This is a genomic window from Pseudanabaena sp. FACHB-1998 (assembly GCF_014696355.1).
Taxonomy (GTDB): domain Bacteria; phylum Cyanobacteriota; class Cyanobacteriia; order Pseudanabaenales; family Pseudanabaenaceae; genus Pseudanabaena.
On sequence record NZ_JACJQA010000008.1, the window covers coordinates 57672 to 153104 of the forward strand.

The window sequence follows — 95433 nt, forward strand, 5'->3', positions numbered from 1 at the left end:
GGTCAATGGGTGTCCTGCTAAAAATATGAAGATCGAACTGTGGGCGATCGCCATTGAAGGTATTTATGAAGCGAAAAGTTTGATTAAAACTGTTTATACCAATCAAGATGGTCGAACCGATGAGTTATTGCTCAATGATCAAGAAATGCAAGTTGGTATCTATGAGCTTTGGTTTGATGTGAGTGATTATTTTGCGAATTTAGGAATCTCCCTGACTAATCCTGCTTTTTTAAGTCGCGTCCCCATCCGCTTTGGGATTGCCAGTAAAAGCGATCGCTACCATGTGCCTCTATTGGTATCGCCTTGGGCTTACAGCACCTATCGCGGTAGTTAAACACCTTTGTAATCTCTAATACAGAAAGCGATCGTAACAAACAGTTTAATCGGAATAATTTGGATACTGTATACAGTATCCAAATTATTCCGAAATTTTACTTTCTTTTTCTGCTACCCCTTTCCTAGCAAAAGAATAAATTTTATAAACTGAATAATTAGAGGTGTAGGGCAAAGCCCTACACCTCTAATTATTCGATAGGAAGGGAGTAAGGGAATTTGTCGCTCATGTAATTGGTTTGAGGAGTTATGTCAAAGGCTTTCAATAGTTCGCTCTCATGTCTGGCGATATTTTTCGCATTGTCTGGTTTATATGATGCGTCAGCAAACGCTGCACCTCAAACATCAGTAAATTTAAATCAAGATTTACCCACTAATCCATCTTCCCCAGAAACAACTTCCATAAGTAATCTGATCGATCGCCAAGAGTCCACAGTTAATCTTCAACAAAGTTTATCGTCGGGATCGTCAGCGATCACTACTATCGAAGTTGATAAATTAGCTGAGCCTACCGAAGTTTCGGCGGTTACTTCCGTCTCGCAATTGTCCGATGTTCGCCCGACTGACTGGGCTTTTACCGCATTGCAATCCCTAGTCGAGCGCTATGGCTGTATTGCAGGATATCCAGATAGTACTTTCCGTGGTGGCAAAGCCTTATCGCGCTATGAGTTTGCGGCCGGTTTAAATGCTTGCCTAGATAAAGTTAATGAGATTATTTCCGCAGGCTTAGCCGACAAAGTTTCCAAAGAGGATTTGGCAACTTTACAAAAATTGCAAGAAGAGTATGCAGCAGAGTTATCTACTTTGCGTGGTCGCATTGACTCCCTTGACAAAAAGGTTGCAACTCTTGAAGCGCAACAGTTTTCACCAACCACAAAACTCAGTGGTTTAGCTTTCTTCAACCTCACAGGTGCAACGGCTTCGGGTGATGTGACTGCCGAGCGCCTTAATGCAGGTAATATTTTGGCAACGCCCCCTCGTGGTGCAGGTGGTGTACCCAATCGAGTTGTTACTCAAAAGCCTAACGTTACGGCAAGTTACTATCTATTTCTAACTCTCACCACATCCTTCACGGGTAAAGATGCCTTAGTAACCCAATTAGTTACGGGTAATGGGAATTCTCCAGCTAACAACTTTGTTTCAGCAGGTTTTACGAATTCAACGGGAACTCCATTTCTTGAACAAACAGGTGTACCTGTTGCCAATCAGTTTAATATTCGTGAGTTATTTTATAGTTTCCCTGCTGCTAGCAATGTTAATGTGGCGATCGGTCCTCGGATTAACTTCTATCGTTACTTCGATCAAAATAGGTTCACTAACTTCTTAACTGGTGCAACTAGCTTTAACTCGAATGGCAGTACTCTATCCAATTCAGTTGATCGCGGGTCGGGTGCAGTTGTTGCTTGGACGATTAACCCTCAATTTAGGTTAACTGCGGCGTATTTAGGTGAGAACACAGAATTTTTAAGTGCTGCTAACCCCAACTTCAACACCTCCAGCAATCCCCAACAGGGCTTATTTGGCGGTACTAATACCTTGACGGCGGAATTAGTGTATTCACCAAGCCGTGATGCAAATATTCGCTTCTTGTATACTCGCTCTAACATTAAATCTAATGGCGATCGCATTGGTGGTGCAACTGCTGAGCCTTTACCCTATGGTATTGCTGATGATGGTCAAGGGGGTGGTATTAGCAACGCCACCGCAGATACCCTTATCTTGAACTTCGATTGGTTGATTTCTAAGAACTTCGGTGTTTTTGGTCGTTATTCCTATGGTAGTACCAAAATTTCTCCGCTAAATCCCGCAGTAGCTGGCGGTAGCATCAATGTAAATGCATTTCAGTTTGGTTTAGGCTTCCCAGATTTGTTTAAGGAAGGTGCTTTAGGTGTTCTTTCCTTTGTGGTTCCCTATAGCTATAGCAGTGGACGTAATTTCCTTGTTTCGGGCGGTGGTGATGGCGCAACTCAGTACGATCTGGAATTGTCTTATTACTATCCGATCACGAAAAATATTGCGATCGTCCCTGCATTCTATGCAATCTTCAATGCCAATAACTTTTCTACTAACCCAACTGTATTTGTGGGAAATCTCCGCACACAGTTTAGTTTCTAGTAAGTAGCTACGCAAAACTCAAATAAATAAAGGCGACGCTTTGCGTCGCCTTTATTTATTTGGATGGAGTGAGAGGGAAGGGCAAAGATGAACTAGTGCTAACATTTGAATGTAGCCCTTAAGCTTAGCTTCGGGGCTATTTAGCGATCCCCTACCGATGACTATGCAGGAACTCAACAGCACATCCCACAACCAATGGCAATTCTGGATCGATCGCGGAGGTACTTTTACGGATATTGTCGCTCAGCGTCCCGATGGGGAGATCGTGCTGCATAAATTGCTTTCTGAAAATCCCGATCGCTATACCGATGCGCCTATCCAAGGAATTCGCGATATTTTAGGACTTTCGCCCAATGCATCAATTCCCATTGAGCAGATAGCCGCAATTAAAATGGGAACTACCGTGGCGACTAATGCCTTGTTGGAACGAAAAGGCGATCGCACGGTTTTATTAATTACTCAAGGCTTTCGAGATGCCTTGAGGATTGGCTATCAGCATCGTCCGAATATTTTTGCCAGACATATTGTGTTACCTGAAATGCTCTATGAGCAAGTAATTGAAATAGAAGAACGTTATAGCGCTTATGGGGAAGTTCTAATTGCTTTAAATGAAGATGCAGCTATTAGAGAATTACAAAAAGTCTACGATTTAGGAATTAGAGCTTGCGCGATCGCCTTAATGCATAGTTATCGCTATCCGCACCATGAGAAAAGATTAGCCGAATTAGCGAAGCAAATTGGCTTTACGCAAATTTCTGTATCCCATGAAATTAGTTCGCTGATTAAATTTGTCAGCCGTGGCGATACAACGGTTGTTGATGCCTATCTATCACCAATTCTCAAACGCTATGTGGATCGCGTTAGTTCTGAACTTAATCAGACCTGCCCGCTTTACCCCTTTCCCGCAGGAGAAGGTAATCAGACTACGAAATTAATGTTCATGCAGTCTAATGGGGGCTTAACGGAAGCGAAAACTTTTCAAGGAAAAAACAGTATTCTTTCGGGACCAGCAGGGGGGATTGTGGGGGCTGTGCAGACCTGTCTACAAGCAGGTTTTGAGAAAATTATTAGCTTTGATATGGGCGGAACTTCCACGGATGTGGCGCATTATGCTGGGAGTTATGAGCGATCGCTATCTACGGAAGTTGCTGGTGTGAGGCTGAGTACACCAATGATGGCAATCCATACGGTGGCGGCAGGCGGCGGCTCATTACTATTTTTTGATGGAGCAAGGTATCGGGTAGGACCCGAATCAGCAGGCGCATTTCCCGGCCCAGCCTGTTATCGCAATGGCGGTAATCTCGCCGTAACGGATTGCAATGTGATGCTAGGGAAATTACAACCTGATTTCTTTCCAAAAGTATTTGGTAAAGATGGGAACTTACCCCTTGATCGCGTAGTTGTGGTTGAGAAGTTCACGGAATTAGCCCAAACCATTAGTCAAATCACAGGACAGCCTGTTTTGCCTGAAGTAGTCGCCAAAGGTTTCTTAGAAATTGCGGTCGAAAAAATGGCGATGGCAATCAAGAAAATATCCGTACAGCGTGGCTATGATGTCTCGGAATATGTACTCTGTTGTTTTGGCGGTGCGGGGGGGCAGCACGCCTGCGCGATCGCGGATGTGTTAGGGATGACGCAGGTATTTATCCATCCTTACGCAGGGGTGTTATCTGCCTATGGCATTGGTTTAGCTGATATTCGCACGATTCGCGATCGCTCGGTAGAATCAGAACTAAATTTAGAATTGCTTGCGGAACTCGAAACGATTGCGAAGAACCTCAGTGAAGAGGGCAAGACCGAGATTTTACAAGGTAATGAAGATGGTGATTTGCAGATTGAAACCAGTTTGCGATTGCGTTACACAGGCACAGATTCATCGCTAACGGTGATAATTTCCAATCCTCTCCAATTCTCTTCACAAGAAACGTTAGATTATTTGCGAACCAGTTTTACAACTTTGCATAAAGATCGCTATGGCTTTATCTTTGCAGATAAGTCTCTAATAGTGGAAGCGATCGCTGTGGAAATCATCATTTCCAGAAAAAAGGAGAAACTAAAAAGTAAAAAAGCTAACCACCAATCGTTAACAGCTGACATCCAAAAAGCCCAAGTTTACATGGCAGGTGCATGGCGCGAAACTCCTGTATTGCGGCGTGAGGATTTGCGCGTAGGCGATCGCATTGTGGGGGCAGCATTGATTATTGATGCGACGGGTACTAATGCGATCGAGCCGAATTGGGAAGCAGAACTGAATGAGGATGATTGTTTGATATTAAGGCGATCGCCTCAATATCAAACAGATGGGAGAGAAGATTCTCTTCAAGTCTCACTTATAAAGGGGGATTTAGACGGATCGCTTCCTGATCCTATTAAATTAGAAATCTTTAATAATCTTTTTCAATCCATTGCTGAGCAGATGGGATTTACGCTGCAAAATACAAGTGCGAGTGTGAATATCCGTGAGCGCTTGGACTTTTCCTGTGCAATTTTTAATCGCGAAGGTGAATTAGTTGCAAATGCGCCACATATTCCTGTTCATCTTGGCTCGATGGGTGAAAGTGTGAAGGCTTTAATTCGCGAAAAGGGAACTACGAATATCCATTTTGGTGATGTGTTTGCGACCAATAATCCCTATAACGGGGGAACACATTTACCTGATATTACGGTGATTACGCCTGTATTTATTGATTCAGCACAACCCATTTTTTATGTCGCTTCCCGAGGACATCATGCGGATATTGGCGGTATCACCCCCGGTTCAATGCCTTCTAATAGTACGAGCATCGAAGAAGAGGGAATTCTCTTTGATAATTTCCAGCTTGTAAAAAATGGAAAATTTTGTGAAGTGGAAGCCCTCGCTTTATTAACTTCTAGTTCATATCCAGCCCGTAATTCTACTCAAAATATTGCAGATTTACAAGCCCAGATCGCCGCCAATGAATGTGGTGCAAAGGAACTTCAGCGTATGGTAAATCATTATGGCGCGATAACAGTTCAAGCCTATATGGGCTTTGTGCGCGACAATGCTGAATCTGCAATTCGGAAAGCGATCGCAAATTTAGCAAAGGAAAAAGATGAACGTAAATTTGTTTATCCTATTGATAATGGCAGTCAAATAGTTGTTTCCGTCAGCTTAGATCCCATTGAGAGAACTGCAAAGATTGACTTTACGGGAACTTCGGCACAATTAGGGAATAACTTTAATGCGCCACTTGCCGTTTGTAAGGCGGTTGTGTTGTACGTGTTTCGTACTCTCGTTGATGATGATATCCCTCTCAACGGGGGATGTTTGGAACCTTTGGAAATTGTTGTTCCTGAAGGTTCGATGCTCAATCCTGTTTATCCTGCGGCAGTAGTGGCGGGAAACGTGGAGACCTCTCAGGCGATCGCTAATGCTTTGTATGGTGCGTTGGGTGTGATGGCAGCCTCACAGGGAACGATGAATAACTTTACCTTTGGTAGCGATCGCTATCAATACTACGAAACTATTTGCGGTGGATCGGGTGCGGGGATTGATTTTGATGGGACGGATGCAATTCAAACTCATATGACCAATTCGCGACTCACTGATCCCGAAATTCTGGAATGGCGCTTTCCTGTGCTTTTGGAAGAGTTCTCAATTAGGGCAAACAGTGGCGGCAAAGGCAAACACAGAGGCGGTAATGGTGTGACTAGACGAATCAAGTTTCTGGAACCAATGACTGCGGCAATTTTGTCAAGTAGTCGCGTTATTTCTCCTTTTGGATTAAATGGTGGTGAGGCAGGCGCAACGGGTCGAAATTATGTAGTAAGGAATGATGGCACAATTACCAATTTAATCAGTACTGCTACAGTCCAAATGGAATCTGGAGATACTTTTGTGATTGAAACTCCTGCTGGCGGAGGCTATGGATAGGGCATTGCACTGATTGGCAATTCGGTAAGACAGTGTTAATGTGTTGACCTTGAGGGTAGTGCATCACGGTGTCGCCTTCCCCTTGGTATGGATAATGCTGGATAAAAAAGGTAATTCAAACACTCGCGAACGCTGTGAATTGTGGAATCGCTTTCTGGAAATATTTGCAGACCGCAAAATCGACTTTTTGACCGCAGACCGAGAGTTTGTGGGTGAAGAATGGTTTGATTATTTGCTGTGTGACCCATATACCCCCTTTAGAATTCGTATTCGCAAAAATACCTTGCTTGACGATGGGGAAAAAGAACTACGGGCTGATGTTTGTTTTCAAGATCTCCAAGTTGGGGTATGTGGATTTCTCGCTGTCGAAGGGAGCAAAATTCTGGTTGGCGGTACTCACCGAAATTCACAACCGTGGGGTCAAAGATATTTTGATTGCTTGTGTCGATGGCTTGACTGGATTTCCTAATGCTATTGAAACTGTGTTTCCTAAAACTCAGGTGCAATTATGCATTGTCCACATGGTCAGAAATTCAGTCGCTTTTGTCCCTTGGCAACAACGCAAGCAAGTTTGTGCTGACCTCAAAGCAATTTATGCTGCTGCGACGGAATCAGAGGCGGAGTTTAACCTTGAGTTGTTTGCTGAAAAATGGGACAAGCAATATCCGTCGATTTCCAAGTCTTGGCGCAGTCATTGGGCGAATATTATCCCCTTCTTTGTTTTTCCTCCTGAGATTCGTAGAGCGATTTATACTACCAAGGCACTTGAGTCAATGAATAGCAGTTTGCGTAAGATTAAATCTCAACAGATTTTTCCCTCTGATGAGGCTGCTTTCAAGTTGGTTTATTTGGCGATGCGGAATATTTCTAAGAAATGGACAAGGCTCCATTCGTGATTGGAAGCCTGCTCTCAATCGCTTTGCTATCCTCTTTGAAGATCGTCTCCACATCTAGTTTCTAGACTTTACACATTTTCCTTGACAGTCTCAAAATAAGCGCTTTAATGAGCAACTTGCACGGCAGCGTATTGCTATGGAGCATGTTAATCGTCGTCTGAAAATTTTTAAGATTCTCTCTTTGCTTTATCGTAATTGCCGTCGTCGTTTTGGCTTACGTTGTAATTTGATTGCTGCTATTTATAACTTTGAAGTTGCTTGCTGCTAAGTCCTCTGTTTCTCCACCCTAATCTCAGTTCTGCAAGAGGTCTATTGAATATGCTCTTATGCTAATTTATATCTGAAAAACTTTCTTTCTTTTCTTTTATACTGTACCTCACTAGGCTGGAATTTGCTATATATCTAAAAATAAAGTTTTTTAGTAAAAAATTAGCCCTCCTAAAAAGTGTTGTATTGTCTACTTTTAGATTTGTTTTTTGGAATTAATTTTTACTAGTTAGGCAAAAACTCTGAACTTATATGGATATATTCAACTGGAAGCTCATTAAAAAGATAGTATCTCTAATTATTATTACTGGAGCATTATGGATAGGTGCAACATCCATCGTCCTAGCTGAAGATTCTACTCATTGGGGATATGGTGGCTCAGAAAACCCAACTCAATGGAGTAGCTTAAGTAAAAACTTTGCATTATGTGAGCTAGGTAAATCTCAATCTCCAATTAATATTACAAATTCCTATGTAATATCAGGCAATCAAGACCAAATCGAATTTAATTACCTTCCTTCTTCTTTAGAAATTATTAATAATGGTCATACCATTCAGGTTAATTACGACAAGGGTAGTAGTGTGACTATCAATGGTGAGAAATACGAATTAGTTCAATTCCATTTTCATACTCCCAGTGAACACAATATTAATAGTAAAGCCTATGCAATGGAATTACATTTAGTCCATCGGAACGCTTCGGGTACATTGGCAGTTGTGGGAGTAATGATCCAAAATGGTAGGGCTAATCCGCTTATTGCAGAGATTTGGGGAAATATCCCTGCTATAAAAACGACAAAGTTGGTTAGCGATCGCCAAATTAACGTTTCCGAACTTTTGCCTATGAGTAGAGCCTATTACAGTTATGATGGCTCACTCACTACGCCACCCTGTAGTGAGGGCGTAAAATGGAATGTCTTTGCAGAACCGATTACTATTTCAGAAGAACAAATTCAAGAATTTCAAAAGCTATATCAGGTAGATGCCAGACCAATTCAATCATCTAACTCAAGATTAATAAAATTACACTTGTAGTTTATAGTTGTTGCCATTCTTGACCAGAAACGAGTGGCGGCGCGAAGCGCCGCCACTCGTTTCTGGTTTTGTGTAAATAATTAGCTGGGTGCTGCTTTGCGCCGCACAGCTAATTATTTACTGGGAAGGGGGTAGGATTGCTACATAATCTTGCAAGTGTAAAGTAAAACAATGACCTCAAATCAGTGGGAATGGCAAAATGGTGTATTAACGTGCGAGTTATTAGCTGACTGGAAGCATGGTTTTTTTACACGATCGCACGCTCCTAAATTACCTAAAGATTTACATTTTAATCTTGCGGAATCAGGAAAAGCCTATCGAGCGAAGCAGGTACATGGTAATCGGTTAATTCATAGGAACGAAATTAACGATGCTCTAGATACATTACCTGAAGCTGATGGGGTATGGGCAACCCGTGACGATCAACACAATCATTCGGTGTGGGTCTGTACGGCTGATTGTGTACCAGTCTTAATCGGCGATCTCAAATCAGGCTCGGTCGCTGCAATCCATGCAGGTTGGCGGGGAACTGCGGCAGGCATCGTTACTAAAGCGATCACTACTTTATGCGAACAAGGGAGTGAGTTAATCGATTTACGAGTTGCGCTTGGACCCGCAATTTCTGGCAAGGTTTATCAAGTAACTCAAGATGTAGCTAATCAAGTAACCGCTACGGTCAAGCAACCAGTGGGGTTACATCCTGATGATCATCCTGAGAGGGTAAAGCTTGATTTACGCCAAGTACAATTGCAACAACTTCAGGAATTAGGAATACCTTTAGAAAATGTGGCGATCGCGCCTTACTGCACTCTGCAAAATGAGGAAATTTTCTTTTCCTATCGTCGATATTTTCTCAACAATCCTAATCCCCTCCCTAGAGCGCCTCAAGTGCAGTGGTCGGGCATTGCGATCGCTTAAAGTCTAAGCCCACCCAATAATTAGTAATGCGGCGCGAAGCGCCGCATTACTAATTATTGGGTTTTAATGTCTATTTTTATAATAGGAAAGGAGTAATACAAAAGCCCAAAATGGCATAGCCATTTTGGGCTTTTGTATTAGATCATTCTTTTGATCCTTCCGTTGAAGGGTTGTTATTCAGCAAGGCTTCCAGATCGGCAAATTCATCGATTTCATCTGACACTCTAGATTTTGCATCTTTTTCCCCCGTAGCTTTATTAGCCTTGTCAGCAATGTTTAATTCTTCAATTTTGGCAAGAAACTGATCGACCAGAGACTCCTGCACCAAATATTTCGCCCCCTCTTCGGAAGCGATCGCCTCTATATTTGGCTCAGTATTTGGCTCAGTGTTTAAGACATTAACCTGAGTCTCCATCGGTACTTCCATTGACTGAGGGATGCTATTTTCCAAATTATCTTCAGAGATCAAGACCTCTTCAGCGATTTCAGTGGCTTGTTCGGATATTGCTGCAATTTCAACAATTTCTTCCACTTCTTGATTACTACTTTCTTCCTCTTGGATTAATTCAGCAATTAGGATCTCTTCCGCAATTTCAGTGGCTTGCTCGGATATTGCTGATATCTCCATGATATCTTCAACCTCTTGATCTTCAAGCTTTTGGTCTTCAACCTGTTCATTTTGTGCCATTTCCGTTATCTCTTCACTAGGTTCTTCTAAATACTGTCTCAAGATATTTTCAACATAAAAATTAAAGGTAACTAATTCATCTAGCTCCTCATCAAAATCTGGAGAATATTCTTCTTCAGTTGGCTCATCTATAGATTCTTGAGTAAGCGCCACATCCTCATCTGCATCTGATTTAGACTCTTCGCCTGCATCAAAAACGTCAGAGATTATATCTGCGGTCTCTATAGAGGTTTCAGATATAATCTCCTCAACCTGTGATTCTTCGGCAAAACTATCAACTTCCGCTTTTTCTGGTTCTGTCGCCTCAGGATTAGTGGTATTCGCGCTAGCAGGTTTTACTGGCTTACCAAATCCATAATTTTTTTGAGCAAAACCTTTTTTGCGAGCTTTTTTAAGAAAATGTATAGCCTTACTATCAACTTTTGAGGTAGCGTCAACAACTGCTTCAGATAATTCTTGCTCATAAGAATCCGAAGATTCTACAACTTGATCAACTAAATCATTATCCACAACTAAAACATTTTCAGGTGCTACTGCATCTGGTTGTTCGGGTAAATCATTACTTAATTCTTCTGTAACTGAAAAGCTTTCAGAAACTTCTGGCGATTCGGTGAGTTCCGAACTTAGCAAGACTCCATCTTCTAACTGCTCGGCTGTGTCGGAGATGAATCCAGAAATATCTTCTTCAGCAATAATTTTTTCATTTACTAATCCTAACTCAGGATTTTCATTGATATCTGCCAAATCTATCTCTAGAGAATCGCTAGGGCTTTCAGTCTGAGGTACATCTAGACTGTTTTCTAGATCTGTTTCTAGAAATGCTTCATCATCGTGGCTATCACTAATGACTTCTTGAATATCTAGCTCAACTTGAAGTTCCGCTTCTAATTCTAAAGTTATATCAACCTCTACCTCTAAGTTAATATCTTCTGGAGGTTGAGCGATCGCTTCAGGCTCCTCTACAAATTCTTCGACCTCTACCTGAACATCTTGTAGTTCTGAACTTGTGATTTGTTCTTCAGACTCAGGCTCAAAGACATCTGCAATCGATTCACTGATAAATTCTTCAGGTTGATTATTACTGGTTTCTACAGCTTCATCACTAGAATCAATAATAATTGAATTTTCATTTAAATTTTCTTCGATAATCCCAGTAGATGCTTGCGATTCACTGATTAAATCTACAACTTCAACTTCAGGTTCGTGCCCAGATACTTGCGATTCACTGGTTAAATCTACATCTTTAACTTCAAGATCTGGTGAGGGTAGTTCTAATTCGCTGATTTCATCGTTATTTTCAGCTTCTATCTCTTGTGGATTTTCCAATACTTGAGAATCTTGAGAATCGGGAATTTCGATTAAACTTTCGATGGGTTGCTCAAGTGAATCTATTGATTCGTCTACAATTTCAAGATTACTTTGAATTTCCTCTACTACATTTTCGGATTCTTCAGGGTCTGAAATTTCAAGATCATTTTGGATTTCCTCTACTATATTTTCGGATTCGGATTCGTCAGGTGTTTCAGCTAAGAGGGTATCGTTTATTTCTTTTTGTCTATCAATTACTACAATTGCAGCCTCTGGCTCATCTTCAAAAAACTTTAATAGCTGGGGCGATCGCCAACCAATAGTTGTAAAACTATTTTTAATTTTTTCCACAGGAAATGGTTGCAGATTAGACAACTCAGACGCAGCCGTAAGCTTAATCCTTAAAGCCGAAACTCCCGATTGCAGCAAAATATTGCTCAATAAAAAACAAACCTCAGCCCATAGGATGCCAAATAATCTCAGCCCCGCGGGAAATGGCGCGATCGCTTGAGCGAGTGGTGCAGCAATATAGATTTTGCAAAAAATGGCACTCATTACCAAGGCGATCGCGATCGCCAACCATCCCGTAACATGCCATCCGTTGCGTTGCTGTTTAATCAGTGTTAATACCCGACGCTCATTTTCGCTTAAGTCTGCGGACGACTTAGCGATAAACCAAAGACTAAAGGGCGAAAATGGCTGTTGCCACTGGAGCCATGCACCTAAAGCGATCGCTGGAAATCCTAGCAACAAAATCTCTAACCAAGTAGGAAATACTGGATCACCAACTGCTAATCCCGCCATACTCCAAGCTAATAACCAAGGCACACCCGCAGTTAGCGCAATATTCCCCCAAATAAATGGATGATTGCTCACAAAGTTACTATCACTTAAAGCAAAGCCACTTAAGGACTGGGAATTAGGGGATTTCATATATAACACTCAGAAATAATTTATACATTTTTTAAATTTGAGAAGCACCACATAAATACCAGCAGATACTAGATACGTTTACGTTAAGGAGATACCTAATAAATCGACTTATCCCAAACCAGTAGTTAAGCGCGTCCAGAAACCTTCATAAATTTGAAGAACTTCAGGTTCTAGTTTGGTAATGCGCCCACTTTTGGAAATCATAGCTTCAGTTGGTTCTAAAGCGGAAATAGCTTTTAGATCTTCGGGGATCATTGATTTCGCTAGTTTATTAGTCGTGCCAAAGCTATTAGCATCACTAATTTTTGATGCAACTTCAGGCTTCATTACATAATTGATCCAAGCATGAGCGCCTTCAATATTTGAGGCTCCTCTGGGGATCGCCATTGTATCTGTCCAAATCGATGTCCCGCTATTTGGCAAAATATACTTGATATTAGGATCTTGTCTCGCTAAGCTAATCGCATCTCCCGAAAAAGCCATACACATCATCAGATCGCCAGAAGCCAAGGGATCGCGCCACGCATCCGTGGTGAAATTAGCGATCGCAGGCATAAGTTCTCTGAGTTTCTGAAAAGCCTGCTCAATTTTTTCTGGTTCTTTAGTATTATACGAACCACCTAACATATGGAGAGCCATCCCCATAACTTCACGGGGATCATTAACAAGGGTAATTCTGAGCTTGCTTTTATGCTCCCAGAGATAATTCCAATCCATCGGCTCGTCGCCGACGATCGATCTAACCGCCTTAACATTGTAGGCAAGCCCTGTTGTTCCCAAACTCACAGGAATACTAAATACAGCGCCACGATCATGGGGCAACTCTAAATAATTTTCAGATATATTTTTTAGATTTGGTAATAATTTTTTATTCAATGGGGCAAGTAATTTCAGGTCGCGCATCTGCGTCACCATGTAATCACTGGGATAAATAATGCTGTAGCCCGATCGCCCCCCCGAAGCCTCTAGCTTGGCTAGCATTACTTCATTAGAGTCGTAGGCATCACCCACTACTTTAATTCCCGTCTCTTTGGTAAAACCTTCTAAGACCTCTTGGTTATTAACGTAGGTCGCCCACCCATAAATATACAAAGTTTGTTTATCTTGAGTAACAGGACGAGTGACCTCTTCCTTCCCAGAATCTGCGCCTTGGGGATCTTTCTCAAAAATGCCACAGGCGGCGAGGGTGGATGCTCCCGCCAGAGCAGAGGTGGCATAGGCAGTCTGTCTAAGAAATTTACGCCGAGAGATACTCATAGATTATGTCGGTATTAGCTAGCAACCGCAGTTTTGGGTAGGGCAACGCAATCTTCAGGCATCCATGACACATATACCTGACTATCAAAGGGAGGAGTTTTTTCGCCTTGATGGTTAGAGCGCACAAGCATGACTCTGACGGGAGGGACATTCTCGCTAGCGTGCAGATCCACTACAAACTGAGAATGATCCCCTAAGTACAGCACGTTATTGAGAATGCCGCGATAGGTATTGTAAGGTTGGTTGGGATATTCAGTCGAAAGTTTAATCTTTTCAGGACGAACACTGACGACGGCTTCAGGGATCGGTAGCCAGTTTCGCGGTTTCGCCGCCACGATCGCTAAACCCGTGGATGAACGCAATTCGACAAAGGCTCCATCCTGTTCAATGACTCGACATTCAAATAAATTTGTCTCGCCAACAAAGTCTGCCACAAATGCCGAAGATGGGCGATCGTAAACTTCCGCAGGTGTGCCGATCTGCTCAATCTTGCCCTGATTCATGACTGCAATTCGAGAGGAAATCGCGAGCGCCTCTCCTTGGTCATGGGTAACCATGATGAAGGAAATCCCTAATTCATATTGCAAGTTAGATAGCTCTACCTGCATTTCTTTGCGGAGCTTAAAGTCAAGGGCAGCTAGAGGCTCATCTAGTAAAATTACCTTCGGACGATTTACAAGGGCGCGAGCAAGGGCTACCCGTTGTTGCTGACCACCTGAAATTTGATTAGGATAGCGATCGCTTAAGTGGTCGAGGCGGACTTGCTTAAGTGCATCCTTAACTCGTTGCTGAATTTCGGGCTTAGCGACTCCTTTGACTGACAATCCAAAGGCGACGTTATCAAAAATGGTCATGTGACCAAATAAGGCGTAGCTCTGGAAAACTGTATTGACAGGGCGTTGATAAGCGGGAATATAGGTCATCGGATTCCCTTGGATCAGCACTTCCCCTGCCGATGGCTCTTCAAACCCTGCAACTAGCCTGAGTAGAGTTGTTTTGCCACAACCTGAGGGTCCTAAAATACTGAAAAGTTCGCCTCGCTGGACTTGCAAATCGACACCTTGGACAACGGTATTCGCTCCAAACATTTTAAAGACTCGTTGGAGTTCAACATCGGGAACTACACCTGTTGAAGTGGCGAACTGCTTAGCAGTGATTGATTGTGCCATGTTGTAATGCTCAAACGTCTACTAATGATGATTTAGTAACAAGCTGCTATAGTCTCATAACTTTTACAACAGTTTACGCCCAAATCAAACAAAAATTGTTGCAAAAAGCTTTGTTAAATCTTTTTAAAATCAATGCTCTTCATAAAGATTTCGATTTTATACCAAATCACAAAAGTGTAGCAATACTTTTGTGATTTGGTATAAGCAGATAAGGGCGGCGCAAAGCGCCGCCCTTATCTGCTTAAGACTCTCGCGTTTTAGCACGTTGCAATTGATACACAAGCTGCAAACTTAAAGCTATGACAATGGCTATCTGTCCTACAAAAGCCAAGATAACATCGGCAGATTTAATGTTGGCAACCACGACCCAAGGCATTCCAAAAAATAGCCATAATCCTGCATAGCGATCGGGACTAATGGATAGGGTGAGCATGATTAAAACTGGTAGGAAGATTAAGGCAGAAATTGTACCCGTAGCCCAAGTAGAGGGATTGCGGGTTTTGAGAAAGACAATTAATTGAGTAATCAGGGAAATCAACAGCATTGAGAGCGTAAAGGAAGCTAAAACGATTAAAGCCTTGCCGCGAATTTCTGCGTTAGTCCATGAATTTAACCAAATCAAGATGGGTATATGGGTGAATAAAAGATTTAAGGCGATCGCGATCGGGGCGGGGCTTTTGTCTGACCAAATTAGATCTTGCAATACATAACCGAAACCTATGGGGCGCTCCTCTGTGGATAAAGCCCCAAACCTTACCCAGTCGAGCAAAGACTGTCTACTAGGGGTTAAAGAGGTAATCGTCATTAAAAACAAAAAGCCATTAGCGATGTAAAGCAACAGCACGATAATAAGTTGATAATCGGACGAACCAAACTCTTCGGCATTGATCCCTGTCTGCAAAGCAAACCCTAGCATGAGTAATTCTAGGTAAGTAGTTAAGACATAACTTTGTCTTTTGCTAACGATGGTCGCGGTGGGGTTATGAAATCGCCTAATTAATATGCGCCAAATACCAAAGCTCAAAATAGCAAGGTTACCGATAGTAAATAAATGTGAAGTCCAAATATTAGAGGTAATCGGTAAATACCACCACTCAAGCTTAATAGGGCTAATGCGCCCACCTACTAAAAATGAGCTAAAGCCACTCCAAGCTGTAAAAATATTCCACCACATGAAAGCTGGTGAAATCCAAACAAAGGTGAGAAACGCAAAGATTAAAGCGCCTGCTGATACCTGAGAGCCAAGTTTGGCTTGCCAACCACTTAGCAGAGCCAATAGCAAAGCAGTACTGTATATCAGAAAAGCAGTACCTATTAAGAGAATGTAAAAGCTCAGTAAAAAAGAGATCGGCACAGTAGCCCCGATCGCCGCCGTAAAGTGATAAGGAATTACTAGAGCAATACCGATATAGGCAAGAAGTGGCACTCCCATAATCTTGCCCATCAACACATTGATACTCGATCGCGGACTAATTCTAATGAAATTTAAAGTGCCTTTGTAGTCTTCGATAGAAAGATCAGCGATCAAGCTATAAACACCTGCCAAAAAAACAATAAATGGTTCAGCCCATGTCAAAATCCGAAACTGTTCGAGCCACCAATCATTCCACGAAGACGCACAGCCAAAGCCTCTAGTCTGAACATAGCATTCGGTGCTAGGGATACGTTGGCTATAGAACAATAGCAATAAGATTTGAAACAACAGAGACAAGCCAATGGCGACCATGAGATTTCGCAATTTTAATTTGCCACGAATCTCGCGTAGCAACTGAGGATTCCAGTTACCAATCTGATCAAGCCAAGATGTCATTGTTGAAGGTTTAGGTGATGATCTATGCATAATGTATCCTATGCGAACTAGGCATAATCAATAGCAAAAATTTCTAAATACATATTCACTATGGAACAAGAGTCAAGTGACAAGAGCCCTGATAGTCTTAATAGTCCCGACCAAGTAAAATCATCTAATACAAATGATCCAGCAAATGATCAAGAGGCTTTAGATGAAACCTTAGAGGTTAAGCATCACAAAATTCGGTATGGGTTACTAGCGATATTAGTTGGTAGTGGTTTATTAGTTTTTGGGCGATCGCTTATAGATGGCAATATAGGCAAGCCAACACCATTTAATTTCCCTGCCCAAATTGATTTTGCCCCACAATCCATGAAGATTTCTGAAGCAAAACCACCTCAACCAATTATTGATGAAAAAGAATTTTTTGGTCGATCAAAGTATCTATTTGGCGAAAGATATAGCTATTTGATAGATAACACCCCAATAGATATTGAATTACGTTATTTAGTCGGTACTGAAGGCGATTTAGTACCATTTGTAAAAGAGCTGGGAAACATTGATATTAATGATGAGCAATTGCGTACTCAAAGCGTACGCAAAGACCCTATTGGCTTTCATGTGATCCTCTCAAGTCAAAATCGAGCCTATTTGACTTCCTGCATTAATCCACGCGGTATTTCAACGGTTACTAGGGAGCAATTTGATGACAATGGTAGTGAGCAAGCCATTGATAAAGATGTAGTTATTGGTTGGCTACTGGGACAAAAGGAGCTACGCGATCGCCGTTGTTTATGGACTTTGATTTCTACACCAATTTCATCGGAAAGCGATCGCGAAGCCGCTAATCAAAAGTTAGAGAAAATTTGGATTTCATGGTATGAATGGTGGAAACCTCGTTTCCCAGCACTATAAAAAATTTAGCAAGTGCATATTTTTAATTATGCTTACTTGATACCCAATAATTAGCTGTGCGGCGCTTCGCGCCGCACAGCTAATTATTGGGTTTTGTCTATTTTTAGAGTGGAAAGGGAGTAACTTGCTTATAGTCAGTATGATTTTTAGACTTATAACTTTTGTATAACCTTATAAGTAATTTTTTATAACTTTGTAAACGCGAAAATCAAATTATATGACGCTATGCTTTAAGGGGATAAAAGTTAAAGGCTGTTCACTAAGTTTCTGGTTTTAGCTCACATCTATTCTCAAATTAGCCTCCTACATAAGGAAAGGAATTACAAGTCATGAATAATGTCCAAAAGTTATTTGTATCAGCAGTTGGTTTAGCTGCTCTGTCCGTGGGTACTGCTAAACCTGCTGATGCAGCATATCTTACTTATTTTGGTCAAGATCAAGGACAAGGCGAATCTGTTCGCTTAGCTGCTACTCCCCAATCTAATCAAGCACGTAACAATTTCTTCTCAAATTTAGTAGGTGTCGGTACAGAAACATTTGAATCTAAAGCTATTGGGGCAACAGCACCTATCGTTGCTGCTTTTGGTGCTGATTTTGCAACTATTACTGGTAGTGGTTCTATTGAAGCAGTTACTCCTGGCACAACCAATGGTGTTGGTCGCTATGCAATTTCTGGCAGCAAGTTTTACGAAGTTAGTGGAAATTTTACACTCACCTTTAATACTGCTCAAGCCGCTTTTGGATTCTATGGAGTTGATATTGGAGACTTCAATGGTCAAGTTACCTTAACTTTTAATAAAGTTACTGGTGGAACCCAAACATTTACAGTTCCTACTACACAAACATTGGGGGGTGGGTCACTTTATTTTGGTGTCATTGGTACTGATACTAATGATCTGTTCTCATCAGTTACATTTGGAAATACATCATCAGGAGTTGATTTCTTCGCATTTGATGATTTCAGCATTGGTAGAAAGGAGCAAGTTCGTGCTGTGCCTGTGCCTGGTGTTGCTGCGGGTATTGTCCTGGCTGCGGGTATTTTCAGTGGTAAGCAACTAAGAAAGCGTAAGAATCAAGCAAGTAAAGCTTAGAGCCTGTTTGAAAAGTTTTGAATATATTTAGACATAAATAAAAATCATATTTTATTTATGTCTTTATTTTTTTAGCTGTATCACAAGAGGGCTGAAAGTAGTATATTTAGCCCTCTTGTGGTGATTGAATTTATCCACCCAAACTTAAATATGAGTAAAGCTAATTTATTATGACTTTTAGAGGTGATTCAATAGAGTAAAAACTTTTCAAACAGTCGCTCAGTGCGGCATAACACATCAATTACTGAAAGGTTATGGGTTATGGGTTACGCGATCGCTAGCTTATCCTACACTTAATTCCCACAACCTACTCATGCAAGAAGATTCAACGGAAAAGATACCTGATAGTCAGGATGGGTTACTAGCGATATTAGTTGGTAGTGGTTTATTGGTTTTTGGGCGATCGCTTATAGATGGCAATATAGGAAAGCCAACACCATTTTAGTACCATTTGTAAAAGAGCTGGGAAACATTGATATTAATGATGAGCAATTGCGTACTCAAAGCGTACGCAAAGACCCTATTGGCTTTCATGTGATCCTCTCAAGTCAAAATCGATCCTATTTGACTTCCTGCATTAATCCACGCGGTATTTCAACGGTTACTAGGGAGCAATTTGATGACAATGGTAGTGAGCAAGCCATTGATAAAGATGTAGTTATTGGATGGCTATTGGGACAAAAGGAGCTACGCGATCGCCGTTGTTTGTGGACTTTGATTTCTACACCAATTTCATCGGAAAGCGATCGCGAAGCCGCTAATCAAAAGTTAGAGAAAATTTGGATTTCATGGTATGAATGGTGGAAACCTCGTTTCCCAGCACTATAAAAAATTTAGCAAGTGCATATTTTTAATTATGCTTACTTGATACCCAATAATTAGCTGTGCGGCGCTTCGCGCCGCACAGCTAATTATTGGGTATCAAGGGAGTAGCTACTAATACAAAGCAAATATTATCTACAGTGTCTATTTTTAATTATGAGTAATAGCAATTCAAACTCTAGTGAAGTAGTTACAGCAAACCTGCTGCGCATGGCTGGTTATGGGCTACTTTTACTAGCTCTGTCTAACTTTGCCGAAGCCTTAATTCCTCCCAGATTTGGTCAAGATGCTACTTGGGAATTCACTACATTGGCTAAATTGGTAGGGACTTCTCCTGTGCCGATCATTGGCTTAGTATTAGTTTTTTATGGTGAATCTACGGCGCGTTCTGCTTTTGGCAAGACGATTCTGAAGGTACTGTCTTGGTTATCTTTAGTATTGGGTATTTTCTATATATTAATGTTCCTAATCGGGGTTAGTTCCGCCATTCGCATTAATAATGACAATAACACTCAAGCTAACTTTATCCTTTCTCAGCAGATCTCCCAAATTAGTGCGGCTAAGGAGAATTTGAAAAATACGAATGATAATAATTTGCAAAGGGCTGCGGATTTTATTGAGAAGCGATCGCCTAATCTAAAGTTAAATAAAAGTGATCCTAATGAACTGAGAAAGCAACTAACCGACGAAATTACTAAGAGTGAAAATGAAGTTAAATTAAAAGTTGAAGAGAACAAAAGTAGAACTTTTCGTCAGCTTATCAAGCAAGCAATTAAATCCTATTTTGAAGCAATAATTTCCGCCCTAGTTCTATTTGGAATTTGGAGTCAGACAAAATGGGCAAGAACCAACGTCAAGCGTAAGAAAAAGGGTTCTAAAACTCCAGCAAGTTTGGCAGATATTGCCAGCGCCCCAACTTTGGAGAATGAGTCATCGACCAATGAATCTGAAGATCCCTAAAACCACAAGAAGAAGGTGACACTTTGTGTCACCTTCTTCTTGATAGTTTCGAGAAACCATAGACTTGAAAAGCTTGATATGATGAAGTGTTGCATCATTTTCACTGTAGTATATTTTCAAGTTCTATGATGAGCTAACTAACATGAGCCAAGCGCCAAATAATTCAGGGGAATCCGTATGGAAACGTTTACGCCATGGCAATATCTCTTCCTGTGAAGAAGCTTTACAGTTTTTGGTTGATCCTCATGGCGACTTGCACCTAAATTGGCTAGATCAAGATTTAAGCTATAGATTTTTTCGAGAATTTGAAGATCGGAATATGTTGCCGCCAGTAATTCCATTGCTACTATGGCGCAATTGTTTTTATATCGGTAGTCCCCAGACTTTAAGTGACGAGCATATTAAGCTAATCAGCGATCGCACTTTGACTGATATTAAAGTCATTAAAATTTCTACTGACAGCTATCGCAAATGGTTCCGCCGTCAAAATATCCCTAATCCCAACGAAATCCATTCTGCACAGCCTATCAATCCGCTTACGGGGGAAACCGAGCAAGTTGATATTGGTGAAGTTACAGATTTATACCTATCCCAAGCAGTTGATCAGACTCGCCGCATTAATGCGCTGATCTCGATCGCCTTACAACATCGAGCCAGTGATATTCACTTAGAGCCAACACCTAAAGGTTTACGGGTACGCTATCGCATTGATGGCATTTTACGAGATATTAAAACTCTGCCCCTTGAGATTAGTCGCAAAATTATTGTGGCGTTGAAGGTGATGTCTGACATGGATATTGCCGATAGTCGCCGCCCTCAAGATGGACGCATTGGTCGAGCCTACACAAGCGACGAAAACCTAAGTCTCAATCTGGATATGCGGGTAAGCACTTTACCCTGTGTGTGTGGAGAGAAGGCGGTGATCAGATTATTACCTCGCGATAATCCTTTTTCTAATCGTTTAGAAAGCTTAGGCTTTAGCGATCGCGCCCTTAAAATTTATGACAGTTGGCTAAGGCAACCCCAAGGCTTAATCATCATGACGGGCCCCACAGGTTCGGGTAAAACCAGCACTCTTTATACTAGTTTGCAGGCGATCGCTCAGGAGCATGTCAACGTGATCACCGTGGAAGATCCCGTTGAATATATTTTGCCAAACATTACGCAAACTCAAGTTTGCGAACCCGCAGGCATGACATTTGCCGCAGGACTACGCGCTATTCTCAGGCAAGATCCCGACATTGTGATGGTGGGTGAAGTCCGCGATCCTGAAACTGCGGAAACAGTGGTTCGAGCCGCCCTAACTGGACACCTAGTATTATCGACTATGCATACCAACGATGCTGCAAGCGCGATCCCCAGACTCAAGGATCTAGGTCCCGACCCCGGACTGATTAGTGATGCACTTCTCGGCGTAGTCGCCCAGCGTCTCCTTCGCAAAAACTGCCCCCATTGTTCGATTTCTTATCATCCCACTCCCTTAGAACTTCAATCCCTAAGACTGGAGCGAGAAGATATTGATCCCAGTCGTTGGCGCAAAGGTAAAGGCTGTGAAAAATGTTTCTTTACGGGCTACATTGGGCGGGAAGCAGTAGTCGAACTAATTGATATTGATGATGCCTTTCGCCATATGATTTACGAAGGCACAATCTCCCAAATGAATCGTTATCTCAATGAAATTGAGTTTAATTCTTTCCGAGTTGCGGCGATCGACAAACTTAATTTAGGAATAACTACGGCAGAAGAGGTTTTACGAGTTTTACCCCGTAGCTCTTTACATCGAGTTAATTCTCCCGTTTCGCGCCAAGCCCATATCAAAGCCATCAATGCATAAAAACAAACCGCGCCAAGCGCGGTTTGTTTTTATGATTGGACTTTTACGCCTCGCCAAAAGGCGATATAGCCTTTAATTTGCTTAGCTGCATCCTTTGGCTCAGGATAGTACCAAGCAGCATCTTTATTAGTCTCTCCATTAACCTCAATACTGTAGTAACTAGCTACCCCTTTCCAGCCACAGGTTGTATGGGTACTGCTAGGTTTAAAGTATTCCATATTTAGAGATTCAGCAGGAAAATACTTGTTTCCTTCTACAACTTCACAGCGATCGCTTTCAGCAAGAATAGCTCCATTCCAAATAGCTTGGGTCATAGATTGTGATTTAAGTAACATACTGAATATTGTAATACTATAGCAGTAAAGGTGAGGTTAAAGGATTTGAGAGAGTATGTCCCCTTGGGACGCACTCTCTCAAATCCTTTAGGATTCAATAAAAAAGCAAGGTTCTTATTGATACAGAAATCAAATTGTAGAAGTATTAGTGTCACTTGATGGAATAACCTTTAGCTACAGAAGCCCTTAGGATCTAGTCGGTGGATTTGTAGCTCTTTTTGATCAAATAAATCACAAGAAAAATTTTGAAATCTTTGCTTTGCAAAGATTTCAAAATTTTTCTTGGTTTGGGTTTAAGCGCAAAGCGTTGTGGGCAAGAGATTATTGATAGCCCAATTAATAACTTCTCAAAATAAATTCCTAGCAAAACATTGAGGAAAACTCATTTTGGATTAAAATGATACATACTTTTAATTAAACACCCCTAAATCTTCGATAAGCTCAAAACATTATGGATTCCGATAAATATGCCAACTAGTTTAGATTTCTACCCCAGTCAGAAAATAATAGTAAGTTAATTGATTACGACTTAGTCAGGCTTGAAACATGCTTTTAATCATAGTTGGCACTGAAGAATATCAATTCAATGCTTTGATGCATTGGATTGAACTCCTTTTAAAGTATCAACTCATTAAAGAAGAAGTCCTAGTTCAATATGGATCTTCCACCTATTTACCCGACGGAGCTAGAGCTTACCGGAAGCTATCAGATCAAGAGCTTCTAGCTTTTATTGATAGTGCTAGTTTGATCATTAGTCATTGTGACGAAGGGGTTGCTCAGTTTTTAGAAGATAAAGATACTCCCTATGTTCTCGTACCAAGGTTACAGAGATTTCGAGAGCATATTGACAATCATCAAATGGAAGTTGCTGATGATTTTGAGAGACGGGGTATCGCGATCGCCCGCTCACCCGGAGATTTAGTCAAATTCATCAAATTGCAGCAGACATCAGAAGTCGTGCCTCAAGTTGACGAAACTCAACTATGCGAATATCTTAAAGACAAATATCAAGCCAACAAATTAATGTTAATTTGTTCCTCTGGTGGATATTTTCGCTATATGCAGAGCATTCAAGAATTTTGGAAAAATTACCCAAATCGGGTGTGGGTTTCAGTCAAAAATATTACCACCGAGCGGGAAATCACGGATATTCATCGATATTGGGCTTATATTCCCGTCAAAGATAACCTTATAAATATTATTCGTAATTTTATCTTAGCGTTTAAAGTAGTACCACGACATTCTCCCGATTTAGTGGTTTCTACTGGTTCAGGATTTGCTATTCCCTATTTATTGATCGCTAAATGGATTTGCCATAGTAAAGTTGTTTTCATAGAGTCAAAAGCTCGCTTCCAAGATATTGGCTTACCTGCATGGGTATTAATGAAAATGCGTGTTTTGGATTTGATTGTGGTAAGGAGCGCCGCCATTGCAGATCGCTATCCGCAGTCGGTTTATATTCCTGTGACCGATGGATTTACTAACGATCAGCGAGATTACAAACAAGCCACCATTGCAACCTTTGATGAAGTTGCCTTTATTTATAGTCCCGAAAGATTAGAATTTTCGACAGCCAGAGAATTCTTAAGTGATTTTCAGTCAATTTGCAATCCTGACGAATTTTATAGAAAGATTGTGATTGATATGAGTCACACGACCTATATGGATGGTGCTGGGCTTGGAGTTTTAACTAATTGCCTCAAGCTTGCGCGAACAAATGGAACTGTACTATTACTTTGGAGTGTCAGTGAAGCTGTCAGTTCCCTTATAACGCTCTCCTCCTTAAGTAAGCTATTTGTGATTGAACAAACCTCTAACAGTTTCCGCTTTTCCGAGAAAATTCAACGCAATAGAGTGAGCAATATTACTAAGTTCGGCTTATTGCTATACCGTACCCAAAAACTTCTTAAGAGAATTCCTGTATTTAGAATCTTTTATCCCATATTAAAATTTTTCTTCCCTTGGGTTGATATCGATCCCGGCGTACCCGTCCATCCCTCAGTTCGCAATCCCACTAAGAGACTAATTGATATTGTTGGCGCTCTAATAGGTTTAAGTTTTACCTTCATCTTTTTTATTCCTATTGCCCTAGCCATTACTACCGAAAGTAAAGGAAATGTCTTATTTGGACAAATTCGATGTGGACTGTTAAGTAAACCTTTTCGTATTTGGAAATTTCGCTCAATGGTACGAAATGCGGAAGAGTTAAAAATCAAAGTAGAAAATGAAGTTACGGCGGGTAGACGAGCAGATGGTGATACCGAAGGTAATAGTGCTAATGATAAATTCTTTAAAAATGCTGATGATCCTCGCGTGACGAGAGTTGGCAAATTTTTACGAAAGACAAGTTTGGATGAATTTCCTCAATTTTGGAATGTATTAATTGGTGATATGAGCTTAGTTGGAACTCGCCCACCCACTTTTAATGAGATTAACTCCTATGAACTAGAAGTGGAATATCAAGATGAACGCTATACAGAATGGAATCGTCTGGATGTAAGACCGGGAATTACAGGAGTTTGGCAGGTAAATGGACGTTCGAGCGTAAGAAATTTTGCTGAGGTAGTCAACTTTGACCTTGAGTATCGCAACAATTGGAGTATTGGGTATGACCTTAAATTAATTGTGCAAACTATTTTGGTTCTATTTGATAAAAACAATAAAGCAATATAGCCTCTTGTAATTCTTTCCTACAGGTTGACCATAAAAAGCAGAGATTAAGTCCCTTTGGGGCTTAATCTCTGCTTTTTATATTGCTTGGATGCGGTCAAAGCATTGTATTCTTAAAACAATAGCGAGAAACAAATAGAAGGAATTATGGAACAAAACTGGTCTCAATTGCTCAAGCAACTTATGAATAGACAAAGTTTAGCCAATGAGCAGGCGACAGCATTAATGCAAGGATGGCTAGAAGGCGCGATCGCTCCTGAGCTATCAGGAGCAATTTTGACGGCTTTGCAGTTTAAAGGGGTTGAGGCTTCGGAACTAGCGGCTATGGCTAATGTATTACAATCTCAAAGTGAAGGACAAAAATTTAAAGAAAAGTTAGGGCATATCGTCGATCGCTCTAAACCTCTAATTGATACCTGTGGAACTGGAGGGGATGGAGCTTCGACTTTTAATATCTCGACTTCTGTTGCTTTTGTCGCCGCAGCAGCAGGTGTTGCCGTGGCAAAGCATGGCAATCGAGCCGTATCAAGCCGCTCTGGTTCAGCAGATGTATTAGAAGCGATTGGAATTAACCTTACAACTTCAACAGAAAAAATTTATGAAGCACTTCCTGCGGTGGGAATTACCTTCTTATTTGCCCCTAACTGGCATCCTGCCATGAAGGCAGTGGGTGCAATTCGTAAAAGTTTAGGGGTTCGCACAGTTTTTAATCTCATTGGTCCTTTAGTAAATCCCTTACATCCTACTGGTCAAGTTCTAGGTGTTTATAACAAGAACCTTACTCATACCGTAGCGGAAGCTTTACGGCTACTTGATCGCCAACAGGCTGTAGTTTTGCATAGTCGCGAAGGCATGGATGAGGCGGGATTAGGGGATCTAACTGATATCTCGTATCTTGCTAATGGAATTGTTACAGAAGATGCTCTCAACCCTGAAGAATTAGGTCTATCTGCTGCTCCCCTCGAGAGTCTCAGTGGTGGCAATGTGGCTGAGAATGCAGAAATTCTACGCAATGTGTTACAGGGCAAAGGAAGTAAGGCGCAATCTGATTGTGTGGCGCTTAATGCTGGCTTAGCTCTTCGCATTGGCGGTGCGGCTAATAGCTGGGCTGAAGGCGTTAAATTAGCTTCCACGATTATTCAAAGTGGCGCAGCATGGAACAAAGCTGAAGCTTTGGTTAATTTCCTTAAATAAACTAAAAGTGTTGCATAGCAACACTTTTAGTTTATTGGAATTAGGTTCCAAAAGCGCGATCGCCAGCATCTCCTAGTCCGGGAACGATCCACCCTAATTCATTAACTACTTCATCAATACAGCCCGAATAGATTTGCACCGCAGGAAATTGTTGATTAATTAACTGCAACGCAGGTGGCGCACACAAAGCGTTAATAATCCGAATGAACGCAGGATCGGCTCCCCTCTCTATTAACAATTTAAGAGTCGTAATAATCGATCCACCCGTTGCCATCATTGGTTCCACAATGAAGATACGTGTTTGAGGCTCAAATCTATCTGGCAAACGATTTAAATAACAACTAGCTTGGAGGGTTTCTTCATTACGCACTAAGCCTAAATGATAGACACTGGCTGTTGGCAATAGAGTCTGGCAACCCTCTAGCATTGACAATCCTGCTCGTAAAATTGGCACTAGTGCAAAGGGAACAGAGTTATCAATCAACTGCCCCGAAGCACTTCCCAATGGAGTCTCAATATTGACTTCTTGTACTGGTATAAATTCACGAATAGCTTCGTAGGTAAGCCATTTACCCATTTCAATCATGGCTGTGCGAAACAATGGCACTGGTGTATGCTTCTCGCGGGCGATCGTGAGCCAGTGACGAATGATTGGATGGGGTGGAACATATACGCGCAATTGGGAAGCCATAAATTTATTTTAGTATTTGAATAGATTTAAGTAGCTAGGCATAATTAAAAAACCAGAACCAAAACCTGTGGCGTACGCGCAGCGTACGCCACAGGTTTTGAGTTTTTATATTTAATTTTGCCTAGCTATTTAAATAGATTTAACATAGATTAGGGTCAGTTCAACTATTGAGTGGGATCGCAAATTTGATTTTCTTGATTTTCTTCGGTATCAGGTGGTAAATCGAGTTCTATATCGGCAACCTTCGCATGGGGTAAAGATGCACCTTCTAAGCCCTTGGCAATCCGATTGGGTGAATAGTCGAGAGTTACAAATAGAGGATAATGATATTCACCGCGATCGCTAATAATACTCCGATGCTTCCAAGGCATTAACCAGTAATATTCCTCACCAAGCAGAACTTCTACTTGTCGCCAACGTTGCAAGAGTGCGGAATAATCTTCATTGGGACGATGAATAAATACAAAGATTTCCCGACCTGTCTTTACTTTCCAGTCAGGGTCACACATGATTAAGGCAAGATCGCATTCCAACTGCACATGCCGTTGCGTCAAGTTGGGACTCGTAAGTTGGACGACGGGAAATGGAATCGAAATTAAACTATCACTGGGACGACGTAGGCTAGGAATTAGCTCAAAATATGGGCGATATTCACGCAATAGGGAAATTGCTTCGAGGGAATTGCTGTAATGACTCAGGAGTGTGTCGTATTGAAGTTGGTGATTACTCATGATGGGTCGGTAAGTATAAAATCAAAAGATTTAGCAAGGCTAAATCTTTTGATTTTTAGATGATGGGTAAATGTACAAAAAAAGTAGAACCTTGCGGAGTATCAGGATTGGGAGATTTGACCAGAATTTTGCCATCATGGGCGCTAATAATATAGTGCGATAGATATAGCCCTAAGCCGCTACCTTGTTTTTGGTGGTTGCCTTGGCGAAATCTTTGAAACAAGAATGGTTGTTCTTCAGTTGGAATACCCGCACCAGTATCAGTGATCGCAATAATTGCCTCAGATTTATTTGCCTCGGACTGAGCTAAGTTTAAGCTAACATGGACGCTGCCTGCTTCGGTAAATTTCAGGGCATTACCAATCAAATTATTAAAAACTCGCAATAGTTCAAGGCGATCGCCTTTCACCGTAGCTGCTTGATCTAGCTCGGCGGTAAGTTCTAGATTTTTAGAAATTGCGATCGGCTTTAGTTCTTCCACCACCTGCTCCAGCAGTTCTCGCAAATTTAATGGTTGTAAGTTAATAGTTTTACTGCCTGACTCATAGCGATAGACATCAAGGAGCTTATTCACCATTTCTAGCAAGTTACGATTACTACGCCCCATAATCGTCAGTGCTTCGCCAATTTGCGGCGAAATTTCTCCCAACACGCCATCTTGTAATAGCCCCAACATCCGATCCGCCGCCACAAGCGGAGTTCGCAAATCATGGGTTAAGCGTGATACAAAATCCTGTCGTTGGCGATCAATGCGATCGCGCTCCGCAATACTATGTTTTAGCCGCAGCAGCGATCGCACCCTTGCCAAGAGTTCATCCGCTTCAATGGGTTTCCGAATAAATTCATCTGCGCCGAGGTCTAAGCCTTTGACAGCATTAGCGCGATCGTAGGCAGTAATCAACAAAATCGGAATAAATGGCAACTCCTTCATCGCCCTGATGCGGCGCGTCACCTCATAGCCATCCATCAGAGGCATCATCACATCCAGTAATACTAAGTCAATCGGCTCCGATTCAATAACTTTTAGCGCCTCATAACCATTAGATGCTGTGATGATCTCGTATCCCTCTTCTTCGAGAATTGTGCGAACAAGAAATAGATTGTCTGGCACATCATCAACAATTAGTAAACGGTCAGGAGATTTCATTCAAACGCTCAGGCAAAACAGGATGGCTATGTAGATCTTGTCACGAAATTGCGATCTATGTAGTCATCCTGATGATAGAAATTACAGTAAAAGCAGCGCGAAGCGCCGCCTTTATTTATGGGGAAACGCTATATAATGACTTACGGATTAAGCAATCTCTTACTTAAATATGCGCCATCGTTTATTTCTCTCCTTAAGTACATTTTTACTAGTTAGTAGTAGTATTTCTGCGGCGGTAAATTCCCAAGAGACTCAAACTCCTAAACAAGAAAAGTATGAATATCCGCAGGAAGTAGTTAAAACCTTTATGAAGGGTTGTGGATTTACTAATAGCAAAGATTTCTGTACTTGTAGTTTAGATAAATTGCGATCGCAATATACCTTTGCCGAATTTCTCAAAATCGATACGGCGGCGAGAGAAACTAAGCAAGTTCCCAAAGAAGTAATCAATATTTTTCAGTCCTGTCGCCCCAAAAAAGCTTAGAGAGAGTGGTGCGAAGCACCACTCTCTCTAAGGTAAGTGATGTTACGTAGAAAGCCCCAAGACCCTCACCCATCTCCCAAAAGGGGAGAGGGGAATAAGAAATTAGTCTTACTCCCCCTCTCCCATCAAGGGAGAGGGGGCTGGGGGGGGGAGGGTTCCAGCAAGGTAATTGTAAAGAGAATAATATGGCAAGTACAGAAGTTGTAGTAATTGGTGGTGGAGCAGCAGGATTTTTTGGCGCAATCCATGCGGCGCAAGCTCCTCATACTCGCGTTACCCTCTTGGAGGCAGGACGGCAACCTCTGGCAAAAGTAAGGGTTTCAGGAGGAGGTCGTTGTAATGTGACCCATCATTGTTTTGAGCCTTCGCAATTAGTCCAGAACTATCCTAGAGGTGGCAAAGCCTTGCGGGGAGCCTTCTCAAAGTTTCAACCCTTAGATGTCGTGCGCTGGTTTAATCAGGAAGGAGTGAAGCTAAAAACTGAAGCCGATGGTCGAATGTTTCCGATTACCGATGATTCGGAAACGATTGTGGAAGCTTTGATGTTTGCCGCAAAAAAGGCTGGTGTTAATCTTCGTACTAATGTTTTAGTCCAAAAAATTGAAGCCAAAATTGAACATTTAGGCGATCGCAAATTTGAGGTGATTCTCAAGAATGGCGAGAAAAATGGCGAGAATATAATCTGCGATCGCCTCTTACTTGCCACAGGTAGCAGTCCTTCGGGCTATGCGATCGCGCGATCACTAGGGCATGAACTTGAGCCGCCCGTTCCTTCTCTATTTACTTTTAATATCAAAGATTCTAAACTGCATGAACTCGCAGGAGTCAGCGTCAACCCTGCCATCGTTAAATTAATTAGTTCGGCTAATTCTGAGAAGAAAAAATCCAGCCTCAATCCCCTAGAACAATCAGGGGCTTTATTAATTACCCATTGGGGTTTAAGTGGTCCAGCCGTATTAAAGTTATCCGCATGGGCGGCGCGAGAACTCCATGAATGCAACTATCAAGCAAAATTAGCGGTTAATTGGATTCCATCTTTAAAAATAGAAGCGATTAAACAAATTCTGCTAACTGCAAAAGCCGATCAACCTAAAAAATTTGTTTCTAACTATTGTCCCTTGGAGATTTCCCTGCGCCTCTGGGAATATTTACTGGATAAAGCGGAGGTAGAATTAGAAAAACGTTGGGCGGATATTTCTAATAAAGCGATTCAGCAAATTGTGAATGTGTTGAGCGCGAGTGAATATGCGATCGCGGGTAAAGGTGTATTTAAGGAAGAGTTTGTCACTTGTGGCGGGATTCGCTTGCAGGATGTGAATTTTCAGACGATGGAAAGCAAAATTTGCTCTGGTTTATTTTTTGCAGGAGAGATCTTAGATATTGATGGTGTGACGGGTGGTTTTAATTTTCAAAATGCTTGGACTACTGCATGGATTGCTGCACAGGGGATTTTGCAAGCTTAGATTTTTTTGAAGATTCTATTTTTCCTGTTATCTCCCTAATTTGTAGCAAAGCAAAACCCCAAAAGCGAGTTGCGGGGCGAAGCGCCGCAACTCGCTTTTGGGGTTTTATGTCCTAAGTAACACTTACATTGCTATGCATTGATTATGACGGTTTGGGAAAACGTCTTAATAGGATTACAGTCCACCAGATTGTGAATAGGACATAGGCTATTAACAAAGCCCAAGGAGCAGGAGCGCTGAGTTCTTTAATCGGACTTAGGTTAGCTAAAAATGTGAGATGAAATATGATCACCATCAATAGCATAGTCGCTACACCAAACCAAGAGAAATGCCCATTGAGAAATTGCAAAGACTCTTCGCGGCGATCGCTTGACAGCCAATATTCACGATGGGGTAAATTGATAATAGATGTTGGTACATACTTAAAAATTAAAGGCAGTATGACCGTAAAGGAACTAGTAACAGCAAGGGCTACAAAATAGGCTATAAAGTAGCCCATCTTAGAAGAAGTTCCATTAACTTTCCCTGCAACATCAAAATGAGAGCCAACGACATCTGGTAGTAATGGATAGAAGTGGATACTTTGGGCGATCGCTAATCCAAATAAAAATAGAACGATATACAACGGTAATTTCATCGCTGTATGCTCCTTAAGTATATTTTTTAGTAATTGTGTTGTGGACGCGAAGCGTCCACAACACAATTACGTTGCATGACTACCAAATTATCTAAGTAAACTAGAAACAAATATATTGTTTGCAGATTGTTGTAACAAAAATCCACCTGTGGGATACGTTAACCCCATCGGGAGGCTAAAGTATAAGTAGATATTTATATGGAGTTAAACGGCGTGTCCTCAAGTGAAATCGCAAATATTTCTGGTCAAGGCATATCAGTATTAGATCAAAATTTAGACCAAATTAAGACTAGCGACCTGCATGTGGTCGAAACCTGCCCATTGCTAGCCCCCGTAGAAGTCAAAACCGAGCTACCCATTACTACGGCGATCGCTAAGGTTGTTTCTGAATCTAGAGCTAGAATTCGCAATATTTTAAACGGTAGCGATCGTCGCTTGTTAGTGGTAGTTGGACCCTGCTCGATCCATGATGTCAAGGCAGCCCGTGAATATGCCGAAAAATTAGCCAAATTTCGCGATGAGGTCAGCGATGCTCTGGAAATCGTGATGCGAGTTTACTTCGAGAAACCGCGCACCACAATTGGCTGGAAAGGCTTAATCAATGACCCACACCTGAATGGGACATTTGATATTAATTACGGTATCCGCATGGCGAGGGGGTTACTACTCGATGTCGCCAAATTAGGCTTGCCCAGTGCTACGGAACTGCTCGATCCCATCGTGCCGCAGTACCTTGCCGATCTGATCTCTTGGACAGCGATCGGCGCAAGAACCACCGAAAGCCAAACCCATCGCGAAATGTCTTCGGGACTATCGATGCCCGTTGGTTTCAAAAATGGCACGGACGGCGGCATTGATGTGGCGATTAACGCGATGCTATCGGCAAGGCAGCCCCACCGTTTTCTTGGGGTTAGCAATGATGGCTTAGCGAGTATTATCACTACTTCAGGCAATCCCGATGGGCATATTGTGTTGCGTGGCGGTAAGCAGGGTCCTAATTACGACAAGGCGCATGTCGAGGCGATCGCCCATCGACTAAGCGATCGCCAGTTACAGCCTTATATGATGGTGGATTGCAGTCACGACAACAGTGGACAAGATTATAAAAATCAGCCGATTGTGTTGCAGGATATTGCCGAGCAGGTGCGTAATGGTTCGGAATATATTGTGGGAGTCATGATCGAAAGCCATCTCAATCGGGGCAAGCAGCCTTTAAAAGATTTGGCAAAGCTGGAATACGGTAAGAGCATTACCGATGGCTGTATTAATTTCGAGACTACGGTTGAGATTTTAAATGATCTCGTTAGCGCCGTTAGATCTGGTCGTTTCTAAATAAAAAAGCACCCTTAGGGTGCTTTTTTATTAGCGCTGTCTAGTTAAACCAAGGGGACAGCGATCGGGCTTACGAAATTCCCATTTTATTGATCCATCCTCTTCTAGTTCTGGTGGTGATAAATCTTCAATAACAGGCGTAAGCCGAATTACAAAATCACTGTAATCAAGCGAATAAGCTTCTTCATAATATTTTTTACGACGCTCAGGATCTTCCTCTATTTCACAACCAATCCAAGCAGGAACAGGCGTATGAGGGCGGGTTCTCTCGAAATATGCCTTTAATGATTCTGGCTCAATTCCCTCACTGATGGGAAATAGATCGGAGCCTATAATCTGATCCCAAGCCGTCGTAATATCGCTAGGCGGATAGGAATAGATTTCCACTTGATACTCATTAGGAGGAACTGTGATATAGCATTGTAAGCAATCGCTATCATTGCTAACTTCCTTCACATTGGGAATATCATCCAAATCATCTCCCAACACTCCTGAAACGATCATTTCTCCACAGGACAAATCCAGTCGCCAACGCACTCGCGCCACCCATTCTTCCTGTTCCTGCTCATTCAAATCGCCCATAACGACGCGAACATTGTAGCCATCATCTTGATAGAGATTCATCGCTAGAAAAGCTTTCTGTTCAAAGATGGCTTTTCTTAATTCAGGTTGGTCATTATTCCAGATTAAATTACAAAATCCATCGTAATCTCGGCTCACAAAATCTTTTGCCCCAACCCAAATCATGCATCCAGCTTCCCAAAAGCCAAATTCAATGCGATCGCCTAAAGCCATAGGTTCAGTCATAAGTCACCTTAATTGTGGTAGCCCCATAGAAGAACGGTAGCGCTTCGTCCCACCCTTCTTCTAGGGAAAGATGTAGTTATAAAACGCCTTTAGAGCTAGGGATTACGCTCGCTCGGCGGGGATCGACTTCGATCGCCACTTTCATGGCACGGGCAAAGGCTTTAAAAGCGGCTTCGATGATGTGGTGGGAGTTTCCGCTTTCTAAAAGACGGATATGTAAGGTCATTTGAGCGTGATTGACTACGGCTTGAAAAAACTCTTTGACTAGCTCGGTGTCGTAAGTTCCCACACGCTGATTGGGAATCACTAAGCTATAGACGAGATAGGGACGACCCGAAAAATCGAGGGCAACCTGCACCAAAGACTCATCAAGGGGAGCCACAAAATGTCCAAAGCGATTAATGCCCTTGCGATCGCCTAGTGCTTGTCCGAGCGCTTGTCCTAATACAATTCCCACATCCTCATTGGTGTGATGGTCATCAATATGCAAGTCGCCTGTAGCTTGGACATCGAGATCGATTAAGCCGTGAGAGCAAATTTGATGCAGCATATGATCGAGAAAGGGAATACCAGTATTGATATTGCCTTTACCTGTGCCATCAAGATTGAGTGCTACGGTGACATCGGTTTCACCAGTTTTGCGGTGGACTTTAGCAATGCGAGGAGTATCGTAGGACATAGCAGAGCAGAAATTGATAAAAGTTGTAAAATGTCAGGCTTACTACACTTTAACCTTAAATTGCGATCGCATTATTTTTTGACGTAGCATGAAGAATTGATTTCGAGGTAATCATGCAAAAGATTTTCAAGTCTCTTCCACTCGCTTTGGGACTGTCTTGTATAGCGATCGCTCCTGCTGTATCTGAAACCATTGCTCAATCTCAAAACTTTGGAGTTGCACCACCCGCTTGCCAAGAGCAAAGCCAAATTGCGCTTAATTTCTGTGCCGTCCGCTGGGCAAAAACTGCTGATTTTTTGCGATCGCTAATTTACGAAGATATCAATGTACGGCTAACTTCGGCAGAGCAGATCCAACTTAAAGCGATCGAAGCAAATTGGAACTCCTATCGAGAGAAACACTGCCAAGATTTGAGCAAACCATTCCGTACTGGTTCCATTTATCCATTGCTTTACCACAGTTGTCGAGCTAGGGTAACAAATGATCGCATTGCCGATTTACTAGGAAAAAGTACTTCTCAACTTTCTCCCGATGAAACATCTCAGCGTCTTGTCAAAGTTCTCAATCAAGATAATCTCAAAAATTCGGCTGGGCAGGTTCAATGGCTACGTTATCAAGCTCTGCAATGTCGATTTGAGGCTTTACAGTTTACTGGGACACCTCAAAGGGCAAAGCAATGTCGCGATCGCTTAGCAGCAAATCGGCTAAGGGAACTAGAATCTCTGATGAAAAGCAGATAGTGAATCGAGTGCTGCCCATAGGGTAGGCGGCACTCGATTCAATTATATTCAATTATGATTAAGTCTATTTTCCGTAATGAGAATGATCGCTGTACCCAGAGCATAGGCAATAATATCCGCCCAATCAAATGTAGAGCCTAAAACAATTACTAAAAGCTTGTACTGACGCAATCCTAGCTTGTCAATAAGATTTAGAGACTGTAAGCCTTCGATCGCACAAGCAAAGATAAAAACTGATAGCGCCACTGCTTTTACGGGGGCTTTCCAAAAAGATCTAATAAAGCAATAGATGAGAATGACAACTAGGACATCGCCAACAAAAGCACGAATCAAGCGATCGTCAAACCAAATTGCGATCCAGACTTCTATTAAAAAGAGAAGAATTGTTAAAAGGAAGTATTTTCGATTGAAGGTAAGTCTATTCGCTAACATCTTTAAAATAAAAGAATGTACTGAATGAATAATAACGAAATAATGGCTAATCGCTTCTTATTTATATTGTTATTGCTTTTGCAACTACTTTGTCTGGGCGTACTGTGGATTAGTTGCTTCCCGGGAGAGCTTGCCGATCTAGGCTTTTTTCTTCTGGTGATTGTATATATTTATGGAATCCCACTTTTAATTGCATTTGTAGTGATAACTGTAGTGGGGATGCAAATCTTGAAGAAAATAAATTTTTTCCCTGCAACTCAAACCTTAATAATCGCCGCCGCCATAACTTTAGGGCTAACAGTAATTTTATTAAAAACCAATCTGCCCCAAACAATTGCCTTTTCGATATCACGTCCTGCATTTGAGGCAGTTATAGCTGATGCGGATAAGCTCAATTCAATCTGTAATAGCAAACCAGTTAAACAACAGGTAGGTTTGTATCGCGTCATAGAATGCGATCGCGATCGTCGTGGTGGTATCTATTTTAGTACTGGGAACCTTCGCTTTATTGATATCTCCGACTTTTATGGATTTGCCTATCAGCCCAACCCCTATGGGAACTACCACTTTGGCTCTGATGTTTATACATATTATCCGATTGTAGGGGAATGGTATGGATTTACAGCAGGTAAGCGTTCTTGAGATTCTGACAAAATCAACTTAAGCCTATCCTGCATAGCGATCGCGCCCATCATTCGCAATACATCTTAGCTTAGAGATAGCATAGACTCTGATAGGCTTAAACAGAGACTTCAGAACTAAGAGCGTTGACAACCCAAATGGCAACAAATATACCAACCAACCAAGTTTGGCACGCCCTAACGGCTGAAGAAGCGATCGCCGCTTTGGATGCTAATCCAGAGTTAGGGCTAGAGTCATGGCAAATTAGCGATCGCCGTACCGCCTATGGACGCAATGAGCTAAGCAGTAAAGCGGGACGTACCAAGCTCAGTATTTTTGTCGATCAGTTTACAAATATCATGCTGCTGATGCTGATGGGCGTGGCAGTCGTGTCGGCGGTGTTGGATTTGCGGGTGGGTAATTTTCCGAAAGATGCGGTGGCGATCGCGGCGATCGTCATTCTCAACGGGATTCTGGGCTATGTGCAGGAGAGTCGGGCGGAAGACTCTCTTGCCGCCCTCAAATGCATGGCGGCTCCCAATGTGCGCGTATTGAGGGAAGGCAAGGTTGCGGAAATTCTGTCGGCGGAATTAGTCTTAGGGGATATTGTATTTGTCGATGCGGGGATGCAGATTGCGGCGGATGGGCGCTTGTTAGAAGCAGCGAATCTGAAGGTTAGGGAAGGAGCGCTCACTGGGGAATCACAGGGAGTTACGAAGATTGCGGATCAAGTATTTGGAGAAGATGAGTCCTTAGGCGATCGCCGCAATATGGTATTTCAGGGAACTGAGGTACTGCAGGGGCGTGGCATGATGGTGGTGACTGCTACGGGAATGCAGACGGAATTAGGAAAGATTGCCAATCTGCTGCAAGATGTGGAATTGGAAGAAACGCCATTACAGAAGCGGATGACGGAACTTTCTGAGGCTTTGGTGATTGCCTCTTTGTTGTTAGTGGCTCTAGTAATTGGGGTGGGATTATGGCGGCAGGGTGATTTTGTGAAGTTACTCAATACTTCCCTGAGTATGGCAGTAGCAGCAGTTCCTGAAGGCTTGCCTGCGGTAATTACGGTGACGCTTGCCCTAGGAACGCAAAGAATGGTCAAACGCAAGGTGCTTATTCGCAAATTACCTGCGGTAGAAACCCTCGGTTCGGTTACTACTATTTGCTCTGACAAAACGGGAACTCTGACCCAAAACAAAATGGTTGCCGAAAGTGTGTTTACAGCGAATTATGCGGCTCAAATTAGTGGGACGGGTTATGAACCGATTGGTGATTTTGCGATCGCCAGAGTAGCAGGAGACATGATTGCTAGTAATCTCAGTGTTTATCAATGTTCGGAACTGCAACTTCTGCTAGCAGCAAGTGCGATTTGTAATGATGCCTATTTACAAAAAAATGCTTCTAGCTATCAAGGAACAAGGGGCTTAAGCCCCTCGCCTGTTAACGTAGACAGTTCCCAATGGAAAATTATTGGTGATCCAACGGAAGGAGCTTTACTTACATTGGCGGGGAAGGCAAACCTTTGGCAATCGCAATTCAATAAATATTTTACTAGGGTTGCCGAAATTCCTTTTACCTCTGAGCGTAAGTTGATGAGTGCGATCGCTGCCATTCAAAGTATGGATGCTGAAGATACGCCCGAATCAGTGCGAATGATCGCCAGTTTATTACCCGATGCGCCCTATTTCTTGTTTTGCAAGGGTTCACCCGAATTAGTTCTTGAGCGATGCGATCGCGTGCAGATGGATAAGCAAATTAGCTCCATTACAATTTCCCAAAGATCCGCAATTAATCTCCAAAACACCCTGCTGGCGACTAAGGGAATGCGTGTATTAGGACTTGCCTATTTACCATTAAATAAAATCCCCACGGAAGCAGAACTTTTGAACATGGAAAACAAGCTGGTGTGGCTAGGTTTAGTGGGTATTCGTGATGCGCTGAGGTCAGAGGCGGCGGTTGCGGTACAGATTAGCCGCCATGCAGGGATTCACACGATCATGATTACAGGCGATCATCAACTGACGGCTCAGGCGATCGCCCGTGATTTGAATATCTTCTCTCCTGAAAACGATAAAGTTCTCACAGGACAAGAAATTGAATTAATGGATGATGATGAGTTAACTGAAATTGCTCGCCAAACTGCGGTCTATGCCAGAGTTTCACCTGAGCATAAATTACGGATTGTCCAAGCCCTGCAAAGACGGGGTGAGGTGGTGGCGATGACAGGGGATGGCGTTAATGACGCTCCCGCCTTGAAACAGGCGAATATTGGCATCGCAATGGGGATTACAGGTACGGATGTTTCTAAAGAAGCTAGCGACATGATCTTGCTCGATGATAACTATGCAACGATTGTGGCAGCAACGGAGGAGGGGCGCACAGTCTACGCGAATATCCGTCGCTTTATCAAATATATTCTCGGTAGTAATGTCGGTGAAGTTATTGCGATCGCTTCTACGCCATTTCTAGGATTTGGCGCAGTTCCTTTGACTCCATTGCAAATTTTATGGATGAATCTCGTCACCGATGGCGTGCCAGCCCTCGCCCTTGCCGTGGAGCCTGCCGAAGCCGATGTCATGGAGCGTCCTCCCTTTAATCCTCAAGAGAATATTTTTTCGCGGGGCTTAGGTTGGTATATTCTGCGAATTGGTGTGGTTTTTGGATTGCAGACGATCGCCTTAATGCAGATCGCCTATAACTCTGGCAATCCCTCATGGCAGGAGCATTGGAAGACAATCACCTTTACGACGCTCTGTATCGCGCAGATGGGTCATGCACTCTCCTGTCGTTCTGAATCTAAATTGCTAATTGAATTAAATCCTATTTCTAATCCCTATTTATTAGTTTCCGTGATCTTCACCACGATTTTGCAACTCTCATTACTCTATGTACCATCGTTAAGGCAATTCTTTGGCACTGATGCTCTGACAGCCTCAGAATTAGGCTTATGCTTTGGATTTAGTATGCTCCTAGTCCTCTGGACAGAATCTGAGAAAATTTTCTCTAGACTGTGGGCGCAGCGTCGGGTGACAAAATCTTCTATCAAGAGTCAGATCTAAGCCGATGAAAAAAAAATTTCCTTGGTTGCGATCGCTAATTGTTTTAGGCTGCTTTGGTCTAGTAATTTCCTTTGTAATTCCTTTACTTGATCGCATTATCCAAATCTATCAACTGGTTGCCAAATCTTCGCCAATCTTGGGCGGGTTTGTGGTGCTGTTGGTGATGGGAGTATTAGCAGGATTATTTTTTGTAACTTGGCGATATATCAATCTTTTCCAAGCCGAGCCAACGCCACCCCGCCCAATTCCTGACGCACCCACCGATAAAATCGAAGCGGCTCAAGATAGCCTCGAAGTCCTAGAACGTCAAGTCGAGCAGATTCAAGATGAGGTGATGCGGCGATCGCTAGCTGAGCAAACCGAACAATTAAAACAGAACTTCATTCGTCAAGAATTGCGCGTTGTCGTTTTTGGTGTTGGTTCCGCAGGCAAAACTTCTCTTGTTAATGGATTGCTGGATTTATCACTGCAAGAGATTGAAAATAAAGGGGAAGTTGGGGCAACGATGGGAACCACGCAGCTAGGAAAAGTCTATACCCCCGTCCAGTTTCAAAATCTGGAAGTACCAATTCAATTTACCGATTGCCCCGGAATTTTAGAGGCGAGTGCCTTGGGTAGCGATCGCGAACAGGAAGCACGAAAAATTGCGACTGAGGCAGACTTGATCGTATTTGTGGTTGATGATGATTTGCGGCGCTCAGAATTTGAAGTCCTGAAAGCGCTTACAGAAATTGGCAAGCGGACAATTCTCGCCTTTAATAAAATTGATCGCCTCACCAAAAGCGATCGCGAAATAATTCAAACTAGTTTGCGATCGCGAGTTCTGAGTTTTATTACACCTGAAGATGTGGTGGCGATCGCGGCTAGCCCTGCGGCGATTACTCTCGACAATGGTGAAGTCATCACCCCTAAGCCGAAAATCCAGCCATTGCTAGCCCGTATTTTGGATATTCTCAGCTATGAAGGCGATGAATTGGTGGCGGACAATGTGTTGTTGCGATCGCAAAGGCTAACGGAAGAAACTCGCGAAGTTCTTTCGCAACAGCAACAAGCGGAAGCCGAAAAAGTGGTGGAGAAGTTCCAATGGTTAGTGGTTGGCGTAGTATTCGCCACGCCTTTACCCGTGGTTGATTTATTAGCTACTGCTGCGATTAATGCTCAAATGGTTGTGGAAATTGGTCGAGTTTACGGCTGTGAAATCAATATTGATCGCGGTAAAGAGTTAGCGAATTCTCTAACCCGTACTTTAGTGAGTCTCGGCATTGTCAAAGGGGTAGTTCAGATCGTGACTACCGCAATTTCCGTAACCTTAGTGGGCTTAGTTCTCAAGGCAACAATTCAATCAGTAACGGCAGCTTACTTAACACGCATTGCTGGCAAGAGTTTTATCGAATATTTTAGCCGCGATCGCGATTGGGGGGATGGTGGTATTGCGGAAGTTGTGCAGCGTCAGTTCCAATTAAATCGCCGTGATGAGTTTCTCAAGACTTTTGTGCAAGATGCCGTCAATCGGGTAATGGTTTTGGTGAAGCAGTAAATGTAAGAACCAATTTTTGAGGGGTGCGGCTTCGCCGCACGCCCCCAAAAAATTAAATCGCAGACTCCTAGGCTGCATTTGTTACAGAAAAATGATAATCTTAATAAAAAGTTAAGTTTTGTTGCTCCCTTAAACCTATGCTTCGTCTCGAACATATTCAGAAAATTTATCCCACTGGCGAAGTCCTCAAAGACGTTAACTGGGAAGTCAAAACAGGCGATCGCATCGGCTTGGTTGGCGTAAATGGCGCAGGGAAATCAACACAGCTAAAAATCATTGCGGGGGAAATCGAGCCGACCGCAGGGCAAATCGTGCGACCCTCCAGCCTCAAAATCGCCTATCTCAGCCAAGAATTTGATATCGAAGAAACCCGCACCGTCAAACAAGAGATGTGGCAAGCATTTCAAGAAGTGCGCGAAATCCAAAAAGAACTAGCGATCATTCATCACCACCTTGAAAACCTCAAGGATGGCGAAGACTACGAACCAATCTTGAAGAAGATGGATCGCTACCAACGGCAATTTGAAGATCACAATGGCTACGAACTCGAAAGCCGTATCGACAAAATCCTGCCAGAGCTAGGCTTTAAATCCGATGATGGCGATCGCTTCGTTAGCGAATATAGCGGCGGCTGGCAAATGCGGATGGGCTTAGGCAAGATTTTGCTGCAATCCCCTGATCTGCTGCTACTGGACGAACCGACAAACCATTTGGACTTAGAAACCATTGAATGGCTAGAGAAATATTTGCGATCGCTCAGCACCCCCATGGTGATCGTCTCCCATGACCGTGAATTTCTTGATCGCCTCTGTACCTCAATTGTCGAAACCGAGCGCGGCGTATCCACTACCTACTTGGGTAACTACACCTCCTACCTCACCCAAAAAGCCGAAGCTAGAGCCGCTCAGGGAGCAGCCTTTGAGCGTCAACAGAAATACATTGAAAAGCAACAGGTATTCGTCGATCGCTTCCGTGCTAGCGCCACTCGTAGCACCCAAGCCAAGAGTCGCGAAAAGCAACTCGACAAAATCGATCGCATCGAAGCCCCCGACTCCGATGTGCGTACCCTCAAATTCCACTTCCCTCCTGCATCTCGCAGTGGGCGAGTCACCGTCGAAGTTAAAGACCTTACCCATGCCTACGGTGAGCAAATTCTCTTCTTAGGCGCAAATCTGGAAATCGAAAGAGGCGATCGGGTCGCTTTCCTCGGGCCCAATGGCGCAGGCAAATCCACCCTGCTCAAAATGGTCGTTGGCAAAGAACCCTACAACGAAGGCGAAATTAACCTCGGTCACAATGTTCTTGTGGGCTATTTCGAGCAGAATCAAGCCGAAGCCCTCGACCTCCACAAAGATGTATTTCACACCATCCACGATGATTTCCCCAAAATGACCCACGAGGAAGTGCGTGGCGTACTGGGCAAATTCCTTTTTAGCGGCGATACCGTCTTTAAAAATGTGCGTGACCTCAGTGGCGGCGAAAAGGCAAGACTTGCCCTTGCGAAAATGTTGCTCACCCCCGTAAATTTCCTCATTCTCGACGAGCCGACTAACCACCTTGATATTCCCGCCAAGGAAATGCTCGAAGCCGCCTTACGCGAATACGAAGGTACTGTAGCGGTCATCTCCCACGATCGCTACTTTATTTCACAGGTTGCTAACAAAATCATCGAGATCCGTGATGGCGATCTGGTGGTTTATGCAGGTGACTACGCCTACTATCAAGAGAAACGGGAAGAAGAAACCCGCGAGGCGAAGTATAAGGCGGAAATGGCGGCAAAAGCGGCTAAGGATGCCGTAAAGAAAGAAAAAGAAAAGGCAAAACAAGCGGAGAAACGTCAAGAAAAGCAACAACAAAAGGCGAAAGCAAAGTAATATGCAATTATCTAACTAGAGAAATCTGAGTCTCATCCTTTAGTTCTCTAGTTATAGCTATTTCTTATGTTGAATCACATTGCTAAAAGACGCAATTTGATAGAACGATATTCCCAAGGAGAACGAAACTTTGAGGGATTAGATTTAAAGGGAGTAGATTTAAGTAAAGTCGATCTTAGTCATGCGATTTTACGCAATACAAATCTAATTTTTGCGAATCTATGGGAGGCAACTCTCTGCGATACCGATCTATCAGGAGCAAATTTATCCGACGCAGATCTTTGCGGCGCATCATTACTTGACGCAAATCTTAGCAATGCGAATATTTCCCGTACAAATTTTAGCTATGCAGGACTAAGTGGCGCTAAATTTGACAATGTGATCTTGAGCAATGCTAATTTTAGAATTGCTATTTTAAACTGTACAAACCTTCATGGTTTAGATTTTAGAAATGCTAATCTAAACAAAGCATACTTGTTAGAAACCAATCTTTCTAACTCTGATTTGAGTAATGCTAACTTACATCATGCTTTTCTGTTTCGTGCAAATTTGAGTCGTGCGAATTTGCAAAATGCCGATCTTAGTGAGGCAGATCTAAGCGAGGCAAGCTTGCATGGCGCTAACTTGACGGGGGCAAATCTTAGCGAAGTAGATTTACGTGAAGCCGATCTGGATGGGATCGACTTTACCGATATAAATCTTCGACTTGCCAATTTAAGTGGTTTAAATTTGAGCAATGTCAATTTTGTTGGTTGTAATCTCAGTAAAGCAATTCTGCAAAATACGATTTTACGAGGAGCTTGTTTTAATGGAGCAAATCTATGGAATGCTGATTTGACAGGAGCCGATTTGACAGGAGCAAATTTAGTTGGCGCTGATTTAAGGGGAGCAAATCTAGAGAGTGCAAATTTAAAAAATGCATCACTAGATGTGGGGTGGATGGATTTGGTCAGGATCTGTCAAACAACATTACCAGATGGCAATGTTTCAACTCGAATCTGTCGAGTTTAATAGGATTCTATGGGGATAAGTAATGTAAGGCTGAGCCTGTCATAAGTACAAAATCCTTTGTCTAAGTTTTGACTAGCGATTGGTATATTTTAGTGAAAATGAAAGACCTATTTACTTTTAAAGATGACAACCTGTTGCGAATGGCGCTAACCCACCGTTCCTATGTTCATGAAAATCCAAATGTGGGGGAAGACAATGAGCGTTTGGAATTTTTGGGTGATGCAATTTTAAATTTTTTAAGTGGTTCTTATCTTTATCGTCAACATCCCGAATTAGGAGAAGATGAGCTTACCCGCCGTCGAGCTGCCTTGGTGGATGAAAAGCAATTAGCAAATTTTGCGATCGCCTTGGACTTAGATTCGCAAATATTATTGGGAAGGGGGGCTTTGCGCGATGGAGGAAATAAGAGTGACAATCTCTTGAGTTGTGCCTTTGAAGCGATGATCGGGGCTTTTTATTTAGATAATAACTGTGATGTGGAGGCGGTTCGTCCTGCGGTAGAGGCACTATTTACCTCCGTGCCGCCTGAGTTAGTCAATACCCGTGCTGATCTAGATGCCAAAAACCGTCTACAGGAATGGGTACAGTCCTATATCGGTCATACTTTGCCAAGGTATATCACGGAAAAAGTGGGGGGAACCGATCATACGCCCGAATTTGCGTCTAAAGTATATGTTGGCGATCGCCTCTATGGTCAGAGTATGCGAAACTTTTCTAGCAAAAAGGAAGCTGAACGCGCCGCCGCCTTAGATGCATTAGAACAAATAGAAAGAATGTTATAAGCCAGTTAACCCTGATTTGGGATTCGCAGTAAAATAAGAACCCAATTTTTTGATGGTGCGGCGAAGCCGCACCATCAAAAAATTGGGTCTTTATTAATTTGCAAAGCCCAAAGCAGGGTTAACTGGCAGGAACAAAGCTATGATAGAAGACTGGTTAATTATTGGCAAAATCGTCTCACCGCAAGGGCTTAAGGGTGAGTTAAGAATTTTATCCTATTCTGATTTCCCTGAGCGTTTTGAAGATGCTGGCAAGCGCTGGATTGCACCATCGGAAAAAGTAGAACCTCAAGAGGTGCAAATGCTCTCGGGTCGTGAGGTGGCGGGCAAAAAAAATCTCTTTGTGGTGCGCCTTGAGGGCATTAATGATTGCGATCAAGCTGAAGCGTTACGGAATTATGTGATGATGATTCCCACTAGCGATCGCCCCTATCTAGAGCCGAATGAGTATATGATTGCCGATCTGGTGGGCTGTAATGTCTATCATCAAGACACAGGCAAGCTTTTGGGTGAGGTGATTAGCATCATCTCCGCAGGTAATGACTTGCTAGAAGTTCGCAATCCCGAAAATGCAGAAATCGAATTAATTCCCTTTGTTGAAGCGATCGCTCCCTTTGTCGATATCAATCAAAAAAGAATTGAAGTTACTCCTCCCAAAGGGCTAATCGATAAATGGCTTTGATTTTTTCTTAGCAAAACTTGTCCCGAAATCCCAAAGCCCAAAATGGTGTAGCCATTTTGGGCTTTGGGATTGGTAGAGCTACATTTTTGATTAAAATCCCTTTGGTACATCCACCCATTTTTTCTGCTCATGGGACTCTTGGGTTAAATCCATTAGTAACTGTGACCATGCCCCCTCATAAAGGCTCGGTGTCATCGGTTGACCAGATTGAATTGACTGTACCCAGCGATCGCATATAGCCAGAACAGGCGCAAGCCGACCATCACTATAGGTTTTGGGTAGATCGTATTCGGGTGGAATCGGGACAATTTCCATTTCGGGGCGATCGAGTTTACCTTGTCGCAAACTGAAACCATGCACATAGTCGGCTTGATTAGAACTTCCGAGTACTAACGTTCCATTCTCGCCATAAACGGAGAGCCAATGCCCCCGCCCCCGATAGGTGACAGTGCTAAGGGAAATATTGCAGGGAGTACCGTCGGCAAGTTCCAATAAAATGTTGCAAGTATCGTCGGCATCCACGGAGCGCAAAATCCCCTCAGCATCAGGACGTTCAGTAATACCAGTAGTGAGTTGTCCAGACAGACTTTTGATATCGCCAAATAGCCAACGAACATAATCAAAAGCATGGGAACCGATCGCCCCTAGTGCGCCGCCACCGTATGCTTTTTGGCTATACCAATTCCACACCCGCTTGGGATCAGCCCGACCTTGCACTAGCCAATCAATCGTAATCATGCGCTTTTTGCCCACATGATTGTTATCTAGCAAGTGTTTAAAATATTTCCACTGGGGGACGCAACGAAATTCAAAATCTGTTGCGGTAATAACTTGTTTCTCTTGGGCGAGACGATATAGGGCGATCGCCTCTTGGAAATTCATCGTCACAGGTTTTTCTAGCAAAATATGCTTTTCTGCTTCGATCGCCATTTTTGCCTGTGCATAATGAAAGCTGGGCGGTGTAGAAATTGTGACCGCTTGAACTGACTGAAGCGCAAGTAAATCTTCGAGGTGATCGCAAGCATGGGGGATGCCGAACTTATCCGCAATTTGCTGGGCTTTGTGGCGATCGCGATGATATACGGCGACAACTTCTGTATCTGGATGAATTTGGAGAGCAGGAATATGGATAATCTGTCCAAACCCTGTGCCAATAATACCAACACCAATTTTTGACATATTTTTACTCCATAAGAAAAGACGGCGCGATGCGCCGCCTTTTCTTATCTATCACGAATTATACGAAAGCACCAAATGACTAAGCCATTTGGTGCTTTGGGATTAAACGGTAGCCGCTACAGGTAGAACGTCGGTCGCCTCAGGGCTATTCTGCTCCGAAGGTGGCACAACTTGCCAGAACTTCGGTAGATAGGTTGACCAATTATCCAGAATTTCCTTCGCTCTAGAACTGCGCGTATTGTCATAGCTAGATTGAATCAATTCCTTCAATTGGGTTTCACCAGCAAATGTACTAACCTTTTGTACCTTAAGGGTTTCTTGGCTGAGACGCTCTTTGAACTTGCCATCAATATCGAGGAAGTAGGCGATACCACCTGTCATCCCTGCGCCCACGTTGCGACCCGTGGTTCCCAGAACGACAATTACGCCGCCTGTCATATATTCGCAACAGTGGTCGCCTGTGCCTTCTACAACTGCCTTTGCGCCAGAGTTACGCACGCCAAAACGTTCGCCAGCGCGTCCGTGAACGAAGAGATAACCACCCGTTGCGCCATAGAGACAGGTATTGCCGACAATAGAATTATCCGCAGGGTTAAAGATGCAGTCGGGCTTAGGTTTGATGCTGATCGTCCCGCCATTCATGCCTTTGCCGATGTAGTCATTGGCTTCACCAACGAGGGACAGATTTAATCCATTGATATTGAATGCGCCGAAGCTTTGACCTGCTGCGCCGACAAACTCGAGATTAAGATGACTAGCAAGTCCTGAGTTGCCATATTGCTTGGCGATCGCCCCTGATACACGGGCTGGTACTGAGCGATCAGTATTGACGATCTTGTAGGTCTTGCTCAAATCCGTTTGATTGGCGATCGCGGCTTGCACTTCCAGATCCGCCAAAATTTCATCATCGAGAACTGCGCCATTGGTATGAGCAGTAGCGGAATGCTCTAACCAAGCGCGATCGCTTTTGGTGTTGGGTAGATTAATTAAGCAGCCGAGATCGACTTGATTAATATCGAGTTTAGCCAACTTCAGATCTTGGCGAGGTGCAAGCAAATCAGAGCGTCCGATGATATCCTTGATGGATTTATAGCCAAGTTGGGCAAGAATCTGCCGCACTTCTTCGGCAACAAAGTAGAGGAAGTTGACCACATTTTCGGGAGTGCCGGGGAAGCGCTTGCGGAACTGCTCTAATTGAGAAGTCACACCCACAGGACATTTGTTAGTATGGCAAACGCGAGCCATGATGCAACCTTCGGCAATCATCGCCGCCGTACCAAAGCCATACTCTTCACCACCGAGTAGCGCCGCGATCGCCACATCCCAACCAGTTTTAAAACCGCCATCTACACGCAACAGAACGCGATCGCGAAGTTTATTACCCATTAAAGCCGTGTGTACTTCGGCTAAACCTAGCTCCCAAGGTGAGCCAGCGTGCTTGATGGAACTCAAGGGAGATGCGCCCGTACCGCCATCGTAGCCAGAGATTTGGATGATATCCGCGTTTGCCTTGGCTACCCCTGCGGCGATCGTGCCGATGCCAATTTCTGATACCAGTTTGACGGAGACCTTAGCAGTTGGATTGATTTGATGGAGGTCGTAAATTAATTGGGCAAGGTCTTCGATGGAGTAGATGTCATGGTGAGGCGGAGGCGAAATCAGCGATACCCCCGGTTTGGAGTTCCGCAACATGGCAATATAACTACTGACCTTGGGACCGGGTAACTGTCCGCCTTCTCCTGGTTTTGCTCCTTGAGCGACTTTAATTTCCAGTTGATTGGAACTTACCAAGTAGGAAGGAGTAACTCCAAAGCGTCCCGAAGCAATTTGTTTAATTGCCGAGTTGGCAGTATCGCCATTTTTCAACCCCTTAAGGTGAGGGAAGGTTGGGGAAATGCCATTCCCATCCACATCGTTAATGGGTAAATAGCGAATGGGATCTTCGCCACCTTCGCCACAGTTGGATTTACCGCCGACCCGATTCATGGCGATCGCCAGAACTTCATGGGCTTCACGACTCAAGGCTCCGAGGGACATCGCCCCTGTGCAGAAGCGCTTGAGGATTTCGGAAACATCTTCCACTTCTTCGATCGCGATACTAGGGCGATCGCTCTTAAATTCCAAGAGGTCACGCAAAGCCGTCGGAGTCCGATTGAGCAATTGCTGGCGATAGACCTCGTAATGGTTATAACCCTCACCAGCGACAGCTTTGTGCAGAGCCTTCGCCATTTCAGGGCTGTTCATGTGGTATTCACCCGTGGGGCGATACTGCACGAAACCGTAGTTTTCTAGCTTCTTGATTTGCAATTCAGGGAAAGCTTGGGAATGGAAGCTCAAAAGTTCCGAGGCAATATCGGCGAAATTGACCCCACCAACGCGGGAAACTGTGCCTTTAAAACTGGTATTAACCACTTCCGCACCAATGCCGATCGCCTCAAAAATCTGTGCGCCGCTATAGCTAGACAGCAAAGAAATGCCCATCTTCGAGAGAATCTTTAACAAACCACCTTCAACTGCTTTGCGATAGCTATCTTGAACTTGGGTAATCGTGAGACTCTTGATCTTGCCGCTTTGCATTTGAGTTTGGGTCTTGGCTTTGCCCCACCATTGGCGCGTAGTTTCCAACGCCATATAAGGACAGATAGCACTCGCTCCATAGCCAATCAAACAGGCAAAATGATGGGTACTCCAGCATTGAGCCGTATCCACCACAATCGAAGCCTTCATCCGAATACCTTCAGCACAGAGGCGATGGTGGACGGCTCCGACCGCTAGGAGAGGAGGAATGTAGGCGTTTTCAGCATTGAGATGGCGATCGCTCAAAATCAATAACTTCGCACCTTTGCGAACTGCATCTACCGCCGCATCACTAAGTTTAGCGATCGCTGCTTGCAAACCATTCACTCCCGAACTTACAGCAAACAGCATCTCTAAAGTCGCCGCCTCAAACCCAAGGTTCTGCAATGTGGTTAATTCTTCTTCATTAATCACAGGGCTGGTGATCTTGATTTGATTTGCCGATTCAGGGGTTGCTAATAATAAATTTGCTCTCTCACCCAAATACATCGCTAAGGACATCACCGTTCCCTCGCGCAAAGGATCGATGGGAGGATTTGTCACCTGAGCAAAGCGTTGCTTGAAGTAGTCATAGAGGAGGTGAGGACGTTGGGATAGAAAGGCAAGAGGTGCATCATCACCCATGCAAAATACAGGCTCTTTACCATCCTGAGCCATCGCTTCGATCACCATTTCCACATCTTCGAGGGTGTAGCCGAAGGCGGTTTGGTATTTAAGCACATTCTGCTCATCAAGGGTGGGCGCATCGGCAAAGGGCTTAGTCTCTAAGTTTTTGCGATATTGTTTAATCCATTCGCCATAGGGATGAGCATTAGCTACCCTTTCCTTAATTTCCCAGTTATGCAAAATCTCATGGGTTTGCAAATCTACAGCGATCATTTGTCCCGGTCCAAGGCGACCTTTTTCGATAATCTCGGTTTCAGGAATATCTACAGTTCCCGCCTCGGAGCTAACGATTACCATGCCATCCTTAGTAATCATAAAACGGGCTGGACGCAACCCATTGCGATCAAGGGCTGCGCCGACAATCTTGCCATCACTAAAGGCTAATAATGCGGGTCCATCCCAAGCCTCTTGCAAACCACTGTAATATTCATAAAAATCCACGATCGTTTGGCGATCGCTAAGATCAGGCTGATTCTCATAGGCTTCTGGCACAAGAATCATCATTGCCTCAAGGGGGCTATGCCCAGTCTCGATCAATAACTCAAATACGTGATCCAAGGTTGCCGAATCACTTTCATTGGGCTTGAGTATTGGCAATAAATCCTTAACGCGATCGCCCTTAGCATCAACCCAATTGGGATGGGCGAGATCCCCTTGTCTAGCCAAGAACCAATTGGTATTACCCTGCAAAGTATTAATTTCCCCATTGTGTCCAAGGAAGCGCATCGGCTGAGCAAGGGGCCATTTAGGTAGGGTATTAGTGCTGAAACGTCGGTGGTAAATCGCGAATGGAGAGACATAATCGGGATTTTGCAGATCTTCGTAGAATGCATCAAGAACTGCCGATCGCACCATGCCCTTATAAATTACCGTCGCATTAGACAGGGAGGGCATATAAAAATCACCCGAGCGATCGGGGGCAAGCTTTTTGACCTCCAACTTAATACGGCGACGAGTGATATAGATAGCTCGTTCAAGCTGGTCTATGTTTTGATGCTCGTCATCTGCTACAAATACCGCTTGCTCGATTTGGGGTTGATTTTCCTTTGCCTGAAGTCCCAAAACCTCTGATTTAACAGGCACAACCCGCCATTTTAATAGCTTTAGCCCTTCCTCTTGAGCTATTCTGGCAGTGACTTCGCGACACTTTGATGCATGATCGCCATCCTGTGGCAAGAAAAACATTCCTAGTACTGAATGATCAGGATTAATCTCAGGAATTTCCTTTTGCAGTAAAGCCCAAGGAATTGCCGTCATCACACCTGCCCCATCACCTGAGTCTTGGTCAGCACTACATCCGCCCCGATGCTCCATACAAGTCAAAGCCTTGAGAGCATTACTGATAATTTTATGACTAGCTCTACCCTCTTTATCCGCTATAAATCCCACCCCACAGGCATCCCGCTCTTCCACTAGCCAATAGGGCCCGGGGATCGAGTTACCGATCGAGTTAATATTTCCAGACTGATTAGACTGACTTGTATTCACGCGGCTCACTTTCATCGGATTATTTGTTGCTATCAAAAAATGTATATTGAAATTACGAGATTTTTGAGTTAAAGAACAAAGCTATCTTTCTTCCTAACTTGCTAATATCCATCGCACTAATTTTATGTAAAAGTGTTGACTGACAATACTTTCGACTAGATTAGACTTAGCGAGCTAAGTTTAATTAATTGGATAAGGCTGACTTGCTTAATCCATAATTACAGACTCGCCCTGAAACCAGATCTTAGATCATAACTCTTTGTTAAGAGCTATGTAAAGATAAGGGTTTTGATGCTATAGGTCATATCTAGGTGGGGCATTACTGATTATAGAGGACAAAGCTTTTACTTATGTTCGACTAATTACACTTTTAGTACAAACCAAAACCCAAAAAGCGAGTGGCGGCGCTTCGCGCCGCCACTCGCTTTTTGGGTTTAATGTCCTAAGAAAAACTTACTTTGCTTAGGACATTAAAACCCAAACCCAGTAAGAATTTTAAAAGCACTAAATGGCGTAGCCATTTAGTGCTTTGGTATTAGAATTCTATACCTGCTTGAGCTTTAATGCCTTGCTCTCGAAAAGGATGTTTGACAAGTTCCATTCTGGTGACTAAATCGGCAACTTCGATTAATTCCGCAGGCGCACCTCGCCCAGTCAAAATTACGTGAGAATCAGCAGGTTTTTCTTTTAAACCAGCAATTACAGTTTCGACATCCAGATAACCTAGCTTGAGGGCAATATTCACTTCATCTAGTAGAACTAACCTATATTCAGGATTCTTGATGTAATTAAGTCCCTCTTCCCATGCTTCTCTAGTTTTGGCAATATCGCGATCGCGGTCTTGAGTTTCCCATGTAAAGCCTTCGCCAAGAGCCTTAAAAACCAGTTGATCTTGCCACATTTCAAAAATTTTCTTTTCCGCAGGCTCCCACGCACCTTTAATGAACTGGATGATCGCCACTTTATAACCATGCCCTAGCGATCGCAACACCATTCCTAAAGCGGCTGTAGTTTTGCCCTTACCATCACCCGTATTGACAATAATCAGCCCCTTTTCCAGATTACGTTCCGCAATTCTCTGATGTTGCACCTCTTGGCGGCGTTGCATTTTGACGCGATGCTGTTCGGCAGTAAGTTCAGTCATAGGGATTTTTTGTAAGTGGTTTGTAGAGTTATTTCCCCACCTTCGGCGGGAAAATAACTCTACAAACCAGCATTTTAGAGCTTAATATGCCCAAGGTATAGCAGTTTTTGTTTTACCTACGGTAAAACAAAAACTGCTATACCTTGGTATATTTACCCTTGACGCTACAACGGCTGATTATGATTAAAAAAATCTTTTCCTTTGGTTTGCTTGCGTTTGTGCCGATTTCCATCGTAGGTCACTTACTCGGATGGGACCCTACACTTATATTTGTAACCTCAGCGATCGCTATTTTGCCCTTAGCGGGTTGGCTGAGTACTGCCACCGAGGAGATTGCTGTAGTTTTGGGGCCATCTTGGGGAGGTTTGCTAAATGCGACCTTTGGCAATGCAACGGAATTAATCATCGCGATCGTGGCTCTAAATGCAGGATTTACGGGTGTTGTCAAAGCGAGTATTACAGGCTCAATTATTGGCAACCTCTTATTAGTGATGGGTTTATCCATGTTTTTGGGCGGACTACGTTATAAAGAGCAAGAGTTTCAGCCAACTATGGCGCGATTAAATGCTTCGGTAATGAATTTGGCGGTAATTGCCATTTTGCTACCGACGGCGGCTAATTTTACCTCTGAAGGAATCAGTCCAGAGATTTTACAAAAACTGTCGCTTTCTGTAGCGATCGTCTTAATTATTGTCTATTGTCTAACGCTCCTATTCTCCATGAAAACCCATGCGTATCTCTATGATGTGGGCAAATCAGAAGCTGATGATGCGGAGGCTGCGGAGGGTCATCCACAGAATGTCAATCTCCCTTTGTGGATTGCTGTTCTCTTGGGGGTTACGGTGCTAGTCGCTTTCGAGTCAGAACTTTTAGTGGGTACTTTGGAATCTGCAACTGCTCAGCTAGGGTTAACGGAGCTATTTACTGGGGTTATCCTTTTGCCGATTATTGGGAATGCTGCCGAACATACCACGGCGATCACGGTGGCAATGAAAAACAAAATGGAACTATCTGTATCAGTTGCCGTAGGTTCCAGTATGCAAATTGCGCTTTTTGTTGCCCCTGCTCTGGTAATTGTGGGTTGGTTTCTCGGTAAACCGATGGATTTAAATTTTAATCCCTTTGAGTTAGTGGCTGTAGCCGTAGCCGTCCTCATTGCTAATTCGATTAGTTCTGATGGGCGATCGAATTGGCTGGAGGGTTCTTTGCTAGTCGCAACCTATGCCATTTTGGGCTTTGCTTTCTATTTTCAACCTGTTTAACGCTAGTGGCGGCACTTTGCGCTTAATTTTTTTGTAGTTCATTTAATCGAAAACAAGCAAAAGAAAGGCAACGCTTCGCGTTTCTTTTCTTAAAGCCGAAGAAGCGAGTGGCGGCGCGAAGCGCCGTCACTCGCTTCTTCGGTTTACTGGAGATATTGACTAATCTCTGCCACTGTAACCGCTTCCTGAGAATCACTAGGAATATCCACTACAATTAAATATCCTTCAACTTTCCCTTTGCCGACCCTGTTTAGAGCATCAAGAATCCTTGGCATATCAGCCTTGACTAAACTACCGCGATTATCATAAATTTCCAGTGCCGATAGACATCCCAAGGTCGCATTCCATGTAAAGTTTTTAGAACTTACTACTGCCGACTTATTACGGAAGAAGTCGATCGCTGCACCACTGCCATGAATCCTAAAAAGCGATCGCCCGACATTTCCCGCCCAATAGGTCTGTTGGATGGGTGCATAATTTCGCCATGAAGGAGGTAACAGGGCTTGATAGGCTTTCAAATTTCCTGTGAATTTACCTTTCTGATTGGGCAAAAAGGAATTCACTCCATCTTCAAATGGCACAAATAAATTTACTAAAGAGAACTGCCCATAGGCATGGAAAAACTCATCATCGGGTTGAAGAGAGATTCCTTCCATTCGATAAATACCTTGAGGAGTCCGACCATTAGTAAAGTACCAGTCAAGATTTCGTAAAGACTGAAGCAGCAACGAATTTGACCATAGCTGCTTACCCTGCTTCACAAATTTGCCAGTGCGATCCTTTAGCAAAGAAAGACATAAAACCTCTCGATTAGGGCGACAAAATACATACATATGAGGCTGTTGGGGAGTAATTTGCCATTTTAATAAGTCCCGAAGACTAGGGATTTGACTGGGTTTAGTTATCGCAAGGCGATCGCTTTGAATCGCTTGTAAGGTCGCCTGTAAATGTAAATCCTGTTGCCACTTCGGAAACCGTTGCTTTAGGGTGAGACTCAATTGATCAATTTTAGAGGGAGGCATATTTTGCTGAGGCGACTTAGCTAAAGCCGATAAAGAGAGAGCCACCCATTGCGAATCACTACTGTAATTAATGGTGCGTAAAAAATATTGTTGGAGTGTGCCATAAATCTCAGGTTTAAGAGTATATAGCTCAGTTCCAACTTGCATCGCCATATCAATAATCCCCTTTTGCGGATCACTCAGATTGGGGGCTGTGGTCATTTGTAAAATTTTTTCTAAAGCTTGAACCGCATAAGCATCGTCAGGAGCTAAAACTCCGATCGCCCACAGTGAATCTTGCCAATGCGTAGCATTACTTTCATTAACGGGATATTTTTTGAGGTCAAAGCGTCTCGGGTCAGCCTTTTGCTGCTGATCTTGTATTTGCAAATTTCTGGCTGTCTCCGTGGCTTTAGGTTGGTAGCCGCGAACGGGAGGAGTCTGGGCTTTAACAGGTATCGCAGAACTTGAAGCGACGAAAAACGCGATCGCTGCTAAAGCGCTAGACATTAATTGATACATAATTTTTGAATAACAAAAAATAGGGAAAGCACATTATGCTTTCCCTATTTTAGTATGGAGCTAAGCGGATTCGAACCGCTGGCCCTCTCAATGCCATTGAGATGCGCTACCAACTGCGCTATAGCCCCTTACTCAATAACTTAGGTTTTCATTTTAGTAACTACCTAAATCATCAGCTTGTCTAAGATATCCTAAACTAAATTTAATGTCAAACATTTATAGCTGTGTTCACTAGCATTAGAACACATCAAAACCCAAGAAACGAGTGGCGGCGCTTCGCGCCGCCACTCGTTTCTTGGGCTTTGCAAAAGCTATATATAGGTTTTCGCAAAGTTCAAGCTCTCATCCTGTAAAATGTATGAATTAATTCTGATCATGAAATCGATTTTTATAATTAGAAGTGCTGACAAAATTTTTATGGGATTGCCGAAGAATGCTTTGAGGTTGTAATATGATTAGCTGGACTGAAAAAATAGGAGACTAGTACTATGAGTCGCGTATGCCAACTAACAGGCAAAAAAGCCAATAATGCCGTATCGATTTCTTTCTCACACAAACGCCATAAGCACTTACAACACGTAAACTTACAAGATAAGAGAATTTGGTGGGAAGAAGGAAAGCGTTTTGTAAAATTACAAATTTCTACCAAAGCAATCAAGACTTTGCAAAAGAAAGGGCTTGCTGCATTTGCTAAGGAAGCTGGACTTGATCTCCGCAAATTCTAAATATGCAAATAAAGGGGCGCAAAGCGCCCCTTTATTGCGTGGGAGACTATATGAACATTGGCATTGTGGGACTGGGATTAATTGGTGGTTCGTTAGGTTTAGATCTTCTCGCTGCAAATCAAGACTCTAAACAAGATTCAGAAATAAATTCACAACAAAATAATTATGTATGGGGTCTCAGTCGCAATCCTGAAACCTGTAAACAAGGCGAGGCGATCGCCGCCGTAAATATTGCCGATACAGATATTGAGAATATTCCCGATCGCATTCTGGCGCAAACAGATCTAGTCGTCATCTGTACGCCGATCGCGGCGATCTTGCCCACACTTACGGCGATCGCGCCCAAACTACCGAGCCATGTGATTTTTACGGATGTTGGTTCGGTGAAGGCGGCGATCGTGGAACCTGCATCCACAATTTGTTCAGAGTTCGGGCAAAGATTTATCGGTAGTCATCCAATGGCAGGCACAGCATTTCAAGGAATCTTAGCCGCCGAAAGAAATTTATTTCAAAATCGTCCCTGTGTAGTTACGCCTAGTGAAGATCTTGAAGCTTTGGAAAAAGTGCGATCGCTTTGGCAATCTGTGGGCATGAGAGTCTTTGAATGTAGTCCCGCAGAGCATGATCGGGCAGTAGCCATGATTAGTCATGCACCTGTGATGATTAGCGCCAGTTTAATTGCTGCTTGCCAACAGGAAAATGATGTCAAAGTTTTAAACCTAGCGCAAACTTTGGCTAGTTCAGGCTTCCGTGATACCAGCCGTGTGGGTGGTGGCAATCCTGAACTGGGACGGCTGATGGCGGAATATAATCAGTCGGCGGTATTGCGATCGCTCTACGCTTATCGGCAAACTTTGCAGAAAGTAATCAATTTAATTGAAGATCAACAATGGGATCAGCTAGAAGATTTCCTTGCTAAGACTCAACGCGATCGCCCCTTCTATGTCCCTGAATAGAAATTTTACAAATATGGCAAAGCCCCACTTTTAAAATTTTTATTCAGCAAGATTATCGATTTTTTCGCGGATGGAGAGTTGAACTAAGGCACGAATTAGGGATAGTCCAGAGAAACCAGCCCCCATAAAGGCGGCGATCGCCCAACCACTATAATTTCCCGCAACCCCGACCAATAACACCGCCCCCGCTAAAGCAAGAAACCCTGTTAGACAGGCATAGATTAGCGCCTTGACTGCAATATTGATCCGCTTGAGAGTGCGATCGCTTTCGGAAGACTTTACCTGAATCATTAACTCGCCTCGCTCGATCCTTTCCTCCAAACGTTCGAGCAGAATCTCCATACGACTAGGCTTATTGAGTTGATAGACCAAAAACTCCTTAGCCTGTTGAGCTAAGGCTCCCAAAGTATTGCCCCGTCCTCTGGTCAGGACAATACTTTTGACAAAGGGCTGAGCCGCCGTCGAAAAATTATATTCAGGATCGAGAATCCGCGCAATTCCATCGAGGGTGGTTAGAGATTTAAGCAAATAGGTCATCTGGGGCGGCAGGCGAAAAGGCTGTTTCTCAAAAATGGAGACAACTTCGCCTTTAATCTGCTCAAATTCGTAAATATTGACAGGTCTTTCGGTAAAGCGATCTAAGACAAATTTCAACATCCGTTTGACGGGACTCATATCGGCGATCGGCTCAATGAAGCCCATACTCATCAAGGTGTCCACAACCTCATTCGTGTCCTTTCGCAATACCGCAAAGAAGGTCTTTACCATTTGATCCTTTGCCATGGTTTTGACTTCTGCCATCATGCCATAGTCGTAGAAGATCAAACTTCCGTCAGGACTCACGGCAAGATTTCCGGGATGGGGATCGGCATGAAAGAAGCCATCTTGCAAAAGTTGCTTCAGATAGCAGCAAATTCCTAATTGATTAATTTCTTTAGGATTTAACCCGCAAGCTTCTAGAGCTTGGCGATCGTCTACTTTAATCCCCGGCACATATTCCAGCGTCAAAACCATTTCGGTAGAATAATCCCAATAAACTTTGGGGACAACAATTCTTGGGTAACCCTCAAAATTTTTGCGGAAGCGATCGGCATTACGTCCTTCTATGCCATAGTCAATTTCTTGATAAAGAACCGTGAAAAATTCTTGATAAATTCCTTGTAAATTCTGTCTGCGCGTCCAAGGGAAGTAGCGATCTAAGACTTTTAGGAGCTTCCCCACCGCCAGCAAATCTAGGTCAAATAGTTTTTTTAACCCCGGGCGTTGAACTTTTACGACTACATCCTCGCCCGTATAGAGGACAGCACGATGTACTTGACCCAGACTGGCTGCGGCTAGAGGTATATCATCAAAATCGCGATATATCGTATACAGCGATTTACCTAGTTCTAATTCGATGATCTCCCGTGCTTCTTTAGCACTAAAGGCGGGAACTTTATCTTGTAATTGCGATAAAGTCCCGATATATTCGGGAGGTAAAAGATCCACACGGGTAGAGAGCGACTGCCCAATTTTGATAAATGTCGGCCCAAGTTCCAGCATGTTCTGGACTAGCCATTCGGCTCTTTTGCTGCGAGTGCGTGAGGTGTTGTCTTGCCAAAACTTGTCCCACCACAAAAAAAACAGAAATGTAAAAGCTGCTAAAAACACTTCCCGTTGTCGGGCGAGGGAAGAGCTTTTATTCCTTTGCCAGCGTAGCTTTTTTCGAGGTAGTTGGGCGATCGCAGACATATTGTGATGGTGATAGCAATACTAACTAGTATGGCTGTGTTTATATTAGCGAATTACCGTACGAATTGCAGCCCAAATTACATCTGTTTATTTTTAGAGCGCGTCTCATGGGTATACAGAAAAAATGGCAAGACTTTGATATGGTTATTTTTAAGGGCGATCGCCCACAAGGTTCTAGTCTCATGAACAGTTGTATAAGTTCTCTGAAATGCCGTCACATTTTAAAGAGTTAAAGATTAAACCCAATAAGCTTTTTATAGCTATGGTCACTTGCATGAAGACAAATCAAAAACCAAAAAGCGAGTTGTGGTCTTTTGGACTGCAACTCGTCTTTTGGGTTTGTGTCCTAACAAGAATGACAACAGCTATAGCTTTAAATTAGCCGCAAGAGATGGTAAAGCTATGTCTTGTGTTTTCATAAAACTAATTTCCTGAAATATGACGAGATTTCGGTAAATTGATCGGTTCATAACATTTTTAGAGGTAATCCAATGGGTGAAATCACCAGAGATGAAATCCGCGAACGGTTAGGTAATATTGATCAAATTCGGGATATCATTTTCGGCGCACATTTGCGCGAATATACCAGTCGTTTAGATAAAGCAGAGTCCGATATTTCTGCGCTTCAGCTTGATGTACGCGATCGCCTAAATGACCTAAAATCCACCTTAGCTAACGAGTTACGAGCCGCAGTTGAGTCTATTGATAAACGCCTAAAAAGTATTAGTGCGTCTACACAAGAAGAAACCGCCGATCTTCGCCAACAGGTCGATCGCATCAATCGTAAATTTACTAGCAGCATTGAATCTCTCGATGAAATTGTTGAGTCTCAGCGAGTCGCGCTCCGTGATGAACTTGCTCAAACTAGAGAGAGCTTACAAAATGATAATCGCGACTTGCGATCGCTGGTTTTAGAAGAGTTAGATCGCCACTTTTCAATTCTGCGCGAAGATAAACTTTCTAAAGACGATATGGCTGAACTACTCTTTGAATTGGGGATGAGACTCAAGGGATCGGAGTTTGTGCCTGAGCTACGGGAAGCAGTAGAGGAGCAAGTTGAAGAAAAATATGAACGGGTAAGCATTTTAAATACTGAGCCTACCTCTAGTACTGGTAGCACACCAAGCTCAGCACCTAGTACCGCCAAATCCACACCTCGCTCGAGAGCTTCAACACCCAAAGCTTAAGGAACAGATTTTTGAAGCCCAGCTTTGGGCTTCAAAAATTTATAGTATCTAAAACTGTCATTCCCTAAATTAGCTATGTCAGAGAGAAATAGTAACTTCACAAATAACGCTCTCAGCGATGTAGAGAAATTTGTGCAGTTACTCTCTGATCTAAAAATTATTGATATAGAAAATAAATCTAAAGTTGAGCCAGTAGAGAATAATTCTCAGTTTGAGACACAAGATGATGCAACGAATTTATCGGATTCTCAAGAGTTAGCTTTACTTACACCAAAATCTTCTGATCTAGAAATACCTATTCTGCACACCCTTTCGCAGGAAACGCAAGAGGCTGAGGCTCTATACTCCCCACAAGTTGATAGAGAGTCTTTTGCAGAAAAGGAAACAATCGATCTCCTGCATGAATTACTAATTAGCTCTCCAATTTCTAATCCTGAAAACAAGCAAAGTCAGCCCAGTAATGCTGTTGTCAGTCAAAGATCACAGGAATTAACTCAACCCACTGCTCCAATTGATCAGGGTTATGCTACGGATGATGCTGCTGCTTTACATCTTTTGCAAGATATTCTCGTTGTGCCAGAGATAGAAGATCTTCGTAGCTTTAAGATTTCGGTCGAACAGAAATTGGGAATTGTCGAAAGTCAGGTTAATAGCCCTGATCTGATGAATAAAATTAAGGAGCTAGAGAATCTCGTTCAAAATGCATCCTTTGATCTGGGCAATATCAACAACAAAATCACGGAAATAGGCAATGAACAAGTCAACATTCCTACGGAAATTTCTCTGGTAAGAGAAAGAGTGATGGGGTTGGAACAAATAGTTAATGATCCTGACAGATTAGTTCAGCTTTTACTGCCGATCATTGCTGAATTACTGACCATTAAATCGAGTCAATCTACTGAGGAAATGTGTCTTGCCATCACACCTATTATTGCGGAGGTAATTCTTGAACGATCGCAGTTAGATCGGGTTGCCATGAGTCATGCGATCGCGGATATTTTACCCAATGCCATCAGTGAGCAGATTCGCCAAGAACCTCAAGCAATTGCTAAGGCGATCGCACCCGAAATAGGGGCAGCAATTCGAGAACAAATTCGTCTAGATCGGGATGAAATTATTGATGCGATCGCCCCAGAAATGGGATCAGCAATTAAAAGACAAATCGACCTTGAGCGAGACTCCATGGTCGATGCCCTCTATCCTGTGATTGGTAATACGATCGCTAAATACTTTTCCGAAGCTATTCGCTCTATTAATGAAAAAGTTGAACAAACCTTTAGCCTAGAAGGAATGCAACGCAAGGTAAGAGCAAAAATGCAAGGAGTTTCCGAAGCAGAATTAATATTTAAAGAATCCGCATCCTATGAGGTTCAAGCAATATTTCTCATTCATAATCTTTCGGGATTAGTAATGGTGGATATTCAGCAAAGCGATATAAACAGTTTGATTGAGCCAATTGATTCAGACATGCTGGCGGGAATGCTGACGGCAATTCGGAGCTTTGCCAATGAATGTATGTCGCGCTCATCAAATAACACGGAGCTAGATGCCATTAATTACAGTGGTTCCAAAATCTTGCTAGAAGTGGCAGGTTATTGTTATTTAGCTGTAATTATTGGGGGAGAACCCGATTCTAAATTTGTTCGGAAGACTCGTGATGTATTTGGAAAAATTGTGCAAGCCTATGGGCATTGTCTCAAAGAGTTTGATGGTGATACCAGCATTATTCCTAGCAAAGTCCAGATCCAGCTAAAAACTTTAATGGGAGGTGAGAAAGATCCATCACAAAAAAAATCTTTAAAACCTCTAATTTTTACCAGTTTGATTGTCATAGCTTTGATATTTATTCCCCTTGGCTTTTTTCAATATCAAGCTAATCGCGATCGCGAATTAGAAAATAAAATTTTAGAAGCATTTGCCAATACTCCTGAATTAGCAGTTTACCGACTAAATGTTTTAGCTAATGGTAATCATCTCCAATTATCAGGCAAATTGCCAAATATCTACCTACGCGATCGGGCTTTTCAAATTGCTAATGAAACAGTAACAAAAGATTTAAAATCCAATTCAAAACCTAGCCAGATTAACAATAATATTTATGTTGTTAATATTCCTCCAGATCCTACTCTGACAGCAATAGAAGTGCAACGTCTTACCAAAGTTTTTAACTACACCCAAGGAGTTAAAATCCAAAGTCAATTTAAAAATGGACAGGTAATCATTATAGGAGAAATTGAACAACCAAGATTGATTAATACTATCACTCAAACCTATGCCAAAATAGCAGGAGTTAGCACAGTTACAAATGCAATTTCTTTGGTTTCTCCCAAACTATCAACACGAATTTATTTTCCACTTGGGGTAAAAAACTTACCACCAGAGGAACTAGAAAAGTTAGTAGAAGTAAAATCTTTTTTAGATATATACCCAGATTACAGCATTAAGATCTATGCAAAAAGTGATAATGTAGGCGGACGCACTATAAATTATCAATTCAGCATAGCTCGCATTCAAGTAGTTCGAGATGCCTTAATTAAGATGGGTATCCCCGCTAAACGCTTACGATTCTCTGGTTTAATTGATAAGTCTACCTATCAATTACCTGAACAAACGGAAAGATGGGTAGAGTTTGAGCCTACTCTCAAATAATTGATTCTCTGCTGTCCCACGATTTAATTAAATGCAGTCTGCCCCTAAAGTAATTTCTCAGAAAATATGTCTTGTTGGTGATTTTGGTGTTGGTAAAACCAGTCTCATCCGCCAATTTGTCGACCGCCAATTTAGTGATAAATATTTGTCCACAGTTGGGGTAAAAATTTCTCGCAAACTAGTATCGATAGCAGAAACAAATTCTAATTCGGCAAGTATTAGGGCAGCAGAACCAAACCAGTTACAGCTAATTGTTTGGGATATTGAAGGAAGTACTCGCTTTAAAGCGATCGCTCCTAGTTATTTGCAAGGAGCCAAGGGAGCTTTGTTGACTGGGGATGTCACTAGAGAGTCAAGCATCCAAAACATCAAATCCCATGTTGAACTTTTTCAGTCCGTAAACCCTAAATCAAGCATGATTATTGCTTTAAATAAAGTTGATTTAATTACGGCTCAAGAAAGCGATAAAATTGCTCAATATTTAATTAATCAATTTAATCCTCTTAAAATATCTGTCCGCCTCACATCGGCAAAAACGGGAGAGGGTGTTGATGAAATCTTCCAAAAACTGGCTCGACAAATACTAATGCTAGAATAAAAGCTGCTATGAAACAGTCAACCCTACTCAAGAAACTCCTTACTGCTTCAGAGAGATCTTTCATAGTAATTGATCGAGAATGCATAATTATTGATACGTCTCATGGAGCTGAAAGATTTTCTGAATGTCCAAATGAGTCTCTTCTCCATAAAGATATTAGACAGGTTTTTCCAGAGACAATTGGATTAGAAGAAGTTTTTAGTGATATTTGGCTAAATCAAGCTACAAGCTTTGAAATGAATGGCATTTGTCGTAACTTTTCCTCTCGGACACCAATTTATTTTGACTTCTATATTATTGGCACTAATGAAATTGATGAAGCTGATAAGCACATCATCCTTTGTATAGAAGATACCACTGAAATGATGATGATGTCTCAAGTCTTAATGCAAAGAGCCAATGAGTCTGAACTATTAGCTAATGAACTTTTAAAGTCAAAAGAATATACAGATAAAATTATTTCAGCGATGGCTGATGCCTTAATTGTCACTGATCTTAAGGGTATAATCAAAACAGTTAATTCAGCTACTGTAAATTTATTTGGTTATACCGCCGAAGAGTTAGTTAACAATTCAATTAATTTATTATTTAAAGATCCTAGCAATCTTAATTTAGTTGATCAAGAATGTCCATTACGGCAAAAAGATGAATGCCCTGAAACTTGCATTAATAACAATCATTGTTTTCAACATATAGAAGTCTTATGTTTATCTAAAGCTCAAGAAGAGTTATTGATTTATTTCTCTTGTTCAAGGGTTACTAATCATGAACCCAATTATCCCCTATCCAGTGATAGTTTTGTCTATGTTGGTCGCAATATTACGGAGATTCGGCGTAAAGAACAAGAGCTACTAGAGGCAAGGGAAATAGCGGAACAATCTGTCCAAACCAAAAGTATTTTTCTTGCTAATATGAGTCACGAAATCCGCACTCCGATGAATGGGGTTTTAGGGATGACGGATCTTTTGTTGGGAACATCTCTTGATAATATTCAACGTGAATTCACAGAAAATATTCGCTTAAGTGGAAACCTATTACTGAGCTTAATTAATCGGATTTTAGACCTCTCCAAGCTGGAGCAAGGGGAATTAGAATTAGAAAATTTGCCATTTAATTTAGAGCAATCTATTGAGGAAATACTTGAGCTATTTTCTTTACAAGCTCATCACAAATCCTTAGAAGTAAATGCTTTCTTTGGTGATGATTTGCCCCAAATAATAACTGGTGATTCTACAAGACTAAAACAAATTTTAATTAATTTAATTGGTAATGCAATTAAGTTCACCTCGGAAGGCGAAGTTTCTGTTTTAGTCGATCGCGATCGCGACTATGAAGAATCACTGGCTTCTGCTGATTGCCATGCTCTCGACAGTTCAGAAGGTTCTGCTAATCCACCTCAAGTTTTTTTACGATTTTCTGTAATTGATACAGGTATTGGCATTAGTCCCCAAAATCAAAATAAACTGTTTAAGCCTTTTTCTCAAGTAGATGCTTCCACAACGAGGCGCTTTGGGGGGACGGGTTTGGGATTAGCGATTTGTCGGCAATTAGTCGAACTTATGCAGGGAGAAATCGGCGTAGTGAGTCCCATAGAAAATGAGAAAGGAACTTGCTTCTGGTTCAGAATTCCGTTTGTTTCACCCTCTTCTATTTCTCCAAAGGTTAATTTAAATCTAAGCCATGACATCTATACACTTTATTCCCTCAAGCAAAAACATATTTTGGTAGTTGATGCTAGTCCTAAGTCCCGTCAAGCTATCCATTATTACTTAGCCAAGGCGGGAGCCGAAGTTTATGGGGTGGCTAATCTGGTAGAAGCGATCGCCTATTATAAGAAAAATCAAAATATCGATCTAGTTCTGATAGATTGGAAATTAATCAGCATTGTTAATACAAAGGCTGATAGTAATGATATTGTGGCGCAATTTGGTATTCTCCAAAAATTAAGAGCATCAACTTTGGTCGCGCTCATTACTGCGAATCTTCAAAGTGAAATCCCCAAAATTCTCAAAAAGGGATTTTATGGGCATATCGCCAAACCTTTTAAGGGAGAAAGATTGCTAAAAACTGTCGCCCTAGCTATTACTAGCAAATCTTCACCCATAACAGTTATCCAACCATCATCTTCTAATCATCCTCAGCCTAAAGTAATTTCTGAAGTAGATGCCTCCGAATTTAGCAAATTAAAAGTTTTGTTGGCAGAAGATAATGTCGTAAACCAAAAAATCGCGATGACATACCTATCGCAACTCAACTGTCAAGCAGATTTGGCGGAAAATGGCGAAGAGGTTTTACGGTTGCTAAAACAAAAAGATTACGACATTATTTTGATGGACTGTCAGATGCCCTATTTAGATGGATATGGCACAACTCAAGCTATTCGCCAACTAGAATCTAGTGCTTCTAGCATGAATCAAGCCTTTAAACACACAATTATCGTGGCAATGACAGCTAATGCCTTTAAAGAAGATCGCGATCGCTGCTTAGCGATCGGGATGGACGATTATCTGAGCAAACCCATTCGCCGCGATGATCTCAAAACAACGTTAAAATATTGGCTTTCCAAAATTAAATAAGCTATTCCCTTCCCACCCAAGAATTAGTGAAGCGCCGCTTCACTAATTCTTGGGTGGGAAGGGAATATTACAGCAATTGCCGATCAAACGAACCACAAGAGATTTTTTGAAAGGCTTGTTTCGCAAGCCTTTCAAAAAATCTCTTGGTTTGGGTTTGAGCGCAAAGCGCTGTAAAAGTGCTGTAAGACTGACTACAACTATTCTTTGGAGAAGTGATATGATTGACAATAGAATCCATTAGAGAGAGTTGCTTAGCAACTCTCTCTAATGGATTTATTTCTGGAATATCGCGAAAGTATGGTGCTGCACATTAATCTGGTCAAAACTAGCGATCGCCTATCGCCACAGCATCGCGATCGCTTTGATTTTGGTACGAGCATTTGGCATAGTTTAGCGATTCAGACCCGTTTATTAGCTATTTTTCTCTTAGTATTTGCGATCGCCTTAACGCCAATGGGGAAGTATGGGACATGGGCAATATATGCGATCGCGGCTTTATGTTTTCTCTATTGGAGCAAAGTTGATTTAAAAATTCTTGGAAAACGGATTGCTCTTGAATTTGCATTTATTAGCGTGATTCTATTGGGAACTTTGTTTCGAGGAGGGGGTGAAATTTTATGGCAATGGCGATCGCTTCAAGTTACCACCAATGGCTTAAGTATATTGGCAAGTGTGAGTATCAAGGCTTTTCTATCATTACTATTATTAAATATTCTCACTCTTAGTACTTCCATTCCTGAATTACTAAAAGCACTGATTACACTCAAGGTATCACCACTTTTGGTGAGCATTATTGCGTCGATGTATCGCTACATTAATGTCTTAAATAATGAGTTTTATGCAATGCGTCGCGCCGCCACCTCTCGCAATTTTGCCCCTAAAAATCTCTGGGATCGCCAGCGTAAGGATCATGCATGGCAAAGACAAGTATTAGGCAATATGCTGGGAATGCTATTTATCCGCACCTACGATCGCGGCGATCGCATCTATCAAGCGATGCTGGCTCGTGGGTATCAAGGTATTCCTGTGGTTACTGAATCAGGCTCAATGGTCAAGCGCGATCGCTTGGCTTTAGGTTGCGTTATGCTCATAATTCTGATAGGTCAAGTTATCGGTTAAACCATAGAGGGGGGATTTTGCCATAGGCAAAATCCCCCCTCTATAACAGTAGTGGCGACAGCTATAATTCACAATGCATCACAATCCAATCTCAATTAAAAACCTCAGTTATGTCTATGCTGATGGAATGCAAGCCCTAGATGGCATTAATCTAGAAATTGCTGCAACGGAAAGAGTCGCGATCGTGGGCGCAAATGGTTCTGGTAAGTCCACTTTGTTACTGCATCTCAATGGGATTCTCTTACCCCAGCAAGGTGAATTGGTAATTGGAGAGATGCCTATGAATAGCAAAAATTTAATTCCCATTCGGAACTTTGTGGGGTTGGTGTTCCAAAATCCTGATGAGCAATTATTTATGCCAACGGTGTGGGAAGATGTCGCCTTTGGTCCAATGAATCAAGGAGTCAAAGGGAAGGATTTAGAAATTTGTATTGCGGAAGCGATGGTTTCTGTGGGGTTGGACTTGGGGAAATATCGCGATCGCCATTCTCAAAATCTCTCTGGTGGCGAAAAAAAACGAGTAGCGATCGCGGGAGTCCTTGCCATGCAACCGCAAATCCTTGTGTTTGATGAGCCTTCCGCCCAACTCGATCCGCGATCGCGCCGCCAACTGATCCAACTTTTGCAAACCTTGCCTGAAACCCAACTAATCGCCACCCATGACCTTGATTTGGTGCTAGAGCTTTGCGATCGCACGGTGGTCTTGAGTGAAGGTAAAATCGTCTATGATGGCAAAACGGAACAGGTATTAAGCGATCGCGAGTTTCTTTTAGCCCATTCCCTAGAAATGCCCCTAAGCCGCAGTTAACTCCAGTGAAAAAACACATTTTATTCATTCTGCCCTACCTCAATCAAGGTGGTACGGAAAAGCAAGCCCTCAGCCTGATTGAAGGACTTGGTGATCGCTATAAAATTTCGCTCCTAGCACCCGATGGCAAAGGCGCACCCCAATTTCGCGCTTTGCCCATCTCCCAACGAGAATTTACAAGATGGGATTTTAATTTCTTTAAGGGTTTGCCTGAATTGCTCTCAGGAATTAAGGAAATTCAACAGGAACAAGCGATCGATCTTGTGCATGTGCATGGCGCTCATGAGTTGATGCTACCCGTCAGATTAGCTTTAGGGAAAGTGCCAATTATTTTTACAGTGCATGGCTATCATGGCGATAGCGCTCAATTCAGCTATCAAATGTCCTGTTGGTTTAGCAATCTGCTAGCAAATCAAGTCATTAGTGTCTGTGAGGCGGAATATAATCTGCTTAAAGAATTAGGACTAAATGAGAAAAAGCTCCATTTAATTTATAACGGAGTTAAAGAACCAGTTCTCAATGTCGATAAATCCTCTGAATTAGGGAAGAGATTTAATCTCGATCCTACCAAGCACATGATCCTTGGTACAGCCGCCCGCTTAAATGAAGCGAAGGGATTAACCTATTTACTGAAGGCTTTTGCTGCCCTCACCCACAGCCCCTCTACCCATGGAATAGGGGAGCGGGAGTTAAGATTAGTGATTGCTGGTACGGGTGATTTAGAAGCTTCCCTAAAGCAGGAAGCACAAGATATTGGCATAGGCGATCGCGTCATCTTTACGGGCTATCTGGACGATCTTCCCAACCTGATGCAGTTGTTTGATATCTTCGTACTTCCTTCCCTTCAGGAAGCTTGCAGTCTTGCCTGTGCGGAGGCGATGTCTCAGGCTAAACCCATTGTCGGAACCTGTGTTGGCGGTATCGCTGAACAGGTTAGCGATCGCCAAACTGGTTTTATCGTCATGCCTCGCGATCCTGATAGCTTAGCCACAAGTCTCGCCCAGCTAATTGCCGATAGAGATTTACGCGATCGCTTCTCCAAAAATGGCTATGCTCGCTTTCGCCAGATGTTCTCTAGCGAGATCATGCTTACAAAAACTGCGGATTTGTATGATGCAACATAACAAAATTTTCGCAGTACTGCGAAAACTTTGTTATGTTGCATATCCCACCCACGCCCAAAAATCTCCGCGATCGCCCACATCTCACCGTCAGTCGTCATAAACTTATGATCCTTAGAGCTTTAAGGCGATCGTCATTTTCTAGCTCATATTCACTACAAGCTCAAATAATCTGATACAGAAATAATTGCAATATCTTGAAATGGATTTAATACAAGTAAATCTTGATCGCTAGTGATGATGTAGTTAGCTTTGCCATTGACAGCCAGTTCTAGAAATTTGTCGTCTTTGCGATCGTGACAAGCTTTAATTTTTTGAACGATTTGCACATTTTCTACACTTGTCTTGGAGTAGATCCCTTAAATAGAGCAGCAGTTAAAATTACATTAGAGTCAAGGACTATCCTGATTTTACTCATTGATGATTGCCTGTAAAATCTCTGGAGTTAATCCATTAGATACAGCTTCATCACTAAGTCTATCCATTGTGTTTTGTAATTTACTGATTTTCAAGGCTTGTCTCATCCATTGATTGAGCCATGCTTGAATCTGTTGTTGTTGTTCTGGTTGTGAAGATTGAAATGCTTGGGCAATATCTTCATCTATTTGGATCGCGATCGTTTTCATGGTTTTTATCCTCACTCATTTAATTTTAAGAATTCTTGTTTTGGGTGATTATATGGTCAAAAATCTTTTCACAGATAGCTTTCAAATCATCTGTCAAAGCCCATTCAAGATTTTTCATGATTTTGACAGCGTTATCACAGACTGTTCCTTTGTAATAGGATGTGAATGTTCCTGATTCTGCGGCGAAGAGTGAATTTGTTGATAATGGCAAAAGATTATCAAGATATGACCCGATAGGTGTGTCTAATCTTGCATAGTCTTGATATTGGATGAGATCAGTATTGCCTCCATATTTTTTAAATTGTTTTGCAACAACTTGTCGAAGTACCTCAGCAGGAATCAGATTCTCAATTTCCTTTACATGCAATGCAAGAAATCTATTTCCTAGCATTTCCTCATAAATTGCTTTGCGATTCCCTTTGATCTCAGAGCCAATATCACCATCAGCAATAAGAAAAGCTTGAGCGCAGATGTAACTAGCTTTCATGTTGTATGTATCATCGTCATCTGGATCGAAATTCCAGTGAGTTAAATTTGCACCTTGATATTCTACAAATGAGTAATGGTAATCTTCTTTGAGTTTAATTAACTGCCTATATTTTTGAGGATCGCTACGCTCTAGCTCATCAATATATTTTTTCATATAAGCTTTGAGATATAGGCGATCTGTTATGCCTTCAACCCAAATTGTTGCATTGGTAATAAATACGGATGAATTTCTTACTCCTAAGTCAAGGAGTATCTGTCTATCGTGTGGTGAGGATGGGCGAATATGATGCTGTGGCTTGGAATCTTCGTGTTTAGAGAAATGGAATACTGAGATATTGGCAAAGTCAATTGTCATATCTAAAAAATGATTTGAGTGGGAAGTGATGAAATATTGATGCTGATCATATTTTGATAACACTTCTAAGAATGATCGCTGCATTGATGGATGCATAAACATATCAGGCTCTTCTATAAAGAAAAGACACCTTGTTTCTTTTTCCATAAAAATATTAAAAGTACAAATAATTAGATTTTGTAAGCCGTCACCCAATTCATAAATAGGATACTGAGGCTCATTCCCAATTTTTATATGAACTACTTTTGGACTCTTCTCTTTTGGTATTAATGTAACTGGCTTGTTCTCAAAAAAATTAATTGACAAAAAGTCTTCAAATTCTTTAACTAACTTTCTCTCATCAGGTTCACCAAGTAGTTTCTCTTTTAGTGTTTGATATAGTTCAAGCCCTGTGAATATTTTCATGTTCTGTGCTAGGGTATCTTTCTTAAAATAATCTTCCCTTGTTCTATCAGCGTATAAATTCAAATGCTGATTATCTATATTTAGAGGACGCATCCCTCTAAGTATAGGAATATAGTATCGATTCTCATTATTTAAATTGTCATTCAATAAATCAATATTTAATTTTTTAAAATATGTAATAATATCATCAAATTCTTTGTTAAATTTATTAACAACTTCGATAATTCCAAATATAGTGATTGCATCTCTACTACCAATAATTTCGTCATAAGTTCTATGAATTAATTGCTCATCTTTATAATTTATTTCAAAATGCTGAGTAGGATATAAACCTTCAAATCTGTCCTTAAGATTAGAAAGATCATTTAATAGTTTAAATGCTATTTTAAATATTGGTTCTCTAGAACAAATAAAATCTTTGTTTTGAGAAGATAAAATTTCTTCGATATAATTAAATCCTATGCCTTCTACTGCAAATATACCGTCCTTAAAAGCATCTTTAAATTCATTATTAAACCTCTCAAGAAAATTGCAGAATTGTTTGTTAGAATATTTATTTGTGTTATACAAAAAGTCGGAGAGAGAAAATATTGATCTAAGTAGTCTACTTTTTCCACAATTATTTGTACCTATAAAAATATTTATTGAAGAGAGTAAAAAGGTTGATTTAGGCTCACCAACTAAATAGTTTAAAAATGGTTCTTCAGAAGGTAAAAGTATTTCAGTGTATTTAATCTTCTCTTCCATAATTTTTTAGATAGCTTGGATAAGTTCCTGCACAGAAATTTATTGTCGGGTTACCTGTAGTCCAATATCAGATTTTTCAATAGTAACTTGCATCGCTTTTAATCGTTAACTATAGCTTGAAAAACTTATATGCTCTGATTTTACCTTAAAATAAGGGATCGCCCTGCCAATTTGGGATGATGGATATAGGCGATCACCATCTATGAACAAAATTATTGAGTTATGCTTATACAACAAAGAGGGTTAAGTTATGACAATCAAAGAACAACTGATCCGCGAAATCGAGCAAACACCTGAAGCATTACTAATCCAATTTATGCAAGTGTGGCGATCTATTAAGAAAACATCTAAAGTTAATCAATCACCCACCACAATCTCCGAATTTTTTCGACAATCTCCCCTTGCAGAACTTGCTGCCACTGGAGAGCTAGACCTTAGCAGAGATAAAAGTCTATCGCCTGATCGATGGAGTTCTTTAAACTCTAGTTACTCGTAATGAAAAAGATTTTGCAGGGATAGAAATAACTATTGCGAATCCTTGGACTATTTAAAACAATCCATAGCGATCGCCTTGATTACTCACAACTTAAACACTAGGTTAATAACGCCTCAATTTTGCCGATAACTTCATCAATAATATTCTCAGAAGCCTTCTCAATAAAATCTATCTTTCTCGCTTGCCAATCTAAACTCTTAATCTGATCAGCAAGAATCACTCCCTTAGTCTTTGTATCCATGAGTAGAACTTCAAACTTCCATCCCTTAGTTTTAGAAGTAATCGGACAAAGCAGAGCCAAGCTTGACCTTTGGTTATAAGCGATCGGCGAAATCACAAAAGCAGGACGATGCCCAGATTGTTCATGTCCCGCTTGTGGATCGAAATCTAGCCAAACAATATCACCTCGCTCTGGAATGTATAGCTTTACCACGCCTCATTCCCAACAGAAACACCTGTAGAAATTTCTGCATGGCGATGCTCAGAGGTCATGCCATCCAGTAATTCATCTAAGGTATATTTCTTACGCCGATGCGGTGTCAAAACAATCTTGCCATCAATAATATCAATACTGATTTCGCTTCCAGCTTGAATTTGAACCTGTTCAGCTATAGCTTGCGGAATGCGTATAGCCAAACTATTACCCCACTTAGCGATCGCGGCAGTCATAAAAATCACCTTCAATGTATCTATATTGTATCTACATTAGCTTAATTCACAGCTCATATCAGCATTATGTAGATATAAATTTACGATTTTCGGTTGATTTAAAGGCGATCGCCTTGCCAATTGGTGATGATGGTGTAGAGCGATCGCTTTTCAAGTTTGTTTTGCCACAACCACATCTAACCCGCGCTCAAAAATCTCATCGATCGCCAGCATCTCGCCATCAGTCGTCATGAACTTATGATCCTTAGTAGCTTTGATGCGATCGCCATTTTCTAATTCATATTCAAAAACTTCTTGCTGACCGCGATCGTGCCATTTGGCGATCACAAGTTACGATAGACTTCATCATCATTGCGTTTACCCACTCTAAAAATCCGAATTTCTCCATCTTCCAGAGTATAGAGAATCCGATACTCACCAGAATCGACACGATAACCATTAGGATAGCCTTTCAAAGCCTTACAGTCCTGTGGTTGAGGATTTTCTAGTAGGGCAAAAATCTTAGTTGCAATTTGTTTGAACTGTTTTGGTTGTAAATCAGCGAGGGATTTTTTCGCATCTCTAGCAAATTGCAATATGTAGCGATCGCTCATACTTTTGCAAAATCTTCTAATCGAACCTCTACATTATGAGCAATATTGTGAGCTGAAATAACTTGCTCAAAGCCAAAAAACTCATCATTACTAGCAACAGCTTGTTTTAGAAGCTTGCTATCGATCGCATCTTCTAATGCCTCAAGCAAATTTACCAAATAGTCATAATGAATCATTGCCACCACAGGCTTACCTTCTGACTCAATCACGATTTGAGTTTGGTGATCGCTTACCTCATGGACAAGTTTGGATAGCTCTGTGCCAATATTTCCTATTTGCAGAACATTAACCATTAGTTTTTAATCCCAAAGATTATATTCGTTTAGATATTATCATCTTACTTTAATTCAAGTTAAACCGCGATGTATGAATCGCCTTTCAAGTTTGTTTTGCCACCGCTAAATCTAACCCGCGCTCAAAAATCTCATCGATCGCCAGCATCTCGCCATCAGTCGTCATGAACTTATGATCCTTAGTAGCTTTGATGCGATCGCCATTTTCTAATTCATATTCAAAAACTTCTTGATTACCGCGATCGTGCCATTGAGCGATTGGTTGAGTATAGACAAATCCATTCTCATCAACACTGTAAACCTGACACTCAATTTGATGCTCTACGATTTTACCGATAGGCATTAAGCCAAATTCCACAGTTCGCACTAATGTATCGTAACTGAGACAATATTCTGCAAAAATCACCATCTGATCGAAGAGATCGTTAGAAATCTCAGACCTAATGCCATTCTTAGCACAACCATCAAGGAAAATAGAACGTTGTTTTTCCATTTCTTCAGGCTTCTTTTTACCCATCGCCCGCCGCAATAAATCCGCCGCACCAAGGGAATATCCCGCCAGATCCTGAGCCATTTTCATGATTTGCTCTTGATAACAAAGCACTCCATAAGTGTTGTTCAGTATAGGTTCCAGCGTATGATGCTGATACTCGATCGCTTCTCGACCATGTTTACGATTAATGAACTTAGGAATTAGTCCTGCATCCAAAGGACCGGGACGATAGAGGGCAAGAATTGAAGAAATATCTTCAATATTGGAAGGCTTGAGATCCTTTACGATCTGTTTCATGCCTGAAGATTCTAATTGGAAGACACCTTCAAGATCGCCTTTTTCCAATAGTTTATAGGTTTTTTGATTTGCCTCAGTGGACATGTCGGGGGCGATCGCATCGATATGAAAATTCGGATCTTGATTGCCACGAATTAATGCACTCGTATGCTCAATCGTGGTTAAGTTCCGTAATCCCAAGAAGTCCATTTTTAATAGACCCAGAGATTCTAAATCTTCCATTGTGTATTGGGTGACGACTTGACCTTCATTACTGCGCTGCAATGGTACAACTTCATCAAGAGGAAATGGCGAAATCACCACACCTGCCGCATGGACTCCAGAGCTTTTGTTCACGCCTTCGATTCGCATTGCCATGTCTAGCCATTCAAAGACTTTAGGATCATTTTTATAGCGATCGCGAAACTCTGGAGCTGGCGATTCTTCGGAAATCATTACCTTTAATTTCGCAGGCTTACCACGCGAAACGGGAATCATTTTCGCCATCTTATCGGATTCGCTGTAGGACACATCTAGCACCCTTGCCACATCTTTGAGAACTGCTTTAGATGTCAGGCGGTTAAAAGTGACAATCTGGGCGACTCGTTCCTGTCCATAGCGTTGGGTAACATAATCAATCAACTCGCCACGGTGATCGATACAGAAGTCGGTATCAATATCAGGCATTGACTTCCGTTCAGGATTGAGAAATCTTTCAAATAGAAGTCCATGATGGATCGGATCAATATTGGTAATTCCTAGCGAATAGGCAACCAGCGAACCTGCGGCACTACCACGCCCCGGCCCAACGGGAATCTGTTTATCTCTGGCGTATTTGATATAGTCCCACACCACAAGGAAGTAAGTAGCAAAGCCCATTTGCATGATGATTCCCAATTCAAACCGCAAGCGCTCTTGATAGTTTTGAGGGATTTCTGCATGGGTTTTGACATTAAACCTCTGGAGTAGTCCTTGCCATGTTACTTCTTCAAAATAAGTATCCGCAGTATGTCCTTCAGGAATCGGATAGTCCGCTGCGCGAGGATCACGCATGAGGTCGTAGGGTTTGACTTTATTTGCCGCATGGAGAGTGTTTGCCAATGCCTCTTCAATTAAGTCATCTTCCAAATGATCGCGAAACAACTGTTTCATCTCGTCATAGGATTTGAGATATTCCATACCGCTATAACGGAGGCGCTTCTCGTCAGAAATCAGTTTTCCAGTTTGGATACAGAGCAATGCATCATGGGCTTCCACATCGGAACAGGAAGTGAAGTGAGAGTCATTGGTGGCAATCACGCGAATATCTAATTCTTTTGCAATCTTGAAAATCTCCACATTCACAATTCGATCTTCTTGATAGCCGTGATCTTGAATTTCCAAATAATAATCATCCCCAAAATGTTCTTTATACCAAGCCGCCACCCGTCGCGCTTCTTCATGATCGCCTTTCATGATCGCCTGTGGAACTTCTCCTGCTAAACATCCAGAAGTAAGTATCAATCCTTCTTTATATTGCAGAAGATAATCTTTACTGATACAAGGACGGGCGAACATCCCTTTACCCTGAAAACCTTGTAAATGAGAAATAGAAGTTAGTTTGACGAGATTACGATAGCCCTGTGTATCTTTAGCGAGAACGCATTGATGATATTTTTTTCCTTCTTTGTCTCCTCTCTTATATTGTTTAGTAATGTCGCCATTCAAGACATACATTTCATTGCCAATAATTGGCTTAATCCCCTTAGATTTACAGGTTTTGATCAGCTCGATCGCCCCATACATGACTCCATGATCAGTCAAGGCGATCGCGGGCATTCCTAGTTCTACAGCGCGGCTAACTAGATGGGGAATTTGGCTTGCCCCATCTAGCAAGCTATATTCAGTATGAACGTGCAGCCCAACAAATCCAGTCATAGCAATCTCTAACATCAAATCTAGAACTATAGATTAACATGGGTCTATAGCCGATCGCCTATCTAACTTGTCGCATTGCGCTCTAGGGTCGATAGGGGGCGATCGCCTATCTAAAAGATCTTGTAAAATGTGACAGTTGATCTAAGCATTGATCGATTAATATCAATTCATAAAAGTGCATCAACACTTTTATAGCTGGGATGATTTGCATTAGGACAAATCAAAACCTAAGAAGCGAGTGGCGGCGCTTCGCGCCGCCACTCGCTTTTGGTTTTGTGTTCTAACAAAATGGCAACAGCTATATGAATTAAAAACCAAATCCCGTAAGGTTTTTCAAAACTAAAAAATAGCACCGCCATTTTTAATTTTGAAAAACCTCAGACTAGCGATCGCCTAAATTTTAAAACGAGAATCATGACTTCAAGCTCCCAAAACCACCCCACCTTTTTACTCGTTGACGGACATTCCCTCGCGTTTCGCGCCTTTTATGCCTTTGGTAAACATCCCGAAGGCGGCTTGCGAACCTCCACAGGAATCCCCACCAGCGTTTGTTTTGGCTTTTTGAAGGCATTAATCGAGATGCTCGATCGCGAAAAACCTGCTGCGGTGGCGATCGCCTTTGACCTTGCTCAGCCCACTTTTCGCCATGAAATTGACGATACCTATAAGGCGAATCGCTCGGAAACCCCTGAAAGCTTTATTCCTGATATTCAAAATCTCCAGAAAGTTCTCGCCGCCATGAATCTGCCAGCAATTACCCAAGCAGGTTTTGAAGCGGATGATGTTTTGGGAACGCTTTCACAAGCAGCGAGTGCAGAGGGTTACACCGTCAAAATCTTAAGTGGCGATCGCGATTTGTTTCAGTTAATTGATGCCGAAAAGCGCATTTCCGTACTGAACTTGGGACAGAAGGATAAGATTGTGGAATACCATGCCGATCAAGTGAAAGAAAGGCTTGGCGTATTACCTACGCAGGTTGTGGACTATAAAGCCCTCTGCGGTGATGCTTCTGATAATATCGCTGGTGTTAGGGGAATTGGTGAGAAAACTGCGATTAAATTAATTGAAGAATATGGCAGTTTAGAGAATATTTTAGCGGCTATCCCCACGATGAAGGGAGCGATTAAAATTAAGTTGGAGCAAGGGATTGAGGATGCTAGACATTCGCAATTCATGGCAACAATTAAGACTGATGTGCCGCTTCCTGTGGCGATCGCTGATTGTAAGTTGACAGGTTTTGATACGGAGCATTTGATTCCGCTATTAGAAGAACTTGAACTTAAAGCTTTTGTAAATAAAGTTGATCAGATTCAGGCGAAGTTGTCGGGGAACTATGAAGAGAAGCCCTCACCCCCAGCCCCTCTTTCAGTGGGAGAGGTTAGCAAAATATCATCTCCGAATGGAGAGGACGAGGAGTTGTGGTTCGATTTTGCCAAGCAAGAGGAAAATAAGGCGATCGCGGCTACTGCTTCTTTAAAATTAGATGTGCAGATTATCGACACAATTTCCAAATTAGAGGATTTATGCAAAATCCTGACCAAAAAACAACCGACGGCATGGGATACGGAAACTTCGGCACTAAATCCCTTTGAGGCGGAATTAGTTGGTATTGGCTGCTGTTGGGGTGAGTCAATTAGTGAGGTTGCTTATATTCCCTTAAGTCATAGTGCAGGACAAAACCTAAAATGGGAAGAAGTAAGAGCGATTCTCAAACCGATTCTCGAAGATCCTAGCTATCCCAAATATTTGCAGAATGCCAAGTTCGATCGCTTAATGTTTAAATCCGCAGGGATTGAACTAGCAGGCGTGGTATTCGATACAATGATCGCTAGCTATGTCATCGATCCCGAAGCAAGTCATAAGCTTGATGATCTAGCGATGGAATTACTGCAAATCCGCACCGTTAGTTATAAAACCCTCGTTGGCAAACTTAAATCGATCGCGGAAATAGATATCCCCTCCGTCGCTCAATATTGCGGCATGGATACTTATATCACCTATCATATTCAACCAATTTTAGAAGAGAAGTTAAAAGCTGTTCCCAAATTGTGGGACTTGTTCCAAAACTTGGAAATGCCCCTAGAGCCAATTCTTGCCGAAATGGAATGGCGTGGGATTAGAATTGATAAAAATTATTTGGGGACTTTCTCCAAGGAACTCGAAAAAGACTTAGATGCTTTAGCGATCGCTGCCTATCAGCAAGCAGGACAAGAGTTTAACCTAAATTCTCCCAAGCAATTAAGCGAAATTTTAATCGAACTCCTTGGCGAAAAATTCACTAAGAAATCGCGCAAAAGCAAAACAGGCTACTCCACCGATGTCGCTGTTCTCAATAAATTAGAGGGCGATCATCCTCTTATTGACACAATCCTCGAAAACCGCACTCTTGCAAAGCTTAAATCTACCTATGTCGATGCTTTGCCCTCGCTGATTCAACCTAAAACGGGGCGTGTGCATACCGATTTTAATCAAACTGTTGCCTCAACTGGGCGTTTGAGCAGTTCTAATCCGAACCTCCAAAATATTCCTATTCGTACTGCTTTCAGTAAGCGGATTCGGGCAGGATTTTTGCCCAAGGAAGATTGGATTTTACTAGCTGCCGACTATTCGCAAATTGAACTGCGAATCCTTGCTCACTTGAGCCAAGAGCCAGAATTGATGAGAGCCTTTAATGCTGATGAGGATGTACATACGGTTACAGCACAACTGCTGCTAGAAAAGGAAGAAGTAACTAGCGATGAACGTCGCCTTGCCAAAATCATTAACTACGGTGTGATCTATGGCATGGGAGCGCAAAAATTTAGCCGTGATATTGGCGTGCCTGTAAAAGTAGCGAAGCAATTCATTGAGAAGTTTAACCAACGCTATGAACGAATCTTTACCTATATGCAGAGCGTGGAAGCGGAGGCGGAACGGGATGGCTATGTGCAGACTGTACTAGGCAGAAGGCGCTATTTCCACAATATCAAAGATATAGGCGGCTATCAAAAGGCAGCTTTGTTGCGATCGGCGGTAAATGCACCGATACAGGGAACTAGCGCTGATATTGTAAAACTTGCCATGCTTAGAGTGCATGATCTTCTCAAAGACTATCAAGCGCGATTGCTGTTGCAAGTCCATGATGAATTAGTATTTGAGGTTCCGCCTGATGAAGTTGCAGAATTGCAGCCGAAGATCAAATTAGCAATGGAAACAGCATTAGAGCTTTCAGTAAAAATCGAGGTGGATATTCACACTGGCAAAAATTGGATGGAAGCCAAATAAAAGCCATTTGTGCTGTGCTTTGCACAGCACAAATGGCTTTTATTTGGAGTTTTACGGACAAAAGGTTGTAGACTAGAATACTGTGTGAAATTTTGTAATTAGTAAATACCACTATGTTTTGGGCGGATAAATTTGCAGCAGATGCAAGCGGCGATCGCATTATAGTTAACGATTCCAAAACCCCCTCTGGGCGAGTTCATGTCGGCTCATTGCGGGGTGTAGTAATTCACGATGCCATCTATCGCGCCCTCAAACACGCAGGCAAACCTGTCACCTTTACCTACGGCGTAGACGACTATGACGCACTCGACACCGTACCCCATTACTTAGACAAAGAAAAATTTTCGCCCTACCTCGGCTATCCTCTTTGCAATGTGCCTTCCCCAGACGAAGTGGCGGCTCCCGATTATGCCAAATACTTCATGGGCGAATTTTTAGAAGTATTTGAGCATTTGGGTGTGCGTCCTGAAGTTTATTATTTGCGAGACATCTACCGTTCAGGCAAGATGAATCAGTATATTGATTTGTTTTTAAATAACGCTCACCTCGTCCGCGAAGCCTACAAAGAAGTCAGCAAAGCCGATCGCCCTGACAATTGGTATCCCTTCCAAACTATCTGTGAAAACTGCGGCAAAATTGCCACCACCGTAGTTACCGATTACAAAGATGGCAAGGTTTTCTATACCTGTCAGCCCGATGCGATGAACTACGTCAAGGGTTGCGGTCATTCGGGTTGGATGTCGCCCTTTGATGGCAAGGGCAAATTACCTTGGAAAGTGGAATGGGTCGCCAAATGGGAAGTTGTCGGTGTATCTATTGAGCTAGCAGGAAAAGACCATTCTCAAAAAGGTGGTTCCCGTGATGTGGCTAACTCCATTTGTCGCAAGGTTCTCAAAAAGAATCCGCCCACCCATGCTCCTTACGAATTTATTTTGGTAAATGGAACGAAGATGAGTTCCTCTAAGGGAGTTGGCTCTAGCGCTAAGGAAATTGCCGATCTTTTACCGCCAGAGTTGCTCCGCTTCTTGATGTTGCGGACACAGCCTCGCAGTGTGATTAATTTCATGCCCAACTACGAGACGATCACCCGCCTCTTCCGTGACTACGACAATCTGATTGATAAATATCAGGCGGATACAGTTAAAGACGAAAAAGCGCAGGAAGAATTAGTTCCTCTCATTTATTCGCAATTGAATACGGAGGAAAAGGTGGACGGCTATCAAGCCTTTGATATCACCACTTTGATCTCACTCTTGCAAATTCCGCACCTTGATATTGAGGCAGAAATCGTGGCGCGTAGTCCTAATCCCCTCAGCGATCGCGATTGGGTGGTGGTACGCGATCGCATTCGGGTAGCGCAAAAGTGGCTCCAAGACTATGCCGACGAAGAAGAGAAGTTAGTTCTCTATTTAGATTCATTGCCTGAAAAAGCAAAGAATCTCTCGGCGGAGCAGATCGGCTACCTTGAGGCTTTGGCAACAAATCTAGCGGGAGATGTGAATTGGGAAGGCGAAGAACTACAAACTTTGCTATTCAGCACTTCTAAGCAGGTTGCCATTTCCCAAAAAGATGCTTTTGCGGCGGTGTACTTTACGTTCTTAAATAAGGAAAGGGGTCCTAAAGCAGGAAGTTTACTTTCTTATCTAGATAAAGCTTTTGTGATTCAGCGCATTAAAGACGCGATCGCCAGCAATCTTGCCACTGCATAAAAAGAGAGACTCGCTTTGCGAGCCTCTCTTAGTTAAATAAAGGACTCACGCAGTGAGTCCTTTATTTTTAAGCCGATAGTTTATCGGCAATCAACTTATTCGTGGATTGGGGTTCAGCACGACCTTGGGTTTTCTTCATCACTTGCCCCACAAAGAAACCTAACAGCTTAGTCTTACCGCCCTTATATTGTTCAACCTCCTTCGGATTCGCTGCAATTACCTCATCGATAATTTTTTCTAAGTCAGCACCCGCAAGAACGGTTAAGCCCTTAGCTGCGACCAATTCCTTCACCGAGCCACCTTTGACAATTAGCTCAGGCAAAATATCTTTCGCAATCTTGCTGCTGATCGTACCGTCAGCAATTAAGCCAATCATTTCTGCCAAAATCGCTGGCGTTAGGGCAATGCCGCCAATTTTGAGCTTATTTTCATTGAGATAAGCGGTAACATCACCCATGACCCAATTAAATACTTGCTTCGGCTCCGCACCTGCGGCGATCGTGGCATCAAAAAATTCGGCAATGCTGCGATCGTCGGCAATCAAAGCGGCATCGTAAGGCGTTAGCCCGAACTCATCATGATAGCGCTGACGCAATTCATTGGGCAAAGTAGGAAGTTCTGCACGATATTGCTCTAAGGTACTGAGGGGAACTTCGATCGCCATCAGATCTGGCTCAGGGAAATAGCGATAATCGCTCGCCCCTTCCTTAGAACGCATACTAATTGTGCGTTGCGAGTTTTCTTCCCAGAGACGAGTTTCTTGCTTAATCGGTTCACCCGTAGCGATCGCCTCAATTTGCCGATGAATTTCAAAATCGATCGCCCTTTGAATGGCATTGAAGGAGTTCATATTTTTGATCTCCACCTTCGTGCCGAACTGCTCTTGTCCCACTGGACGCACAGAAATGTTTACGTCACAACGTAGCGATCCCTCTTGCATATTGCCATCGCACACACCGAGATAACGCAAAATCCGCCGCAATTCCTGCGCGTAAGCAGCCGCCTCTACGCCCGATCGCATATCTGGCTCCGATACGATTTCGCAAAGGGGAACCCCTGTCCGATTGAAGTCCACCAAGGAATGACTAGATCCCGACAGGCGATCGCTACCGCCATGCACCAACTTACCCGCATCCTCTTCCATGTGGAGGCGCGTAATGCCAATGCGCTTAGTTGTGCCATCTTCAAGCTGAATTTCTAGCCAACCATGCTCCGCGATCGGCAGGTCGTATTGTGAGACTTGATAATTTTTAGGAAGATCGGGATAAAAATATTGTTTGCGATCAAACTTACTATGAGGGGCAATTTGACAATTTAGGGCTAGCCCCGATTTCACTGCATATTCTAAAACTTTTTCGTTTAATACAGGCAATACCCCCGGCATACCAAGGCACACAGGACAAACATTCGTATTTGGGGTTGAGCCAAACTGGGTTGAGCAATTGCAAAATATTTTGGAGTTTGTGGTCAACTGACAGTGAGTTTCTAACCCAATTACAGCTTCGTATTGTGTTTTTGCTGTCTTATCTTGTGTCTTAGTAGAGGCAGTTGCAGTCATAGCTGGTGATTTTGAGATGTGATTTCTAGAAAGGCTGACTTAGTTATGACTTACTATTATAGCGATCGCTGAATCCCCGCAATACTTTCTTAAAAATGATCAACAATCTCCATCGCTAAAATAATCCCAATTCACGAAATGGCTCCGTCATTTTGGTTTTTGGTATAAGTAAGCTGGGTTAAAGATTGGGATACCTATTTCGTGATTTTATTTCATTATTCAATTATTTTATTAATACATGATCAAGAAAGACGGATGGTTTCGGATTGCCTTGCGATGGAAAGGATCAGTAGTTCCAGAGGTTTTACCGCGATCGCTAATGTGCGGAATATTTGGCGTTTTTATCTATATCCTTTATCTATATCAAGTTCCCGTATCTCTGCCCATCCTTGGTGGCATTATTCCCAATATCGTCTTAGGCTTGTTATTGGTATTTCGGACCAATACTGCCTATGAACGCTTTTGGGAAGGACGCAAGGCTTGGGGTAACTTGGTTAATACTATTCGCAATTTATCTCGACAAATTTTAGTGGCGATCGCCGAAGACGAGCCAAGCGATCGCCAAGCCAAAATTGCGGCAGTGAAGCTATTGCCCGCCTTTGCGATCGCCTTAAAGTTGCATTTGCGATCGCAACCTGTTAAGGCGGAATTAGCCGCAAATTTATCTGCGGAGCAGTTTGAACGGCTTAAAACCATGAATCATCCACCTCTTGAAATTGCCTATTGGCTGAGCCGCTATCTGCAAGATCAAGCCCAGAGAGAAAAGTTAGATCGGTATCAGCTTAATGACATGATTCAACTTTTGCATCAAATGGTGGATGCTGTGGGTGTCTGTGAACGGATATTGAGAACGCCTATGCCCTTAGCCTATTCCATTCATTTGAAGCAATTGTTAATGCTCTATAGTTTTTCGCTTCCTTTTCAAATGGTGGAGCAGTTGCAATGGATGACTCCTCCGATTGTGGCTTTAATCAGTTTTACTTTGTTGGGAATAGAAGAAATTGGGATTCAGATTGAAGATCCCTTTGGGCATGATGCCAATGATTTACCGTTGGATGCCATTTGCAATACGATGATGCGAAATATTGAAGATTTAATTTTAGTCAGTAGCGTTGATGGCTTAGCTATAAAATAAAGAAGTAATTTTGGAATGGCGCGACAAAGTCGCGCCATTCCAAAATTACTTCTAATACCAATCACGAAAGTAGAACAACACTTTTGTGAATTAAAAATTAAATTTAGTAAGGTTTTTTTATTTTGTATAGCTATGGTCACTTACCTTAGGACAAATCAAAACCCAAGAAGCGAGTTGCGGCGCGAAGCGCCGCAACTCGTCCTCTGGTTTTGTGTCCTAATAAGAATGGCAACAGCTATATAAGGTAAATTTGACCTAGAGCCAAGCATCTATCCCGATCGCAACAGTTAACTATGAATATTATCGTCAAGCTGCGCCGCCAAACTTCCCGCGATAGCCAACCCAGCTATCAAACCTTTGAGATTGAAGCTGATCCCGATCGCACGACTGTACTGGATGTGTTGATTCGGATTCAGAGTGAGCAGGATGGGTCAATTGGATTTCGGCGCAATTGTCGCAATGCCATTTGTGGTTCCTGCGCGATGCGGATTAATGGGCGTTCGGGCTTAGCTTGTCAAAAGCATGTTAGCGAAGTGATGGGTGATCGCGATGAGGAATTGGTAATTGAGCCAATGCAAAATCTGCCTGTAATTAAGGATCTGATCGTCGATATGACCAAGTTTTGGAATAATCTCCAAAAGGTTGATCCCTATGTATCGACGGCTTCGCGACAGATTAGTAAAACCGAATTTTTGCAAACCCCTGCTCAACGCGCCAAACTGCAAGCGGCAGCTAATTGTATTCTCTGCGGTTCTTGCTATTCGGAATGTAATGCCGCCGCAGTTAGCGATCGCTTTGTAGGCCCGCACGCTCTTGCCAAGGCTTATCGGGTGATGGCAGATAATCGGGACGATCGCACTGAAGCCAGAACAGAACAATATAATCAAGCGGGCTTTGTCTGGGATTGCACCCGTTGTTATAACTGCAATGAAGTTTGTCCAGTGGAAGTTCAACCGCTAGATCGGATTTCGCAAATTAAGCATGAAATTCTCGATAATCATGATTTGCCCGAATCCACAGCCCAGCGACATCGACATACCATGGTTGAGCTAGTGAAGGAAGATGGATGGATTGATGAAAGTAAATTTGGGGTGCGGGTAGTTGGAGATAATTTCAGAGATATTCAAGGATTATTAAGTATTTTTCCCCTTGGGATTCGCATGGTGTTGAGTGGCAAAATGCCCTATCCTTGGCAGTTCCAAAAGTCGGAAGGAGCTACGGAAGTAAAAGCACTAATTGAGGCGATCGCCTCCGCAAAAGATAAAGCAAACTAGATATTTTATAGTTGCGGCGAAGTCGCAACTATAAAATAGTTTTAATCGAGAGGAAGAAGATCTATGCAAATTCGGGTGGCAATGGAGGCAGACTTACCAGCAATCATTGAAATTTATAATGCTGCAATCCCGACCCGTCTTGCTACTGCCGATCTTGATCCAATTTCTGTCGATAGCCGCCGTGCTTGGTTTCGATCGCATGGCGATCGCTATCCCGTCTGGGTAATGACCATCGGCGGACATGATATCTACAGCGATCGCAACGAACAAATCATTGGATGGCTCAGTTTACAAATGTTTTATGGTCGCCCCGCCTATGCCAAAGCTGCTGAGGTGAGTATTTATGTCGCTCCTAGCTATCAAGGCAAAGGAATTGGCAAACAGTTACTCGCCCATGCGATCGCTAACTGTCCTAAGCTCGAAATCACTAAATTAGTGGGTTTTATCTTTGCCCATAATACTTGTAGCTTGCGCCTATTTAATAATTTTGGCTTTGAGCAGTGGGGATTTCTGCCACAAATTGCGGAACTTGATAAAGTGGAACAAAGCTTAGTCATTCTCGGGAAAAGCCTAGATAATTCCCTTTATTCTTGAGACTGTGGCGCACAAGCATTAGAACAAATCAAAACCCAAGGAGCTAGTTGCGACGCTTCGCGCCGCAACTAGCTCCTTGGGTTCTAACAAAAATGGCTACAGCTATAAATCAGTGCAAAGCGCTGTATTGTCTGGGCAGTAATGGAAAGAAATGTCCTACTGGCCCCTGTCCTTGCCCAATCGCTAAGGAATATTTCAAGGCTTCGGTCACATAGTTTTTGGCTTCCTGCACTGCTTTAAAATGGGGTTTACCTAGAGCCAGATTGGCAGCGATCGCGGCAGATAGAGTGCAGCCTGTACCATGAGTATGGGGCGTATCAATTACTTCTGTCTGCAAGGTTTCAAGGCGATCGCCATCAAACCACACATCGATCGCTTTGAGTGCGCCTGTCATGCCGCCGCCTTTGACGAGAACCGATCGCGCTCCGAGTTTATAGATTTTTTGCGCCGCAGTTTGCATGTCCTCCAAGCTGTGGATTTCCATATCCGCCAGAATTTGCGCTTCGTAGCGATTGGGTGTGGCGATCGCCGCAAGGGGAACTAATTGTTCGCGAATAGTTTTCATTGCCTCGTTATCCAATAGTTGCGCCCCTGCTCTGGATACCATCACTGGATCAACAACCACATTCCCAAACCCAAAGGAAACTAATTTTTTGGCGACGGTTTTAATAATTTCTTGATTGAGCAGCATCCCTGTTTTGATCGCACTCACTCGCATATCAAGCATGACTGCTTCAAATTGGGCAGTCACGGTTTCGGCTGACACTGCCTCGACTCGCGTTACGCCTTGGGTGTTTTGGGCGGTGATGCAGGTGAGTACGCTGGTTCCATGTACGCAGTGAAAGGCAAAGGTGCGGAGGTCGGCTTGTATGCCTGCGCCGCCGCCACTATCGGAACCTGCGATCGTCATAGCGATCGGGATTTGCGAACTATTGAAACTGGTCATAATGCAAGGTGATGTTCGAGATAGGTTTTACAAATTTTGACGGGAATATTTTGTCCCTACTTTTTGATTAACTCTATCCCTAATTTACTACCGATTTCCAGAACATTATTAGCGAAGTCGGTTGTACTTGCGATTGCGCCAAAGGTAACTGTGGCAGCGGTCAACAGGGCAAGTAGTCTTTTTCTGAGTTTGGGAATATTGCGTTCTGACGCTGGCTTTTGAATTTCAACTTCCACATCTTCCACATCAATGATTAATTCTTCTCGCACTTCTGATGGAAACTGTTCGGCGGTTTGACGAAGATTGTTGATTAGATGCAATAGTTCAGCTACGCTTGCGCCACTTGTTTGGCTAAAGTTGGAAGCTTGTTGACGGGCGTTGTCTTTGACTTCATTGGCAAAGTTAGCGATATTTGCGCCTTGTAGATTGTTATTAATTTCTGTCATGGGTTTAAATTCTCCTTGTTGGTTACTATTATAAATTTGGTTGACAATTGTAAAGCGATCTTTTTCTATTTCATCTCTTTGTGTCTTCTGACGCAACTCTATCGATTCATAACCATCCAGCAATTGACGGATATTGATGGTTATGTTGAGTTTCCCGATAGGATAGTCCTGAATACCCATTGCTTCAAGTCCAAGTAATTCTTGATAGTCGAGGGGTGGATGTTGGGGATAGTTGGGAACGGGAACCCATTCAGTGATTTCAAGGTTGGGGAGTGTAGAGTGAATTCTTTTGAAAGTATCGCGCAGGATACCAAGAAATAAGCGGCGAGTTTCTTTGCGTCCGCTAATAGTGATAAAGATTTTTTTGTCTTCAGAATCGGCTTTGATACGGGCAATGTTGTAGATTTCTTTGTTCTCTTTGTAATGCAACATTACACCACTACGCCAGTAGATTTGGTTATGAATTTTCTCATGAGTGAGAACAATGAAGCGGGAAATAATACTTTCAGGGAGGACTCGGTAATGGTATTGAAATTCGAGGGTTTCGCCTTGAAGTCTCGTTTCGTCTGGCTGATCTTTGGGTAGAAGTCCTGCGATTAGGAATTGTGGTGGACGATAATCTAGTTCAAAACAAAGCTCAAATTCTTTCATTAGCCCGATGAGATAGCTATGGCGCTTGGTGGGATAGCTTACTGGATCAAGGATACGGGTCAGATCAGAAGAGGTAAAGACACCTTTGGTTTTAGTTTTAAGGATTTCATCGCTGAGCATGGCATAGATACCTTCTGTCACCCATTGGGGTTTGAGAACATTAGTATCTTTGAGAATGGGATGATCTCGGAAATTAAGAACTAAACCGAGGCGATGTAGAAGGTCGATTAGTTGTTCTTGGTCAAGTTCTTCGAGGATTTTGTTTTCATTGCAAATGCTAAGATAACGGCTATGAGTAATGAAGTCTTCGGGCATAGATTCAAGTTGTTCTTTTACGGCAAACCATGAGTGAGGTAGGGGATTGTAGACTTCTTTCAGGTTCCCAACTTGCTTTATAATTGCAGTGCTAAGATCATCAATGCCAATATTGTCTTGGCAAGAGGTTTCGATTATGTCTTGAATGTTAGGATATTTTTCGCGCAGTGCCTTACGATTGATGTCGAGTGGTTGTTCATCTTTTTTGTTGCCAACAATAATTACAGGGGACTGTCCGCCAAAGCTTTCAATCAGTTTTAGCCAATATTCAATTCGGTTTTCTTCTTCGCTGGTGCGACAGTTGCAGACGAGGAGATAGAGGCTACGTTTGGTTAAAAAGAATTGATGGGTGGCGTGATAAATTTCTTGCCCTCCAAAGTCCCAAACATTGAGACGAATATCTTTGGCATTGATCTTCACATTCCAAGTCTCCACATTAAGACCGTCAGTTTGAGGCTGATTTTTGTCAAATTTATTGCGCAATAAGCGCTCGATGAGAGATGTTTTGCCGACACTGCCTTGTCCAATGAGTAGGAGTTTAGCTTCATGAAGTGGACGACTTTTATGAAGCAGACGTAAGTAATTAAAAATTTTTGCCGCTTCTCTTGAATCAAGTATTTCTGGAGAGATCTCAAGAAGATTATTACTCAAGTCGAGTTTTTTTAAGTTAGTTAAACTTTGAATCCCATCTGGGAGCTTTTTGATTTTGTTATTTGAGAGGTCAAGATAAGTTAGCCTAGTTAAACTGGCTATGTACCAAGGAATTCTTTGGATTTTATTTTTAGAAACGTTAAATGAAGTTAGATTAGTTAAATTGAAGATATCTGAGGGGAGATCCTGAATTAGGTTTTGAGAAAGATCAAGCAAAGTTAGATTGGTTAAATTGAAAATCGCAGGTGGGATATCCTGGATTAGGTTTCGAGAGAGGTCAAGTGAAGATAGATTATTTAGATTTGACATCTCAGATGGTATATCTTTAATTGGATTATGAGAGAGGTCAAGTGAAGTTAGATTATTAAGATTTGATATTTCAGATGGTATGTCCTTAATACGATTGTGGGATAGATTAAGTGAAGTTAGATTATTAAGATTTGATATCTTAGATGGTATGTCCTGAATCTGGTTATAGGAGATGTTAAGTGAAGTTAAATTCACTAAGTTGAAAATTTCAGATGAGAGATATGTAATAAAATTGTTTGAGAGATCAAGTGAAGTTAACTTTGGTAAGCTTGTGAAACTAGCAATTTCCGAGATACTGTTGTTTGAGAGATTAAGATAAGTCAGACTAGTGACAAAAATTATATTCCATGGAATGCTAACTAATCCTATATCTGATAGATCTAGTGAATCTATGCCATGAACAGCAGCATAATCTATAAATTCTTCTAAAGATCCTACTTGATGCCATCTCATCATTTACTCCCATAACATCTCTAATTTTTCCTAACAAATATTTATTTGCACAATTTTCATGATTAATTCTTAGTACAGGACAAAAAGTTGCACAAGTAGACAGGAAGGGGTTTTATAAAAGATAACCACATCGCAAATAAAACCCCTGTGAAAGAGATTAACCTATTTCGCGAAAAGTTGCATGAACATCTGCAATGGAATGGAGCAAGACTAGCATTTGTGTCGATGTTCTTGATTGCACTAATGCGAGTAAAAACAGTAAACCTAGCCGAACTCGCGACAGGATTTAGTGGTGAAGCTAAAGTCGAATCACACTATAAGCGGTTACAGAGATTTTTCAGGGAGTTTGAAGTGGACTATCAAAGCATCGCTTTAATGGTCGTCAAAGTGATGAAAATACCCGAACCATGGGTAATCAGCATTGACCGCACCGATTGGAGATTCGGTAAGACCGTGTTTAATGTGCTGACATTAGGAGTAGTGCATCACGGTATCGCATTCCCGTTGGTATGGATGATGCTGGACAAAAAAGGTAACTCAAACACCCGTGAACGTTGTGAATTGTGTAATCGTTTTCTGGAAATATTTGGAGATCGTAAAATCGACTTCTTGACCGCAGATCGTGAATTTGTGGGAGAAGAGTGGTTTGATTACTTGCTTTGTGACCCATGTACCCGTTTTCGTATCCGTATTCGTAAAAACACCTTGCTTGACGATGGGCAGAAACAACTACGGGCTGATGTTTGTTTTCAAGATCTCCAAGTTGGTCAATCGAAAGTGTTGTCCAAACCCAAAAAAGTTTGGAACTATTGGCTTCGTATAGCCGCTATGCGTCTGGAGAACGGCGATTTGTTAATTGTCGCTACCGCTCATGACCCTAATACTGCTATTTCTGACTATGCCAAGCGTTGGGCGATTGAGACTCTGTTCGGTTGTTTTAAATCCCGTGGCTTTTGTTTAGAGTCCACTCATCTTCAAGATTCGGAACGCCTCTCTAAGCTACTTGCTTTACTCACTCTGGCTTTATGTTGGGCTTTTTCGTCTGGGCTTTGGCTTGCCCAACTCACTCTTCTCAAACCTAAAAAGCACGGTCGCTTACCTAAAAGCATTTTTCGTCTTGGTTTTGATTACCTTCGTCACTTCATCTTTGACCTTCACCTCAATTCTCAAGCCTTTTTTAACTCCATTAAATTTTTGTCCTGTACTTAGGGCATCAGTACTCAACTCAAGCAATATATCCCCAACTTTGACGAAATTATCACTGAAAACGATGAAGACTTTGAATCAAGTGGTCTAATTACTGCATCCGTTATCCGCTTAGGCTTTTTGACAGTTATACCAAATAGAAATGTAATTGGTTCGACTGGCAAAATTTCATCAGCGAGATATCAAAGACTTCTAAGCAACTTGATTCAACATTTGACACAATCTTCAGCATCCAAGTAACCACGCAGATCGGCGATCGCTCCCTCCGCAGTCTGAGACTTTAAAACTCCAGTGCGATACTCAGCCACGCCCTCACGACATTCCTCTAAAATTTGCCGCCTTCTCACCTCAGCATTACGTTTTTTAAGAATATCAATTAATATTTCCTGCTGATCGATTGACAACTGACTAACCGCATCAAGCGCATTTTCAAACGTAATCATAGTTCACCCTAATCGAGCAGATTCACAATATTTTACAAGGTTTTTAGGCAGGCGATCGCATTGCGAAGGAAAAAGGGAAAGGGGTTTTTGCGGTTGCGATGAGCTTATTCTAGAAACCAATTTTCAATTCTTAAACCATCGAAAAACTGAAAGTCTGCAACGTTGTTAGTCACCAAGATCAAATTATTGGCATGAGCAATACTCGCAATCTGCCCATCCGCAAAAGCAGGAGTCTTACCAATCTTCGCTAACCTTGCTCTCTCCCTTGCGTGCCACTCCGCCGCAGGTTGATCATAATTAAACACAGGCAAACTCAACACCGACTCTTGAATATAATTCCAAAGAGCCTCTCGCTTTCTAGATTCTGGAAGTCGTAAACAGCCATATATAAGCTCATGCACAACAATACTCGCAGTAACAATTTCCAATTGATAAACATCTAGCTTATGTAAAATATTCGCATTTGGAATAGCTCTTGCTGGCTCCGAAAGCGTATTAGTATCAAGCAAATATTGAAAACTCATAGGATGATTTCTCTACCCACACTGCGATCGCGCAAATCCGCAAAATCCTCATTAGTAAAACCCACTCCCTCATTTTGGATTGTCAATCTAAATTTTTGCAATCCTTTCCAGAAAGCAGTTTTTTGTTGAACTTCGTTGAGATTCTCAGATTCTTGGTTAACTTGGCGATCGCCCAACTCAAACGCCAAAAAATCAATAAAGTGTAATACCTGCTGCTGTTGCGCTGTTGGCAATTTCTGCATTTTACTCAAAGCCTTTTCTAACACTGTCATTCTTTGAATCCTCAAATTATGTTGAGCTAATTAACTAACATTTCTACCATTATTTACCTATAGTGTAATAACTACGCAAATCGACAATCGCTTCCTCCGCAGTCTGAGCCTTTAAAACTCCAGAGCGGTACTCAGTCATACCCTCACGACATTCTTCTAGAATTTGCCGCCTTCTCACCTCAGCATTCCGTTTCTTAAGAATATCAATTAATATTTCCTGCTGATCAATTGACAACTGACTAACCGCATCAAGCGCACTTTCAAACGTAATCATAATCCACCATAATCTAGCAGATTCACAATATTTTACAAGGTTTTTAGGCAGGCGATCGCGGGATCAAGGAAAAAGTAGAATGAAAAAAGGAAAAAATAATGGGGAAATTTACGGTTGAATTATAGAAATCTCTTCATTACGGTGTTTGCGATAAATTTTAAAATCACCATCTAAAGTCATCACCGCACTATTAGCACTTCGCTCAGACATTCTCACCAAACAAGCATCCGCAAACGACATCGGCACAGACTCATAACGATCCATCAATACCCGCACATTACCCGCATCCTCTTGCAAATCAAAAGCGATCGCGATCGCACCAACCTCAATCATTTCAAAAACTGCTTCAGTCAAATATTTTCTTTTCAACAAAAAACAAGTCTCAGAAATTACCGCCTCACAAGTTAATGCAGGGGGATTAACTTGCGCCCACTGTCTGACAGCCCAAGCATGATTGCGATCGCTCTTACTCAGCAAAGAAACCAACACACTCGTATCCAAAATCACACGTTGCTCAATCAAGCTCCGTAACCCTCCATATATTTTTGATTTATAGACAAATCATCAGGCAAATCATCAGCAATACCAATCCATTTTTTAGTGAGTTCATAGCAAGAGACAACAGACTTATCATCCGCTAATGGAACTTCAGAAACTTTTTTAACTTGGCGATCGCCTAACTCAAACGCGAGAAATTCAACAAAGCGGAGTACTTGTTGCTGCTGATCTGTTGGTAACGCCTGCATTTTACTCAGAACTTTCTCTAACACCGTCATTCTCTGAATCCTCCTGCATAATTAATCTAGTGACATTTTACAAGCTTTTTTAGATAGGCGATCGCGTTATCAAGGGAAAACTAGAAAGTAATGATTTCTAAACCACGATTTTTGACTATGCGATTAGCAATCTTTCCTGATCATTTTTTCTAAAAGATCTATCCAAAACAGCAGTATCGAGAATTAAGGGCTGACTTCTTAAGAAAAATCTAACTCAGTGCGATCGCCACAATTATCATCAAAGGAATTGAGTCGTTTATGATGTTTGATACAACCTATTGAGCCTATATTTAAACAATGGCGAAACCCAAATCTCGATATGTATGTAATAACTGCGGAGAAGATTTCCCGCAGATGTATGGGAAATGTCCCGCTTGCTCCAGTTGGGGAACCTTGCAAGAAGAAATAATTCCTGTGATGTCCACAAATACCAATGCGATCGCCACATTCTCGCATCTCGGTACAGCCAAATCTGCGGGTAAAGCAAAACCTAGAGAATCCTTAACCCTCTCGCAAATTACCGACAATGACCAAGCCCGATCGCCTTCTGGGTATGAAGAGCTTGATCGCGTCTTAGGTGGTGGTATTGTCGCAGGTTCCCTTGTGCTGATTGGTGGGGAACCAGGAATTGGCAAAAGTACGCTGCTTTTGGGAATGGCGCAAAAATTGATGAGTCGCTATCCCACGCTCTATGTTTGTGCGGAGGAGTCAGCGCAACAGGTAAAACTGCGATCGCAGAGATTGGGAATCTTAGAAGAGAATTCTGACGATCTCTATTTATTAGCGGAAACAGATTTAGAAACTGTCCTAAGAGAATTGCAATCTCTACGTCCCAAAGTTGCGGTAATTGATAGTATTCAAGCGCTCTACTTCTCAAACTTAAATGCTGCCCCCGGTTCCGTTTCGCAAGTGCGGGAATGTACGGCGGCGCTGATGCGAGTGGCTAAGCGCGAGAATATTTCACTATTTATCGTTGGTCATGTGACTAAGGAAGGCTCGATCGCGGGGCCCAAAGTTTTAGAACATATGGTCGATACGGTTCTCTATTTTGAAGGCGATCGCTTTGCTACCCATCGATTATTGCGATCAGTCAAAAATCGCTTTGGAGCAACGCAAGAAATCGGCGTATTTGAGATGATCGATCGCGGCTTGCGTGAGGTTTCCAATCCTTCGGAATTATTTCTCGGCAATCGTGATGAGTCTGTCCCCGGAACTGCCACGATTGTCGCCTGTGAGGGAACACGTCCGATTGTAGTGGAATTACAAGCTCTTGTTAGTCCTACGAGTTATTCTTCGCCTCGCCGCACGACAACGGGTATAGAAACTAATCGCTTTCTGCAAATTCTTGCCGTTCTCGAAAAGCGGATTGGGATTCCCTTATCAAAGCTTGATGCCTACGTCGCTGCGGCGGGTGGATTGAATGTGGCGGAACCTGCGGTGGATTTGGGAGTAGCGATCGCTGTGGCGGCAAGTTTTCGCGATCGCACGGTCGATCCGCGCACAGTGATGATTGGTGAGGTGGGACTAGGGGGACAGGTGCGCCCAGTTTCTCAATTAGATCTACGTTTAAAGGAAGCTGCGAAGTTAGGATTTAAACGGGCAATTATTCCAAGTATGCAGGTGATGCAAAATTACGGTATGGAAATAGTGCCTGTAACTAAGGTTTTAGATGCGATCGTAGCGGCTTTGCCTCGCACTAAGTTTGAAGTTGCTAAGTCAAGTGATGAGCCAGAAAATTAATTAAATTTTCATAAACCCAAGATATTCGGCTTATACCAAATCTACCCAAAAACCCAAATTAGTATGTTAGTATGAATTTATGGCTTAAATTCAATTTATGTGCTACGATAAATTCCATTAATCAAGAGTGAGTCTATGTAAATGAGGATCATAAATAGGCAACCCCTAAATGTCGAGTTACTGACGCTAGATGATGGCACTCAAAAGATTGCTTGGGATCTCAAGCAAATCAAGTCTTTACTAGGGATTAGTGATTTTGTATCTCAAGATGAATTGACTTCTTTAGAACCAACTACCACGGGAATTAACTTTTCTGGTATACCCACCATTGAGATCGTGATAGCAGTATTGGATGAACTGGGATTAAAGGATTTATATCAAGTTCGCTATCTCAAGCAGTATGCAACAATCATTCCTAAAACTGAATCCAAGCGTCCTAAAGTTGCATTCTACGTTGTACAGCAGCAATCAGAGCTGGCTCTATCTATTCACGACAAAATTTGGACTAGCTATCGAGCAAAATTCCACTTATATGACGATAATGACCACGAATTAGATAAACAAACTTCCATCCAAAAAGATTTATATATCCCGTTTCCAGAGAGGTCTGACTTTTTTGGAAGATTTCTAGAACGGTCTGAGCGTGCAGACATAAACTTATCTGATTTTGAAGATGAAGTATACTATCCGCCACACTTATATCGGTTACCGACATCTAAATTTAGTCCATTAATTTTGGATATGACTGAACAAAATATTTGCTATGAGATTACTTCAGATCAGAGATTTCCATCAACTTCTCGAATTTCATTGTCTCAGCATTCGGAGCTGAAAAGACTTTTACTAGATCTGAAAGAGAATATTGAAGTCTTTCTACTTTCTAATGGAGAGAAGCCTGAGCTTTTAGCTGATTATGTTGAAGACTTCTAGACAATCAATCACATTATGACAAATTTAGGATCTGCTACTTATATGACTGATGTTACGTGGAAGGAATAGCCAGTTTTTGGAGTTGAGAGAAACTAGCCCTAATAGCATTGAAGTAGAGTTTAGACTTGAGAGCAAAGTGATTGAGTTTAGTTTTGATCC

General features: G+C 42.3%; 77 protein-coding genes, 1 tRNA gene and 5 pseudogenes (1 of these 83 cut by a window edge). 47 read left to right on the forward strand and 36 right to left on the reverse strand.

Going from position 1 to position 95433, the window contains the following annotated elements; all coding sequences use genetic code 11:
* The 8 genes and pseudogenes from uraH to pgeF all read left to right on the forward strand — a co-directional run.
* Positions 1 to 334, forward strand: the 3' portion of a protein-coding gene (uraH, locus tag H6F42_RS04060) for a hydroxyisourate hydrolase (RefSeq protein ID WP_190398082.1). The gene continues 35 nt to the left of window position 1, outside the view; only the last 334 of its 369 coding nucleotides appear in the window; its start codon lies beyond the left edge, outside the window; its stop codon occupies positions 332 to 334.
* 248 nt (positions 335 to 582) lie between these two features.
* On the forward strand, positions 583 to 2448 hold the full coding sequence (locus H6F42_RS04065; RefSeq protein WP_190398083.1) for an iron uptake porin: 1866 nt from the start codon (positions 583 to 585) through the stop codon (positions 2446 to 2448).
* 157 nt (positions 2449 to 2605) lie between these two features.
* Positions 2606 to 6343, forward strand: a complete 3738-nt coding sequence (locus H6F42_RS04070) for a hydantoinase B/oxoprolinase family protein (protein ID WP_206755000.1) — start codon at positions 2606 to 2608, stop codon at positions 6341 to 6343.
* A 94-nt stretch (positions 6344 to 6437) separates the two neighbouring features.
* Entirely contained in the window at positions 6438 to 6812 is a 375-nt protein-coding gene (locus H6F42_RS04075) for a hypothetical protein (protein WP_190398084.1), read from the forward strand.
* Positions 6703 to 7297, forward strand: a pseudogene (locus tag H6F42_RS04080) (IS256 family transposase); the annotation flags it as partial. The gene H6F42_RS04075 and the pseudogene H6F42_RS04080, both read left to right, overlap by 110 nt.
* 36 nt (positions 7298 to 7333) lie before the next feature.
* Positions 7334 to 7507: pseudogene (locus H6F42_RS04085) on the forward strand (IS5/IS1182 family transposase); the annotation flags it as partial.
* Between the two features lie 251 nt (positions 7508 to 7758).
* Positions 7759 to 8541, forward strand: coding sequence for a carbonic anhydrase family protein (locus H6F42_RS04090; protein ID WP_190398086.1), 783 nt, complete (start codon positions 7759 to 7761; stop codon positions 8539 to 8541).
* A gap of 171 nt (positions 8542 to 8712) precedes the next feature.
* A complete protein-coding gene (gene pgeF / locus H6F42_RS04095; protein WP_190398087.1) occupies positions 8713 to 9459 on the forward strand; it encodes a peptidoglycan editing factor PgeF in 747 nt (248 codons plus the stop codon).
* A 142-nt stretch (positions 9460 to 9601) separates the two neighbouring features.
* On the opposite strand, the gene H6F42_RS04100 is transcribed toward pgeF, so the two are convergent.
* From H6F42_RS04100 to H6F42_RS04115, 4 genes are all read right to left on the reverse strand, one after another.
* Entirely contained in the window at positions 9602 to 12388 is a 2787-nt protein-coding gene (locus tag H6F42_RS04100) for a low-complexity tail membrane protein (protein ID WP_190398088.1), read from the reverse strand.
* 108 nt (positions 12389 to 12496) lie between these two features.
* A complete protein-coding gene (locus tag H6F42_RS04105) occupies positions 12497 to 13645 on the reverse strand; it encodes a spermidine/putrescine ABC transporter substrate-binding protein (RefSeq protein WP_190398089.1) in 1149 nt (382 codons plus the stop codon).
* A gap of 14 nt (positions 13646 to 13659) precedes the next feature.
* Positions 13660 to 14814 (reverse strand): ABC transporter ATP-binding protein, encoded by a 1155-nt coding sequence (locus H6F42_RS04110; protein WP_190398090.1) that lies wholly within the window; start codon positions 14812 to 14814, stop codon positions 13660 to 13662.
* 241 nt (positions 14815 to 15055) lie between these two features.
* Positions 15056 to 16654 carry a hypothetical protein gene (locus H6F42_RS04115; protein WP_190398091.1) on the reverse strand — a complete coding sequence of 533 codons (1599 nt, stop codon included), beginning with the start codon at positions 16652 to 16654 and terminating at the stop codon, positions 15056 to 15058.
* 60 nt (positions 16655 to 16714) lie between these two features.
* Here H6F42_RS04115 and H6F42_RS04120 point away from each other — a divergent pair, with 60 nt between their 5' ends.
* The 6 genes from H6F42_RS04120 to H6F42_RS04140 all read left to right on the forward strand — a co-directional run bounded on the left by H6F42_RS04120 (position 16715) and on the right by H6F42_RS04140 (position 22228).
* Positions 16715 to 17521 carry a cyanoexosortase A system-associated protein gene (locus H6F42_RS04120; RefSeq protein ID WP_190398092.1) on the forward strand — a complete coding sequence of 269 codons (807 nt, stop codon included), beginning with the start codon at positions 16715 to 16717 and terminating at the stop codon, positions 17519 to 17521.
* A 329-nt stretch (positions 17522 to 17850) separates the two neighbouring features.
* Complete coding sequence (locus tag H6F42_RS04125) at positions 17851 to 18612, forward strand: PEP-CTERM sorting domain-containing protein (RefSeq protein ID WP_190398093.1); 762 nt, start codon at positions 17851 to 17853, stop codon at positions 18610 to 18612.
* Between the two features lie 313 nt (positions 18613 to 18925).
* Entirely contained in the window at positions 18926 to 19057 is a 132-nt protein-coding gene (locus H6F42_RS22055; RefSeq protein WP_277873805.1) for a hypothetical protein, read from the forward strand.
* Positions 19058 to 19104: 47 nt separating this feature from the next.
* Positions 19105 to 19440 carry a cyanoexosortase A system-associated protein gene (locus tag H6F42_RS04130; RefSeq protein WP_190398094.1) on the forward strand — a complete coding sequence of 112 codons (336 nt, stop codon included), beginning with the start codon at positions 19105 to 19107 and terminating at the stop codon, positions 19438 to 19440.
* 150 nt (positions 19441 to 19590) lie between these two features.
* Positions 19591 to 20394 carry an HpsJ family protein gene (locus H6F42_RS04135; protein WP_190398095.1) on the forward strand — a complete coding sequence of 268 codons (804 nt, stop codon included), beginning with the start codon at positions 19591 to 19593 and terminating at the stop codon, positions 20392 to 20394.
* 142 nt (positions 20395 to 20536) lie between these two features.
* Positions 20537 to 22228: a GspE/PulE family protein gene (locus tag H6F42_RS04140; RefSeq protein ID WP_190398096.1), complete on the forward strand. Its 1692-nt coding sequence runs from the start codon at positions 20537 to 20539 to the stop codon at positions 22226 to 22228.
* A gap of 29 nt (positions 22229 to 22257) precedes the next feature.
* Here the strand turns inward: H6F42_RS04140 and H6F42_RS04145 are convergent, their stop codons facing one another.
* A complete protein-coding gene (locus tag H6F42_RS04145; RefSeq protein WP_190398097.1) occupies positions 22258 to 22542 on the reverse strand; it encodes a DUF427 domain-containing protein in 285 nt (94 codons plus the stop codon).
* Between the two features lie 567 nt (positions 22543 to 23109).
* Here H6F42_RS04145 and H6F42_RS22265 point away from each other — a divergent pair.
* The 3 genes and pseudogenes from H6F42_RS22265 to trpD all read left to right on the forward strand — a co-directional run.
* A pseudogene (locus tag H6F42_RS22265) lies at positions 23110 to 24366 on the forward strand (STAS domain-containing protein); the annotation flags it as partial.
* A gap of 189 nt (positions 24367 to 24555) precedes the next feature.
* Positions 24556 to 25236: pseudogene (locus H6F42_RS22270) on the forward strand (sugar transferase); the annotation flags it as partial.
* A gap of 144 nt (positions 25237 to 25380) precedes the next feature.
* Complete coding sequence (trpD, locus tag H6F42_RS04155) at positions 25381 to 26427, forward strand: anthranilate phosphoribosyltransferase (protein WP_190398099.1); 1047 nt, start codon at positions 25381 to 25383, stop codon at positions 26425 to 26427.
* Positions 26428 to 26467: 40 nt separating this feature from the next.
* Here trpD and upp read toward each other — a convergent pair whose 3' ends face one another.
* The 3 genes from upp to H6F42_RS04170 all read right to left on the reverse strand — a co-directional run bounded on the left by upp (position 26468) and on the right by H6F42_RS04170 (position 28996).
* On the reverse strand, positions 26468 to 27118 hold the full coding sequence (gene upp / locus H6F42_RS04160) for a uracil phosphoribosyltransferase (protein WP_190398100.1): 651 nt from the start codon (positions 27116 to 27118) through the stop codon (positions 26468 to 26470).
* Between the two features lie 164 nt (positions 27119 to 27282).
* A complete protein-coding gene (locus H6F42_RS04165; protein WP_190398101.1) occupies positions 27283 to 27849 on the reverse strand; it encodes a hypothetical protein in 567 nt (188 codons plus the stop codon).
* A 55-nt stretch (positions 27850 to 27904) separates the two neighbouring features.
* Positions 27905 to 28996, reverse strand: a complete 1092-nt coding sequence (locus H6F42_RS04170; protein ID WP_190398102.1) for a hybrid sensor histidine kinase/response regulator — start codon at positions 28994 to 28996, stop codon at positions 27905 to 27907.
* 169 nt (positions 28997 to 29165) lie between these two features.
* On the opposite strand from H6F42_RS04170, the gene H6F42_RS04175 reads away from it, so the two are divergent.
* Positions 29166 to 29480 (forward strand): hypothetical protein, encoded by a 315-nt coding sequence (locus tag H6F42_RS04175; RefSeq protein WP_190398103.1) that lies wholly within the window; start codon positions 29166 to 29168, stop codon positions 29478 to 29480.
* A 185-nt stretch (positions 29481 to 29665) separates the two neighbouring features.
* Positions 29666 to 30943 (forward strand): NAD(P)/FAD-dependent oxidoreductase, encoded by a 1278-nt coding sequence (locus tag H6F42_RS04180; RefSeq protein WP_190398104.1) that lies wholly within the window; start codon positions 29666 to 29668, stop codon positions 30941 to 30943.
* Positions 30944 to 31085: 142 nt separating this feature from the next.
* Here H6F42_RS04180 and H6F42_RS04185 read toward each other — a convergent pair whose 3' ends face one another.
* Positions 31086 to 31580 (reverse strand): DUF1648 domain-containing protein, encoded by a 495-nt coding sequence (locus H6F42_RS04185; RefSeq protein ID WP_190398105.1) that lies wholly within the window; start codon positions 31578 to 31580, stop codon positions 31086 to 31088.
* Between the two features lie 198 nt (positions 31581 to 31778).
* Here H6F42_RS04185 and H6F42_RS04190 point away from each other — a divergent pair, with 198 nt between their 5' ends.
* Complete coding sequence (locus tag H6F42_RS04190; RefSeq protein ID WP_199288896.1) at positions 31779 to 32912, forward strand: 3-deoxy-7-phosphoheptulonate synthase; 1134 nt, start codon at positions 31779 to 31781, stop codon at positions 32910 to 32912.
* 30 nt (positions 32913 to 32942) lie between these two features.
* Here H6F42_RS04190 and H6F42_RS04195 read toward each other — a convergent pair whose 3' ends face one another.
* Both H6F42_RS04195 and hisB read right to left on the reverse strand, forming a co-directional pair.
* Positions 32943 to 33719 (reverse strand): hypothetical protein, encoded by a 777-nt coding sequence (locus H6F42_RS04195; RefSeq protein WP_190398106.1) that lies wholly within the window; start codon positions 33717 to 33719, stop codon positions 32943 to 32945.
* 76 nt (positions 33720 to 33795) lie between these two features.
* A complete protein-coding gene (gene hisB, locus H6F42_RS04200; protein WP_190398107.1) occupies positions 33796 to 34398 on the reverse strand; it encodes an imidazoleglycerol-phosphate dehydratase HisB in 603 nt (200 codons plus the stop codon).
* Positions 34399 to 34511: 113 nt separating this feature from the next.
* Between hisB and H6F42_RS04205 the strand changes: the two genes are divergently transcribed.
* Positions 34512 to 35138 carry a lysozyme inhibitor LprI family protein gene (locus H6F42_RS04205; RefSeq protein WP_190398108.1) on the forward strand — a complete coding sequence of 209 codons (627 nt, stop codon included), beginning with the start codon at positions 34512 to 34514 and terminating at the stop codon, positions 35136 to 35138.
* 48 nt (positions 35139 to 35186) lie between these two features.
* Here H6F42_RS04205 and H6F42_RS04210 read toward each other — a convergent pair whose 3' ends face one another.
* Positions 35187 to 35570 (reverse strand): DUF2809 domain-containing protein, encoded by a 384-nt coding sequence (locus H6F42_RS04210; protein WP_190398109.1) that lies wholly within the window; start codon positions 35568 to 35570, stop codon positions 35187 to 35189.
* A gap of 24 nt (positions 35571 to 35594) precedes the next feature.
* On the opposite strand from H6F42_RS04210, the gene H6F42_RS04215 reads away from it, so the two are divergent.
* From H6F42_RS04215 to rimM, 7 genes are all read left to right on the forward strand, one after another.
* Positions 35595 to 36212: a hypothetical protein gene (locus H6F42_RS04215; protein ID WP_190398110.1), complete on the forward strand. Its 618-nt coding sequence runs from the start codon at positions 35595 to 35597 to the stop codon at positions 36210 to 36212.
* A gap of 137 nt (positions 36213 to 36349) precedes the next feature.
* A complete protein-coding gene (locus H6F42_RS04220; RefSeq protein WP_190398111.1) occupies positions 36350 to 39253 on the forward strand; it encodes a cation-translocating P-type ATPase in 2904 nt (967 codons plus the stop codon).
* A gap of 4 nt (positions 39254 to 39257) precedes the next feature.
* Entirely contained in the window at positions 39258 to 40790 is a 1533-nt protein-coding gene (locus H6F42_RS04225; protein WP_190398112.1) for a GTP-binding protein, read from the forward strand.
* 137 nt (positions 40791 to 40927) lie between these two features.
* The gene (locus H6F42_RS04230; protein WP_190398113.1) at positions 40928 to 42664 is read left to right on the forward strand and encodes an ABC-F family ATP-binding cassette domain-containing protein; all 1737 of its coding nucleotides are present in this window, start codon (positions 40928 to 40930) and stop codon (positions 42662 to 42664) included.
* Between the two features lie 66 nt (positions 42665 to 42730).
* Positions 42731 to 43675: a pentapeptide repeat-containing protein gene (locus tag H6F42_RS04235; protein ID WP_190398114.1), complete on the forward strand. Its 945-nt coding sequence runs from the start codon at positions 42731 to 42733 to the stop codon at positions 43673 to 43675.
* A 98-nt stretch (positions 43676 to 43773) separates the two neighbouring features.
* Entirely contained in the window at positions 43774 to 44457 is a 684-nt protein-coding gene (gene rnc, locus H6F42_RS04240; protein WP_190398115.1) for a ribonuclease III, read from the forward strand.
* Between the two features lie 139 nt (positions 44458 to 44596).
* Positions 44597 to 45136: a ribosome maturation factor RimM gene (rimM, locus tag H6F42_RS04245; RefSeq protein ID WP_190398116.1), complete on the forward strand. Its 540-nt coding sequence runs from the start codon at positions 44597 to 44599 to the stop codon at positions 45134 to 45136.
* A gap of 90 nt (positions 45137 to 45226) precedes the next feature.
* Here the strand turns inward: rimM and H6F42_RS04250 are convergent, their stop codons facing one another.
* The 3 genes from H6F42_RS04250 to cobO all read right to left on the reverse strand — a co-directional run bounded on the left by H6F42_RS04250 (position 45227) and on the right by cobO (position 52190).
* Entirely contained in the window at positions 45227 to 46315 is a 1089-nt protein-coding gene (locus H6F42_RS04250) for a Gfo/Idh/MocA family oxidoreductase (protein ID WP_190398117.1), read from the reverse strand.
* A gap of 102 nt (positions 46316 to 46417) precedes the next feature.
* Positions 46418 to 51061, reverse strand: a complete 4644-nt coding sequence (gltB, locus tag H6F42_RS04255; protein ID WP_190398118.1) for a glutamate synthase large subunit — start codon at positions 51059 to 51061, stop codon at positions 46418 to 46420.
* A gap of 520 nt (positions 51062 to 51581) precedes the next feature.
* The gene (cobO, locus tag H6F42_RS04260) at positions 51582 to 52190 is read right to left on the reverse strand and encodes a cob(I)yrinic acid a,c-diamide adenosyltransferase (protein ID WP_190398119.1); all 609 of its coding nucleotides are present in this window, start codon (positions 52188 to 52190) and stop codon (positions 51582 to 51584) included.
* A gap of 179 nt (positions 52191 to 52369) precedes the next feature.
* On the opposite strand from cobO, the gene cax reads away from it, so the two are divergent.
* Complete coding sequence (gene cax / locus H6F42_RS04265; RefSeq protein ID WP_190398120.1) at positions 52370 to 53452, forward strand: calcium/proton exchanger; 1083 nt, start codon at positions 52370 to 52372, stop codon at positions 53450 to 53452.
* A 143-nt stretch (positions 53453 to 53595) separates the two neighbouring features.
* Here the strand turns inward: cax and H6F42_RS04270 are convergent, their stop codons facing one another.
* A complete protein-coding gene (locus H6F42_RS04270) occupies positions 53596 to 54963 on the reverse strand; it encodes a hypothetical protein (RefSeq protein ID WP_242018320.1) in 1368 nt (455 codons plus the stop codon).
* A gap of 67 nt (positions 54964 to 55030) precedes the next feature.
* Positions 55031 to 55103, reverse strand: a tRNA-Ala gene (locus H6F42_RS04275).
* A gap of 360 nt (positions 55104 to 55463) precedes the next feature.
* Here H6F42_RS04275 and rpmB point away from each other — a divergent pair.
* A complete protein-coding gene (gene rpmB / locus H6F42_RS04280; RefSeq protein ID WP_126386374.1) occupies positions 55464 to 55700 on the forward strand; it encodes a 50S ribosomal protein L28 in 237 nt (78 codons plus the stop codon).
* A 50-nt stretch (positions 55701 to 55750) separates the two neighbouring features.
* Positions 55751 to 56656 (forward strand): prephenate/arogenate dehydrogenase, encoded by a 906-nt coding sequence (locus tag H6F42_RS04285; protein ID WP_190398122.1) that lies wholly within the window; start codon positions 55751 to 55753, stop codon positions 56654 to 56656.
* A 39-nt stretch (positions 56657 to 56695) separates the two neighbouring features.
* On the opposite strand, the gene H6F42_RS04290 is transcribed toward H6F42_RS04285, so the two are convergent.
* Positions 56696 to 58387: an AarF/ABC1/UbiB kinase family protein gene (locus tag H6F42_RS04290; protein WP_190398123.1), complete on the reverse strand. Its 1692-nt coding sequence runs from the start codon at positions 58385 to 58387 to the stop codon at positions 56696 to 56698.
* Positions 58388 to 58878: 491 nt separating this feature from the next.
* Between H6F42_RS04290 and H6F42_RS04295 the strand changes: the two genes are divergently transcribed.
* The 7 genes from H6F42_RS04295 (at position 58879) to H6F42_RS04325 (ending at position 68448) form a co-directional block, all read left to right on the forward strand.
* Positions 58879 to 59574 carry a hypothetical protein gene (locus H6F42_RS04295; protein WP_190398124.1) on the forward strand — a complete coding sequence of 232 codons (696 nt, stop codon included), beginning with the start codon at positions 58879 to 58881 and terminating at the stop codon, positions 59572 to 59574.
* 75 nt (positions 59575 to 59649) lie between these two features.
* Positions 59650 to 62223, forward strand: a complete 2574-nt coding sequence (locus tag H6F42_RS04300) for a BON domain-containing protein (protein ID WP_190398125.1) — start codon at positions 59650 to 59652, stop codon at positions 62221 to 62223.
* Positions 62224 to 62254: 31 nt separating this feature from the next.
* On the forward strand, positions 62255 to 62821 hold the full coding sequence (locus H6F42_RS04305) for a Rab family GTPase (RefSeq protein ID WP_190398126.1): 567 nt from the start codon (positions 62255 to 62257) through the stop codon (positions 62819 to 62821).
* 8 nt (positions 62822 to 62829) lie between these two features.
* Entirely contained in the window at positions 62830 to 65397 is a 2568-nt protein-coding gene (locus H6F42_RS04310; RefSeq protein ID WP_190398127.1) for a response regulator, read from the forward strand.
* A 267-nt stretch (positions 65398 to 65664) separates the two neighbouring features.
* Positions 65665 to 66516 (forward strand): cobalt ECF transporter T component CbiQ, encoded by an 852-nt coding sequence (gene cbiQ, locus H6F42_RS04315; protein ID WP_242018321.1) that lies wholly within the window; start codon positions 65665 to 65667, stop codon positions 66514 to 66516.
* 73 nt (positions 66517 to 66589) lie between these two features.
* Positions 66590 to 67324, forward strand: a complete 735-nt coding sequence (locus H6F42_RS04320) for an energy-coupling factor ABC transporter ATP-binding protein (protein ID WP_190398128.1) — start codon at positions 66590 to 66592, stop codon at positions 67322 to 67324.
* 5 nt (positions 67325 to 67329) lie between these two features.
* Entirely contained in the window at positions 67330 to 68448 is a 1119-nt protein-coding gene (locus tag H6F42_RS04325; RefSeq protein WP_190398129.1) for a glycosyltransferase, read from the forward strand.
* Between the two features lie 152 nt (positions 68449 to 68600).
* Here H6F42_RS04325 and H6F42_RS21805 read toward each other — a convergent pair whose 3' ends face one another.
* The 3 genes from H6F42_RS21805 to H6F42_RS04340 form a co-directional block, all read right to left on the reverse strand.
* The gene (locus H6F42_RS21805) at positions 68601 to 68774 is read right to left on the reverse strand and encodes a putative toxin-antitoxin system toxin component, PIN family (protein ID WP_347272283.1); all 174 of its coding nucleotides are present in this window, start codon (positions 68772 to 68774) and stop codon (positions 68601 to 68603) included.
* Between the two features lie 81 nt (positions 68775 to 68855).
* The gene (locus tag H6F42_RS04335) at positions 68856 to 69071 is read right to left on the reverse strand and encodes a hypothetical protein (RefSeq protein ID WP_190398130.1); all 216 of its coding nucleotides are present in this window, start codon (positions 69069 to 69071) and stop codon (positions 68856 to 68858) included.
* Between the two features lie 25 nt (positions 69072 to 69096).
* Positions 69097 to 71067 (reverse strand): AAA family ATPase, encoded by a 1971-nt coding sequence (locus tag H6F42_RS04340; protein ID WP_190398131.1) that lies wholly within the window; start codon positions 71065 to 71067, stop codon positions 69097 to 69099.
* Positions 71068 to 71317: 250 nt separating this feature from the next.
* On the opposite strand from H6F42_RS04340, the gene H6F42_RS04345 reads away from it, so the two are divergent.
* Positions 71318 to 71563 carry a hypothetical protein gene (locus H6F42_RS04345; protein WP_190398132.1) on the forward strand — a complete coding sequence of 82 codons (246 nt, stop codon included), beginning with the start codon at positions 71318 to 71320 and terminating at the stop codon, positions 71561 to 71563.
* 97 nt (positions 71564 to 71660) lie between these two features.
* Here H6F42_RS04345 and mazF read toward each other — a convergent pair whose 3' ends face one another.
* The 6 genes from mazF to H6F42_RS04375 form a co-directional block, all read right to left on the reverse strand.
* Positions 71661 to 71996: an endoribonuclease MazF gene (gene mazF, locus H6F42_RS04350; protein WP_190398133.1), complete on the reverse strand. Its 336-nt coding sequence runs from the start codon at positions 71994 to 71996 to the stop codon at positions 71661 to 71663.
* Positions 71990 to 72232, reverse strand: a complete 243-nt coding sequence (locus tag H6F42_RS04355) for an AbrB/MazE/SpoVT family DNA-binding domain-containing protein (protein ID WP_190398134.1) — start codon at positions 72230 to 72232, stop codon at positions 71990 to 71992. Before H6F42_RS04355 ends, mazF begins: the two co-directional genes overlap by 7 nt.
* 150 nt (positions 72233 to 72382) lie before the next feature.
* A complete protein-coding gene (locus H6F42_RS04360) occupies positions 72383 to 72559 on the reverse strand; it encodes a hypothetical protein (protein WP_190398135.1) in 177 nt (58 codons plus the stop codon).
* Positions 72556 to 72825: a type II toxin-antitoxin system RelE/ParE family toxin gene (locus tag H6F42_RS04365; RefSeq protein ID WP_190398136.1), complete on the reverse strand. Its 270-nt coding sequence runs from the start codon at positions 72823 to 72825 to the stop codon at positions 72556 to 72558. The genes H6F42_RS04360 and H6F42_RS04365 overlap by 4 nt, the downstream gene beginning before the upstream one ends.
* Complete coding sequence (locus H6F42_RS04370; RefSeq protein WP_190398137.1) at positions 72822 to 73118, reverse strand: type II toxin-antitoxin system prevent-host-death family antitoxin; 297 nt, start codon at positions 73116 to 73118, stop codon at positions 72822 to 72824. Before H6F42_RS04370 ends, H6F42_RS04365 begins: the two co-directional genes overlap by 4 nt.
* Positions 73119 to 73203: 85 nt before the next feature.
* Positions 73204 to 75804, reverse strand: coding sequence for a DNA polymerase III subunit alpha (locus H6F42_RS04375; protein WP_199288897.1), 2601 nt, complete (start codon positions 75802 to 75804; stop codon positions 73204 to 73206).
* A gap of 414 nt (positions 75805 to 76218) precedes the next feature.
* Here H6F42_RS04375 and polA point away from each other — a divergent pair, with 414 nt between their 5' ends.
* Both polA and lysS read left to right on the forward strand, forming a co-directional pair.
* Positions 76219 to 79068: a DNA polymerase I gene (gene polA, locus H6F42_RS04380; protein ID WP_190398139.1), complete on the forward strand. Its 2850-nt coding sequence runs from the start codon at positions 76219 to 76221 to the stop codon at positions 79066 to 79068.
* Between the two features lie 113 nt (positions 79069 to 79181).
* Positions 79182 to 80777: a lysine--tRNA ligase gene (gene lysS / locus H6F42_RS04385; RefSeq protein WP_190398140.1), complete on the forward strand. Its 1596-nt coding sequence runs from the start codon at positions 79182 to 79184 to the stop codon at positions 80775 to 80777.
* A 67-nt stretch (positions 80778 to 80844) separates the two neighbouring features.
* Here the strand turns inward: lysS and gatB are convergent, their stop codons facing one another.
* A complete protein-coding gene (gene gatB / locus H6F42_RS04390) occupies positions 80845 to 82335 on the reverse strand; it encodes an Asp-tRNA(Asn)/Glu-tRNA(Gln) amidotransferase subunit GatB (protein ID WP_190398141.1) in 1491 nt (496 codons plus the stop codon).
* Between the two features lie 238 nt (positions 82336 to 82573).
* On the opposite strand from gatB, the gene H6F42_RS04395 reads away from it, so the two are divergent.
* From H6F42_RS04395 to H6F42_RS04405, 3 genes are all read left to right on the forward strand, one after another.
* Complete coding sequence (locus tag H6F42_RS04395; protein WP_190398142.1) at positions 82574 to 83470, forward strand: bestrophin family ion channel; 897 nt, start codon at positions 82574 to 82576, stop codon at positions 83468 to 83470.
* A 293-nt stretch (positions 83471 to 83763) separates the two neighbouring features.
* Positions 83764 to 84744, forward strand: coding sequence for a succinate dehydrogenase/fumarate reductase iron-sulfur subunit (locus H6F42_RS04400; protein WP_190398143.1), 981 nt, complete (start codon positions 83764 to 83766; stop codon positions 84742 to 84744).
* Positions 84745 to 84807: 63 nt separating this feature from the next.
* A complete protein-coding gene (locus tag H6F42_RS04405; protein WP_190398144.1) occupies positions 84808 to 85338 on the forward strand; it encodes a GNAT family N-acetyltransferase in 531 nt (176 codons plus the stop codon).
* A 109-nt stretch (positions 85339 to 85447) separates the two neighbouring features.
* Here the strand turns inward: H6F42_RS04405 and thiD are convergent, their stop codons facing one another.
* Positions 85448 to 86284 (reverse strand): bifunctional hydroxymethylpyrimidine kinase/phosphomethylpyrimidine kinase, encoded by an 837-nt coding sequence (gene thiD, locus H6F42_RS04410; protein ID WP_242018322.1) that lies wholly within the window; start codon positions 86282 to 86284, stop codon positions 85448 to 85450.
* Positions 86285 to 86340: 56 nt separating this feature from the next.
* Positions 86341 to 89040 (reverse strand): annotated as a pseudogene (locus tag H6F42_RS04415) (COR domain-containing protein); the annotation flags it as partial.
* Positions 89041 to 89256: 216 nt separating this feature from the next.
* Here H6F42_RS04415 and H6F42_RS04420 point away from each other — a divergent pair.
* A complete protein-coding gene (locus tag H6F42_RS04420) occupies positions 89257 to 90318 on the forward strand; it encodes an IS4 family transposase (RefSeq protein ID WP_190398146.1) in 1062 nt (353 codons plus the stop codon).
* A gap of 203 nt (positions 90319 to 90521) precedes the next feature.
* Here the strand turns inward: H6F42_RS04420 and H6F42_RS04425 are convergent, their stop codons facing one another.
* The 6 genes from H6F42_RS04425 to H6F42_RS04450 form a co-directional block, all read right to left on the reverse strand.
* Entirely contained in the window at positions 90522 to 90758 is a 237-nt protein-coding gene (locus H6F42_RS04425) for a hypothetical protein (protein WP_190398147.1), read from the reverse strand.
* A 104-nt stretch (positions 90759 to 90862) separates the two neighbouring features.
* Entirely contained in the window at positions 90863 to 91282 is a 420-nt protein-coding gene (locus tag H6F42_RS04430) for a type II toxin-antitoxin system VapC family toxin (RefSeq protein ID WP_190398148.1), read from the reverse strand.
* The gene (locus H6F42_RS04435) at positions 91279 to 91554 is read right to left on the reverse strand and encodes a hypothetical protein (RefSeq protein ID WP_199288899.1); all 276 of its coding nucleotides are present in this window, start codon (positions 91552 to 91554) and stop codon (positions 91279 to 91281) included. The genes H6F42_RS04430 and H6F42_RS04435 overlap by 4 nt, the downstream gene beginning before the upstream one ends.
* Positions 91555 to 91603: 49 nt before the next feature.
* Positions 91604 to 91828 carry a hypothetical protein gene (locus H6F42_RS04440; protein ID WP_190398149.1) on the reverse strand — a complete coding sequence of 75 codons (225 nt, stop codon included), beginning with the start codon at positions 91826 to 91828 and terminating at the stop codon, positions 91604 to 91606.
* A gap of 108 nt (positions 91829 to 91936) precedes the next feature.
* Complete coding sequence (locus H6F42_RS04445) at positions 91937 to 92350, reverse strand: PIN domain-containing protein (protein WP_199288900.1); 414 nt, start codon at positions 92348 to 92350, stop codon at positions 91937 to 91939.
* Complete coding sequence (locus H6F42_RS04450; protein WP_190398150.1) at positions 92347 to 92604, reverse strand: hypothetical protein; 258 nt, start codon at positions 92602 to 92604, stop codon at positions 92347 to 92349. The genes H6F42_RS04445 and H6F42_RS04450 overlap by 4 nt, the downstream gene beginning before the upstream one ends.
* Positions 92605 to 92901: 297 nt before the next feature.
* On the opposite strand from H6F42_RS04450, the gene radA reads away from it, so the two are divergent.
* A complete protein-coding gene (gene radA, locus H6F42_RS04455; protein ID WP_190398151.1) occupies positions 92902 to 94344 on the forward strand; it encodes a DNA repair protein RadA in 1443 nt (480 codons plus the stop codon).
* 141 nt (positions 94345 to 94485) lie between these two features.
* Positions 94486 to 95274: a hypothetical protein gene (locus H6F42_RS04460; protein WP_190398152.1), complete on the forward strand. Its 789-nt coding sequence runs from the start codon at positions 94486 to 94488 to the stop codon at positions 95272 to 95274.
* Positions 95275 to 95433: the final 159 nt, after the last annotated feature.

Coding starts and splice junctions, on each gene's coding strand:
- H6F42_RS04065 (WP_190398083.1), top strand. CDS start 583: ATGTCAAAGGCTTTCAATAGTTCGCTCTCATGTCTGGCGATATTTTTC.
- H6F42_RS04070 (WP_206755000.1), top strand. CDS start 2,606: ATGACTATGCAGGAACTCAACAGCACATCCCACAACCAATGGCAATTC.
- H6F42_RS04075 (WP_190398084.1), top strand. CDS start 6,438: ATGCTGGATAAAAAAGGTAATTCAAACACTCGCGAACGCTGTGAATTG.
- H6F42_RS04090 (WP_190398086.1), top strand. CDS start 7,759: ATGGATATATTCAACTGGAAGCTCATTAAAAAGATAGTATCTCTAATT.
- pgeF (WP_190398087.1), top strand. CDS start 8,713: ATGACCTCAAATCAGTGGGAATGGCAAAATGGTGTATTAACGTGCGAG.
- H6F42_RS04100 (WP_190398088.1), bottom strand. CDS start 12,388: ATGAAATCCCCTAATTCCCAGTCCTTAAGTGGCTTTGCTTTAAGTGAT.
- H6F42_RS04105 (WP_190398089.1), bottom strand. CDS start 13,645: ATGAGTATCTCTCGGCGTAAATTTCTTAGACAGACTGCCTATGCCACC.
- H6F42_RS04110 (WP_190398090.1), bottom strand. CDS start 14,814: ATGGCACAATCAATCACTGCTAAGCAGTTCGCCACTTCAACAGGTGTA.
- H6F42_RS04115 (WP_190398091.1), bottom strand. CDS start 16,654: ATGCATAGATCATCACCTAAACCTTCAACAATGACATCTTGGCTTGAT.
- H6F42_RS04120 (WP_190398092.1), top strand. CDS start 16,715: ATGGAACAAGAGTCAAGTGACAAGAGCCCTGATAGTCTTAATAGTCCC.
- H6F42_RS04125 (WP_190398093.1), top strand. CDS start 17,851: ATGAATAATGTCCAAAAGTTATTTGTATCAGCAGTTGGTTTAGCTGCT.
- H6F42_RS22055 (WP_277873805.1), top strand. CDS start 18,926: ATGCAAGAAGATTCAACGGAAAAGATACCTGATAGTCAGGATGGGTTA.
- H6F42_RS04135 (WP_190398095.1), top strand. CDS start 19,591: ATGAGTAATAGCAATTCAAACTCTAGTGAAGTAGTTACAGCAAACCTG.
- H6F42_RS04140 (WP_190398096.1), top strand. CDS start 20,537: ATGAGCCAAGCGCCAAATAATTCAGGGGAATCCGTATGGAAACGTTTA.
- H6F42_RS04145 (WP_190398097.1), bottom strand. CDS start 22,542: ATGACCCAAGCTATTTGGAATGGAGCTATTCTTGCTGAAAGCGATCGC.
- trpD (WP_190398099.1), top strand. CDS start 25,381: ATGGAACAAAACTGGTCTCAATTGCTCAAGCAACTTATGAATAGACAA.
- upp (WP_190398100.1), bottom strand. CDS start 27,118: ATGGCTTCCCAATTGCGCGTATATGTTCCACCCCATCCAATCATTCGT.
- H6F42_RS04165 (WP_190398101.1), bottom strand. CDS start 27,849: ATGAGTAATCACCAACTTCAATACGACACACTCCTGAGTCATTACAGC.
- H6F42_RS04170 (WP_190398102.1), bottom strand. CDS start 28,996: ATGAAATCTCCTGACCGTTTACTAATTGTTGATGATGTGCCAGACAAT.
- H6F42_RS04175 (WP_190398103.1), top strand. CDS start 29,166: ATGCGCCATCGTTTATTTCTCTCCTTAAGTACATTTTTACTAGTTAGT.
- H6F42_RS04180 (WP_190398104.1), top strand. CDS start 29,666: ATGGCAAGTACAGAAGTTGTAGTAATTGGTGGTGGAGCAGCAGGATTT.
- H6F42_RS04185 (WP_190398105.1), bottom strand. CDS start 31,580: ATGAAATTACCGTTGTATATCGTTCTATTTTTATTTGGATTAGCGATC.
- H6F42_RS04190 (WP_199288896.1), top strand. CDS start 31,779: ATGGAGTTAAACGGCGTGTCCTCAAGTGAAATCGCAAATATTTCTGGT.
- H6F42_RS04195 (WP_190398106.1), bottom strand. CDS start 33,719: ATGACTGAACCTATGGCTTTAGGCGATCGCATTGAATTTGGCTTTTGG.
- hisB (WP_190398107.1), bottom strand. CDS start 34,398: ATGTCCTACGATACTCCTCGCATTGCTAAAGTCCACCGCAAAACTGGT.
- H6F42_RS04205 (WP_190398108.1), top strand. CDS start 34,512: ATGCAAAAGATTTTCAAGTCTCTTCCACTCGCTTTGGGACTGTCTTGT.
- H6F42_RS04210 (WP_190398109.1), bottom strand. CDS start 35,570: ATGTTAGCGAATAGACTTACCTTCAATCGAAAATACTTCCTTTTAACA.
- H6F42_RS04215 (WP_190398110.1), top strand. CDS start 35,595: ATGAATAATAACGAAATAATGGCTAATCGCTTCTTATTTATATTGTTA.
- H6F42_RS04220 (WP_190398111.1), top strand. CDS start 36,350: ATGGCAACAAATATACCAACCAACCAAGTTTGGCACGCCCTAACGGCT.
- H6F42_RS04225 (WP_190398112.1), top strand. CDS start 39,258: ATGAAAAAAAAATTTCCTTGGTTGCGATCGCTAATTGTTTTAGGCTGC.
- H6F42_RS04230 (WP_190398113.1), top strand. CDS start 40,928: ATGCTTCGTCTCGAACATATTCAGAAAATTTATCCCACTGGCGAAGTC.
- H6F42_RS04235 (WP_190398114.1), top strand. CDS start 42,731: ATGTTGAATCACATTGCTAAAAGACGCAATTTGATAGAACGATATTCC.
- rnc (WP_190398115.1), top strand. CDS start 43,774: ATGAAAGACCTATTTACTTTTAAAGATGACAACCTGTTGCGAATGGCG.
- rimM (WP_190398116.1), top strand. CDS start 44,597: ATGATAGAAGACTGGTTAATTATTGGCAAAATCGTCTCACCGCAAGGG.
- H6F42_RS04250 (WP_190398117.1), bottom strand. CDS start 46,315: ATGTCAAAAATTGGTGTTGGTATTATTGGCACAGGGTTTGGACAGATT.
- gltB (WP_190398118.1), bottom strand. CDS start 51,061: ATGAAAGTGAGCCGCGTGAATACAAGTCAGTCTAATCAGTCTGGAAAT.
- cobO (WP_190398119.1), bottom strand. CDS start 52,190: ATGACTGAACTTACTGCCGAACAGCATCGCGTCAAAATGCAACGCCGC.
- cax (WP_190398120.1), top strand. CDS start 52,370: ATGATTAAAAAAATCTTTTCCTTTGGTTTGCTTGCGTTTGTGCCGATT.
- H6F42_RS04270 (WP_242018320.1), bottom strand. CDS start 54,963: ATGTCTAGCGCTTTAGCAGCGATCGCGTTTTTCGTCGCTTCAAGTTCT.
- rpmB (WP_126386374.1), top strand. CDS start 55,464: ATGAGTCGCGTATGCCAACTAACAGGCAAAAAAGCCAATAATGCCGTA.
- H6F42_RS04285 (WP_190398122.1), top strand. CDS start 55,751: ATGAACATTGGCATTGTGGGACTGGGATTAATTGGTGGTTCGTTAGGT.
- H6F42_RS04290 (WP_190398123.1), bottom strand. CDS start 58,387: ATGTCTGCGATCGCCCAACTACCTCGAAAAAAGCTACGCTGGCAAAGG.
- H6F42_RS04295 (WP_190398124.1), top strand. CDS start 58,879: ATGGGTGAAATCACCAGAGATGAAATCCGCGAACGGTTAGGTAATATT.
- H6F42_RS04300 (WP_190398125.1), top strand. CDS start 59,650: ATGTCAGAGAGAAATAGTAACTTCACAAATAACGCTCTCAGCGATGTA.
- H6F42_RS04305 (WP_190398126.1), top strand. CDS start 62,255: ATGCAGTCTGCCCCTAAAGTAATTTCTCAGAAAATATGTCTTGTTGGT.
- H6F42_RS04310 (WP_190398127.1), top strand. CDS start 62,830: ATGAAACAGTCAACCCTACTCAAGAAACTCCTTACTGCTTCAGAGAGA.
- cbiQ (WP_242018321.1), top strand. CDS start 65,665: ATGGATTTATTTCTGGAATATCGCGAAAGTATGGTGCTGCACATTAAT.
- H6F42_RS04320 (WP_190398128.1), top strand. CDS start 66,590: ATGCATCACAATCCAATCTCAATTAAAAACCTCAGTTATGTCTATGCT.
- H6F42_RS04335 (WP_190398130.1), bottom strand. CDS start 69,071: ATGAAAACGATCGCGATCCAAATAGATGAAGATATTGCCCAAGCATTT.
- H6F42_RS04340 (WP_190398131.1), bottom strand. CDS start 71,067: ATGGAAGAGAAGATTAAATACACTGAAATACTTTTACCTTCTGAAGAA.
- H6F42_RS04345 (WP_190398132.1), top strand. CDS start 71,318: ATGACAATCAAAGAACAACTGATCCGCGAAATCGAGCAAACACCTGAA.
- H6F42_RS04355 (WP_190398134.1), bottom strand. CDS start 72,232: ATGACTGCCGCGATCGCTAAGTGGGGTAATAGTTTGGCTATACGCATT.
- H6F42_RS04365 (WP_190398136.1), bottom strand. CDS start 72,825: ATGAGCGATCGCTACATATTGCAATTTGCTAGAGATGCGAAAAAATCC.
- H6F42_RS04370 (WP_190398137.1), bottom strand. CDS start 73,118: ATGGTTAATGTTCTGCAAATAGGAAATATTGGCACAGAGCTATCCAAA.
- H6F42_RS04375 (WP_199288897.1), bottom strand. CDS start 75,804: ATGACTGGATTTGTTGGGCTGCACGTTCATACTGAATATAGCTTGCTA.
- polA (WP_190398139.1), top strand. CDS start 76,219: ATGACTTCAAGCTCCCAAAACCACCCCACCTTTTTACTCGTTGACGGA.
- lysS (WP_190398140.1), top strand. CDS start 79,182: ATGTTTTGGGCGGATAAATTTGCAGCAGATGCAAGCGGCGATCGCATT.
- gatB (WP_190398141.1), bottom strand. CDS start 82,335: ATGACTGCAACTGCCTCTACTAAGACACAAGATAAGACAGCAAAAACA.
- H6F42_RS04395 (WP_190398142.1), top strand. CDS start 82,574: ATGATCAAGAAAGACGGATGGTTTCGGATTGCCTTGCGATGGAAAGGA.
- H6F42_RS04400 (WP_190398143.1), top strand. CDS start 83,764: ATGAATATTATCGTCAAGCTGCGCCGCCAAACTTCCCGCGATAGCCAA.
- H6F42_RS04405 (WP_190398144.1), top strand. CDS start 84,808: ATGCAAATTCGGGTGGCAATGGAGGCAGACTTACCAGCAATCATTGAA.
- thiD (WP_242018322.1), bottom strand. CDS start 86,284: ATGACCAGTTTCAATAGTTCGCAAATCCCGATCGCTATGACGATCGCA.
- H6F42_RS04425 (WP_190398147.1), bottom strand. CDS start 90,758: ATGATTACGTTTGAAAATGCGCTTGATGCGGTTAGTCAGTTGTCAATC.
- H6F42_RS04430 (WP_190398148.1), bottom strand. CDS start 91,282: ATGAGTTTTCAATATTTGCTTGATACTAATACGCTTTCGGAGCCAGCA.
- H6F42_RS04435 (WP_199288899.1), bottom strand. CDS start 91,554: ATGACAGTGTTAGAAAAGGCTTTGAGTAAAATGCAGAAATTGCCAACA.
- H6F42_RS04440 (WP_190398149.1), bottom strand. CDS start 91,828: ATGATTACGTTTGAAAGTGCGCTTGATGCGGTTAGTCAGTTGTCAATT.
- H6F42_RS04450 (WP_190398150.1), bottom strand. CDS start 92,604: ATGACGGTGTTAGAGAAAGTTCTGAGTAAAATGCAGGCGTTACCAACA.
- radA (WP_190398151.1), top strand. CDS start 92,902: ATGGCGAAACCCAAATCTCGATATGTATGTAATAACTGCGGAGAAGAT.
- H6F42_RS04460 (WP_190398152.1), top strand. CDS start 94,486: ATGAGGATCATAAATAGGCAACCCCTAAATGTCGAGTTACTGACGCTA.